At 53.9% G+C, this 85,865-nt stretch carries 84 protein-coding genes and 1 pseudogene; 23 read left to right on the forward strand and 62 right to left on the reverse strand.

The window, feature by feature from the left end:
• Positions 1-281: 281 nt before the first annotated feature.
• The 3 genes from DI14_RS07865 to DI14_RS07875 are packed head-to-tail and all read right to left on the reverse strand — an operon-like array spanning position 282 to position 3,622.
• Positions 282-704 (reverse strand): hypothetical protein, encoded by a 423-nt coding sequence (locus DI14_RS07865; RefSeq protein ID WP_152545887.1) that lies wholly within the window; start codon positions 702-704, stop codon positions 282-284.
• A 39-nt stretch (positions 705-743) separates the two neighbouring features.
• Positions 744-1,706: a F510_1955 family glycosylhydrolase gene (locus tag DI14_RS15035; protein ID WP_051622644.1), complete on the reverse strand. Its 963-nt coding sequence runs from the start codon at positions 1,704-1,706 to the stop codon at positions 744-746.
• Between the two features lie 59 nt (positions 1,707-1,765).
• Complete coding sequence (locus DI14_RS07875) at positions 1,766-3,622, reverse strand: heavy metal translocating P-type ATPase (protein WP_369792706.1); 1,857 nt, start codon at positions 3,620-3,622, stop codon at positions 1,766-1,768.
• A 282-nt stretch (positions 3,623-3,904) separates the two neighbouring features.
• On the opposite strand from DI14_RS07875, the gene DI14_RS07880 reads away from it, so the two are divergent.
• From DI14_RS07880 to DI14_RS15515, 5 genes are all read left to right on the forward strand, one after another.
• Positions 3,905-5,404: a multicopper oxidase family protein gene (locus DI14_RS07880; protein ID WP_081825851.1), complete on the forward strand. Its 1,500-nt coding sequence runs from the start codon at positions 3,905-3,907 to the stop codon at positions 5,402-5,404.
• A gap of 26 nt (positions 5,405-5,430) precedes the next feature.
• Positions 5,431-6,003, forward strand: a complete 573-nt coding sequence (locus DI14_RS07885; protein ID WP_034807265.1) for a YdhK family protein — start codon at positions 5,431-5,433, stop codon at positions 6,001-6,003.
• Between the two features lie 208 nt (positions 6,004-6,211).
• Complete coding sequence (locus DI14_RS07890) at positions 6,212-6,913, forward strand: peptidoglycan DD-metalloendopeptidase family protein (protein WP_235193425.1); 702 nt, start codon at positions 6,212-6,214, stop codon at positions 6,911-6,913.
• Positions 6,914-7,111: 198 nt separating this feature from the next.
• A complete protein-coding gene (locus tag DI14_RS07895) occupies positions 7,112-8,290 on the forward strand; it encodes a cell wall metabolism sensor histidine kinase WalK (RefSeq protein ID WP_081825852.1) in 1,179 nt (392 codons plus the stop codon).
• A gap of 108 nt (positions 8,291-8,398) precedes the next feature.
• A complete protein-coding gene (locus DI14_RS15515) occupies positions 8,399-8,545 on the forward strand; it encodes a hypothetical protein (RefSeq protein WP_200871108.1) in 147 nt (48 codons plus the stop codon).
• 54 nt (positions 8,546-8,599) lie between these two features.
• On the opposite strand, the gene DI14_RS07905 is transcribed toward DI14_RS15515, so the two are convergent.
• The 5 genes from DI14_RS07905 to DI14_RS07925 are packed head-to-tail and all read right to left on the reverse strand — an operon-like array spanning position 8,600 to position 14,065.
• Positions 8,600-10,213: an alpha-glucosidase gene (locus DI14_RS07905; RefSeq protein WP_034807273.1), complete on the reverse strand. Its 1,614-nt coding sequence runs from the start codon at positions 10,211-10,213 to the stop codon at positions 8,600-8,602.
• 55 nt (positions 10,214-10,268) lie between these two features.
• Entirely contained in the window at positions 10,269-10,919 is a 651-nt protein-coding gene (gene pgmB / locus DI14_RS07910) for a beta-phosphoglucomutase (RefSeq protein WP_034807275.1), read from the reverse strand.
• A gap of 11 nt (positions 10,920-10,930) precedes the next feature.
• Positions 10,931-11,755, reverse strand: coding sequence for a carbohydrate ABC transporter permease (locus tag DI14_RS07915; protein ID WP_034807278.1), 825 nt, complete (start codon positions 11,753-11,755; stop codon positions 10,931-10,933).
• Positions 11,756-11,768: 13 nt separating this feature from the next.
• Entirely contained in the window at positions 11,769-12,734 is a 966-nt protein-coding gene (locus DI14_RS07920) for a carbohydrate ABC transporter permease (RefSeq protein WP_034807281.1), read from the reverse strand.
• A 56-nt stretch (positions 12,735-12,790) separates the two neighbouring features.
• Positions 12,791-14,065: an ABC transporter substrate-binding protein gene (locus DI14_RS07925; RefSeq protein WP_034807282.1), complete on the reverse strand. Its 1,275-nt coding sequence runs from the start codon at positions 14,063-14,065 to the stop codon at positions 12,791-12,793.
• A gap of 220 nt (positions 14,066-14,285) precedes the next feature.
• Between DI14_RS07925 and DI14_RS07930 the strand changes: the two genes are divergently transcribed.
• Positions 14,286-15,302, forward strand: coding sequence for a LacI family DNA-binding transcriptional regulator (locus tag DI14_RS07930; protein WP_034807284.1), 1,017 nt, complete (start codon positions 14,286-14,288; stop codon positions 15,300-15,302).
• On the opposite strand, the gene DI14_RS07935 is transcribed toward DI14_RS07930, so the two are convergent.
• Positions 15,303-16,013 carry a DUF1189 domain-containing protein gene (locus DI14_RS07935; protein WP_034807287.1) on the reverse strand — a complete coding sequence of 237 codons (711 nt, stop codon included), beginning with the start codon at positions 16,011-16,013 and terminating at the stop codon, positions 15,303-15,305. It abuts the gene before it with no gap.
• 172 nt (positions 16,014-16,185) lie between these two features.
• Here DI14_RS07935 and DI14_RS07940 point away from each other — a divergent pair, with 172 nt between their 5' ends.
• From DI14_RS07940 to DI14_RS07950, 3 genes are all read left to right on the forward strand, one after another.
• Entirely contained in the window at positions 16,186-18,516 is a 2,331-nt protein-coding gene (locus DI14_RS07940; protein WP_051622652.1) for a glycoside hydrolase family 65 protein, read from the forward strand.
• Positions 18,513-19,805 carry a glycoside hydrolase family 32 protein gene (locus DI14_RS07945; protein ID WP_034807290.1) on the forward strand — a complete coding sequence of 431 codons (1,293 nt, stop codon included), beginning with the start codon at positions 18,513-18,515 and terminating at the stop codon, positions 19,803-19,805. The genes DI14_RS07940 and DI14_RS07945 overlap by 4 nt, the downstream gene beginning before the upstream one ends.
• Positions 19,806-19,928: 123 nt before the next feature.
• On the forward strand, positions 19,929-21,011 hold the full coding sequence (locus tag DI14_RS07950) for a diguanylate cyclase (protein WP_051622646.1): 1,083 nt from the start codon (positions 19,929-19,931) through the stop codon (positions 21,009-21,011).
• 52 nt (positions 21,012-21,063) lie between these two features.
• Here DI14_RS07950 and DI14_RS07955 read toward each other — a convergent pair whose 3' ends face one another.
• The 7 genes from DI14_RS07955 to DI14_RS07985 form a co-directional block, all read right to left on the reverse strand.
• Positions 21,064-21,744 (reverse strand): glycerophosphodiester phosphodiesterase, encoded by a 681-nt coding sequence (locus DI14_RS07955; protein WP_034807292.1) that lies wholly within the window; start codon positions 21,742-21,744, stop codon positions 21,064-21,066.
• 1 nt (position 21,745) lies between these two features.
• On the reverse strand, positions 21,746-23,053 hold the full coding sequence (locus DI14_RS07960; RefSeq protein ID WP_034807294.1) for an ABC transporter substrate-binding protein: 1,308 nt from the start codon (positions 23,051-23,053) through the stop codon (positions 21,746-21,748).
• A gap of 15 nt (positions 23,054-23,068) precedes the next feature.
• On the reverse strand, positions 23,069-23,878 hold the full coding sequence (locus DI14_RS07965) for a carbohydrate ABC transporter permease (RefSeq protein ID WP_034807295.1): 810 nt from the start codon (positions 23,876-23,878) through the stop codon (positions 23,069-23,071).
• Positions 23,875-24,780, reverse strand: coding sequence for a carbohydrate ABC transporter permease (locus DI14_RS07970; RefSeq protein WP_034807297.1), 906 nt, complete (start codon positions 24,778-24,780; stop codon positions 23,875-23,877). The genes DI14_RS07965 and DI14_RS07970 overlap by 4 nt, the downstream gene beginning before the upstream one ends.
• Entirely contained in the window at positions 24,777-25,868 is a 1,092-nt protein-coding gene (locus tag DI14_RS07975) for an ABC transporter ATP-binding protein (protein ID WP_034807298.1), read from the reverse strand. The genes DI14_RS07970 and DI14_RS07975 overlap by 4 nt, the downstream gene beginning before the upstream one ends.
• Positions 25,865-26,452: a glycerol-3-phosphate responsive antiterminator gene (locus DI14_RS07980; protein WP_231557619.1), complete on the reverse strand. Its 588-nt coding sequence runs from the start codon at positions 26,450-26,452 to the stop codon at positions 25,865-25,867. The genes DI14_RS07975 and DI14_RS07980 overlap by 4 nt, the downstream gene beginning before the upstream one ends.
• Positions 26,453-26,652: 200 nt before the next feature.
• On the reverse strand, positions 26,653-28,140 hold the full coding sequence (locus DI14_RS07985; protein WP_034807300.1) for a cryptochrome/photolyase family protein: 1,488 nt from the start codon (positions 28,138-28,140) through the stop codon (positions 26,653-26,655).
• A gap of 74 nt (positions 28,141-28,214) precedes the next feature.
• Between DI14_RS07985 and DI14_RS07990 the strand changes: the two genes are divergently transcribed.
• Entirely contained in the window at positions 28,215-28,838 is a 624-nt protein-coding gene (locus tag DI14_RS07990) for a class I SAM-dependent methyltransferase (protein WP_034807302.1), read from the forward strand.
• Positions 28,839-28,952: 114 nt separating this feature from the next.
• On the opposite strand, the gene DI14_RS07995 is transcribed toward DI14_RS07990, so the two are convergent.
• The 6 genes from DI14_RS07995 to DI14_RS08020 form a co-directional block, all read right to left on the reverse strand.
• Positions 28,953-32,228: an Ig-like domain-containing protein gene (locus DI14_RS07995; protein WP_160165646.1), complete on the reverse strand. Its 3,276-nt coding sequence runs from the start codon at positions 32,226-32,228 to the stop codon at positions 28,953-28,955.
• Positions 32,229-32,383: 155 nt separating this feature from the next.
• Entirely contained in the window at positions 32,384-32,662 is a 279-nt protein-coding gene (locus tag DI14_RS08000) for a hypothetical protein (protein WP_034807306.1), read from the reverse strand.
• A 57-nt stretch (positions 32,663-32,719) separates the two neighbouring features.
• Positions 32,720-33,769, reverse strand: a complete 1,050-nt coding sequence (locus DI14_RS08005) for a C45 family autoproteolytic acyltransferase/hydolase (protein WP_034807307.1) — start codon at positions 33,767-33,769, stop codon at positions 32,720-32,722.
• Between the two features lie 151 nt (positions 33,770-33,920).
• The gene (locus tag DI14_RS08010; RefSeq protein ID WP_034807309.1) at positions 33,921-34,373 is read right to left on the reverse strand and encodes a hypothetical protein; all 453 of its coding nucleotides are present in this window, start codon (positions 34,371-34,373) and stop codon (positions 33,921-33,923) included.
• Between the two features lie 11 nt (positions 34,374-34,384).
• A complete protein-coding gene (fabZ, locus tag DI14_RS08015; RefSeq protein WP_034807311.1) occupies positions 34,385-34,807 on the reverse strand; it encodes a 3-hydroxyacyl-ACP dehydratase FabZ in 423 nt (140 codons plus the stop codon).
• Between the two features lie 13 nt (positions 34,808-34,820).
• Positions 34,821-35,072, reverse strand: a complete 252-nt coding sequence (locus DI14_RS08020; protein ID WP_034807313.1) for a DNA-directed RNA polymerase subunit beta — start codon at positions 35,070-35,072, stop codon at positions 34,821-34,823.
• A 199-nt stretch (positions 35,073-35,271) separates the two neighbouring features.
• On the opposite strand from DI14_RS08020, the gene mscL reads away from it, so the two are divergent.
• Positions 35,272-35,649: a large conductance mechanosensitive channel protein MscL gene (gene mscL, locus DI14_RS08025; protein WP_034807315.1), complete on the forward strand. Its 378-nt coding sequence runs from the start codon at positions 35,272-35,274 to the stop codon at positions 35,647-35,649.
• Positions 35,650-35,673: 24 nt separating this feature from the next.
• Here the strand turns inward: mscL and DI14_RS08030 are convergent, their stop codons facing one another.
• The 3 genes from DI14_RS08030 to DI14_RS08040 form a co-directional block, all read right to left on the reverse strand.
• Complete coding sequence (locus tag DI14_RS08030) at positions 35,674-36,771, reverse strand: glycerate kinase (RefSeq protein ID WP_034807317.1); 1,098 nt, start codon at positions 36,769-36,771, stop codon at positions 35,674-35,676.
• A 63-nt stretch (positions 36,772-36,834) separates the two neighbouring features.
• Complete coding sequence (locus DI14_RS08035) at positions 36,835-37,617, reverse strand: flagellar hook-basal body protein (protein WP_034807319.1); 783 nt, start codon at positions 37,615-37,617, stop codon at positions 36,835-36,837.
• Between the two features lie 11 nt (positions 37,618-37,628).
• On the reverse strand, positions 37,629-38,402 hold the full coding sequence (locus DI14_RS08040; protein ID WP_034807322.1) for a flagellar hook-basal body protein: 774 nt from the start codon (positions 38,400-38,402) through the stop codon (positions 37,629-37,631).
• A gap of 181 nt (positions 38,403-38,583) precedes the next feature.
• Here DI14_RS08040 and DI14_RS08045 point away from each other — a divergent pair, with 181 nt between their 5' ends.
• Both DI14_RS08045 and DI14_RS15225 read left to right on the forward strand, forming a co-directional pair.
• Positions 38,584-38,844, forward strand: coding sequence for a hypothetical protein (locus DI14_RS08045; RefSeq protein WP_029334276.1), 261 nt, complete (start codon positions 38,584-38,586; stop codon positions 38,842-38,844).
• Between the two features lie 35 nt (positions 38,845-38,879).
• A complete protein-coding gene (locus tag DI14_RS15225; RefSeq protein WP_081825854.1) occupies positions 38,880-39,245 on the forward strand; it encodes a type II toxin-antitoxin system PemK/MazF family toxin in 366 nt (121 codons plus the stop codon).
• A gap of 55 nt (positions 39,246-39,300) precedes the next feature.
• Here DI14_RS15225 and DI14_RS08050 read toward each other — a convergent pair whose 3' ends face one another.
• Entirely contained in the window at positions 39,301-41,235 is a 1,935-nt protein-coding gene (locus tag DI14_RS08050) for a cell wall metabolism sensor histidine kinase WalK (RefSeq protein ID WP_034807324.1), read from the reverse strand.
• Positions 41,236-41,426: 191 nt separating this feature from the next.
• Here DI14_RS08050 and DI14_RS08055 point away from each other — a divergent pair, with 191 nt between their 5' ends.
• On the forward strand, positions 41,427-43,235 hold the full coding sequence (locus DI14_RS08055; protein ID WP_034807327.1) for a sensor histidine kinase: 1,809 nt from the start codon (positions 41,427-41,429) through the stop codon (positions 43,233-43,235).
• Positions 43,216-43,995, forward strand: a complete 780-nt coding sequence (locus tag DI14_RS08060) for a response regulator (RefSeq protein ID WP_034807329.1) — start codon at positions 43,216-43,218, stop codon at positions 43,993-43,995. The genes DI14_RS08055 and DI14_RS08060 overlap by 20 nt, the downstream gene beginning before the upstream one ends.
• A gap of 38 nt (positions 43,996-44,033) precedes the next feature.
• On the opposite strand, the gene DI14_RS08065 is transcribed toward DI14_RS08060, so the two are convergent.
• The 16 genes from DI14_RS08065 to DI14_RS08140 form a co-directional block, all read right to left on the reverse strand.
• Positions 44,034-44,234: an SDR family oxidoreductase gene (locus DI14_RS08065; protein WP_034807330.1), complete on the reverse strand. Its 201-nt coding sequence runs from the start codon at positions 44,232-44,234 to the stop codon at positions 44,034-44,036.
• Positions 44,231-44,716, reverse strand: a complete 486-nt coding sequence (locus tag DI14_RS08070; protein ID WP_034807332.1) for an SDR family NAD(P)-dependent oxidoreductase — start codon at positions 44,714-44,716, stop codon at positions 44,231-44,233. Before DI14_RS08070 ends, DI14_RS08065 begins: the two co-directional genes overlap by 4 nt.
• 160 nt (positions 44,717-44,876) lie before the next feature.
• Entirely contained in the window at positions 44,877-45,863 is a 987-nt protein-coding gene (locus DI14_RS08075) for a rod shape-determining protein (protein WP_034807334.1), read from the reverse strand.
• Between the two features lie 75 nt (positions 45,864-45,938).
• Positions 45,939-47,240, reverse strand: a complete 1,302-nt coding sequence (murA, locus tag DI14_RS08080; RefSeq protein ID WP_034807337.1) for a UDP-N-acetylglucosamine 1-carboxyvinyltransferase — start codon at positions 47,238-47,240, stop codon at positions 45,939-45,941.
• 245 nt (positions 47,241-47,485) lie between these two features.
• The gene (locus DI14_RS08085; RefSeq protein WP_034807340.1) at positions 47,486-47,704 is read right to left on the reverse strand and encodes a DUF1146 family protein; all 219 of its coding nucleotides are present in this window, start codon (positions 47,702-47,704) and stop codon (positions 47,486-47,488) included.
• 208 nt (positions 47,705-47,912) lie between these two features.
• Complete coding sequence (locus tag DI14_RS08090) at positions 47,913-49,103, reverse strand: EAL and HDOD domain-containing protein (protein WP_034807342.1); 1,191 nt, start codon at positions 49,101-49,103, stop codon at positions 47,913-47,915.
• Between the two features lie 155 nt (positions 49,104-49,258).
• The gene (locus DI14_RS08095; protein ID WP_034807345.1) at positions 49,259-49,669 is read right to left on the reverse strand and encodes a F0F1 ATP synthase subunit epsilon; all 411 of its coding nucleotides are present in this window, start codon (positions 49,667-49,669) and stop codon (positions 49,259-49,261) included.
• A 28-nt stretch (positions 49,670-49,697) separates the two neighbouring features.
• Positions 49,698-51,116 (reverse strand): F0F1 ATP synthase subunit beta, encoded by a 1,419-nt coding sequence (gene atpD / locus DI14_RS08100; RefSeq protein ID WP_034807348.1) that lies wholly within the window; start codon positions 51,114-51,116, stop codon positions 49,698-49,700.
• A gap of 34 nt (positions 51,117-51,150) precedes the next feature.
• Positions 51,151-52,008 (reverse strand): ATP synthase F1 subunit gamma, encoded by an 858-nt coding sequence (gene atpG, locus DI14_RS08105; RefSeq protein WP_034807350.1) that lies wholly within the window; start codon positions 52,006-52,008, stop codon positions 51,151-51,153.
• Between the two features lie 36 nt (positions 52,009-52,044).
• Positions 52,045-53,553, reverse strand: coding sequence for a F0F1 ATP synthase subunit alpha (gene atpA, locus DI14_RS08110; protein ID WP_034807352.1), 1,509 nt, complete (start codon positions 53,551-53,553; stop codon positions 52,045-52,047).
• A gap of 18 nt (positions 53,554-53,571) precedes the next feature.
• A complete protein-coding gene (locus DI14_RS08115) occupies positions 53,572-54,105 on the reverse strand; it encodes a F0F1 ATP synthase subunit delta (protein WP_034807354.1) in 534 nt (177 codons plus the stop codon).
• On the reverse strand, positions 54,105-54,632 hold the full coding sequence (gene atpF, locus DI14_RS08120) for a F0F1 ATP synthase subunit B (RefSeq protein WP_034807356.1): 528 nt from the start codon (positions 54,630-54,632) through the stop codon (positions 54,105-54,107). The genes DI14_RS08115 and atpF overlap by 1 nt, the downstream gene beginning before the upstream one ends.
• Before the next feature lie 71 nt (positions 54,633-54,703).
• Positions 54,704-54,916, reverse strand: a complete 213-nt coding sequence (gene atpE, locus DI14_RS08125) for a F0F1 ATP synthase subunit C (protein WP_034807410.1) — start codon at positions 54,914-54,916, stop codon at positions 54,704-54,706.
• A gap of 74 nt (positions 54,917-54,990) precedes the next feature.
• Positions 54,991-55,728, reverse strand: coding sequence for a F0F1 ATP synthase subunit A (gene atpB, locus DI14_RS08130; RefSeq protein WP_034807358.1), 738 nt, complete (start codon positions 55,726-55,728; stop codon positions 54,991-54,993).
• Positions 55,728-56,141, reverse strand: a complete 414-nt coding sequence (locus DI14_RS08135; RefSeq protein ID WP_051622647.1) for an ATP synthase subunit I — start codon at positions 56,139-56,141, stop codon at positions 55,728-55,730. The genes atpB and DI14_RS08135 overlap by 1 nt, the downstream gene beginning before the upstream one ends.
• Positions 56,138-56,365: a membrane protein gene (locus DI14_RS08140; protein WP_034807360.1), complete on the reverse strand. Its 228-nt coding sequence runs from the start codon at positions 56,363-56,365 to the stop codon at positions 56,138-56,140. Before DI14_RS08140 ends, DI14_RS08135 begins: the two co-directional genes overlap by 4 nt.
• 636 nt (positions 56,366-57,001) lie before the next feature.
• On the opposite strand from DI14_RS08140, the gene DI14_RS08145 reads away from it, so the two are divergent.
• The 5 genes from DI14_RS08145 to DI14_RS08165 all read left to right on the forward strand — a co-directional run bounded on the left by DI14_RS08145 (position 57,002) and on the right by DI14_RS08165 (position 65,493).
• Complete coding sequence (locus DI14_RS08145) at positions 57,002-58,411, forward strand: FAD-binding oxidoreductase (RefSeq protein WP_034807362.1); 1,410 nt, start codon at positions 57,002-57,004, stop codon at positions 58,409-58,411.
• On the forward strand, positions 58,408-59,733 hold the full coding sequence (locus DI14_RS08150; RefSeq protein WP_051622648.1) for a (Fe-S)-binding protein: 1,326 nt from the start codon (positions 58,408-58,410) through the stop codon (positions 59,731-59,733). The genes DI14_RS08145 and DI14_RS08150 overlap by 4 nt, the downstream gene beginning before the upstream one ends.
• A gap of 190 nt (positions 59,734-59,923) precedes the next feature.
• Positions 59,924-62,593: a cation-transporting P-type ATPase gene (locus DI14_RS08155; protein ID WP_034807364.1), complete on the forward strand. Its 2,670-nt coding sequence runs from the start codon at positions 59,924-59,926 to the stop codon at positions 62,591-62,593.
• 192 nt (positions 62,594-62,785) lie between these two features.
• Positions 62,786-63,910, forward strand: a complete 1,125-nt coding sequence (locus tag DI14_RS08160; RefSeq protein WP_034807367.1) for an ABC transporter ATP-binding protein — start codon at positions 62,786-62,788, stop codon at positions 63,908-63,910.
• On the forward strand, positions 63,907-65,493 hold the full coding sequence (locus tag DI14_RS08165; RefSeq protein WP_034807369.1) for a glycine betaine ABC transporter substrate-binding protein: 1,587 nt from the start codon (positions 63,907-63,909) through the stop codon (positions 65,491-65,493). The genes DI14_RS08160 and DI14_RS08165 overlap by 4 nt, the downstream gene beginning before the upstream one ends.
• A gap of 46 nt (positions 65,494-65,539) precedes the next feature.
• Here the strand turns inward: DI14_RS08165 and upp are convergent, their stop codons facing one another.
• The 9 genes from upp to glyA form a co-directional block, all read right to left on the reverse strand.
• Complete coding sequence (gene upp / locus DI14_RS08170) at positions 65,540-66,169, reverse strand: uracil phosphoribosyltransferase (RefSeq protein WP_034807371.1); 630 nt, start codon at positions 66,167-66,169, stop codon at positions 65,540-65,542.
• Positions 66,170-66,306: 137 nt separating this feature from the next.
• Positions 66,307-67,539 carry an endo alpha-1,4 polygalactosaminidase gene (locus tag DI14_RS15040; protein ID WP_051622649.1) on the reverse strand — a complete coding sequence of 411 codons (1,233 nt, stop codon included), beginning with the start codon at positions 67,537-67,539 and terminating at the stop codon, positions 66,307-66,309.
• 340 nt (positions 67,540-67,879) lie between these two features.
• Positions 67,880-69,055 carry a hypothetical protein gene (locus DI14_RS08180; protein ID WP_152545888.1) on the reverse strand — a complete coding sequence of 392 codons (1,176 nt, stop codon included), beginning with the start codon at positions 69,053-69,055 and terminating at the stop codon, positions 67,880-67,882.
• Positions 69,056-69,278: 223 nt separating this feature from the next.
• Entirely contained in the window at positions 69,279-69,956 is a 678-nt protein-coding gene (locus DI14_RS08185; protein WP_034807377.1) for a hypothetical protein, read from the reverse strand.
• 117 nt (positions 69,957-70,073) lie between these two features.
• Complete coding sequence (locus tag DI14_RS08190; protein WP_034807378.1) at positions 70,074-71,312, reverse strand: cell wall metabolism sensor histidine kinase WalK; 1,239 nt, start codon at positions 71,310-71,312, stop codon at positions 70,074-70,076.
• 1 nt (position 71,313) lies between these two features.
• The gene (locus DI14_RS08195) at positions 71,314-71,991 is read right to left on the reverse strand and encodes a response regulator transcription factor (protein WP_034807379.1); all 678 of its coding nucleotides are present in this window, start codon (positions 71,989-71,991) and stop codon (positions 71,314-71,316) included.
• Between the two features lie 70 nt (positions 71,992-72,061).
• Entirely contained in the window at positions 72,062-72,331 is a 270-nt protein-coding gene (locus tag DI14_RS08200; RefSeq protein ID WP_152545889.1) for a hypothetical protein, read from the reverse strand.
• 108 nt (positions 72,332-72,439) lie between these two features.
• Complete coding sequence (locus DI14_RS08205) at positions 72,440-73,363, reverse strand: bZIP transcription factor (protein ID WP_034807382.1); 924 nt, start codon at positions 73,361-73,363, stop codon at positions 72,440-72,442.
• Positions 73,364-73,366: 3 nt separating this feature from the next.
• On the reverse strand, positions 73,367-74,620 hold the full coding sequence (gene glyA / locus DI14_RS08210; protein ID WP_034807384.1) for a serine hydroxymethyltransferase: 1,254 nt from the start codon (positions 74,618-74,620) through the stop codon (positions 73,367-73,369).
• Positions 74,621-74,749: 129 nt separating this feature from the next.
• On the opposite strand from glyA, the gene DI14_RS08215 reads away from it, so the two are divergent.
• The gene (locus DI14_RS08215; RefSeq protein ID WP_034807386.1) at positions 74,750-75,535 is read left to right on the forward strand and encodes an alpha/beta hydrolase; all 786 of its coding nucleotides are present in this window, start codon (positions 74,750-74,752) and stop codon (positions 75,533-75,535) included.
• A gap of 36 nt (positions 75,536-75,571) precedes the next feature.
• Here the strand turns inward: DI14_RS08215 and DI14_RS08220 are convergent, their stop codons facing one another.
• The 9 genes and pseudogenes from DI14_RS08220 to rho form a co-directional block, all read right to left on the reverse strand.
• A complete protein-coding gene (locus DI14_RS08220) occupies positions 75,572-76,105 on the reverse strand; it encodes a TIGR01440 family protein (RefSeq protein WP_081825863.1) in 534 nt (177 codons plus the stop codon).
• Positions 76,106-76,110: 5 nt separating this feature from the next.
• On the reverse strand, positions 76,111-76,551 hold the full coding sequence (rpiB, locus tag DI14_RS15520; protein WP_034807422.1) for a ribose 5-phosphate isomerase B: 441 nt from the start codon (positions 76,549-76,551) through the stop codon (positions 76,111-76,113).
• Positions 76,552-76,641: 90 nt separating this feature from the next.
• Positions 76,642-77,055 (reverse strand): annotated as a pseudogene (locus tag DI14_RS15625) (low molecular weight protein arginine phosphatase); the annotation flags it as partial.
• A 22-nt stretch (positions 77,056-77,077) separates the two neighbouring features.
• Entirely contained in the window at positions 77,078-78,088 is a 1,011-nt protein-coding gene (locus DI14_RS08235) for an L-threonylcarbamoyladenylate synthase (protein ID WP_034807389.1), read from the reverse strand.
• Positions 78,060-78,926 (reverse strand): peptide chain release factor N(5)-glutamine methyltransferase, encoded by an 867-nt coding sequence (gene prmC, locus DI14_RS08240; RefSeq protein ID WP_034807427.1) that lies wholly within the window; start codon positions 78,924-78,926, stop codon positions 78,060-78,062. The genes DI14_RS08235 and prmC overlap by 29 nt, the downstream gene beginning before the upstream one ends.
• Positions 78,926-79,996: a peptide chain release factor 1 gene (gene prfA, locus DI14_RS08245; protein WP_034807429.1), complete on the reverse strand. Its 1,071-nt coding sequence runs from the start codon at positions 79,994-79,996 to the stop codon at positions 78,926-78,928. Before prfA ends, prmC begins: the two co-directional genes overlap by 1 nt.
• An 81-nt stretch (positions 79,997-80,077) precedes the next feature.
• Positions 80,078-80,689 (reverse strand): thymidine kinase, encoded by a 612-nt coding sequence (locus tag DI14_RS08250; protein WP_034807391.1) that lies wholly within the window; start codon positions 80,687-80,689, stop codon positions 80,078-80,080.
• A 137-nt stretch (positions 80,690-80,826) separates the two neighbouring features.
• Entirely contained in the window at positions 80,827-81,069 is a 243-nt protein-coding gene (locus DI14_RS08255) for a type B 50S ribosomal protein L31 (RefSeq protein WP_021066109.1), read from the reverse strand.
• Positions 81,070-81,151: 82 nt separating this feature from the next.
• Complete coding sequence (rho, locus tag DI14_RS08260; protein WP_034807392.1) at positions 81,152-82,492, reverse strand: transcription termination factor Rho; 1,341 nt, start codon at positions 82,490-82,492, stop codon at positions 81,152-81,154.
• Positions 82,493-82,868: 376 nt separating this feature from the next.
• Between rho and DI14_RS08265 the strand changes: the two genes are divergently transcribed.
• Together DI14_RS08265 and DI14_RS08270 are read left to right on the forward strand one after the other, a co-directional pair.
• Positions 82,869-83,567 carry a C40 family peptidase gene (locus tag DI14_RS08265; protein ID WP_034807393.1) on the forward strand — a complete coding sequence of 233 codons (699 nt, stop codon included), beginning with the start codon at positions 82,869-82,871 and terminating at the stop codon, positions 83,565-83,567.
• A 121-nt stretch (positions 83,568-83,688) separates the two neighbouring features.
• Positions 83,689-84,087 (forward strand): hypothetical protein, encoded by a 399-nt coding sequence (locus DI14_RS08270; protein ID WP_034807394.1) that lies wholly within the window; start codon positions 83,689-83,691, stop codon positions 84,085-84,087.
• A gap of 9 nt (positions 84,088-84,096) precedes the next feature.
• Here the strand turns inward: DI14_RS08270 and DI14_RS08275 are convergent, their stop codons facing one another.
• Together DI14_RS08275 and DI14_RS08280 are read right to left on the reverse strand one after the other, a co-directional pair.
• Positions 84,097-84,867: an ABC transporter permease gene (locus tag DI14_RS08275; RefSeq protein ID WP_034807395.1), complete on the reverse strand. Its 771-nt coding sequence runs from the start codon at positions 84,865-84,867 to the stop codon at positions 84,097-84,099.
• Positions 84,857-85,783: a daunorubicin resistance protein DrrA family ABC transporter ATP-binding protein gene (locus tag DI14_RS08280; RefSeq protein WP_034807397.1), complete on the reverse strand. Its 927-nt coding sequence runs from the start codon at positions 85,781-85,783 to the stop codon at positions 84,857-84,859. Before DI14_RS08280 ends, DI14_RS08275 begins: the two co-directional genes overlap by 11 nt.
• Positions 85,784-85,865 lie beyond the last annotated feature (82 nt).

The following is an 85,865-nucleotide window of genomic DNA, read 5'->3' on the forward strand; positions in this document are numbered from 1 at the left end:
TTCCGTTGCCACCTCGTCGAGGCGGGTGAGATCGATCAGGAGGCGATCTTCATCGATGGCACGAAGCTCGAGGCGAACGCGAACCGATACACCTTCGTCTGGAGGAAGGCCATCGAGAAATACAGCGGCGCGACTCGGGGAAAAGGTCGACGCGATCGATGAGGAAATCGGTTCGACGACCGACGTCAAAGAAGGGGTCCGGTCACCGAAAATCGATGACCGGACCCCTCTTTTTGATTGAAATACTTTAGAACTGGCTAGTTATGTCCCAGCCTCATTTCTTATGGATTCGGCCAGATGGCCACTTCATACGTTCCCCACGTCGGTTCAAGACGCTCTAACGCGGCATACATGATTCTCGGGCCATACAAGGGAACGAGCACCAGCTTTTCTGATGAATAGTTGACGACAACCGCCTCATCTAACGTAGACGAGATGAGGATGAACTGCCGAACGTGATGAATCCGTCTCGCGACATGGCGTTCGAGCTGATTCACGACTTCGAAGAATTCGACGTCAGAATAATGGGACCCGATGCGTTCTTTGAATCCCTCGAAAATCAAATCATCATCTCGAACGAGGCATGTCGCCATCCGGACGACTACATGGGCGAACGACTGTACGTTCATCCCGCCGAGCTCGAGGTCATAGATTTCAATCCGCCGTTCTTCCACCTCGTCACCTCTCTTTCCAACTGGTTTCACATCCATTTCCCCTCAACATGTGAAAGAGTTGTGAAAGCGTCACTTCGCCACGCCCGCTTGAAGAAGCACCGACCAGTTACCGTCTTCAAACAAGTAGACGCTATTGTCAGAAGTAGCGAGTAAGAGGCGCTCCTCTTCAATGGCGAGCTCAATCGGCACCGCGTCCGCTTCTAGATTCGGCAACGGCAGCACCGTCTCACCTTCGTCCTGACGTAAGACGAGTTCATAGTCGGACGCATCTCGCACATAGGCGATTGTCGGACCATCCGTTGCGGCGAGGAGGATGTGCTCGCCTGAGATCAACGTGTCGAACGTATCGCCTCCATCGTCTGAGACGAGCATCCCGTTCGGGCCGTACACATACATACGTAGCGGTTCAGTGGCGTCAGCGAGGAGACCGGCAATCCCGTGACGAGCGGTCCCTTCCATCTTCATCGGTTCAAACGTCTCACCTTTGTCGAGCGAACGGTAAAAGCCTGGTCGCAACTCACTTGTCGGCTCTTCGAGATAAACGTATAGACTTTCGGACGTATAGCCTGCGCTCATATGGTGAAAATCCGCCTCCCCTTCTAGCGAGCGAACTTCGAGCGTCTCGCCTCGGTCGGTGCCACGGACGACACCGAGCGGATTTTTAAATGCGGATTGACGTTCGGGGTGACCGCTCGCATAAAAACCATCCTCGACAAGCTCAAAACCCATATAATCGTGACGGTTCGACATCAATTCGTACCAGCCATCATCCCGATACTCCATCAGTCCGTGGTGCGTCGCAACGACCGGACGGGCATCGTCCTGCCAAAACCCGGCCCCATGGATGTGCGAGATGGCCGCGTCGGTCTCGACTCGTGTCCAATTGTCGGCTTCGTCTTGCTGTGCCTTTTGTTCCGTCTCGACCACAGGCGTTTCCTGTTCAGTCGCCGTGTCATTCGGTGGCGTATCCGGTCCACAAGCGGTCAAAAATACGGTCGCCAACAGAGTTGGCAAAATCAACTTTTTCTTCATTTGTTCTTCCTCCATCTTCAGCATCGTTTTCAGTTTAACGTCTAAAAATGAAAGAATTGTTAAATCCGAAGCGTTCTTGCATTGAGCGCAACGATGACGGTACTGAGGCTCATTAAGACCGCACCGACGGCAGGCGACAAGATGACACCGAGTGGGGCCAACACGCCTGCCGCAAGCGGGATGGCGACGATGTTGTAACCGGCGGCCCACCACAAGTTTTGAATCATCTTGTTGTACGTGTTGCGAGACAAGTCGAGAATCGACAGCACGTCTTTCGGGTTGCTTCGGACGAGGACGATATCGGCCGTTTCGACGGCGACGTCGGTGCCGCTCCCGATAGCGATCCCGACGTCCGCTTGGGCCAAGGCCGGTGCATCATTGATGCCGTCCCCGACCATCGCCACTTTGCTTCCGTCGGCTTGGACGGTTTGAACTTGCCGCGATTTATCGTCCGGCAACACTTCGGCGTACACTTCCTCGATGTGAAGTTGCGACGCTACCCAATCGGCGACTTTCCGATTGTCCCCCGTCAGCATGATCGGGCGGACGCCCCGGTCTTTCAACGCTCGGACCGTCTCTTTCGCTTCATCGCGGACCATGTCCGCCAAAGCAATCATCCCGACCAAATCCCCGTCTCGAAGCGTGAAGACGACGGTTTTGCCGGCGGCAGATAACCGGTCGAACGCCGTTTCGTCAATGGAGAGCTCATGCTCCCGAATATAACGGGGGCTGACGATTTGAACGTGACCTCCCTCTACCTGTCCTTCTAATCCGACACCCGTGATCGAAGCGAAATCGACGACTTCAGGCAACGTCAACTCGCGTGCTTCCGCTTCCCGAAGAATGCCTCGTGCGAGCGGATGCTGCGAGGCCGTCTCGACCGTGGCGGCCAGGCGTAACACTTCCTCTTCTGTATGAGCAGATGCGGCCACAATATCCGTCACCCCGAAGTCGCCTTGCGTCAACGTGCCCGTCTTATCGAAAATGACTGCATCGAGGTGACGCGCCTCCTCGAACTGAGTCCGGTTTCGAATCAATAGCCCGCGTTTTGCCGACAAGGACGTCGAGACCGCCACGACGAGCGGAGACGCGAGACCGAGCGCGTGCGGACATGAGATGACCATGACGGTGACCATTCGTTCGACGGCCATACTGACCGGATATCCGAGAGCGACCCAAATGGCGAACGTCAGCACTCCCGCTCCGACGGCGACATAAAACAAGAGTTTGGCGGCCCGATTGGCTAGGTTTTGCGTTTTCGATTTGGATTCCTGCGCTTCTTTGACCAAGTCGATGACTTTCGCCAAGTATGTGCTCTCTCCCGTGCTTGTCGTCGAAATCGTCATGCTACCTTCTTGGTTGATTGATCCTGCGATGACTACATCCCCGGTCTCTTTTTCGACAGGCATCGATTCACCGGTCAACATCGACTCATCGACCGTCGTTCGCCCTTTCAGCAGTTCCCCATCGACAGGAATCTGCTCGCCCGGTTTGACGAGAATCAAATCCCCAGTAGCGAGCGCCGAGACGGGAACGTCCTCGATGTCACTCCCGTTGATGCGGTGGGCCACGCTCGGTAATAGACGAACGAGCTGTTGCAACGCGTTCGACGCACCCATGATCGAGCGCATCTCAATCCAGTGCCCGAGCAACATGATGACGATTAACGTCGCCAACTCCCAAAAGAAGTCATGTCCATGCCCATATCCGAACACGATGGCAACACTATAGAAGTACGCAACGCTGATGGCGAGTCCAATCAGCATCATCATCCCCGGATTTCGTTGACGCAATTCGTCGATGCTCCCTTTCAAAAACGGCCACCCTCCGTAGACGTACACAATCGTCGCCAACACGAATAGCGACTCCTTTTCATAAGGAAACGTGAGTTCGAAACCAGCCCACTCTTGAATCATATCTGACAAGATGAGAATCGGGATCGTCAGCCCTAACGAGACGAAAAATCGACGCTTATACTCTTCAATCATCCCTTCATGTCCGCCGGTATGCGAGTCATGCGCTTCCCCGTGTTCATGATGAGATGACGCGTGGTGTGAATGTTCCACGTTGACCACCTCCTATGCATACCACATACCCCTATACAGTATATAAAAACTTATTTTCCGTTTAACAAATATTTCATAACTTGTTGGTATAACTAAATAGGCTCTCGCTTTTAAACGAAAGGATGATGCCTTATGAACCGTTTAATAAAATGGATTGTCGGGACGGGTATCATAAGTATCGTGATTGGGCTGACTTTCCTTTTGTTCACGTTTGCCCCGGATCGCGGGATGATGGGTGACGGCTCATTCATGGGTGGGTGGAACGACCGCGGCATGATGCACGACAACGGCGGCATGGGACGCGGGAACACCGTCGATCTCGTCGCGTCGAACGAGCCGAATCAACCGCTGCCGATCCCGAAACGACTGCAACCCGATCGCGTCACGGACGAAGCGCTCTATTACACGGTTCGTGCCGAACGCGGCGAGCACCGATTCTTTAATCAGGGCGTCAGTAGCGAGACACTTGGTTACAACGGGAGTTTGCTCGGACCGATGATTGAATTGCCTACAGGAAAGACAGTTTATATCGATACAATCAATCAACTCGATGAACCGACCTCTTTCCATTGGCACGGTCTTGTCATTCCTGGTGAAGTAGACGGCGGTCCTCATCAGTTGATTGCCCCGGGCGAGCAAAAACGAGCTCGTCTCGATATTGACCAACAACCAGGCACGCTTTGGTTCCACCCACATCCGATGGGCATATCGGCCGAACAAGTATACCTCGGTCTGGCCGGACTCCTTTATGTAACAGATGACATGTCTTCCAGTCTGCCGAACGAATATGGCGTCGACGACATCCCGCTCATCGTCCAAGATCGTCTTTTCACAGACGACGGTCAACTCGATTACGATCGCCAGATGAACATCGATGGCACGATTGGCGATACGCTGATCGCGAACGGTGCGATCAATACGACGTTCGATGTGACGACGAAGACGTTGCGCGTCCGCCTCGTCAACGGGTCCAACGCACGGAACCTCGACTTCTCATTATCGAATGGAGCATCGTTCACTCAAATCGCGACCGATGGCGGCTTAATCGACCAACCCGTTTCACTTGAGACGTTGAAGCTCACACCGAGCGAACGCGCCGAGATTTTAATCGATTTTTCAGACCTTTCGCTCGGAGACGAGCTCGCCCTTGAGGCGGACGGGATTTCGTTCACGACATTCACGGTGCGCAGCAAAATCGTGCAGAATAGGGACTGGACCGATGCTTTCAGGGAAGCCCCTGTCACTAACGAATCGAGCGAAGCTGACCGCCGGCTTACTTTATTCGGGGTGAGCCACATGGTGACGATTGACGGCAAGCAGTTCGACCCGGACCGAATCGACATCAATGTGCAACAAGGTACGACCGAGGTGTGGGAGATTTATAATCGAGATGACATGATGGGCGGAATGACCCATCCGTTCCACATCCACGGTGTCCAGTTCCGGATTCTCGAACGGGAAGGCAAGCCGCCGCCCGATAACGAACACGGCTGGAAAGACACGGTCGCCGTCGCACCAGGAGAGCGCGTCAAAATCAAAATGACGTTCAGAGAGTCAGGGACGTTCATGTATCATTGCCACATCCTCGAACATGAAGAAAATGGGATGATGGGACAATTGAACGTGAAATAATCATATTTTACTTGGAGGGAACAGCGATGAAATGGAATAAGAAACTTGGCGTAATGACGATGGCACTTTCACTCAGCGGTTTGCTCGTCGCTTGCGGTGAAGACGACACGACGGATAACAACACGCACATGAATGATCAGATGGAAGAGACGATGGACCACGGGGATATGGACATGTCCGGTTCTGGTGACGTGCCGGCAGGACTTCAAGATGCCGAGAACCCGACGTTCAATGTCGGAGATCAAGCCGTCATCAGCGAAGCCCACATGCCTGGAATGGAAGGAGCCGAGGCAACCATCGTCGGCGCCTACGACACAATCGTCTATAGCATCTCATATGACCCGATGCATGGGGGCGAGCGCGTGCGTGACCACAAGTGGATTATTCACGAAGAAATTGTCGATGCAAAAGCTGACGCTTATGAGCCGGGTGATGAAGTAACAGTCGATGCCGAGCATATGAACGGTATGGGCGGCGCGACCGCAACGATCGACTCTGCTGAGGAGACGACAGTTTACATGGTCGATTTCGAACTGGACAACGGAAAACGTGTCACAAACCACAAATGGGTGACCGAAGACGAACTGTCCGCGGAGTGAAGAAACAGCCACCTTCATATGGAACGATCACAGCGAGCTTGCCCGATTTGGGTAAGCTCGCTTTTATAATGTCAATATATTTTTTTGAAATATAAATGAAATATTAAAATATATTTTTGGTGATAAAATTTAAATTATCAGGTTCGTTATGTCGCATATACCACTTTCTTACACCGAAGGGATTTACATAAAAATGAAAAAGAAATTAATGACAATTGTATTAAGCGCACTACTCACCGTCGGCCTTCTCACCCCTGTCTCGACACCGGTCGAAGCGTCAACGTATTACAAAGCCGAAGTGACGACGAACATCTTGAACGTCCGATCGGGTCCGAGTACGGCGTATCCGATCGTCGGCACGGCCAAGCTCGGTCAGACGTTTTCGGCGCAACACACGACGGCCTCATGGACGAAAATCAACTTCAACGGCACGTCCCGCTACGTCTCAAGTGCATTCATCAAGCCGTACGCGAGCACGACGCTTCAAACGTCGTCGACGACGAAGCTCCTCATGCCGACGAAAGGCACGTTGACGCAAAAGTATGGTCCGGCGAGCGGCATTTACGGCTACACGTTCCATAATGGGATTGACCTCGCAGCAGCGAAAGGTACTCCGGTCATCGCCGCGTCTGGCGGACAAGTCATCGTCGCCCGCAACGCTGGCGCCTACGGGAACCATATCATGATCACGCATCAATTGAACGGCCAGTCGTACACGACCGTTTACGCCCACCTCGATCGCTTGAACGTCGTCCAAGGCCAGACGGTCTTACGCGGCGCGACCATCGGCACGGTCGGCAACACCGGGAACTCGTTTGGTAACCATCTTCACTTCGAAGTACATAAATCGCCATACGTCTACAGCAGTAGCGCACCGGCGAGTAGCCTCAATCCGTATAACTTCTTTTGACACCTCCCCTCCATCCCGCATCGGATGGAGGGTTTTTCAATTCGTCCCGGATTGAAGCCGAAATTGATTGGTACTTTATTGTGACTATTGGTTTTGACTTCATTGACGTATAATGGAAATCAAAAGATAACTATTTCGAACGGACGTTTCGTCTTCATATATGTGACAGAGTTAACAAGAGTGAAAGGAGGTTCGCTTATGGAACGTAAGCAGTTCTATCCGTCGCGTCGGCACCATCATCGAAATGGAGGAAAACGACCACTCTCCGCCAAACGCACCCGGTCGCCCCACAGTTTCCCGATCGCTTCGATCGTCGAAGAGGCGCAAGACGCGATCTGTTATATCGACTTCACCCGCAACCACCTCTATTCGAACGAAGAGTTGCGCGCGATGTGCCCAGCGATGGTCACCCGCCGTTTCGAGGACGTTACGGCGCTCACCGCCTTCTTTTTCGCGCGCTTCGAAGAGAACGGGGCTGACCTTGACGCAATCGCCCCGGTCTGGCAAGAGATGCTCGACAACCGCTTCCTCGGTTGCCCGAACATGGACGCCCACCGCCTTCATCTCGGGGAACGGGTGATTCAACTCATCTTCAACTTCACGAACACGCCGCGCGGTGTCTTCATCATGTGGCGTGACGAGACGGAGACGATTCTGTTCGAGGAACAAAAGGACGCCTTCCTCGCCGAGCTGTCACACGACTTCCGGACGCCGCTCACGGCCATCAACGGCTACGCCGAGCTGCTCATGTATCGGCACACCGACGACGAGAAGACGCACGCCATGCTCACGCTCGTAAAACAAGAGGCCGAGCGGCTCGAACGGCTCGTCGACAACTTCCTCGACTATCAGCGCGTCTCGTATTCCGAAGAACTGTTGACGCGGCAACCGATTGATTTGTTGCGGCTGCTCGAATCCGTCGTCTCGAGCTATGACGCGACGTCGGCCAACCATCGTGTGACGCTGTCGACGCTTGAGTCGGCCACGATTGAGGCCGACCAAGACAAGCTGCTTCAGCTCGTCCACAATTTGGTCGGCAACGCCATCAAATATTCCCCGGACGGTGGGACGATTGACGTCTCGGTCACCGACGAGGACGGGACGCTCGTCTTACCCGTTAAAGATTCTGGTATCGGCATCCCGGAAGAAGCGCTGCCGTACATCTTTGACGAGTATTATCGCGTCGACTCCGACGCCCACCGTCCGATTAAAGGGACCGGGCTCGGCCTGCGCATCTGTAAGCGGATCGCCGAGGCCCACGGTTGGGGCATCCATGCCGATTCCGTTTACGGGGAAGGGACGACGTTTTGTATCTACCTCTACTCCCCGACCGCGACGAGCACGACGCGACTCGGTGAGCGAGAAGAAAAGGTTTGACCACGACGGTCAAACCTTTTTGACGTCTAGACAGATGAACCCTCCCTGAATGCCAAGAGCGACTTTCGGGAAAAGAATAAATGAAGCGCCAGGAAAGGATGGATGCATATGAATCGACAACGTGGCTATTTGGCCCTCCCCGTCGCCGTCGCCTTTATCGTCATTTTCGGTTTGATTTTCGACAACTGGTGGATCGGGCTCGGCATCGGCATCGCGATGTTCTTCGCCTTCCAAGGTACGAAAAAGAAAGCCTGACGAAAAAAACGGACCAAATCCTCAAACGATTTGGTCCGTCAGTTCACTGACCGCTTATATCGCGGTCTTTTTCATGTAAATGCGCGCCTCATGCGGAAGTAATCGCGCCTCGTCGTTCTTTACGTTTTGAAGGACGATCTTGTCCCCTTCCACATCGATGGAAAGGTCACGCGGTTCATCCGAATGGTTCAAGACGATCGTAAAGCGTGTGCCGTCAAGTTCGCGGACGTAGGCGTGCAAGAATTCATCTTCTGGTAACAAGTCTTCAAACGTGCCGTAAATGAGCGTTTCATGCGACTTCCGTAATTGAATCAATTGTTGGTAATATCGAAAGACGGAATCTTCTCGTTCGAGGTCGGTGGCCACGTTCAATTCATAGTAATTCGGGTTGACCCTCATCCACGGTACTCCCGTCGTAAAGCCTGCTTGCGGCTCGTCCGTCCACTGCATCGGTGTGCGGGAATTATCGCGGCTGAGTAGTTGTAGGCTCGCGAACACTTCTTCCGGGTCACGTCCGTTCGCGACTTCCTCGGCGTACCGGTTTCGCATGGCGATGTCTTGATAATCGTCAATCGAGTCGAACGTCACACCGGTCATCCCAATCTCTTCCCCTTGATAGATGTACGGCATCCCTGGGAGCGTATGCGTCAGCGTGGCGAGCAGTTTCGCCGAGGCGACGCGATGTTCGCCGTCATTGCCGTACCGGGTCACTTGGCGCGTGTGGTCGTGGTTGTTCAAGAATTGCGAGTTCCAGCCTCGTCCGTTCAACCCTTCATACCAGTCGCGCTGAATCGCTTTAAACCGGAGCATGTCCCACGTCGGCATCTCGTCGGCGATTTGGAAGTGGAACAACGTGTCGAGCTCGCGGCGTGACTCGTCGACGTAAAGAAGCCCTTCCGCCGGCGTCACGAACGGGATCTCTCCGACCGTCATGCAGTCATAGTGCTGGAGCACCTCCTCGTGCATCTCTTGAAGGTATTCGTGGATGCCCGGATTGTTCGCCAAATAGCTGAGATCGTACGGATTGGCGACGTCGGATAAGTCTTTCCGCTTAGCGAGCAGGTTGATGACGTCCATCCGGAATCCGTCGATGCCTTTGTCGAGCCAAAACCGCATCATGCGATAAATCTCTTGGCGCAACTCCTCGTTCTCCCAGTTCAGATCGGGCTGCTCGACGGCGAACGAGTGATAATAGTATTGCCCACTCTGCGAATCAAGCTCCCAACACGACGGGGCGAAATAGGAGCGCCAATTGTTCGGCACTCCGCCGTCGACGGGATCATGCCAAATATAATAGTCGCGCTTCGGTGCGTCTTTCGATGCCTTCGCCTCAAGAAACCAAGGATGCTCGTCCGACGTATGGTTGACGACGAGGTCGAGGATGACTTTCAGGCCAATCGCGTGGGCTTCATCAAGCAACCGTTCGAAGTCTTTCATCGTCCCCGCCTCGTCCATGACCTGGTAATAGTCGGCGATGTCATAGCCGTTATCCCGGTCCGGCGAGACGTAGAACGGGTTCAACCAGACGACGTCCGCTCCGAGTTCCTTGATGTACGGAAGTTTTTGCCGCACCCCTTCCAAATCCCCATATCCGTCCCCGTTCGTATCGAGAAAGCTCCGCCAATACACTTGATAGACGACCGCTTCTTTCCACCATGTCCGTTTCATTGAATATCCTCCTTCATAAGAAAGGCCTCGAGCGTCCACTCGAGGCTTCGTTTTGTTAAATCCGCGTCAAGACGTTGTCGAGCGTGAGCCCCGTCGTGTCCGTGAACACAACGTCCGCTTCCGTCAACACTGCGGGATCACCGATACCGACGGCGAACATCCCCGCCGCATGGATCGCTTCGACACCAGCCACCGCATCTTCGACACCGATACAATCTTTCGGCTCGACACGAAGTGCCTCGGCCGCCTTCAAGAAGACTTCAGGGTGTGGTTTCGACTCGGCGACGGTCGCCGCATCGACGATATGGTCGAACGCAGCGAGCAATCCGAGTTGTTTTGTGACCATGTAGGCGTTCTTTGAAGCGGACGCCATGCCCACTTTATAGCCGGCTTGTCTGATTTCACTTAGGAACGCTTCAACCCCAGGTAAAATGTCCGCATGGGTGATGTTCGAAATGAGCGACACATAGTGTTCATTCTTCTTCGTGGCGAGTTGTTCCTTCTCTTCCACTGAAAAATCGTGCTCACGGCCGCCGAGACGAAGAATGCGTTCGAGCGACTCGGTACGGCTTACCCCTTTGAGCGTTTCGTTAAATTCGCGGTCGAACGGGATATTGAGTTCTTCTCCGAGCGCCTTCCATGCCAAGTAATGATATTCCGCGCTGTCCGTGATGACACCGTCTAAGTCAAAGATAAAAGCTTTCATATGATCTCTCCTTATTTGTCCCCACCAATACGCAAGCCTTGCATGAAGTACTTATTCAGCAAGATGTACAAGATGATGATTGGGATGATACTGACGACCGAGGCCGCCATGATATAGTTCCACTGTGTGGCGTTTTGGCTTTGGAACGACTGAAGTCCGAGCGTGAGCGTGTACTTCTCTGGCGACGTGATATAGAGAAGCGGTTTTAAAAATTCATTCCAAAAACCGAGGAAGACGAAGACGGCTTGCGTCGCGACAGAGGCTTTCGCCATCGGAAAGACGATGCGCCAAAACGTCTGGAATCGGTTGAGCCCGTCGACTTGCGCGGCTTCCTCGACTTCACGCGGGAAGTTGATGAAGAACTGACGCATCAAGAAGATGTAGGCGAAGTTGATCGCTCCGGGTACGATGAGCGCCGCGTACGTATCCAAAATCCCGAGCGAGCGCATAATCAAGTAGTTTGGGATGAGCAAGATTTGTCCCGGCACCATCATGACGGCGAGAATCAACAGGAACAAGTAGTTCCGCCCCGGGAAACGGAGGCGCGCAAGCGAATATCCCGCCATCGTGTTGAAGATGACGTTCACAATCGTCCCGACCGTCGCGATGAAGAACGAGTTCATAATCCAGCGCGGGAATAACGGATCATTCGTGAAGATGTGTTGGTAGTTGGCAAGCGTTGGATTTTCCGGCCAAAGCGTCAGCCCCCCAGCGACAATCTCGCTATACGGCTTGAACGAGGCGAGCACTGCCCAAAGGAATGGGTACAGCGTGATGAGCGCGTATGACACGAGAATGACATAGAGCAAGACGCGCGGCCATTTTCTTTTTTTCATGATCCATTCCTCCTTAGTAGTTCGACTCTTCCTTGTTCAAGCGGCGGGCAATCATCGACACGGTGAAGATGATGAGCGTCAAGATGATGGCGAGCGCCGAGGCGTATCCCATCGTCCCAATCGTCTGGAAGGCGTATTGGTAGATGATGAGCGAGAACGTGAGCGTCGCATTGTTCGGGCCGCCCGTCCCCCCAGAAATAATGTACGCTTGGTCGAACAATTGGAAACAACCGATGATGCCCATGAGAAGCACGTAGTTTGTGACTGGCGTCAAATTCGGCACGGTAATTTTCATCAGTTTCTGCCAAGCGTTCGCCCCGTCAAGTGATGCCGCTTCATATAACGAATGTGGGATGTCCTGTAGACCGGCCAAATAAATCGTCATGAAGAACGGTACGGTCGACCAAATGTTCATGACCATGATCGTCGCCAGCGCGAAGTCGGTCTCATTGATGAAGTTGACCGGCGCTTCGAGCAATCCGAAGTTGACGAGCAAATTGTTAATCGGACCGTTCAAGCTGAACAGGAACATGAAAATCATCGTCAGTGCCGAACTCGACGTGAGCGTCGGCAAGAAGTAAATCGTCCGGAACGTATTTTGGAACCGAATGCCCGAATTAAGGACAGCCGCCATGAGGAGTGCGACCGCTGTTTGAATCGGGACGACGAAGAGCGCATAGCGGAACGTATTATTAAGCGCCGCCCACACCCGGTCGTCATTCCAGGCGTTCACATAGTTCGTAAAGCCGACCCACTGAAAGTCGATGCCTCCGAACAAGTTGACGCGCGTGAATGACAAAAAGAGTGAATAGAAGATTGGAAGCAATGTGAACGTGAATAAGAGAATCAGTGTCGGCAACATGAACGTGACGCCTTGCAGGGCCTCCCGACGATTTCGTTCGCTCCCTTTTCCGTTTTTCGGGCTCGGCGCTTGTGCGACCGCGTCCGTGCGACGGTTAATCTCGAGTTGTGTGCCCATAGGACCCTTCCTTTCCGAACAAAAGTAGGCTCGCGGTGTCACGCGAGCCCTTCATCTTACTGCAACTGCGTCTCGATATCTTTGTTCGCTGCGTCTTCGGCGCGTTTCATCGCCTCTTCAAGCGTCATGTCACCGGTTAGTGCTGCCGGCAACAAGTTGTTGTATTCACGGGCGACAATTGAGAGCGAATCACCTTTTTGCCACGGTGTCGCATAGGCGCCGGCTGCGACGAACGGTGCTTTCAATTCGTCGTCTTGTAGGTTCAACTCTTCAGCGATTGACTTGAGCGATGGCAGGACACCCGCGCCCTCTGACCAAATCTTCATACCATCTTGTGATGTCGCGTAGTTGATGAACTCCCAGCCTGCTGCTTTCTCATTCGAATCACTGTTGAGCGAGTAAGAGACGGTGAACATCATCGAGCCGCTGTCCCCACCGATTGTCGGGACTTCTTTCGTTCCCATCTCAACATCCGGGAAGTTTTGCTCGATGTGTGAAATCGCCCAGTTCCCTTCAATCATGATGGCCGCACGCTCAGCACCAAACGAGTCCCCGGCCCAGCCTTGACCAAGGTCAGCCGGACGTTGGATGAGTTTGTCCTGATAGGCATCGATGAGCGGTTGAAGTGCCGCGATTTGATCCGGCTGCGAGAGGACGGCTTTTCCGTCTCCGTCAACGACGTCCGTGCCACCCGACTGCAGGACGAACATGTGACGGGCAAGCTCAGATGTCGTGATGGCCGGTACAACACCAGACGGGAGCTCTCCTTGAAGTTCAGCGAGAAACGCCGGAAGTTCTTCCATTTCAGTCGGAATGTCGTCCGCCGTGAATCCTGCCTCTTCAATCATCTGCTTGTTATAATAGAGTCCGAGCGTCGAATAGTCTTTCGGCAATCCGAATAACTGATCGTCAGACTTGAACGCGTTGATGGCCGGCTCGTAGAAGTCGCCGAGATCTTTGTCCGCTTGCTCAATGTATTGATCGAGCGGCTCCAAGACCCCTTGTTTCGATAGTTCCGGCGCGAGGAACGCGTCGACATAAAAGACGTCAGGCGCCGTTCCGCCGACGAGGTCGGTCTGAAGTTGTGTTTGGTAGTCGTTATATACTTTCTTTTTCACCGTGATGCCGGTCTCTTCCGTGAAGGCAGCGAGCAATTCATCAAACGCACGGACTTCGGCGTCCGTCCCTTTCCACGTCCCGACCGTGATTTCTTTTCCTTCGAGCTCTGTCGGGTCAGAAGCGACCTGTGCTTCTTCGTCTCCGCCACAAGCTGCTGCGAATACGAGGCTCGATACGAGTAAAACAGATAAAGAGATACGTTTTTTATTCATTGCGTGATTTCCTCCTTAAGAATGATGACAAAAAAGTAACCGCTTTCAACTCACAGTTTGATTTTATACCCGAAACGTTTCGGAAAGCAAGTGTTTTTTGTTTTTGATTTTTTTCGTTGATATATCACTATTTACAGTCTATTCACTCTCAGTCTAAAATGAGTTTAATGACATCAAATCCCATAAAGATTCATAACGTTTTCATAAAGGAGTCCACATTATGGCCACATTAAAAGACGTCTCCCGCGCCTCCGGCTTTTCCGTCACGACCGTCTCGCGCGCGTTGAACGGGTACGATGACGTCAACAAAGAGACACGAGACAAGATTGTGAGCGTCGCGAAAGAGCTCGGTTACAGCCCGAACATATTAGCGCGCAGCCTCGTCAAGAAACAATCGAAGACGATCGGCTTCCTCGTCACCGATTTAAAACGCGAGAGCGTCAAAGATAACTTCATGTTTGAAACACTGTGCGGTGTGTCGGACGAACTGTCCGACCTCGATTACGAGTTCGTCCTTCTGTCGACGACGACGTCAAAACAAAAAAATAAGACGTACGGGCAAATGTGCGCCGAACGCCAACTCGATGGCGTCGTCATCCAAGGACTGAAGCGAGACGACCCCTACCTACTTGAGGCGATCGAAAGCAAGGTGCCTTGCGTACTCGTCGACATCCCCGTCGAAGGGCTCAATACCGGATACGTCACCTCGAACCAGTTAGAGAGCGCTAAACAAGCGGTCCGGTACTTGATTCGCCTCGGTCATAAGCAAATCGCGTTCATGAACGGGGCGCCCCACGCGTATGTGTCGACCGTCCGCTATGACGCCTATCGCCAAGTGCTTCAAGAGAACGGAATCGAGCTGAACGAAGCATACGTCTTGAACGGCGACTTCGAGGAAGGGGCGTCAAAGGCCGTCGCCTTGCCGTTCTTATTGAACCACCCCGAAGTCACCGCCATCTTCTGCGCATCTGACGTCATGGCGCTCGGCGTCCTTCAGGCGACACGCGAGCTTGGCTTGAACGTTCCTGAGGACTTGTCACTCGTCGGGTTCGACAACATCTTATTGTCGCAATACGTATCGCCCCCGCTCACAACAGTCGGTCAGCAACCATATGAGATGGGAAAAAAGGCTGCAGAGATGGTCGTTTCCATCGTCGAAGGCAAAGACGTGCCGCACGAAGCGTTCGTCAATAACCAGCTGATCCTCCGGGAATCGGTCACGAAAAATCGGCGATGACTAGTCATCGCCGATTTTTCGTATTGTCATGAAGGCAAAGATGCCGACCGTCGCCCAGTATAAAACAGGCAGCATTTGCACGGTGATCGGCAAAAGCGAGATTACCGTCCGCACGATTAGCGGTGCCGTAATCCCATAAGCCGTAATTGTCCATGCTTCTTTGAAGCGAATCGGAACAAAGCGCCGGAAGCTTAAACCCGCCACTGCCAGTAACGTGATTAGCACGATATGAACGAGCAAGTCTAGTAGGACCGCGCCGTAAATGTAGAGCGGATAAAACCAATTTAAGTCTGACCCAACATCGCGAACGTCCGCTTCAGTCAGTTGTTCTTTATTCACAAAATTTAGCAACGTCTCGTAACTGCTCAATTCCGTAGTGATGCCACTTCGTTTGAACACCCACCCCTCTTTTTCGAGCAATAGCGTCTGTTTCGCGTTCGTCGACCGCTCTTCCCCGACCATGACGACGAGGTCGAGCACGGGCATGTCGAACGCAAACGGCTCTTCGTACGTCAAGCCTTGTTCCGTCACTTGAAACGACGGCAACACCTCGTCAAACGTCGGCTGATTCAACCATTTCACGCTATACACAATGGCGTTAGCCAACAAGATGGCTACCACGACATAAAAGATCGACTTCCAAATTGACTGCCCTCGAAACTGTTGTACTTTCTTGAACTGAAACCCCAAACTCGCAATCATCTGCTCCATGCCAAACCTCTTTTCTAAAACGTTTCTATCCCCATTTAATCACGATTTTGAATCAAACAAAAGAGAAGTTCACAAAAATACGGCTTGATTGTCCGAAACGTTTCGGATAGAATGAGGTCGAATCAAGAAAGCGCTTTATTATACAGGAGGTTACAACGTGGCGAATACACTGATGAACTATACGACAGGTACTGGGGACTTAAAAGATTGGCTTGTGGCCGAGGACGGTTTCCGTCCCGAGTGGCTTGGGAAAGGTGAGGCGGTCTTCTCACTCGGAAACGGCTATATGGGACTACGCTCCGTGACAGAAGAACATTATGCGAACGAGACGCGCAATTTGTTCGTCGCAGGATCGTTCAACAAGTTTGCAGACAACGAAGTGACCGAGCTTCCGAACGCGGCAGACGTCTTATGGATGGAGTTCAAACTGAACGGGGTCCGTTTCGACTTGACGCAAGGAACAATCCATTCATATCGTCGAACGCTCAACGTCAAGCACGCCGAGTTGACTCGTGAAGTGACGTGGGAAAGCCCTAGCGGTGACATGTACGACCTCGTCTTCTCACGGTTCGTCTCGATGGCGAACGTGCACGTCATCGCCCAACGCGTGACCATCACGCCGAAACAAGCGACGACGCTCGCCGTCACGTCCGGCATCAACGGTCAGATGACAAACAGTGGTGTCCAACATTTCCTCGAGGGCGACAAACGGCTCTATGATGGTCGCTTCATGCAACAGCTACAAAAAACGACCGAGTCGGGCATCGACTTCGTCTTCCATAGCGTCCACCGCTTCAAGGCAGCCGAGACGATTGAACCGAAGTCAATCATCAAGATGGACCGCCGGAAGATTTTCTTTGACTATTCGGACATCGTTGTGCCGGCCGGCGAGACGCTGACGATCGAGAAGTATTCGACGGTGTTCACGTCACGCGACCGTGATGTCGAGGCAACGGACCTTGCGCCGTATGCCCTCGACGTGACGAAAGACGTCGAGGCGTTCGGCTACGACCGTCTTCTCGAAGAACACGTCAATGCGTGGGACGGACTCGTCTGGTCACACGTGCCGATTCAAATCGAATCGAACGACATGTTCGACCAGCTCGCGATTCGTTTCGCACAGTATCACTTGGCCGTCATGACACCCAAACATGACAACCGGATGAACATCGGAGCGAAAGGACTGTCTGGCGAAGGCTATAAAGGCCACACGTTTTGGGACACAGAAATCTTCATCTTGCCATACTATACGTATACGAACCCGAAAATCGCCCGCAGTCTTCTCGAGTATCGTTATCAGTCCCTCTCTGGCGCGCATCGGAAAGCGAAAGAGAACGGTTACGAGGGTGCGATGTTCCCGTGGGAGTCGGCTTGGCTCGATGATGGTGAGGTCACACCGGTTTGGGGGGCGGCCGATATCGTCACCGGCGAAGCGACGAAGATTTGGTCCGGCTTCATCGAGCAACACATCACGTCCGACATCGCGTTCGCCACGTGGCAATACTACCAAGTGACGGGTGATCAAGACTTCATGGACCAGTACGGCTATGAGTTGTTGATTGACACGGCCAAATTCTGGGCGAGCCGGTTGGAATGGAACGAAGCAGCCGGTCGTTACGACATCAATGAGGTCGTCGGACCGGACGAGTATAAAGAGCACGTCGACAACAACGCCTTCACGAACTATACGGCCCATTGGAACATCCAAAAAGCAATCGAGTATGTGGAACTCCTTCGTAGCGAGAAACCGGAACTGTTCGAACGCTTGAACGAAAAACTCGACCTCGAGACGGCCGAGGAACGCTTCCGTCACGTCCTCGACTTGATTTACTTGCCGCAAGTGCGCGAGGATGGCGTTTTGCCGCAAGACGATACGTACCTCAACAAACAGATTATCGATTTGACGAAGTATAAGAACCAAGAGAATGTCGGCTCGATGTTCCTTGATTATAACCTCGAGCAAGTGAACGAGATTCAAGTGTCGAAACAAGCGGACGTCATGATTTTGATGTACCTCCTCGAAGATTTGTTTACGGCTGACGTGAAGCGCGCGAACTGGGAATATTACGAGCCGAAGACGCTCCATGACTCGTCACTGTCGCTGTCGACCCACAGCGTGCTCGCGTCTGACCTTGGCGACCAAGAACTCGCGTACGACTTGTTCCGCCGCGCGTCTGAAATCGATCTCGGTCCGAACATGAAGACGTCTGACGCGGGCATTCACGCCGCCTCGCTCGGTGGGATTTGGCAAGCGGTCGTCAACGGGTTCGGCGGTGTGCGGATGACCGGCGGGAAGCTCCGAATCTCCCCGATGCTCCCGAAAGCGTGGACGTCCCTCACTTTCTCAATCGAATGGCAAGGCGAGACGCTCGACGTTCACGCCACGCAGCAGCATGTGACGATTACCCGACGCGTCGCGTCAGAGAAACCACTCCAGGTGGAAGTGTACGGAGAAAAACGCGTCATCACGGATACGTTCACAAGTGATGTGTTGACGGTATGACGTATCGTCCCCGCTTCCATTTCGCTCCACCGTTCGGTTGGATGAACGACCCGAACGGGCTATGCCAGTTCGACGGGACGTATCATCTGTTCTACCAGTACCATCCGTTCGGGGTCGAATGGGACGATATGCATTGGGGTCACGCCACGTCACGTGACCTCATCCACTGGGAACATAAACCGATTGCCCTCCGCCCCGGAAAGACGTACGACCGGGACGGGGTGTTCTCGGGCAGTGCGCTCATCGTGGATGACGTCCTTCACTTGTATTACACCGGAAGCGTCTGGCTCGACGAGAAACGGGAAGCGTTAAAGCAAGTCCAATGCCTCGCGACGTCCACAGATGGCGTGACGTTCACGAAGCATTCCGCCAACCCGCTCATTTCCAATGAGCCAAAGGGTGGGAACGCGCACGTCCGCGACCCAAAAGTATGGACGGCGAACGGACGGCACTACATGGTTCTCGGCACGCGTGACGCGACGGACGGGAAAGTCGTCTTGTATGACTCAGACGACGCCATCCACTGGACTGAGCGCGGCGTCGTTGCCGGAGAGACAGGTGAGCACGGTTGGATGTGGGAATGCCCGGACTTGTTCCACTTAGATGGCCAAGACGTCTTGCTCCTGTCTCCTCAAGGTATGGAGCCAAACGGTGATCGATATCATAACCTGCATCAATGCGGGTATTTCGTCGGCCAACTCGATGTCGAAACGCCCGTCTACACGCACGGTGCCTTCACCGAGCTCGATTATGGGCATGATTTTTACGCGGCCCAGACGTTTTTAGACGACCTCGGACGTCGTATTTTAATCGCGTGGAATGCGATGTGGGAACGAGATTGGCCTGAACAAGCCGAAGGGTGGACGAATCAGATGACACTTCCGCGCGAGTTGTCGCTTCGCGACGGCCGTTTGTATATGACACCCATTGAAGAAGTAAAGACGTTACGGCAAACGCGTGAGGTACTTCAAGATCCAACGTTCGAAGGGGATGCGCTCGAATTGACGTTCGAAGCCGACGGCGACTTCACACTTCAATGTTACGGGGACACCGCTACGTTCTCGAGACGAGGAAACGTCCTTGAACTCAATCGCGCCGGCGACATCCGCCGAATCCAGGCGGATGGACGCACATTCCGTATCTTCATCGACGCCTCGTCCATCGAAGTGTTCGTCAACGACGGAGAGTATGTATTTTCGAGCCGCGTCTACCCGGCTCAACAGGCTCGTCACTCGATTTCAGGTGACGTTAAAAATCTCACACTCTATCGGCTCGCGACCGCTACGTGAACCGAAAAACAAGTGCGTCATCCATGGGATGAGGCACTTGTTTTCGTAAACGTGCATTACCAATTGACATTTTTTAGCACTCTGTTACGGTTGAAGTATCGCTATTTTGAAGGAAGTGACATCGTGCCGTTTACCGCCCTTTTGTTGAATGCCTCCGTGGCGTTCACAGGCTTTTACTTAATCTCTAAGTTGTATCACTCTGAACACTTCGGACCTTTTCGATTCCGCGGTTTCTTAATCGGATTATTGACCGGGGCAATCGGTCTGTTCCTTATGATGAACGCGGTCCAAGTGAACGGTGAAGTGCGTGTCGACTTACGGTATTTGCCGCTCGTCCTGCTCGCCTTTTACGGGGCCCGCTTCCCGCTCTTAATCGCGACCGTCATCATCGCAAGTACCCGCTTTCTGTTCGGACTGACCGACCAGGCCGTCGTCGCGTTCATCGCCACGTTCGTCATCAGCCTCGGCATGTGGTGGATTCATCGGCACGTCCATCGCCTGTTGTTACAGAGCATGCTGTTACATGTCTGGGCGCTCGTCATCACCTCGATCTCGATTCTTGTCAACCTCGGATGGAACAGCGCTTATGTAGAAATCGTCCTGACTTTCTGGGTCGTCGGGCTACTCGTCGGGACACTCGCGAGCCTGCTCGCCATCGACTTAGAACAGATGACGCGACGTTCCAAGGAGTATAAACATTCGGCCGAACGCGACCATTTGACCGGTTTGTTCAATCGCCGGATGTGGGAAGAGCGGACGACATCTCTCGTGTCCGAGAGACGAGCGTATAACGTGCTCGCCCTTGATATCGACCACTTTAAACACGTGAACGATACATATGGTCATCCAAACGGCGACCTCGTCTTGAAACGGTTCGCCGAACTGTTGAAGGTTGAGACACGGTCCCATGACGTGGTCGCACGAATCGGTGGCGAAGAGTTCGTCATCCTCATCTATGACTTACCTCCCGAGAAAGTGGTCAAAGTCGCCGAGCGGATTCGGGAACGGATTGCGGCCGAGGCGTTCATTCTGTCGGACGGGACGTCGATTCGAATCAGCACCTCGATCGGCATCGCCCACGGGAGCGCCTTGCCGGTCGAGTCGATGAGCAGCCTCGCCGACACGGCGCTCTATGAAGCAAAAGACAAAGGACGAAATCGGACGGTGGTGCGACATGCCAGCGCACACATGCTCGTTCCAAACTAACGAAAAGGAGGTCTGTTCATCGCAACCCGATGAGCGGACCTCCTTTTCACCATTATCGGATGACCGCGAGCCGTTCGACTTCATCCGTCATGATGGCGTCAACTTCGGTCGTGTCCGGGAGCTCGTTCGGATCATTGATCGTATACAGCCGCGTCACAATCCCGTTTTCGCTTAATTTCACCGCGTCCGCTGTCCCGGCGAACGCGGGCTGGGCGTGGACGGCCTCGGCTTTGATGCGTTCGACGAATCCGACGAGATCGGGATGCCCTTCCCCCGTCAAGACGGCGATCCTCGCCTCGGGCGCGACGTCGCGCAGTCGGACGAGCGTGTCCGAATTGAACGACGAGAAGACGACGCGGTCGGCGAGTCCGAACTCTTCGGTCGCGAGCCAGGCGAGTTGCTCAATCCCTGAATAGTCGAATCGGTCCGTCTTCAGTTCGACGTTCACCGTGACGTCATGGGCCGCGACGAGGGCGAACACTTCCTCGAGCGTCGGGATGCGTTCCCCTTCGCTTCGAAGCGCACGCAGTTGACGGAGCGTCATGTCTTTCACATAACCGCTCCCGTCCGTCGTCCGGTCGACCGTCTCGTCATGGATGACGACGAGGCGGCCGTCTTTCGTCCGTTGCACGTCGAGCTCGATGCCGTCGACGTAAGGAAGCGCCGCCTCGAACGCACGGAGCGTATTTTCCGGATGCTTGGCGCTATAACCACGATGAGCGTAAAGCTGCATCTTATTGCCCCAAGGTGGAAGTCGTCTCATCAGCCGCGCGCTTCAACGCGTCCTCGACCGACACACCTTGATACAAGCTCTCCATCGCGTTGACGACGCTTTGGCGTGACTGCGGGAACGACGAGATGAGGGCGCCTTGCGTCGCCGGCGACGTCTTCGTCTCGCTCAACTGATCGACCGTCACTTTCAACTGCGGGTATTCGGCCCACACGTCTTCGACGATCGGCTCGCTGTAGGCGTCCGGGTTGATGGCGAAGTAGCCGGTCTCGACGTGCCATTTCGCCTGCGCTTCTTTCGAGGCGGCAAATTTCATGAACTCCCATGCGCCTTGTTTCGTTTCGTCGGCGATGCCGTCACCCATCCAGAGCGAGGCGCCCCCGATGACGACACCTTCGCGGTCCGCCTCGTTCGGTACCGGCAAGTATGACACGCCGACGTCAAACGGTGCGTTGTCGACGACCGTCCTTACACCGGCCGACGAGTCGAGGTACATCGCGACGTTACCCGACTGGAAGGCGGCACGCATGTCGTCCCAGTTTTGACCGACGTTCAAGAACGTCTTCTCGTCGTACATGTCTTTAATCAAGTTGAAGGCGTTCTGTCCCTCTTCCCCGTCAAACACCGCTTTCGTCGGAGTACCGCTGCGACCGTTGTCGTTGTCGACGTAAAGCCCGCCCTGCGCGGCGACGAGCTGTTCGAAGAACCAGCCGTAGTTGAGGATCGTAAAGCCAGTCTGGCCGTCACCCGTCAGAGCTTTCGCCGCCTGTTTCAATTCGTCATACGTGCGCGGCGCTTTCTCTGGGTCGAGCCCGGCTTCTTTGAACGCGTCCTTGTTGTAGATGAGTACCGGCGTCGACGAGTTGAACGGCATCGAGTACTGTTTGCCGTCGACTTGATAATAGCTCAAGATGTTTTCTTCCCAAACGCTCGTGTCGAAGTTCTCTTTATCGATGAACTCTTGGACCGGTGTGATTTTGTTCGTGTCGATCATATACTTCGTTCCGACCTCGAACGTCTGCATGATCGCCGGGGCGTCCGCTGAACCGGCGACGGCGTTGAACTTCGTGAGCGCCTCTTCATACGTCCCTTGGAAGATCGGTTTCACTTCATAGTCGTCTTGTGAGGCGTTGAAGTCATCGACTTGGTTGTTGAGCGCGGTCTCTAAGTCCCCGCTCATCGCGTGCCAGAACACGACTTCCGTCTTCCCGTCCGCTGTCGCCGATGCTTCCGGCGCCGCCTCCTCGCTGCCACACGCCCCGAGCAATAACACCGAACTGGCCAACCCTGCGAATAATGCTTTTTTCTTCATGTAAACTTCCTCCTTTTATTTGATTGCGCCTTGCGTCAAACCTTCTTGCAGTTGCTTTTGTCCTGCGAAGAGTAAGAGTAGTGTCGGGATGATGATCATGACGACGGCCGCCATGACGACGCCCCAGTCCGAGGCGATCTCGTTCGACTGCATCTGTTTAATCCCGATTTGCACCGTTCGCGCCTGCTCCGTGTTCGTCACGAGGAGCGGCCATAAGTACATGTTCCATGTCGTCAAGAAGCTATACACCGACAACGTGACGAGCGGTGTCTTCGAGACCGGTAAGACGACGTTCCAAAAGAAACGGAAGCGGCTGATGCCAGCGATTTGGGACGCCTCGTACATCTCGTACGGAATCGTCTTGAACTGTTGTCGAAGTAGGAACGTCCCGAACGCGAGCGCGAAGAACGGAACCGACAACCCCCACACCGAGTTGAGCCAGCCGAGCGACTGCACGGTCAAGAAGTTCGGTACCATCGTCGCTTCCCACGGCACCATCATCGTCGCGAGGAACAGCATGAAGATGAGCGCTTTCCCTTTGAAGTCGATGAAGACGAACGCGAACGCGGCGAGGCTCGACAAGACGACTTGCCCGACCATGACGAGGAGCGCGACGACGAGACTGTTCACGAGATACGTCAATAGCGGGATCCGATCGAACGCGGCGACGTAGTTCGCGAGCGATGGTTCTTGTGGGATGAGATTGCCTTTTAACACCTCGCTCCCATCCATGAGGCTGATGGAGAACGCATACCCGATCGGGAACAGCATGACCGCCGCGCTCAAGACGAGCAGCGTGTATACGAGTGCATTTCGCATCGTCATTGGTAATGCACCTTCCTTTCGACGAGCTTGAACTGGAGCCACGTCAACAGGAGCACCGTCACGAATAAGAGCACGGCCTGCGCACTCGCCCCGCCGACGTTGTAGTTGATGAACGCGTCCTTATAGATGGCGTAGACGATGACGTTCGTTGAATTCGTCGGACCGCCTTTCGTCAGCAAATCGATTTGCCCGAACGTCTGGAAGGCGTTGATGAGCGAGATAATGCCGACGAAGAAGAGTGTCGGCGACAGCATCGGAATCGTGATGGCCCGAAGTTGGGTCCAGTAGTTCGTCCCGGCGATGTCCGCACTCTCATAGAGCGTCCGGTCGATATTTTGCAGGCCGCCGAGGAGAATGAGGAACGTGAACCCGACGTTCATCCAGACGGTCGCGAGCGACACGGACAGGAGCGCATATTGCGGGTCGAGGAGCCACTGGACCCCGCTCGCCCCGACCGCTTCTAAAAAGCGGTTGAAGATACCGATCGACGGGTTATACATGAACATCCAGATGACCGACGACGCGGCGACACTCATCCCCATCGTCGCCGAGAACGCCGTCCGAAAGAATCCGATGCCGCGCAGTTTCTCGTTGGCAAGTAAGGCGAGGCCGAGCGCGATGAGGATCGTGAGCGGCACGGTCAACGCGACGAACCCGACCGTCGCCTGGACGCTCTGCCAAAACGTCGCGCTCGTGAAGAGCCGGGCGTAGTGCCCGATTCCGACGAATTCGAGCGGCGTCCCTTGCGTGTCCGTCCGGAAGAAGCTCAAGTAAATCGTCCGGAGAAGCGGATAGACGAGGAAAATCCCGAACAGCGCAATCGACGGCGACAAGTACAACAGCCCGCTCACCGCGTCCGAAATCCGTGTCTTGACGCGTTGTCTCGGCAATGCGACCGTCATTGGAACACCTCCAGCGCCTCGAATAGTTTCGGCTGACGCGGTTCGATGCGGTCACCGCTCGCGTCAAAGAGCGACATCTGTTTCGGGTCGACGTAACAGGCGACCTTCTCCCCAATCGAGAGCGGCCACTGCCCCGACCATTTGGCGAGCCATTCCGTCCCACCGACGTCAAAGGCGAGAATCGTCTCCGTGCCGAGCACCTCGATGTTTTTCAACTCGGCGTAGAACGTGACCTCGTCATGGGCCGGTAAAATCTGCTCCGGACGGACGCCGAGCGTCGCCGTCTCTTCTGTCGTCATCACGTTCGGGTGGAACTGACGCCCATCCGCGGCGACGAAGCCTTTGTCGCTTCGTTTCACCGGCACCAAGTTCATCGGCGGCGAGCCGATGAACGACGCGACGAAGGTGTTCGCCGGCTTGTTGTACAGATCGAGCGGCTTCCCGACTTGTTGAACTTCCCCTTCGTTCAACAGCATCATCCGATCGGCCATCGTCATCGCCTCGACTTGGTCGTGCGTGACGTAAATCATCGTCAAGTTCAGCTTGCGTTGCAGCTGCCGAATCTCCGAGCGCATCTTCGCCCGGAGCTTGGCGTCAAGGTTCGAGAGCGGCTCGTCCATGAGGCAAATCGGCGCCTCGGTGACGATAGCTCGGGCCAGGGCGACCCGTTGCCGTTGTCCGCCCGACAGCTCGCGCGGCTTTCGCTTCAAATAGTCGGTCAACCCGAGCGTCTCGGCGGCCGCATGGCACCGTTCGCGCTGCTCGAGTTTCGTCAGCCCTTTCGTATGTAGGCCGAACGTGATGTTCTTCTCGACCGTCATATGCGGATAGAGCGCATAGTTTTGGAACACCATCGACAGTTGGCGCTCGCTCGGTTTGAGCTCGTTCGCGGCGACACCGTCAATCCGGAGCGTCCCCGCCGTGATCGACTCAAGCCCTGCGATCATCCGGAGCATCGTGCTCTTGCCGCAGCCGGACGGTCCGACGAGCGCGAAGAACTCGCCCGCCTCGATCGTGACGTCGATGCCGCGGATGACCTCGGTGTCGCCGTACGACTTTTTGATTTGTTGCAATTGAATCGACTTCATATGATGTCCTCCTTCATTCCTTGTGACGCCCAGAGCCGCTCGTCTCCCGTCGATACGGCAAACGCACCGTGCGATAGCGCTTGATGCACCTCGATCGGCTTACGAATCATGCCGCCCGTCACGATTGGGAACGGCACGCTCCCGGCGACGTGCTCGATGACGTTCGGGATGAGACCTGGCATGAGTTCGAGCGCGTCCGGCTCGTGGTCATTCGCCATCTTGATGCCCGACGTGACGGCGTCCGAGTCGACTAAAAATAAGCGCTGTACCGTCATGAGCCCGGCGCGTTTCGCGTGCTGGATGACCGACGCCTTCGTCGTGACGATGCCGTCGGCGCCGACGCGTTTCGCCAAATAGTCGATGCCATCCCGGTCGAGGCTGATGCCATTGATGCGCTCGGCATGCAAGAAAACGGTCTTGTTCTCCCGTTTCAGATGTGACACGTAGCGGTCGAGCGTGCTGAGTGTGCCCATCATGAGGAACGTCGTCGTGACGTCCGATTGAAGGAACTTTTCGAATTGTTTCGGCGACTTGATGGAGGCGATCATCTTCTCCTCGCCGATCGTGCGAAGTGTTTCATTCACTTGACTCACCCTTTCCTAGAAAAAAGGACCAACAGAAACTAGACGTCAATGACGTAGTGGCTTCTGTTGGTCTCTCGAATGTTCTACCGATTGCTATTCACTTGGCATGAGGGGTCTCACAAGTCCTATCGTAACGGACGAATGTAAAGCATCTGTGAAGCGTGTGCAAAAGTTTGTGAAGCGTACGTAAAAAAATCGACTCACAAGGAGTCGATTCCGTCGAGCGTCTGTCTCGCCTTCGCCAAAATGTCGGCTTTGACGTCGTCATCACGGCCTTGCCAGTTCCGGAGCATCATCTTCATCCGTTGGTTGTCCTTGAAGCGATCCTGATGTTTGTCGATGAAGTGCCAATAGAGGGCATTGAACGGGCACGCGTCTTCCTCGGTCGTATGTTTCGGATTGTACTTGCACCCTTTACAGTAGTCGCTCATCCGATCGATATACTTGCCCGAGGCGATATACGGTTTCGTCGCAAGCTTGCCGCCGTCCGCGTGGAGCGCCATTCCGAGCACGTTCGGCAAGACGACCCAGTCGTAAGCGTCGATATACATCTCATTGAACCAGTCACTCGTCTGTTGTGGTGAAATCTCGAACAGCGTCGCGAAGTTGCCGAGCACCATGAGCCGTTGGATGTGGTGGTTATGGGCCCACTTGATGACCGGCTTCACGCTTTGATGGATACAGTGCATGTCCGTCTTCGCGTCCCAGAACGAGTCGGGCAAGTCGCGTTCGTGCTTGAACGTGTTGACCGACTCGTAACCGGGCATCGACGCCACATAGACGGCCCGCATGTACTCCCGCCAGCCAAGGATTTGTCGGACGAACCCTTCGATTGAGGCGAGCGGCGCGTCCGACGCGCACGCGGCCTCGACGACTTCGTGCGGTGTTAGGAGTCCGATATTGATGGCTGCTGACAACAGGCTGTGCGACATCTCTTGATTGTCCGCCAGCATCGCGTCCTGATACGGACCGAACGTCTCGAGACGTTCCTCGATGAAACGCTTCAACGCACGTCGGGCCTCACTGCGCGTCACCGGCCAGACGAACGGCGTGATGTCCCCCGGGTTGTCCTTAAAATCGCGCTCGACTTTTTTGATCACGTCTTTCGTGACGGCGTCCGGGCAGAAATGAATCGGTGCTGGGAACGTCAGCCCGGCTTTCGGGGGTTTGCGGTTATCCGCATCGAACGACCATTTCCCGCCCCGGGGTTTCCCATCCTCGAGCAGTACGTCAAAGCGTTTGCGCATCTGGCGGTAAAAGCGGTCCATCCGCCACGGCTCACTGCCAATCGTGTCGATGGCCTCTTCCTTCGTCAAATAGAAGAGCGGCACGTCTGTGTGTTCGACGAGCGTATGCTTCTTCCCGAACTGCTTCAACTTCTTCTCCATCGCGGCGTCGGTGACGGCCGTGTAATGGATCTCTGCCGGGTCGTATCGTTTGAAGTGGTCGTCCCATGCGTCTTGGAACGAGTCGGCCTCGTGATAGTCGACGGTGAAGCCTTTATCGCGCAATTCGTCCGCAAAGTGACGCATCGCCGAGAAGACGAGGACGAGCTTTTGTTTATGGTACGTCCGCCACATCGCCCGTGATGTCGCCTCAATCATGACGATGACATCGTCATCTGCCACATGGTCGAGCATCTCGAGCTCGTGGGATAGCTGGTTGCCGAATATCCAAAATGACCGCATCGATTCAACTCCCTTATTCAAATGATTATGCTACACTCAATCTACATCTACTCGATTCGGAAAGGAATGGTTCGATGCGCTTCAAGCGTCTTCAAACATGGATTGATAGCCAGTACGAGAACCCACGCGGCATCGTCGGCACGTACATCGGCGAGAAAATGGTCCGCCAACACCGGGTCGAAGTCGATTGGACGATTGACCAACTTTTGATTCAACCCAATGTCCGCGTCCTCGACCTCGGTTGTGGTGCTGGCGATGCGCTAGCGCAAATCCTTCATCGTTTTGATTCTGTGCATGTGACCGGACTCGATCGCTCTAAAACCGTCGTCCGCTCGGCGTTGAAACGGAATCAGACAGCGGTGAAAGCCGGTCGCGCTGAAGTCACCGAAGCCGATTTTAGGAGACTCCCGTTCTCGGACGCACAGTTCGACCGTGTCTTCAGCATCCACACGCTCTACTTTTGGGAAGACGTGAACGCCGTGCTTGCCGAAATCGAGCGTGTCCTTGTACCAGGCGGCTCGTTCGTCATCACGTATTGTGACGGGAAAGGTGACATCACGTGGGACGGTATCGTGTCTATCGTTCGAGAACAGTTCATCCCGGCCGCTTCGGCGCTCGGCCTGATTGACGTCGTCGAGACGCGTGGGCCCGATTCGCGCGATTATCATACGGTCGCCATCATAGGAAATAAATCATAAGTCCACTAGTTCATTGCTGTTTAGTATGTTCCCGCCAGGTAAAAATTCATGCGTTACATATAGGGATGAGCATACAAAAAGTTTCCCGGGACATAATAGTCCCGAGAAACTTTTTTAACGTTGTACCGTCGTGTTGATGCGCTCTGTGGCATAACCTGAACGCGTCATTTCGACCGTCAACATATTGCCTTGCCGTTGTTTATTCACATACGCTTTGAAGTTCCCTTTCGCGTCGACTTTTACAGCCTTCCCGACCTTCGATGCACCGTTGTACACTTGTACGGTCGCACCCGGATGCCCTTTGCCCGTTACATAGATGTGACTAGAGCGAAGCGTATTCACACTGAACTGTTTGAAGACATACTTGATCGTCTCTTTTTTCACCGGCGACTGGTTGCCGGCAGCATCTTTCACATGAACCGATACGACTTTCCCCGGCAACCATTTATTGATTTTAAATGCATATGAACCCGTACTCGTCGCCTTCGTCGTATACGTTTTCCCGTTATACGAGATGAAGACGGTCGCCCCTTTTTCCGTCTTACCCGACACGTGCGTCGAAGTAGCCTTGATTTCATTGACAGATGGAGCAGTCGGCGCCGTGTTGTCTTTCGCGTTAATCGTCGTCGTCTGCGACTTCCCGATTTTCGGAATCATGACGAAGCGTAGCTTTTCACCTTCGTTATACGCACGGACGAGGTTCACGTCAAATTTCCCTAAGCCGTCGACCCCCGCATAACCGAGTCGAGTCGTCCCACTCCACACTTCGAGCGTCGCATACGGGTCGCCGTTTCCGGTGATTTTACGGACACCTTGTTGGAATTTGACGTTCGAGACCGCTTTTGTGACGTATGGTTTTGTGATTACTTTTGTCATCTCATACTTAACCGTTTTATCTGGGTTGATAAGTTTAATGGTCACGGTCGCTGGTAAGGCGATGTCGTTTGGCCACGTGATCACAGAACCAAACTGCGTATACTTTTGTGTCTTGCCGTTCACGGTAAATTCGTAATGGTTTTGGTTCATATACTCATTTTGCATATAGAACCAAACCTTTTGACCGCCATCTAGACGGATGTCTTGAATCTTCTCTCCATTCGGCGAGATATAGCCGTATCCTTTGTTACCCGCTTTATCCGTCGCCGTGATTTTTACTTGCCCATATTTTTGAGCCACGACTGGATCGGTCGTCTTGATTGTGAACATCCCCGTGCTCGAGACGACGACAGGCTTGTCTTTGTCGCTTCGATACGTGAACGTCACGGTCGACCCCGGTTCGGTCTTCCCGTAAATCAAATGTTCTCCAGCTAGGACATATTTCTGTAGAATGACGCGTGGCGCCGTCGTATCTTTCACCATGATTTTATTTCCACCAGAAGGGTTACCAGCCAAATCTTCCGCATGAATGATCAAGTGTGTGATACCGTCTGTCTTCAGCCCAGCAACAGGCAACATCCCGCCAAGCGAGAAACCAGAACTGAGAGGCTTATACGGTCGAATTGGGTTTACCTTATTTTTTCGGACGATTGTATTATTTTTGTAGTAGACAATCTCGAAGTTACCGACGTACTCATTCGCATCAAACATGATCTCTTTTGCGTCCTCAGAAAGAATATTATAGATCTCTAACATCGGTCGTACCGTATCTTTTACTTCATATTTGAACGTTTGATCTGCCTTACCTGAAACACTGACGAGAACATTAATCGTTTTCACTTTTTTCAGGTCGACGGCAAACTCAAATTTCCCTTGTGCATCTGCCTTCACTTCTCTCACCACACCGCTTGTGAATTTGAGTGAGGCGTTCGGTTCCGTCGTCCCTTTGAGTAACGTCGTATCGTTCGTTAAGTCAGGGATGAGCGGCTTTTGAATCGCGTCGAACTTCCCTTCCACCCACTCCGATACACGTCCGTCTTGAAGGACGGTCCGAATCATGAACGTGTCGTTTACTTCCAGTAAGATAGAGGGATTGTTCAAGTCGGCTTTCTCCAATAACGATCGTCCGTCCGCTTTCTCGATTTTCGCTTCAAACGTGAGCGATTGGTTCGGATAATAAAACGATGGGACGCTGATGGCAACCCGGTCACTCTGCATCTTCAAAATCGGTGTCGGTGCCGGACGATTGTCCTCGGCGCGAACCGCCCACAGCGGATTTCGGTAGTCGTACTCATCTAAGTAAGAGACGGTAAAGTTCACACCATACAATTTTGGCAACGGAAAGACGATGTCACCATTTGTGTCACTGTTTGCGCGGAAACGGATTTGTCGATAACCGGCTCGACGATCCTCATATGTTACGATGAACGTTTGATTCGGGGTCGCCTTCCCAATCAATTGCGCGTCGTCAAGGTCGAACATTTTTGTTTCGAACTTAATCGTACGAACATCGCGTTTCACGGTCACTTCTTTCGTGAAAATCGTCGCGTTTTCTTGTTGAATCGTGAACGTGCGCTTCGATTGGTCGTTCTGTGGATAGTAACAGCCGAAATAACCGACCTCGTCACTGACCGTACACGTCTCACCGTCGAGAGAAATCACCGAACCTGGGAGGGTCACTCCTCGGAACTGGGTGAGCGACTCCTCAATCACGAGCAACGGCTTCTCCATCGTCGCTACGAATGCGGGCATTGTGAACGCCTGTACCCCTTCAGTCGTCTGATTCAAATGAGCGGCCTGCACCGTGTACGTCTGATTCTGATAAGCGCGCGGCTCCCATCCCGTGAACGGGAAATCAAATTGACCGGTCGCATCGGCTTGGCCAGTTTTTACTTCGTGTCCGACTTTCACGTTCACATAGACGTAAGGCAACGTCTTCCCGGAGACGCGCAACGTCTCGTGCGGTGGTGCATCCAACTGAATGATATCGGCTGTCGCAGCCGTCGCCGTGTACGTTTGGATTGGCGTCGACGCCTTCTCCGGGCTACTGACATACACACTCACCGTCTCCGCCTTGTTTTTCGGGATCCGCAACTCACCAATCGCATCTCTCACTCTTCCCTCGTAGGTCGCGTGAATCGTATGGTTCGGATGGGTAAGGAATACGAACTCGTCGTTGATCATCCCGATGAATGTCGCACTTTGTGGTTTGACCGGAGTCGCCGGAGCTTCAGGTTGACTCCGTTCTGTCACGTCAATCAATTGGTCAAATCCGTATGCATCACGTTGATACACTGCGATTTGTCCAGTCAGTGCTTTGTCGAACGTATATGTATAATTTTTTGAGGCATCACTCTTCGTACGAACAATTTTTTCATTCGCTACGATGGTGACGTCCTGATTGGGTTGATCCGTGGTTCCTGTCACGACGTTCGGGTTCGTCTCGGTTTTTATCAACGTCGCTGCTGACGTCTGATGGGGCGGAATCATCGTTCCGACCAGCATCATTAACATGAAAATTGTAAAACTCTTCTTTATACGTGCAACCATCTTTCTTATCCCCTTTTGGTAATATCTGATTAAACAATAAAAAATATAGCACGATTTTCTATAAACTAGTCACCACTTTCAAAAAGAAGGTCAATAAAAAAAGAGCCAGACAAGAATGTCTAGCCCCGGCTCTTCCGCGTCACCGCCACTCCGCCGAACCCACTGATGATGGCGATATAAAAGCCTAAGTCATAAAACCAGCCGGTGTTGTTCACTTCATAGACGCGATACGTGTCGTTGAACAGCCCGAGAATCAAGGAAATCGGTGCAATCCAGCCGTGCCAGATGCCCCAAAAGAAACCGGCCGGATCGGTCGTGTACGTCCCGTCGGCCGGCACGCATCCACCTAGCACGATGCTCATACTCAAGATGATGGCCAATACTCCGATTCGTTTCATATGAATCCCTCCTATTATCGTTATTACCCGTTTTCACTAAAAAGGCACTGACCGAAGTCAGCGCCACAATTGGACCGTGTTGGCGAACTCGATATCGGTCGCAATCTCGCCGTCGAGAGCGTGAAAGTCAAAGTCCTCGCCGTCGAGCCACTTTTGGAAATCGAAGATGACCGGATCGCGGTCGCCGCCAAGGGCGAACCACGTCTCGAGCGTCTCCGGGAAATAGGCCGCCGTATGGATTGTGCCGGCCCAACTCTTGTAGAGCTCCGAGAAGACACCCTTGTCCGAGTCGTTCATGAGCCGGAACGCGCTCTCGGCGTCTTGGACGATATGTTGATACATCTTGATTTCCATCATCTGGCGCGTCGAATCGTCGAGATGGTAGCGGTTCTCATGTTGCAACAACTCGAAGTGGTTCGTGCAGATGTTCGACTCGCGGACTTGGATGTCGCGCGGTGTCGCCTCGACGACACGCGTCTTTGATGACTTGTCATGCACGACATATGTGAACGAGCCACGGTGCGGAATCTCTTTCAATAAGTCGACCGCCTCCTCGACCGTCGCGCACGTCTCGAGAATCATCCGGCCAATCATTTGACAGACGAACCCGTCACCAGGACGCCGACGGTTGATGAAGTTATAACCCATGGCGAGCCCTTTCTCGTTCATGCCATCCATCCGTCCGGTGACGCGCGAGACGGGGCCGATGACGGCGTAACCATCGTCCGGCTGGAACACGTTGTAGCGACCATCGTACGTCATCGGATGATAGTCGTAATTGCGGACGAGGAAATTGTCGCCCGTTAAAATCGAACAGCCGCTGACCGGGTTGTTCACCCGGAAGTGACCGAAATGTAAGAGCGTATCGGCGAGAGTCAATTCGAGTTCATCTTGGAGCCCGAGCAGTTCTTCCCAAATTTTCGGCGCGAACCGGTCGAACGCCTCTTTTGCCTCGCGCTCGTCAATCTCAAAACGTGGGACCCGGAGTTTCCATTGGTCGGTCCGGTTTTCGAGCAGTTTGCTTCGTTTAATATAGTTTCCTTGAAAGCGGCCAAAGTCATAGTGACTGCCGCGAAATTGTGTCAGTTCACTTGAGACGCGTTGCATGCAAAAACCTCCCTTGCGCCCATTATAGCGGACGCGTGGGAGGTCTGTCTGAGATGAACCTGTTCACAACTTGAGCTGTCGGCTCGGGGTCGAAAAATTAATGGGGACGTATACAAAAACGGATGATTTGTCGAAAATCATCCGTTTCACTTCATTCATTTGTCGCGTTCACGACTTCAAGCGGGATTGACACTTCCGTTTCCCCTTCTTCAGCGATATGGAAGAGCGGGAGTGTCTCTGGCACGAACAAGTCCGGGTTCAAATCGACTTGATACACGTACGTTCGGACGTCCCCTTCACGCTCGGCCGTCAGTTCGCCGAACGGGATGGGGACTCGGTTTCCTTCCACTTCGTAACTGATGACCGTCGTCGGTTCGAGACGACGGTCTTCGAGCATGCGAATCGTGAACAACATCGTCGAGCTGTTCGCTCGCTCTAGAGAGACGGCGAGTGCCTCGGACTGTCCGGCCCGTTTGTCGATCAATGACTCATCGACGTTTTGTTCGTAGACGATGTTCTCTTCGGTCGCTTGCTCGGTCTGCATCTGTTGACAGCCGACGACCGTCATCAACCCGAGCACGAGCGCAATGACCAACACACGCATTTGACTCCCCCTCACTGCAGGGCGAAAGTCAGTTCAGCAACACAGGCGACCTCACCATCGACCGTCGCCACGGCCCGGCCTTTTCCAATCGGGCCGCGCACTTTCAAAATCTCGACTTCGAGACGCAATTGATCGCCCGGGACGACTTGGCGCTTGAAGCGACACCCGTCAATCCCTGCGAAGAACGCGAGCTTGCCCCGGTTCGCTTCTTGCTTGAGCATCGCGAACGCGCCGACTTGTGCGAGTGCCTCGACGATTAAAACGCCTGGCATGACGTTATAGTCCGGAAAGTGTCCGTTGAAGAACTCTTCATTCGCCGTCACATTTTTTAGTCCGACGGCCCGTTTGCCTTCTTCGACTTCGAGAATGCGGTCGATGAGCAAGAACGGGTACCGATGCGGGATTACTTCTTTAATCTGTTCAATCGTGTACATGGTTCCACCACCCTTATGAGGTTAGCCAAAAATCGGTGATATGGCGCCACGTGTCGATGTTGAACACGTCCCTCCACTCGCCGCCGCCAATGACGCTGTACCCGATAATGGCACCAATCGCGAGCATCGCGACAGCCAATATGAGGACAACGATGACACGCAGCAAGATTGGGAAACGGCGGTTGTTCGACAGACGCTTCCGCTCTGTCCGCTGTTTCGACTCTTTTTCTTCCGAGCCCTTTTGTTCTTCGTTCGCCACGTCCATTCATCCTTTCAGCTCATCTGATTATAACATATTAGTACCAGGTAATAAAACTGTTCCATGAGTTCTCTTTTAGTGTAACGTATCTAGAAATGCCGAACAAGCGCCCGGGCCTAGAGACACCGAACCGAAAAAAAGAATGTTGCTTTAACGAAGGATATGCTACCGTGAGAGTATTCATTTATATAGGAGGCATCATGCTATGTGGAAAGAATTTAAAGAATTCGCCATGCGCGGCAACATCATCGACCTTGCCGTCGCCTTCATTCTCGGAGCCGCCTTCACGGCCATCGTCAACTCGCTCGTCAACGACATCTTCATGCCGCTTCTCGGCATCTTGATTGGCGGCATCAACTTCTCAGACTTATCGATGAGCGTGCTCGACGTCGAGGTCGCTTACGGCAACTTCATTCAAGAGATCGTCACGTTCTTACTGATCGCCTTCGCCTTGTTCATGATGGTGAAAGTAATCAACCGTTTGAAGCGAGAAAAAGCCGTCGAAGAGACGCCGGAACCGGAACTGTCGCGCGAAGAGCAACTCCTCGCCGAAATCCGTGACTTGTTGAAAGAACGTCCATGACCAAAAGCCTGAACCCGTCGCGGTTCAGGCTTTTTTATCGAGCAAGCGCACGACCCGACCGACGGCGTTCGTCAACAGCGTTGGCGCCTCACACATCGCCTCCTCGAGCGTCATCACCCGGGAAACGATAGGGAACACCGCTTCGATGCCGACGTCCGGGACGGCGACCACTTCCGTCTGTCCGGTGAATACGAGCGTCGGAACGCCGTGTGCGTGGGCGATTTGAGCGAGTCCATACGGGGCTTTCCCATACAGCGACTGCTGATCAAACGTCCCTTCTCCCGTGATAAGCCAGTCGGCGTCGTGTACGTGCATCTCAAAGTTCGACCAACTTACGACTTTCTCGATTCCGCTCCTATACGTCGCCCCAAGCTGATAGAGGGCAAACCCGACTCCACCTGCCGCACCCGCACCCGGTCGTGTCGTCATATCGTGCGTGAAACAGCGGGCATACTCGGCAAGATGTGCCTCATAGCGTCCGATGTCTCGTCTAGTCAACCCTTTTTGCGGGCCAAACACGACGGCTGCCCCATCGTCACCAAGTAGCGGATTCGTCACGTCCGAGGCGATGCGCCATTCCACTTCTCGCGCTTCCGGCATAAGGTTCGACCAATCGATGGATGCGACACGCTCGAGTTGATGAGGGAAAGTACCGAGTTCGTTTCCAACGTGATCGTAAAATCGGACTCCGAGCGCCTCGAGCAGACCTTTGCCCCCGTCGATGGTCGCACTCCCGCCAAGCCCGACCGTGATGTGCTTCGCCCCAAGTTCGAGCGCCGCCCGTATTTGCAGTCCGGTTCCGTACGTACTGTAACGCCATGGATCGCGCATCTCGACGAGCGTGAGCCCGGACGCCTCGGCGAGTTCGATGACTGCGTCTCGTGATGACTCGGACCAGCCAAAGCGTGCCCGTCGCATCCTACCGTCGAGCGCCGTGACGTCATGCGTCATCACGTCTCCATCTGGATGCGTCGCGAGCCAAGCGTCGAGAAAACCTTCGCCCCCATCGGAAACGGGTACGGTCACGACGTCATGCCCTTCGAGTGCTCGCGCCACGGCCGCATTCGCCTCCACGCTTGAGAGCGACCCTTTGAACGAGTCCATCGCCACGACAATCAACATGTCATCCCCTCCTCACCTTTAGTGTAACGCAAAAACCGCTCCTCCGAGGAGAAGCGGCGTGACTTATGGACGAAGTGATGTGACGAGTCCCATCATCTGATCGCTCATCGAGAGTGCCCGGGAGTTCATCTGATAAGCACGCTGGGTGATCGTCATATCGGTCATCTCTTTCGTCAAATCGACGTTCGATGACTCGAGCGTCCCTTCGATCAACAAGTTGCCGAGTGGACGGTCGACTTCGGTCTGAAAATCGGCCGAGTAGACGTTGTTCCCCATCGGGCGAAGTTCCGACGTATTGCGGACCTCGACGATATCGAGACGTCCAAACTGTTGTTCGACCCCGTTCACGCTGGCGACGACGACGCCGTCTTGACGGACGCGATGGTTCGTCGCTTCGTTCGGTATCGTGATGCGGTTGCCGTCATCACCGAGCATCGCGTTCCCGTTCACATCGACGAGCGTCGTCTCGGCACCGACCGACAGTTGCAGATTTCCGTCCCGTGTCACGCCCGGACCGTTCGGCGTCTCGACGACGAAGAACTGTCGGCTCGCCTTCAAGAAGACGTCGAGCCCGCGCTCGGTCGCTCGAATCTGTCCGATATTGAACTGTTGCGAGATATCGGCGACATGCCCCCCGACGCCGATGCGAATCCCGTTCGGCGTGTCGCGCCCGACTTCGAACTCGGGACGCGGCTGGTTGTTGTACGCCTGTGACAAGAGCGACGCGAAGTGTCCTTGCTGGCGCTTGAACCCAATCGTGTCGACGTTCGCGATGTTATGGCCGGTCACGTCGAGCTGACGTTGCAACTGCGTGAGCGAGTTGACCGAATTATAAATGGACTGCATACGTTTCCTCCTTATCGAACCCGAGCGATCTCGATGGCTCGCTCGGCACTCTTGTCATACGCTTGGACGACCTTTTGGTTCGCCTCGAACTGACGATACGTCATCATGAGGTCGGCCATCGTCTGGTCGAGATTGACGTTCGCCTCCTCGATGAACCCTTGTTGGAACGTGACCGGCGCGAGTGCCGGCGCATCCCCGTTCACGCGGTAATCGTTCCCGACTTGCTCGAGCGTCGCCAAGTCATCGACTTGATAAGCACCGAGCGTCGCCACGTTCTCTCCGAGTGACGTGATTTGTCCGTCCGCAGACAGTGTGAACTCGCTCGACGGCAGCTGGATTCGCGCGCCGGCGTCCGACAAGACGTATCCACCGTCAGCTGAACGAAGGAATCGCTCCTCGTCGACTGCGAAACGGCCGTTCGTCGTGTAAAGCGTCTCGCCGTTTTGTTCGACCGCGAACATCGGGGCACCGGTGAATCCGGCCGGCGCCTTTAAATAGACGTCCGTCGGGCTGCCTGTTTCCGAGATGCTACCGGCTGAGAAACGCGGCATCGTCTCTTGAAGATACACACCGGTCGAGAGTGTCCCAACCTGACCTTGTACCCGTGAGCGTCCGTTGCCGGGGTTGCTCACTTGGGCGAGCAACATCTCAGGAAATGACCGAACGACCCCGTTCGATGCCTTGAATCCAGGCGTCCGCACGTTGCCGAGGTTGTTGCTTAAAATCTCTTGCTGGCGTTGCAGCGCGTTCATCGCACCGGCCGCCGTATATAGTCCGCGTAACATGATCGTCTTCCTTTCGTCCTCAAACGTGTTCTACTTTCTTTATCGTACCAAACGAAGGAATCATTCACCGTTTTTTGAAAAAAGATGAAGAATAATTATGATTTATTTATGTTCGGTAGTAGATAATAAATAATATGATATAATTATTTTATAATCGTATTTCATGAAGGAGGAACGTGCCATGGCTCGTCGAGTTACAAATGACCGCTCTAAAGTCGTCGTGAGAAAAGTAGGCGGTTCAAAAGGCGTAACGTTACCAAAGGCGCTTTCTGCGGACATTGGAGATCAGTTTTACATTCAACAACATCATGACGGAACGATCATCCTTACGCCTTTAGAAAAACCAAAAATCCTGAAAAACGTATTTGCTGATGTGAATGAAGAGACGTATGCAGATTTATACGAGGTCATCCTTGAAGAAGTAGGCAAGGAAGCAGAGTAAACACATCACGTTTCTTTTGGAAGGAAGCCAAAAATATGTCATCTTCATTGAATAAATTACAGCGACCCCTCGTCGGAGAGATTGGCTATATCGATTTTGACCCAAGCGCGGGATCTGAAATTCAAAAACGGCGCCCCGCGATTGTGATTAGCCAAAATGATTTCAATCGAACTGGATTTTGCATCGTTTGCCCAATCACCCATACTGAAAGACCTTTGTTTGTTCGTATACCCGATGGATTACCAGTAGAAGGTTACATTAACGTCATTCAAGCCAAGTCAATCGACTGGAGGGCCCGACGGTGGAAACGAACGACGACGTGTCCAGTCGAAGCGTTAGAACAAGTTCAAGAAATTGTAGCCGTAGCCATTCTAGGTGAATGTTCGATCATTCGAACTTAGGTTTGCCTGAGATATACAAAAACGAGTTCGTCTCCGTTTGAGAGACGAACTCGTTTCACGATTCGACGATCGGCAATTCGACGACCATCGTCGTCCCTTTGCCCGATTCAGATTTTGCATAAATCGTTCCACCGTGAGATTCGACGATCTCTTTACAAATGGCGAGCCCAAGGCCGGTGCCTCCAATATTGCGGCTTGCTTCACTTTGTACGCGGTAAAACTTCTCAAACAAGCGTTTGGCATCCTCTTCTGATACGCCGATTCCTTCATCTTCGATGGCGACCCGGATGACGTCGTCATCGCATTCAACGTTGACGGTGATATTCCCACCGTCGGGTGAATATTTAATCGCATTGTTCAGGATATTCGAGAACACTTGACGAAGGCGAGCCGGATTCCCGGAAATTTGAAGCGACTCGTCACAGTCAAAGTGGAACATGTGCACCTCCGTCGAGCCGGCATGTATCTCGAGCACATCTGACAACATCTCATATAGACTTTCGATTTTGAAATCTTGTTGGTCGGCGCCTGCTTCCATCTTCTGCACGTCAAGTAAATCCGTGACGAGCCGCTCGAGGCGCTTCGTCTCACTATTGATCATACTCAAGTAGCGTTTCCGCTTCTCCTCGTCGACGTGGCGCGTGGCCAACAGTTCGGTGAATCCGAGGATGGAGGTGAGCGGTGTCCGTAGTTCGTGCGAGACGGTGGCGACAAGCTCCGTCTTCAAGCGATCGATTTCAATCTCTTTTGTGACGTCACGTGAGACAAACATCAAACCGAACCGTTCGTCCTTCAGTTCAATCGGTTCGGCGTACATCCGTACGATACGTCTACCCTGTTGCATCGAGTACGTAAACGTCTCATCGAATATTCCCTCGCGTCGAGCTCGATTTGTAAAGCGGAGCAACGCCTCCCGATCGTCGATATGGCTCATGAACGGCTCATAGAACGTCTCGATTGGGTAAAGACTTTGACGATGTTCATACGGGACCGGCTGGTCATACAAATCGAACAGCGCCTGGTTACCGTACATCTTGCCGTTGCTTAACTCTTCAAACACGATAGAATCGCGCATCGTGTGTAAGATGCGGGCCGTCTTCTCCCGCTCTCGTTCAAGCGCATCGTGTTGCCCGATGAGCGAACTCGACATCTCGTTGAACGCTTTCGACAGCTGACCGACTTCGTTTTTGAGCGGTTCGATTGGAATGAGTGCCGCATGCGGGTCGAGCGCGAGCCGTTCACTGTTCGTGATGAGCGCCTGCAGTTGTTTCGTCAAACGGACGACATATGGTTGCAAACTCACGAACAGAATGAATACCGCACCGAGTAAGACCATGAGCCACATCCACTGTGCGCGCGCGAGCTGTTCGGACAGCGATTCACGAAGCGACGTCTCTTGGAAATCGAGGTCGGCCCGATAATCGGTGAAGACCGACTCCATGTCGACGATGCTCGCGCTCATGTCGGCCGCACTCTTCGAGTTCAATTTGAAGCGCGTCTGATTCGACGTCGCATTTTTCGGCATGAGTTGGCCGACGGTCGCCATCTGAAGGAACGGTTCATCAATCTCGCCATTCGCTTTGGCGATGACGTACCGTTCCAGCCCTGGCATGACACGGGTCGTATAAATCGTGAATAACAGCCGAGCGTCTTTTGCGAACGTCTTCTCTTCTTCATTGACGGCCCGCTCCTCGAACCACGTCGTCTGTTCATCGATTCGCGTCTGGGCGCTCCGCACCTCGTTCAAGAGTGCGTCTTCTCCGAGCAGGACGTGACCGCGCATCTCGTATTGCATCGATTGCCACGTCTCGAACAAGTCCGTCGCGCGCGAACGCTGTTCACTGATGCGCTCGAGTTCGACGGTCGTCTCTTTAATCGCTTGTTGTGTATAAAAATATGTGCCTAGCGACGTGAACGTAATCAAGGCCACGAGCACATAAAAGATTGTCAGCACTTGACGGCTGATTCTTGCTTCAATCCAACGTTTCATGGTTCGCCTTCTTCCCTTTAAGTGTTTGCTCCTCTATTCAAGCCTCCCGCTATTCAAACGGGACGTTTTCGTGTACGATTAGGTGACATTCGTCACATCCGTTCAAGACAGGCCTCGGCCTTTTGACGGAATGTGATAAGTATACCGTTGTCTTCTCACAAGAAACTCACAAGTCTGAAGGGAATGTGCCCATGACCCGTAAACATATCGGGCTGATGCTCGTCATCATTCTCGTCGCCATCACGAGCGGATTAGTGCTCACGCGCGGCCAGACGATTGACAGCACGGCCACCGTCACCCGGGGTTCGGCCGATTTGACCGAATCGCAAGTGACAGACCACATCACCCGGCTCGACGGAACGTGGCGTTTCCAATCGAGTCTGCTTGACGCCGTCGACCGACAATCTTATCGTAACGTCCCCCATGTCACGCCCCACGCCACCGCGACGTATGAGGTCGATGTTGCGTTACCTCCCGGACAATATGCACTCCGTGTCCCACAGAACCATCCACATGTCCGTATCCTCATCGATGGCGAACCGGCAGATCCTGTCTATTCTTCCGTCAAACAAGGAGACAGACAGGCGTATTTAGTCCTGCTCGACCCAAATTCATCCGACTTCCGCCTGACGATGCAAGTAAGCGGATCAACCGACCGGCCGACCGGGCTCGAGGACAGCCTGTTAATCGGTCCAATCAACAACATGCTGACGCTGCAAAATGAACTGTTCAGCTACGACTTCGTGAACGTGTTGATCGCCTGCTTGATCTTCCTGTTTTACGCCATCGTCTCTGTCTTCCACCGGAAAGAATCGATTTATTTATACGGGGCGGGGTTCTTTTTCTTGATCGCTTTGTCACTGTTGACCCGCGACCAAATCGTGTTTGAATTCATCCCGGTGATGGCTTATGTCGTCGCCCATAAAGTCAGCCTCATCGCCGTCTTGCTCAGCGTCTGTATGCTCATCGAGTTCGCCATCCGGCTCGAACGTGTCCCGTACGAACGGTTCTTGCGGCTCGCCACATACCCGCTCTACGTCTTAAGTGCTGTCGCCATCATCATCCCATACGCGGTGCATGGATGGTTCGACTACGCCGCCTGGATTTACGTCTTGTTCATCGCCTTCTTTTGGACCGGCCTCAACATCAATTGGCTGTTCGAGCGCAAATCGACGGGCTACCCGCTCGAGTTCCTCATCTTCACGTTGGCGATGATTATCGGGTACATCGGACAGACGATCAATATTCTGATCCCACATCCGAACCAAGACACGTACACGAGCATCTTATCGCTCATTTATTTCGTGCTCATGTTCACGTTGTTGCCGTTACACCTGTCGACCGACAAGCGGCAAAAGCAAGAAGTCCAGACGTTCGCCGCTCAGAGCGAAATCTCGTTCTTTAACGCGCAAATCAAACCGCATTTTCTCTATAACACGTTCGGGAACGTCATCGCGCTCTGTTATACGGCCCCGAACGAGGCGGCACGACTGCTCAGCCACTTGAGCACATACGTCCGCTTCATCTTCGAGAACGGTCGGACCGATTCGAACATCACACTCGGGCAAGAACTCGAGATGATCGACTCGTATCTGTCCATCGAGCAGACCCGATTCAACGATGCCTTCACCATCATCAAAGACATCGATGACAGTCTATTCAACGTGGAAGTACCACCGCTCCTCATCCAGCCGCTCGTCGAGAATGCGCTACGACACGGTCTGATGAGAAAAGGTGGCAACAAACGGCTCATGTTAGCGGTACAAGACCTCGGATCGGCGATTGAGGTCCGCATCGCCGACAACGGTGTCGGCTTCGACCCGAAACGAACGGCCATGCCGACGAGCGGGATTGGCATCCCGAACGTCCGCAATCGCATCGCCTATGTACCGAATGCCACATTCACACTACAATCGGAAGTCGGAGTCGGCACGAACGTCCTTATCCGCCTTCCGAAACGAGAAAGGATGAACGTCCCGAATGCGCACGATCTTGATTGAAGATGAACAGCACTTATTGCGGATGATGGAACGCATCGTCCAAACGGAGCCGAACTTGAAATGGATGGGCTCGTTCCACGACCCGAAAAAAGCCCTCACTTTTTTAAACAACCAAGACGTCGATCTTGTGTTTCTCGATATCGAGATGCCGCATATGTCTGGTGTCGAACTTGCGAAACAGTTGCCGAAGACGACACAAGTCGTCTTCACGACGGCGCATAGCCAGTATGCGGTCGAGGCGTTCGAATTACAGGCGACCCACTATTTGTTGAAGCCGATCACGGAAGATCAGATTCATGCGTTGATGCCGCGCGTCATGAAGCGGTACGAGTCGATTTTACAGTCAGAGCGGCACCGGACGTGCACGATTCAGTGCCTCGACCATTTCTCCGTCAACACGCAGGACGGCGACCTCGTCAAGTGGCCGACGCAAAAGACCGAAGAGTTGTTCGCTTACTTGATTTATCATCGTGATAAGGTCGTCAACAAATGGCTCATCGCTGAGACACTCTACCCAGAGATTGACGAGCCGCAGCGCGCGCTCCATAACGTCTACAATCTCGTCTATCGCTTGAAGAAGACGCTCGCCGATTACAACTTGAGCATCTCGGTCCAAACGATTAACAACGGGTACTCGCTCCGTCTCGATGAGGCGTGCACATGCGATTACTACGCATGGCTCGATGCCGACCCGAAACCGATGCCAAAAGAAGAGGTGGCCGGTCGCCTCTTCGTCGACAAAGACTATACGTGGCACTGAAAAAAGCGCTTCTCCAATGCATCTGGAGAAGCGCTTTTTCATCGTCCGGCAAAGCCCCCGTCGACGTGCAAATGTTGACCGTTGACCCACGCCCCGTCCGGTCCCATCAAGAACGCGACGAAGCGGGCCGTATCTTCCGGCGTACCGACGCGTCCGTGCGGGAAGAACGGGACGAGATGATCGTGTAACGTGTCATCAATCCAGCCCGAGTCGGTCGGTCCCGGGTCGAGGGCGTTCACCGAGATCCCGTAGCGTCCGGTCCACCCGACACCATGAACAAGATTCGTCCGTCGTGTAGCCCGGCTCGTTTATATCGCTCGATGAAGGCGAACGTGAGCCCGAACGTCCCCTCGTTGTTGACGAGGTAGTGCGCGCGCAGCGTCTCGGTCGTAAATGAGTCGACGTTTACGTGGCGCTCGAACGTCGCATTGTTGATGAGACGACTCGGCACACCGAGTGTAGCCTCGATCCGGTCGAGCAACCCTTCTGCGTCACCTGACGCCAAATCGTACGGCTCATGGGCGACACGTGCGCCTAAGGTCTGTAACTCATCCACAAACTGATGAATGAAATCTGGCTCTGCCCCGACCCCGTCCGTCCCGTCAAACGGGGTCCAGTGCGTGAGATAGAGGTCGTGTCCTTCTTTCGCAAGCTTTCTGGCGATTGCCGCGCCGATGCCTTTATCGCGGCTGACACCGGTAATCAATGTGAGTGGTCGCATGATGTTCCTCCGATTCGTTCTGATTTTACATCCCTCATTCATTCACAAATCGGTGCCATGACGATTCCCCTCTCACCTTTTGATAAATCTAGTGTATCAGACATTTTCCCAGGAAATGAAAAACCTGATTCGCGCGCAGAGGCGTGAATCAGGTTACGGCTTACTTCAAACGATCTAAATGCTCGAGCATGATGCCCGTGCCGTGTGCGACGCTGAGCGTCGGCTCTTCGGCGATCATGACCGGCAATCCGACGCGCTCGGCGACGAGCTGGTCGATGCCGTGCAGGAGCGAGCCGCCCCCTGTCATGATGATGCCGCGGTCGATGATGTCGGCCGCGAGTTCCGGCGGCGTCTGTTCGAGGACGCGCTTCGTCGCCTCGACGATCTCGTTTGCCGATTCGGCCATCGCCTCACGGAGTTCTTCTGACGTGATCGTCACCGTACGTGGCAATCCACGTACCATGTCGCGTCCACGGATGTCCATCGTCTCGTTGCGTCCACCTGGGAAGACGGTCGCGATTTCTTTCTTGATCTGCTCGGCCGTCCGTTCCCCGATGATGAGTTTGTGCTTGTCTTTGATGGCACGGAGGATATCCGTATCAAAACGATCACCGGCGATTTTGATTGTCTCACCGCAAACGATGTCACCCATCGACAGAATCGCGACGTCCGTCGTCCCGCCACCGATGTCGACGATCATGTGGCCGACCGGCTTCCAAATGTCCATGCCCGAACCGACGGCTGCCGCTTTCGGTTCTACGGCGAGGAACACTTCTTTGGCGCCCGCTTTTTCAGCGGCTTCCCGAATCGCTTTCGCTTCGACCGGCGTCACGTTCGCCGGCGTACAGATGAGCATGCGAATCCCACCGAAGAAACCGCGTACTTGAATCTTTTCGACGAAGTGACGGAGCATTTCTTCCGTTGTCGCGAAATCGGCGATGACGCCGTCACGGAGTGGACGGATGGCGACGATGTCACCTGGTGTACGACCGACCATCTCGTACGCTTCTGTGCCGACGGCGAGGACTTTCCCCGTCGAGCGTTTGATGGCGACGACTGATGGCTCGTCAAGGACGATGCCGCGGCCTTTGACGTGGATGACGACGTTTGCTGTTCCTAAATCAATCCCGATATCTTTTGAAAACATGATGTATAGGTTCCTCCGTTCATTACTTCATTGAAAAGAGCGAGAAGAATCTCCTCGCTCCTATGAGTCTATTAATTAGTTGTTGACCATTTCTTTAGCGACTTCGACTGTTCCTTCGATGCGCTCGATGTCGGCACCGAGTGCTTGAAGTTTCTTGTGGAAGTCGACGTAGCCACGGTCGATATGATATAAGTCGCCGACACGAGTCTCCTCGTCGGCAATGAGGCCTGCAAGCACGAGTGCTGCACCGGCGCGAAGGTCTGTTGAGACGACTTCGGCACCTTGGAGGCGAACGCCACCTTTGATGATTGCGGAACGTCCTTCGATTTTGATGTCTGCGTTCATGCGGCGGAACTCTTCCACGTGCATGAAGCGGTTTTCAAACACCGTTTCCGTGATGACTGATGTGCCGCCAGCTTTTAAGACGAGCGCCATCATTTGTGCTTGGATGTCAGTCGGGAAACCAGGGTGTGGCATCGTCTTCACATCGACCGGCTTCAACTCGTCCGGCGCGATGACGCGCATGCCTTCCGCTGTGTCTTCGAACTGAACACCCATCTCTTCCATCTTCGAGATGAGCGGGCGAAGATGCTCACGCTCTGCCCCGATGACTTCGATGTCGCCACCTGTGATGGCGCCTGCGACGAGGAACGTGCCCGCTTCGATGCGGTCAGGGATGATTGAGTGCTCGGCACCGTGGAGCTTCTCCACGCCTTCGATACGAATCGTCTCTGTACCGGCACCGCGGACGTGTGCGCCCATACCGTTCAAGAAGTTCGCGAGGTCGACGATTTCCGGCTCTTTCGCGACGTTCTCGATGACCGTCGTGCCTTCAGCGAGGACCGCCGCCATCATGATGTTCTCTGTCGCGCCGACAGATGGGAAGTCGAGGTAAATCTTCGCGCCTTTCAAGCGACCGTCGACTGACGCTTCGACGAAACCGTTGCCGATGACCGTCTTCGCACCCATCGCTTCGAACCCTTTCAAGTGGAGGTCGATCGGACGTGACCCAATCGAGCAACCGCCCGGCATCGCGACGCGCGCGTGACCGAGACGAGCGAGAAGAGGACCCATGACGAGAATCGAGGCACGCATCTTGCGAACGTACTCGAGTGGTGCCTCGTCTTTGATTGTGCCCGAGGCGTCGACTGTGACTTCGTTGTTCGCTTCATCGAATGCGACCTCTGCACCGAGGTGGCGTAGTACTTTGTTAATCGTGTATACGTCGGCGAGACGTGGTACGTTTTGAAGTACCGATTTTCCTTCGCTCGCCAATAGAGTGGCAACCATTGTTTTGAGTACGGCGTTTTTTGCTCCTTCTACACGCACAGTACCTGACAATTTACGTCCTCCACGGACTACAATCAAATCCTTCATATCTCTCTTTGTCCTCCAACTTCGTTAATTTTGTGTTCTATACGTCGATATCCGCAACTTCCGGATGTGGTTATGTCGATTGCTATGATGGTTTGTGAAACGTGACGTCCTTCATCAGGTTTGAATCAAGAATAATAGCAATAAAATAATCTGATGAAAAACGGCATGTCAGACGAGTTTATCCTACACGATAAACATATAGGAATCGTTACAGCAGGATTACAGTTTGTTAATGGTTTTAAACATCACTGTAATGGTGCGAGTGCCTGGGCCAATCGGATATACTCCAAAAAGAACTGGGCGATGAGTGAACCGAAGACGACGGCCACGAGAACGCGCAAGACGGCTGCCTGCGGGCTCCTCACTTGATTGAGCACTTTGTCCCATTTGACCGGCATGAGTGCCCACCAAGCGACGTAAATCGCTACGATATAAATGACGAGCGATAATACGGTGTTTAGCATCGACGATTCCCCTCTTTTCAAAAATTCGTACCATTTTTAATCATAGCATGTCGCGACAGAGAAAAAAAGACTTAGCCTCAACGGGACGATTCGATTCGGTTCGCTTCATTGAATCAGCTCGCTTTCTCATTTAAACCGCATACAAAAAGGGACGTCATCGGCGTGTAGCCTTACTACAGTAATTGACGTCCCTTCGATATTTCAAACATTATTCACTTTTTTCGTCGAACGTTTGGGCCCAGCGGATCGCCTGAATATAGTAAGGTGACCAGTCCGGCGCCGACTCATCGACCGGTACCGTCAAATGTTCATACGCCGTCACCGACTCGAGCAACCCACGGAGCGCGTTCCGATTCCCGAGGAGCGCCTCTTTGACGACCGGTTCGACCGGGAGTTCCGATACGAGAGACGTCATCGTCTCGTCCAAGATGACGTCGAGCGATGAGAAGATGCCCGTGATGAACGCATCGAACGGTTTCACCTCAGGCGTCGAATCAGCTGCAATCAACTCCATCATCTTCCCGCGGATGACGCTTTGTTTAATCAATTCTTTCGACTCAGACGTCTGCATCTCCCGTAAGAGCATCAAATACGACCAGCGCCGCAACTCATCGAGACCGATGCGGGCGACGGCCTGTTCAATCGACTGAATCGTGTGGCGTCCTTTCTGGTATACCGTGTTGACCGAACGCAGCATCTTGTATGACAAATCGACGCTACGCTCAATCAAACCGGCGATGCGACGGAAATTTGGCTCGGGGCGGTCGAGTTCCTTCAACACTTCGACGAGCGTGTGCCGGAGTGGGTGCACCTCGGCGCCATGGACGACGGTCGGCTTGCTGAAGAAGTAGCCTTGAAACATCTTATAGCCGAGCTGCTTCGCCGTCTCGTACTCGAGCGGCGTCTCGATTTTCTCGGCTAAAAATTCGACGCGATGGCCGAGGGCGTCGATGAGCCGCTTCTGTTGCTCGACGGGCGTCGCCTGATAATCGATTTTGATGATGTCAGCGAGACCGATCAAGGGCCGGTACTTCTCCTCGAACACGAAGTCGTCGAGCGCGATCGTGTAGCCCTTTCGGCGGAGGGAGCGCAGTGCGGCGAGCACTTTCTCGGTCGGTTCGACGTGTTCGAGCACTTCGACGACGAGCGACTGGCGCGGCAATAAGGCCGGCACTTCGCCTTCAATCAAGTTTTGCGGGAAGTTGATGAACGCCCGTGTCCCCTCGGTCAACTCCCGAAAGTTGAAGACGAGGTAGGCGTTATGAATCACGTCGGCGGTCGCTAACGCGTCGTCGACGTGTTCGAATATATTCTTCTCGCTGCGGCGGTACAACAGTTCATAACCGCAGACGCGTAATTTCTGATCAAAGATCGGTTGTCGCGCAACGTAAACTTTCATCCCTTTGCTCTCCTTTTGTTTAGTCCCGTCTTTATTATCGGCATGAGCCGTCCGCTTGTTTACTGCTTTTCCCAAATCCCGTCGAGACTTTAGACCTATTATAATGAAGGAACACGACAAAAAAACCTCCCCACCGAAGTGAGAAGGTTAAGCAATCAGTCTTTCATATCGCGAATGCTCAAGCGGTTGATCGCCTTTTTGAGCGCGAGCTCCGCACGGCGGAATTCGATTTCCGAGATTTTCGTGTCTTGAAGACGACGCTCGGCCCGAACTTTTGCCGCAGAAGCACGGTCATAGTCGATTTTGTCCGCCATTTCGGCTGTTTCAGCTAAGATCGTCACCGTATCGGGACGAACTTCCATGAAACCGCCGCTGAGTGCGATCAGCGTGCGTCCACCATCTTCGTGGCGCAGTTTGAGGATCGAGATGTCGAGCGGAGTCACCATCGGGATGTGTTTCGGTAAGATACCGATTTCACCGGTCACCGATTTGGCGATCACCATCCGCGCCTCGCCCTCGTAAGCTGCGCCATCCGGGGTGACGACGTTGACGTGAAGAGTATTCATCGTCTAGTTTCCCCCTTCCGCGTAGGTCTTAGACCAACGTCTTCGCTTTTTCGATGACGTCTTCGATTGGACCGACGAGACGGAATGCATCTTCCGGGAGATCATCGTGTTTTCCATCGAGGATCTCTTTGAAGCCGCGCACAGTCTCTTTGACCGGTACGTACGAACCTTTTTGGCCTGTGAACTGCTCAGCCACGTGGAAGTTTTGTGACAAGAAGAACTGAATCCGACGGGCACGGTGAACCGTGAGCTTATCGTCTTCTGACAACTCGTCCATCCCGAGGATGGCGATGATGTCTTGGAGTTCTTTGTAACGTTGGAGCGTCTGCTGCACGTCACGCGCGATTTCGTAGTGCTCTTGCCCGACGATGTTAGGTGAAAGGGCACGTGAAGTCGAAGCGAGCGGGTCAACGGCCGGGTAAATCCCCATCTCCGAGAGACGGCGCTCAAGGTTTGTCGTCGCATCAAGGTGAGCGAACGTTGTCGCTGGAGCCGGGTCTGTATAGTCATCGGCTGGTACGTAGACCGCTTGAATCGACGTGACCGATCCTTTCGCTGTCGACGTGATTCGCTCTTGAAGCATACCCATTTCCGTCGCGAGTGTCGGCTGGTAACCTACGGCAGATGGCATCCGGCCGAGAAGGGCCGATACTTCCGAACCTGCCTGTGTGAAGCGGAAGATGTTATCGACGAAGAGAAGAACGTCTTGTCCTTGCTCGTCACGGAAGTATTCTGCCATCGTAAGACCCGTCAAGGCAACACGGAGACGTGCGCCAGGTGGTTCGTTCATCTGACCGAATACCATCGCTGTTTGTTTGATAACGCCTGAGTCCGTCATCTCGTGGAACAAGTCATTTCCTTCACGCGTACGCTCACCGACTCCTGCGAATACAGAAATCCCGCTGTGCTCTTGCGCGATGTTGTTGATGAGTTCCTGGATGAGGACGGTTTTCCCTACACCGGCACCACCGAAGAGACCGATCTTACCACCTTTGATGTAAGGGGCGAGCAAATCGACGACTTTGATACCTGTCTCGAGAATTTCAACCTTCGTCGACAACTCGTCGAACGTCGGTGCTTGACGGTGAATCGGTGAACGACGCACTGTCGGGGATACTTCTTTATCGTCAATCGGGTTACCGAGAACGTTGAAGACACGACCGAGCGTCTCTTCCCCTACCGGTACCGAAATCGGTGAACCTAAGTCAAGTACTTCCATGCCGCGGCGAACGCCGTCCGTCGAGTCCATCGCAATCGTACGGACCGTGTCATCACCGAGGTGAATCGCCACCTCGAGCGTCAAGTCGACACTTACATCTTCCGCCGATGTCGCCACGTGCGTGACTTTAAGGGCGTTGTAGATGTTTGGTAAGTGGTTGTCGAACTTAACGTCGATAACTGGGCCCATGACTGCGACTACGCGGCCTTTCATGCCGTATTCGTTCATCGTGTTAGCCTCCTACAATCTAGAGGGCGAGCGCTTATTCAAGCGCTGCCGCACCTCCGACAATCTCTGTGATTTCTTGTGTGATCGCCGCTTGACGCGCGCGGTTGAACTTGAGCTTGAGTCCACGGATGAGTTCATCCGCGTTGTCCGTCGCGTTCGACATCGCCGTCATCCGCGCCGCGTGCTCCGATACTTTCGCATCGAGGAGCGCGCCGTAGATGAGTCCTTCCGCATAACGCGGGAGGAGCGCTGCTAAGATCGTTTCTTCTTCTGGTTCATATTCATACATCACATTTGATGCGGTCTGTTCGATATTCCCAAGCGGGAGCAGTCGATCGATTTTCACTTCTTGGCTGATAACAGAGATGAATGAGTTGTAGCAAAGCTTCAATTCATCAATCTCGCCGTCACTGAACGCGCCGACCGTCTGCTTGACGATCTCTGCGACTTCAATGAATGATGGCTGGTCGTTTAGTCCTGTCATCGCACTGTACACCGGAATGTTCCGTGCCTTGAAGAACTGAACGCCGACCTTCCCAATCACATACAGACGATACTCGTCCGTTGAATCGTGTTTTGCCTTCAATTCGCGATACACGTCACGAAGGACGCTGGCGTTGTATCCACCAGCTAGTCCGCGGTCAGACGTGATGACGATATAGCCGGTCCGTTTGACGGGACGGACTTGAAGCATCGGGTGTGTTGCACCTGAAGTACCGCCGGCAATCGACGAGATGACTTCCTGCAACTTGGTCATGTACGGCTTGAAGTTGGCGTTGCTCCCTTGAGCACGGTTCAATTTCGAGGCCGACACCATGTTCATCGCTTTCGTGATTTGCTTTGTGCTTTGGGTCGAGGTGATCCGCATCTGGATCTCACGTAATGATGCCATTTCGATTCACCACCTTAATAGACGCTCGTCACCGGATTAAACCGATGGCGAGAACGTCTTTTTGAATTCCGCAATTGCATCGACCATCGCCTCGTCAGCAGGAAGGTTTCCTGTTTGACGGATTTCGCGGCAGAGGTCTGCACGGTTTTGGTCGAGCCATGCGTTCATTTCTTTTTCGAAACGACGGATGTCTTCGACTGGGATGTCATCGAGATGACCTTTCGTGAGCGCGTAGATGATGATGACTTGTTTGTCGACCGAGAGCGGTGCGTTCAAGTCTTGCTTCAACACTTCAACGGTACGTTGACCACGGTTGAGCTTCGCTTGTGTCGCTTTATCAAGGTCAGAACCGAACTGGGCGAACGCCTCGAGCTCACGGTATGACGCGAGGTCAAGACGGAGCGTACCCGCAACCTTCTTCATCGCTTTCACTTGAGCCGAACCACCAACACGCGATACCGAGAGACCGGCGTTAATCGCAGGACGTACCCCAGAGAAGAAGAGGTCCGACTGAAGGAAGATTTGACCGTCTGTGATCGAGATAACGTTCGTCGGGATGTACGCCGAGATATCCGACGCTTGCGTCTCGATGAACGGAAGGGCTGTAAGCGAACCGCCACCGAGTTCGTCGTTCAACTTCGCCGCACGCTCAAGAAGGCGTGAGTGGAGGTAGAAGACGTCACCTGGGTAGGCTTCGCGGCCTGGAGGACGACGGAGAAGAAGCGAGAGCTCACGGTAAGCTGCCGCTTGTTTCGAGAGGTCATCATACACGACGAGGACGTGTCGTCCGCGGTCCATGAAGTACTCACCCATCGATACCCCAGCAAACGGTGCGAGGTAAAGAAGCGGGGCCGGCTGTGAAGCCGATGCCGAAACGACGATCGTGTAATCGAGGGCGCCGTTTTGACGGAGCGTCTCAACTACGCCACGGACAGTCGATTCTTTCTGACCGATCGCGACGTAAATACAAATCATGTTCTCTTCTTTTTGGTTGATGATCGCATCGATCGCGACCGAAGTCTTACCAGTCTGACGGTCACCGATGATGAGCTCACGCTGTCCGCGACCGATTGGTACGAGGGCGTCAATCGCCTTAATCCCAGTTTGGAGCGGTTCGTGAACCGACTTACGGGCCATAACGCCGTAAGCTTTGCGCTCGATCGGGTTGTAGTTGTCCGTCACGATCGGTCCGAGACCGTCGATCGGTTGTCCGAGCGGGTTGACGACGCGTCCGAGGAGCGCCTCACCGACCGGTACTTCCATGATGCGGCCCGTACGTTTAACCGAGTCGCCTTCTTTGATGCCTTTATAGTCGCCAAGGATGATAATCCCGACGTTACCTTCTTCTAAGTTTTGCGCCAAGCCCATTACGCCGTTTGAGAACTCAACGAGTTCCCCGGCCATAACGTTATCGAGTCCGTATGCACGTGCGATCCCGTCACCTACTTGAATGACTGTACCTGTCTCACTGACTTCGATTTCAGAGCCGTACGAAGCGATTCGCTCTTTTAGCAGGGCGCTAATTTCTTCAGCTTTGATCGTCATTGAATTCACCCCTATTTCTTACGCATTCAACAGTTCACGCTCGAGGCGTGTCAGTTTGGTTTCGATTGTGTCATCGTACGTCGTGTAACCGATTTGGACGCGGAGTCCACCGATGACCTCTTCGTCGACGACATTCTGTAATTGAAGCGTCTTGCCCACCTTCTGACCGAAGACGAGTTCGACTTCTTTTAAGTCCGTTGCCGACAATGGATAGGCGCTCGTGACGAACCCCTCTGCAATACCGCGGAACTCGTTCGCATATTCGCGGACGTAACGCGGCAACGCGCGAACTTCGCTCGCACGGTCGTTCTCGACCATGACGAGAAGTGTGTTCACGACGATTGTCGTCATATCACCAAAGCTATCTTTTAAAAGCTGTGCAAGCTCGCTGTCGCTGATTGCCGGATTCGTTAAGAGATCCATCAATTCAGGTGTCGCGTGGAGCACTTCATCGAGCAGACGCACTTCCGCTTCGACTTGGTCGAGCGTGCCTTGTTCCCGCGCTAAGTCGAAGAGCGCTTTAGCATAGCGTTTTGCTAGAGATGCGTTCATTAGTTAGCACCTTTCGCTTTTGACAGGAAGTCTGTGACGAGGGCACGTTGTTTCGCTTCGTCCCCTTTAAGGTCCGTACGAAGGACGTGGCGTGCTGCCGAAAGCGCCTGTGTGACGACTTCCGTCTGAAGCGATTGTTTCGCAAGCTCACGCTCGCGCTCGATCGCTTTCTCAGCCTCGACTTTAATTTGTTCGGCTTCCAAACGCGCCTGCTCCACCAAGCGTGCTTGTTCTGCTTCAGCCTGACGACGACTTGAATCGAGCATTTCTTTCGATTCCGTACGTGCCGCGCTGAGCGCTTCACGTTGTTCGACGACATAAGTTTCCGCATCTTTGCGGCTCTTTTCAGCGAGCTCAATTTCGTTCGCTACATACTCTTCACGCTGTCTCATCATTCCAAGGAGTGGTCCCCAAGCAAATTTCTTCAACAGGGCCAAGAGTACGAGGAATGTGAAAAGTGTAAAGATCATATCCAGGATGCGGAGGCCTTCACCGCCAGCACCAGCTGCAATCATCATCGTATCCATGCATACCCTCCTCTTGACTAAATAAGTGAGGGAGACGTGCTCCCTCTTCCAATTTTCTCGTTAACTCGGAATCAAGAGTTGAGGAGAAGGAAACCGACAGCCACACCGATGATCGGGAGGGCCTCAACCAAACCGATACCGATGAACATTGTTTGACGAAGTTCGTTTTTGAGTTCTGGCTGACGTGCTTGTCCTTGTAATGTACCGTATACGATGAGACCGTTACCGATACCTGCTGCGAGTGCTCCAAGACCGATAACGAGTGCTGTTGCAAGAAGATTCATTTGTTCCATTGTGTATATTCCTCCTAAAAGTTAAGTAAATAGTTTTTTGTGTTCAACGCTTTGGCGAAGGCGAATCAATGCTCGGCTGAAGCCTTGTGCCCGATGTACACCATTGCAAGCGTCAGGAAAATGTAGGATTGGATAACCCCGATAAAGATTGAGAAACCTTGCCATAAAATCATTGGGAAGATTGCGAACACAGCACCGAGCGGATTTAGTGCCCCTTGTGCCGTAATTGCGAGTCCCAAGATGATGGTAATCATGATTTCACCGGCATAGATGTTACCGTAAAGACGCAGACCGAGCGTCAAGGTGTTCGCGAACTCCTCGATAAGCTTGATCGGCAATAAGAACCAGACCGGTTTGACGAACTCTGCCGAATAGTGCTTCAACCCGTGCAGCTTCACGCCGTAGTAGTGCGACATTGCAACGACGAGTGTCGACAACGCCAATGTGACATACGGGTCGGCTGTCGGCGAGTTAAACCATAAGTAGTGGCCAGAGATGACGTTAAACGGTAGACCCATCAAGTTTGAGAATAGAATGAACAAAATCAATGTCATCCCGAACGAGATAAAGCGTCCCCCTGTCTTCCAGTCCATCGCACTCGAGATGACCCCGCGTACGAATTCTGCAAAGAACTCCATGAAGTTCTGTTTGCCAGTCGGCTTCATTGCCAAGCGTCGTGTTCCCCAGACGGCGAACGTGAAGACGAGCAGTGAAGCGATCAGCACCGTAATGACGTTCGTCCAGCTCCCATAAAGCGTGTAATCTCCAAGTTGTAGAGAATAGGTGGGAAACTCATGACCCATTAGTATTCACCTCTTTTCCTGCTGAGCTGGGCAAGTGTGAACTCGCCAAATTGTATGATGTGGCCGGCGATTAGACCAGTTACCACCGCAATCAGCGATACTCGATCCTCGTAGAAGAGGCCGACTATCACGGCTAACGCACCGACTGCCATCCTTGAAACAGTCCCGTGCGATTTCGGGCGTCGTCCATGTTCGATGACGTCAAACATCCGTATGACGCTTCGATTCTGCATATGTAGAATGATGAGACTGGCGACCCCGCCTAGAAACAACCCGAGAAAGGCCGGTTTGTACATAGGGATGATGAATGCACCGAGGAGGAGAATGGCGAACCATCCGATAAACCACTTCGTGTAACGCTTCATCAGCTCTTTCTGTGCTTTTCTGTCTGCTTGTACTTGTTGTAGATTCATTCGTCCTCTCCTGTCAATAAACTTCGAAGGGTGAGAACAAGCGCCGTGATCCCGAACGCCATGCCGAGAAGCACCGACACATTCCAACCAAACGTACCCCAGAATTCACGTCTCGCTCCGTATTGGCCGACGAGATAACCGATGACGATCGGTCCTGCAAGCGCGGTCGAGATTTGCGAGGCGAGCGAGGCGTAGGATAGGTAACGATTGTCTTTTTTCGCCATCCTATTCTCCCCTTTCTCTCTAGGAAGCTCGTCCTTCATCTTGTCGATTCACACTCGCGTGACCATCAAAAGTCACACAAGTTCAGAGTAATGGAAATGACATAAGAAGTCAATGAATTTCACAATTATAAAAGCGCTTTAAATCAAGTCGTATCAAGGCTTTTACGCACTTCACAAACTAAATTAAAATCGATAAATTTTAAAAAAGTACGAAGAAATGGTGAAATAAAAATGTTGAATTGATAACATTTCACAAAACGAACAAGATGAAGAATAGTTCAGTTATACCTCCACGTTTTGGAAAATACAACGGCAAACGACCCACGTTCACAAAAGGTTTTGAAACGGAAGTTGACCCGATTTTGAAATCGTTTACAACGTCCTGTTTTAGTATACCGATACCCTTTTTCCGCTGTCGAGGGGTTCGCCCGAATTTGTCGTGAGGAATGTCACAGTTGAATTTCCGACGACAAAAAGGCTGGAAATCCCCTCCCATCAACGTAGAATAGGTGGACAATCCCAATTCAAATCGCTACGATTACCTTGTAAGCGCTCTCTAAAATTGTGTCGATTTTGTGACTTTCGGAACCGGCGCCCGCATCCTCACTCTTAGAGGCATGTCAGGAGGTATACATAATGGAATGGATTAACCACTTACAGACCGAGCTCGGCGACGAGATCGTCTTCACGGACGCGACGACCCGGCTCGCCTATTCGTTCGATGCGACCCCGAACTATCAAGCCATGCCCGACGCCGTCGTCGCCCCGCGTTCGACGGAAGACGTCCGGACCGTCCTGCGACTGTGCCATACGCATCGCGTCCCGGTCATCCCCCGGGGTTCGGCGACGAACTTGGCCGGCGGGACGACACCGCTCGCCGGCGGACTCGTCATGGACTTCCGCCATATGGACCAAATCCTCGAGATTGACGAGAAAAATTTGACCGTCACGGTCGAACCGGGTTGTATCACCGGTCATCTCATCGAAGCGGTCGAGGCGAGAGGACTGTTCTATCCGCCCGATCCGAGCTCGATGAAAATCTCGACGATTGGCGGCAACATTAGCGAGAACTCCGGGGGCTTGCGCGGTCTAAAGTACGGAGTGACCGCCGACTACGTACTCGCCCTCGAAGCGGTGCTCCCGAACGGCGAGCTTCTCAAAACGGGTGGGAAACTCGCCAAAGACGTCGCCGGCTACGACTTGACGCGCCTCCTCGTCGGCTCCGAAGGGACGCTCGCCGTCATCACAAAGGCGACACTCAAACTCATCCCGCTCCCCGAGACGAAGCGGACGATGCTCGCCCATTTCAGCAACTTGGACGGGGCGGCGCGGACGGTGAGCCGCATCATCGAGAGCCGCATCATCCCGGCGACGCTCGAGTTCATGGACAAGAAGACGATTGAGGTCGTCGAGGCGTACGCGAACATCGGATTACCGACCGATGTCGGTGCCTTGCTTCTATTGGAACAGGACGGCCCGAAGGAGATCGTGCGCCGCGATATCGAGGCGATGCACGCCATCTGTCTCGCCGAAGGGGCCTCACTCGTCGAAGTCGCCCGAGACGAGCTCCACGCGGAGACGCTCCGTTATGCGAGACGGACGGCGTTGTCCGCACTCGCCCGCCTTCGCCCGACGACGATTTTAGAGGATGCGACCGTGCCCCGGAGCGAGATCGCGGCGATGGTCCGGCGCATCGAGGCGATCGGCCGAAAGTATGAAATCGAGATTGCCACGTTTGGCCACGCCGGTGACGGCAACCTCCATCCGACGGTCGCGACCGATGCCCGGGACCATGAAGAGATGGAACGCGTCGAGGCGGCGTTCGCTGATATCTTTGCTGCCGCGCTCGACCTCGGCGGGACAATCACGGGCGAGCATGGCGTCGGGGCGATGAAGGCGCCATATCTCGAATGGAAGCTAGGCGCGCCTGGCATCGATGTCATGAAAGGGATAAAGCTCGCCTTTGACCCGCACGGCATCATGAACCCGCAAAAGATGTTCGCGAAGGCAGCGAAAAAACGGCTCGTGCAAGGAGGCGGCGTATGAGACAGTCTAAACAACTCACGACGCGCATGACCGACAAGCTCGATTACGAGGAACTGCTCGGCTGCATGCGCTGCGGCTTTTGTCTGCCGACGTGCCCGACGTATATCCGCTCGAAAGACGAGACGGCCTCCCCGCGCGGCCGCATCGCCATCATGAAAGGCGTCGTCGACGGCTTGATCGAACCCGACGCCGGCGTCGAGAAGACGCTCAACGAATGTCTCGGCTGTCTCGCCTGCGAACCGGCTTGTCCGGCCGGGGTCCGTTATAGCGTCTTGTTAGAAGATGCGCGGGCCGCCATCACCGAGCACAAACGGGCGACGGGCCAAATGGACGTCCGAGAGCGCGTCATCCGCAAGGTCGTGTTCGACGGCTTGTTCATGAACAAGGCGAACATGGAGACGGCGACAGGCTTCCTTCGTTTTTATCAACAGTCCGGTGTGCAGACGCTCACGCGGAAACTGCACATCCTCGACTGGTTCCCGGACCAGCTCCAAAAGATGGAGGCGATTTTGCCACCGGTCCCACCGAAGACGGAACGACGTCGTCGTCCGGAACGGCTGAAGGCGGCGGGTCAACCGACGGCCCGGATCGCCTTCTTCAGCGGATGTCTGATGGACACGATGTTCTACGAGACGAACGCAAATACGATGAAGTTGCTCCAGGCAGCGGGCTGTGACATCGTCATCCCGGACACCCAACAATGTTGCGGTGCCCTGCACGGACACGCCGGCGAACAAGCCGGGGCCGTCCGACTCGCGAAACAAAACATCGAGGCGTTCGAAGCACTCGACGTCGATCACGTCATCACGAACGCGGGCGGGTGCGGGGCGTTCCTGCTCGGTTACGACCATCTGTTGAAACAAGATTCCGCCTGGCTCGCGCGCGCCGAGCGTTTCAAGGCGAAAGTGAAAGACTTCGCCTCGATTTTGATTGAGGTCGGCTTCCTCGACCGGGTCACACTCACGTTGCCGAATCAAGTCATCACGTATCAAGACTCGTGCCATCTCCGAAACGTGCAACAAGGCGCGCTCGCCCCGCGACTTTTACTCCAAGCGATTCAAGGGACGACGTACGTCGAACAGCGCCACGCCGATCACTGTTGCGGCTCGGCTGGCGTGTACAACTTACTCCAACCTATCATCGCGAACGACATCCTCGAGATGAAGATGGGCCACGTCCGGGACACGGCCGCCCAGACGATTGTGACCTCGAACCCGGGCTGTCATCTGCAAATGCAACTCGGCATCCAAGAACACGGGACCGACTCGATGCGGGCCGTCCATTTAGCCGATTTATTGGCGGAGGCGTTACCGAATACGTAAAGGAGAAGAGCCCACGCTCTCCTCTTTTTTTGTCGTCCCATACATTCCCCTTCTCTGATTCACACATACTTCACAATTCCGATGATTTCACATGAAATTAAAGTTTACACACTTTTCACATGGGGTATAATAAATTATAGACCGTTCTACCAGTCTGTCGAAATTTGTAAACAGAGAAAGGGGTTTTTAAATGGAAGAGAGGCAGTGGCATACGCTATCGATTCACGAGACCGAGGACCTTCTCGATACCGATATCGATCAAGGGTTACGTGAGGAGACAGCGACAGAACGAATCGAACAACACGGGAAGAACGTCCTTCCCGAGCCAAAGAAAGACCCGAAGTGGCTGAAATTCGTACGACAGTTCAATGACGTTCTCATTTACATCCTGTTGGCCGGCGCCGTGATTAAGGCCGTACTCGGCTATCGGCTCGACACGATCGTCATCGCGCTCGTCGTCCTCATCATCGGGATTATTGGTTACCTGCAAGAGAACAAGGCTGAGCAGGCACTCGAAGGGATTAAGAAAATGTTGTCCCCGTCCGCCCTTGTCCGTCGTGACGGCAAGCGCAAGGAGATCGAGGCCGAGTACCTCGTCCCAGGTGACATCGTTTATTTAAAACCGGGTGATAAGATTCCCGTCGACCTTCGCCTCATCACGGCGGAGAACATGAAAGTCGAGGAGTCGGCCTTGACAGGTGAAGCAATCACCGTCGACAAGACGCTCGACCCACTCGAAGAGAAAATTGGTCTCGGTGACCGGACGAACTTGGCGTTCTCCGGGACGTCGGTCGCTGCCGGTACAGGTAGCGGAATCGTCATCGCGACCGGTTCGAAGACCGAACTCGGTAAAATCAACGCGTCCATCGCCGAAGTCGAGAAAGTGCAAACACCGCTCATCCAGCAGACGCAACGCTTCGGGAAGACCGTTGCGAGTGTCATCGCCGGTGTCGCCGTGTTCACCTTCATCTTCGGCTACTTCTTGCGTGACTATGAGACGGTCGAGCTGTTGCTCGCGGTCATCGGTCTCACCGTCGCCGTCATTCCGGAAGGACTACCGGCGATCATTTCCATCATTCTCGCCCTCGGAGTCCGCCAGATGGCAGACAACAAGGCGATCGTCAAAAACTTGCCGTCCGTCGAGACGCTCGGTGCCGTATCAGTCATCTGTTCCGATAAGACCGGGACGTTGACGAAAAATGAGATGACGGTGCAGAACATCCAACTCGCTGACCGCACGCTCCGTGTGACCGGTTCGGGTTACGCGCCGGAAGGTCGCATTGAATTTGAAAACGACGTCTACTCGAACAAGCAAGACGAGATTCTCAATGAGATTCTCCTTGCCGGTGTGACGTGTAACGATTCAGACTTGTTCTTCGACGAAGAGTCGAAGCAATGGATGATCACGGGCGACCCGACGGAAGGCTGCTTGCTCACGCTCGGAGAGAAAGCAGAAGAGTCGATTCGACCGCTCCGCGTCATCTCGAAGATCCCGTTCGACTCGGCGCATAAATATATGGCGACACTCTCGCCACGTGACGAAGCGCACGTCATGTACTTGAAAGGTGCACCGGACCGCTTGTTCTCGATGGCCGAGGCGAGTGACTCAAACTTCCCGACAGAGATGTGGGAAGAGAAGATGACCGACCTCGCTAAAAAAGGGCAACGTGTCATCGGTGTCGCCAAACGCACGTTCAACACATCAAAAGAGAAGATTGACCATGACGACTTATATGAAGGAATCGAATTCCTCGGGCTCATCGGCATCATGGACCCACCGCGTCCCGAGGCGATCGAGGCGGTCAATGAGTGTCAATCGGCCGGTATCCAAGTGAAGATGATTACCGGTGACCACAAAGAGACGGCCATCGCCATCGGAAACGAGCTCGGCATCTCGACAGAAGCCGGCGCGCTTCAAGGGACCGAGATTGACGATTTGACGGACGAGGAACTCGCGGACGTCGTCGGGCAGTACAACATTTTCGCCCGGACGAGCCCCGAGAACAAGACGCGTCTCGTCAAGGCGCTCCAGATGCAAGACCATATCGTCGCCATGACCGGTGACGGTGTCAACGACGCCCCTGCCCTCCGCCGCGCCGACATCGGTGTTGCCATGGGAATCAAAGGGACAGAAGTATCGAAAGAAGCGGCCGAGATGGTGCTTGTCGACGATAACTTCAACACGATCTTCAAAGCCGTCAAAGAAGGTCGACGTGTATACGACAACTTGAAGAAGACGATTCTCTTCATCTTGCCGACGAACGGAGCGCAAGGATTATTACTCCTCATGAGTATCTTCCTCGGGACGCAGCTCCCGCTCACGGCGCTTCAAATCTTATGGGTGAACATGGTCGTCGCCATCACCTTGTCCTTTGCGATCGCCTTCGAGCCGCTCGAGCCGTCGACGATGCAGCGGGCTCCACGACCGAAGAAGACACCGCTATTGAACGGTTACTATATCTTCCGCATCTTGCTCGTCTCACTCCTGATCAGTGGCGGGACACTCATGTACAACCTATATATGAACACGGGTGATTATAGTGTGGAATATATCCACACGATGACGCTCAACACGATCGTCTTCGCCCAGCTCTTCCACTTGTTCAACGTCCGTGTCGAGCTCGAACCAGCGCTCAACCGTTCGTTCTTCGAGAACCCGATTGCGTTCTACGTCTCCGGGGTGCTCATCGCGTTGCAGCTATTCATCACGTACGTGCCGTTCATGAACACGGCATTCGGAACGATGCCAATCGCTGCGACCGATTGGTTGATTCCGATCGCGTCCGGGATTATCGTCTTCTTCATCATCGAACTCGAGAAGCTGATTTCACGCAACCTCATCAGACGCAACCAATCCTAAATGACTCCAATAAAAGGAGCGATGCCTACGGGCGTCGCTCCTTTTATTCGTGTGGCTCATATATGAGACTACAACTTTACCTAATCCCGTTTTAGAACGTCTTCAAACCTCATTTTGAGAAAAAGATGTTTACATCTTCATAACAAGGGAACATTAAGGTTATGTGAAAATAATTTGAAAAGAGTTGAGTCGATGATTGAATTCAAGCAAGTGAAAAAAATGTTTAAGAACACGACCGTCTTGAAAGAGATGAACCTTATCATCAACAAAGGTGAGCTCGTCGTCTTTATCGGCCCGTCCGGCTGCGGGAAGACGACCTCGCTGAAAATGATTAACCGATTGATTGAACCGACGGAAGGCACAATCATCGTCAACGGCCAAGACACGCGCAAAATGGATCCGATTGAATTGCGGCGCCAGATGGGGTACGTCATTCAACAGACCGGCCTCTTCCCGCATATGACGATCCGTGAAAACATCCAATTGATTGCCGGGCTCGAAGGCCATGCCGAACAAGACATGGACGCCCGGACCGAACACCTCCTCCGCATGGTCGGCCTTGACCCGGATCAGTTCATCGATCGCTATCCGAGCGAATTGAGCGGTGGCCAACAGCAACGCATCGGGTTCGCCCGTGCTCTCATGAACGACCCGGAAGTCATCTTGATGGATGAGCCGTTCAGCGCCCTCGATCCGGTGACCCGGAACGACCTGCAAGAAGAGCTGTTCAACCTGCAAGAAGAAGTGAAAAAGACGATTGTGTTCGTCACCCATGATATGGATGAGGCGATCAAGCTGGCCGATCGCATTTGTATCATGCGCGACGGGGAAATCGTCCAATTCGATACCCCGGAACAAATCCTCCGGAACCCGAAAGACGAGTACGTCGAGTCGTTCATCGGGAAAAATCGAATTTGGAACAGCCCTGAATTCATCAAGGCAAAAGATATCATGATCACCGACCCGGTATCGATCAGCGGGAAACGGACGGTGCTTCAAGCGATTGAAATTATGCGTTCGCGCAAAGTCGACAGCCTATTGATTACCGACCGTGACCGTACTTTGCAAGGACTCATCAAATTGAAGGACGTCCACGGCATCCCAGATAAGACGAAGCGACTCGAGGAAGTCATGAACACGAATTACGCCTTCGTCTCAATCGAGGATTCGCTCCTCGATATTTTAGACGTCATGAACACAAGCGACCAAGGGTACCTCCCTGTCGTCGACGGTTCGATGCTTCACGGCTTGATTACACGCAGCAGTTTGCTTTCCGTCCTCAGTGAGCAATTCATGCAAGAGGAGGGAACGCTATGAACGCCATCCAATCATTTTTTGATTACTTCACAAACAACACGAACCAAATCGGGACACTCTTACTCGAACACTTACAACTGACGGTGTTCGCCGTCTCGCTTGCGGTCCTGTTAGGGGTACCGCTCGGGATTCTCATCTTACGGATCCCACGGCTCGCGAAGCCGATTCTCGGTCTGACGAGCGTCGTCCAAGCCGTGCCAAGTTTGGCACTCCTCGGTTTTCTAATCCCGTTCATCGGCATCGGGTCGACACCGGCGATTATCATGGTCGTCCTCTACTCGCTCCTCCCGATCGTGAAGAACACGTATACGGGACTGTCGAGCATTCCTGGTGACACGCTCGAATCGGCCAAAGGGATCGGCCTGACCGATCGCCAGATTTTAAGTAAGATTCAGTTACCCCTCGCCTTACCGATCATCATGGCCGGTATTCGCATTTCTGCGGTCACGGCCGTCGGACTGATGACAATCTCGGCGTTCGTCGGGGCTGGCGGACTCGGCTATCTCGTCTTCGCCGGGATTCAGACTGTCGACAACAACCAGATTCTCGCCGGGGCCATCCCAGCTGGTCTTCTCGCCTTGTTGATCGACTTCGTCGTCAGCCGTATCGAGTATAAAGTCGCACCGAACGGCATCGTCCTCGCCGACGGCCGCATGAAGAAGAAGACGCGTCGCTCGGCGAAGAAAGTCACAAAACCGCTCATCGTCATCGCATCGGCGTTCGCCCTACTCCTTGCTGGTTCGATTTACGCCTTCACCCGTGAAGACGACACGATTGTCGTCGGATCGAAGAACTTTACCGAACAACTCATTCTTGGAAATATCGTCGCCGACTTGATTGAAGAAGAGACCGACTTGAACGTTCGCCGACAGCTGAACCTCGGCGGGACGCAAGTCGCATTCAGCGCCATCCGTACCGGGGAGATTGACACATACGTCGAATACACCGGCACCCTGTCGGTCGACGTGTTGAACCAAGCGGTCGACAACGATCCCGACGCCGTCTACGCGAGCGTCAAACCACAGATTGAGGAACGTTTCGACGTCCAGACGCTCGACCCGATCGGATTCAACAACACATACGCGATCGCCGTCAAACAAGAAGACGCGGACCGTTATGCGCTAGAGAGCATCTCGGACCTCGCCGCCGTCAGCGACGAGCTCGTCTTCGGCCCGACAATCGAGTTCTCGAACCGCGAGGACGGGTATCTCGGCTTGAAAGAGACGTATCCGCTCCGCTTCAAAGATGTGAAGCCAGTTGATGGCGGCCTGCGCTATACGGCGCTCATGAACGGTGAGAGCCAAGCGATTGACGGCTTCTCAACGGATGGGTTGTTGAAACGGTTCGAACTCGTCGTCCTCGAAGACGACCAACAGTTCTTCCCGCCATATTACGCCGTACCGCTCATCAACGGCAATACGTTGCGTGAGCATCCCGAGCTCGAAGACGTGCTCAACTTGCTGTCCGGCAGAATCACGGACGAAGTGATGCAAGAGCTGAACTACCTCGCGGACGTGGAGAAACAACGTCCCGAGAAAGTCGCCCGTGACTTTTTGGTCCGTGAAGGACTCATCAACGAATAATAAAAGACGAACCGAATCGCTTTCACGATTTGGTTCGTCTTTTTGATTACTTCGTTCCGAACAATCGGTCACCCGCATCGCCCATCCCTGGGACGATGTAGCCGTGGTCGTTCAATTTCTCGTCGAGGGCGGCGAGATAAATCTCAACGTCCGGGTGTTCGTTTTGAACACGCTCGACGCCTTCTGGTGCTGCACAAAGGCAAGCGAGCTTGATCGACTTCGCGCCATGCTTTTTAAGTGCCGCGATCGCGTCAGCAGCCGAGCCGCCTGTCGCAAGCATCGGATCGACGACGATGAAGTCACGCTCCGTGATGTCCGTCGGCAACTTGAGATAGTATTCGTGTGGCTCGAGCGTCTCCGGGTCACGGTATAGACCGATGTGACCGACTTTGACGTTCGGCATCATTTTGAGGAAGCCATCCACCATTCCGAGGCCTGCCCGTAAAATTGGGACGATACCCAATTTCTTGCCGGCAATCATCTTCTGCGTCGATACCGAGACCGGTGTCTCGATTTCCACGTCTGTCAATGGAAGGTCGCGTGTAATTTCATATGCCATGAGCGACGAAACTTCGTCGACGAGCTCGCGGAACTGCTTCGTCCCCGTCTCTGCTTTGCGCATAATCGTCATCTTGTGCTGAATCAATGGGTGGTCATAAACGTGTACTTTTCCCATCATGCTTCACTCCTCTCTCAATCTCTCTTGAGCATTGTACCCTAACCCCCTGCAAAAAGGTAGGGTCAACTTCTGTTTTCCAAGAGGTCAGACGAAACCCCGAGGACAGCATCTCTACCTCGGGGTCTCCCTCTATTTTACAATTTGAAGAATTTCAAGAAAGCGGCCGTCTGTTGTTTCGCTTTGCCGCACATCTTGCCTTTCGGGGCATCTTGTTTCGTAACGTGGGCATGTTTTTTCGCCTTCACAGCTTTTTTCTTGACGTGCTTTTTCTTCTTTTCATCTTTTTTCGATGTGACTTTCTTCTCGTCCGCGACTTTTGGCGCAGATGAAGATGTCGTCTGGGCCGGAGTTGTCGCTTTCACCGGGGTCGTCGTCGGTTTTGCGACCGCCTCGGTCTTCGTAACTGTTTCAGCTGGTTTCACTGTCTCCGTCTTCGTGACCGTTTCAGCCGGTTTCACTGTCTCCGTCTTCGTGACTGTTTCAGCCGGTTTCACTGTCTCCGTCTTCGGTGCCGTCTCGGCTGGTTTTACTGTCGATTCAGTCGAAGTCACTGTCGACGTCGGTGTCGACGGTGCCGGAGCGGTCGTCGCCGTACGTGTGACGAGGCCCGCGTTCCAGTTCACATACTCATCCGCCTCATGGAAATGGATGAACCCTGCGTCTTTCGCGAGCTTATGGCTCTCGGCACTTTGCCGCGTCGAAATCGTGAGCGTCTTCACCGAGTGTTTCGTATCGACCGCTTGTAATTTCTTAATCATGTTTTGTGACCATGCGTCGCTCTTGATCGTGTCGGCGTTGAAACTCTCCCACATGATGCCATCGACATAAGGTGCCGTCGACGTCTCAAGCGTGTCGAAGCCCCAGTTTTGGACCATGGCGATGTCGCCGTATTTCGCCCGCGCTTGCTTCAAGAAGTTGACGAGCCCGTCACGTTGCTGTTTGAGCACGGTCGGATTGTTCAAATGCTCATTGTCGATATCGCCGACCGTGTCCATGAACACGCCGTCGATTCCTTTGGCGATGACTTGGTTTTGAATTTCCGTGAGCAACAAGCCTTGAAAATGCGTCGAAGCGATATTCGTCAAATACGAATCCCATTCCGGATAATGGACGCGCTGACCGTTACGTGTGAAGAAGTCCCCTGCTTGGAGCTTCGACATGAGACCCGTGTTCCATGTCGCGACTTCCATGACACTGATATATCCGAGCACTTTCGTGCCGCGTGATTGAATTAAATCGATTTGCGCCTTCGTGTAGTGCAACGGCTCGATGATGACGAGATCGTAGTTTTGCATATCCTTCAGAATCGCATCTGTCGGATGACCATAAAACACTTGATAGTTTTTCACACCGTCGAGTGGGTTCATCGTTTGTGCCCCCGATTTTGACATGTTTACACTAAGCATTAACAACACAACTGTTAGAGACAACATTAACTTTTTCAATTTCACTACCTATTCCTCTCCTGATGACGAACAAAACGTGGTGACGGACGATGGGGTAAATTGAGGGTTTCTCTAACTCCTCCTTTATCCATATAGTGACGAAAGGTATAGTGCTGTGTGTTTTATGAGTATATCGGTTATATGTAGAGTTTATTAAACCTTCGCAAAAAAAATTATAGGATAGTTTTTTAGCAAAACATAGTTTCAATTTGACAACAAAAACCCGCTTTTCTGACATACTTTCGTCATAAAGCGGGTATACTTACATTTTTATTTTTTGAGTTTGATTCGATGATGCCAGCAACTCTTTCAGCTGTACAGCATCCAGACCGTATTCGGCCCCGGTATGAAGGTCGACCACGAACACGTCCCCGCCGGCGACATAGACGTCGAGGTTTTGTTCGGACAATCGCTCGTGAAGCGAAATCGTCCCGCGATAAGTAGCGGTCGTCGGTACGCGCGAAGGGACGACTTCTGCCAACAACTCGAATAGCGCACGGGTATTTGGCCCATCGAGATGGACGATTGTCCCGTCTTGTTCATACGTGGCCAACCGCACCTTCTCGCTTGCCGGCGACAGACTCATCAACGTCGTCGTGAGCGGCAAGCGGACGCTGCCCCACACCTCGATGACCGTCCCGTAACGTTCGGACAAGGTAAGGGACGACTCGTCCCCGACTTGACCAATCGGTTCGTCCGAGACGATGACGCGCTTCAACAGTTGGCGGCGCGACCCGTCGAGCACGACCGTCGCTTCGGTCGTATCGAGATACACATGTTCCCCGACAAAGATGTCCGGTAACACTTTCCGCTCAAACGCGTTCTCCGTCCCAATTTGAAGTGTGACGCGCCCGTCCGTCAGCTGGGTCAAGAACGTATACCCGCTCGTCCGCTCGGCTTTAAAGACGAACAACCCCGACTCGATCGTCCGGTCGAGCGTCCGACCGTTCCGTTTCACGTCGTACGTGACGTAAAGCGACCCGCTGTCTGGGGTTTCATAACGAAACATCGACCCCGCCAGCACGCGCTCGTGTTCCGCATCGATATGAAATCGCTCGTTGATGAATGACGTGTCAAACGCCGGCTCAAACGTCATCATCCGCTTGGCTTCTGTCTCTTTTACGTCAGCTGCTAGCGGTTCGAGCGCCTCGATCGGTTCGACTGCAAACGTCCGTTCGAACTGCTCATAACTGTTTGCACACGAAACGTAGCGCGTCTCGCCGCTCGCCCAGTAGCTGACGGTCTTGCTCCCTAGCTCTTCATAGACTGGGTGAACGTAGGTCGCCTCCGACACTTTCGCCCGCTGCGCCGGCAAGATATCCGTCGGTTGCTTCTCGCAATATGTAAGAATATGTTTCTTTATTTCCAATGGTAATTCCATCCCACTCGTCTGCTTGAGCGCCGTCGCGGCGAGCGGACGCATCTCGATCGCACTCATAGAGTTCGCACCGCAACCGCTCAACATTACACACAGAAGGGGAATGACCCAAAACGCCCGCATCACCTGGCACCTCCGTCCCCATTTGGCCGTCCCTAGGATACGACCCCCTAAAAATTCCTTATTCATCATATCATATATGTTGTTTCGATTATGTTTTCAGAAGTGTTACGATTTGAAAAAAGGTGCCACCGCGCGTGGCACCTTCCCTTGTATGCGTGTATTAGTCGTCGTCACGATCGTCGTCGTCGTCGTCATCGTCGTCATCTTCCAACTCAATCTCTTTCACTTGCTCTTGCAGATTCAATTCAAGCTTGACGCGGTCGCCAGCTTTCGGCATCCCGTCATCGAGTTCATAGCGCGCTGCCAATGGGAACGTCAACTGTTGTCCTTCTCGTTCAATCGTCACATCACGGTCGGACATCTTGACGAACGTGCCGTAAATGTCGAAGTCGTCGTTCTCACGGTCGACTTCCTTCACTTCGTTGTTGCGGTTGAACTCGAGTGTGACGCGATCGCCCGCTTTCGGTGTGTCATCATCGATTTCATGACGGGCCGCGAGCGGATACGTCGACTCTTTGCCGCTAAAGCTGATTGTGACGTCACGGTCCGTCAAGGCGACGAGCGTGCCGTACAATTCATAGTCATCGTCGTCATCGACAGAACGGATTGGGATATCACCTGACTGCGCCGGCTCAGCCGCATCATCATTCGTCTGGACTTGTCCGTCGTCTCGTGCGTCATCTCTTGCATCGTCAGACCCGTTCGATCCGCTGCTCGCACTGTCAATCGCCCGTGGGACGATGACCGTGTCCGTCTTATCGTTGGCGACATACAACCCAATCCCGGCAACGGCGAGTACCGCCAAGCCGACGCCTAAAATCCATCCAATTAATTTCATGTTCAATTCCTCCTCATTTCGTGTGGTGTTCCTGATCTACACCTTTATCATAGAAGGTCGACCTTAGAGCACCACGAAGATTCCATTAGAGAACGATGAGAAGTTGCGAAACTTCTTTCATTTCGTGACGTAAAAGACGCTCCCGCTCGGTGCGTTGGCGTAACTCCCGACGGTCCAGCCGTTCAAATCCGCCACCTCTTTCGCGATGGCGAGCCCAAGCCCGCTACCACTCCGGTCTCGCGCCTCATCGAGCCGATAAAACCGGTCGAACAGCCGCCCCCGTTCCTCTTCATCGAGCGTCGGCCCGTGGTCACGGACCTCGATCCGTGTCGGCGTCATCGTGACGCGCGTGTCCTCGGCATACTTCAAACTGTTGTCGATGAAAATGACGAGCAAGCGCTGAAGCGAATCGCGATGACCTTGCCACTGCCCCGTCACCTCGATTGGCACCCGTTTGCCGTGCGAACGTTCGAACCGTTCCTCGAGCTGACTTGCTAGCTGCGTCAACTCAATCGCCTCGGACTCGACTTCTTCGATTGTAGGGAAACGGCTCAACTCGAGCATCGGTTCAATCAAGTCTTCACGCATTTGGCGCGACTCCGTCAAAATATGGTCGATCGCCTCGTCACGGACGGCCGGGTCGCTCTGCCCCCAACGCCGGAGCAGTTTGGCATAGCCTTCGATGACCGTGAGCGGCGTCTTCAGTTCATGTGAAACATCGGCGACGAAGCGTCGTTGTTCGTCCATCGACCCTTCGACCCGACCGATCATCTGATTGAAGCCGTCCGCGAGCGTCGCCACTTCGTCCTCGTCAGAGCCGACCTCAATCGTTTCGAGCGTCCCGGACGTGGTGATACGTTGCATCGTCGCCTCTAGCTTTCGAAGCGGTGCGAGCCCTTGGCGGACAATCCATAAACTGCCGATGAACATCACAGCGACGGCGATCAAGAAGATGATGACAAAAATCGTCGCGAGCGTGCGAAGCGTCTCACTGACCGCCGCATCCTCGAACCCGTAAGCGAGCCCGTTCGATGTCGCGATGACGAACCAGTCACCAATCAGTGCCGGCTCCCCGTAATTGACCGGGAAGCTCAGCCCGTCCGCGGTCGAACCACCGACGATGGCCCATTCCCCGTTCACTTGCCGCTCGAGGACGACACTGTCTTCATGGAGCGAGACGACGGCGTCACGATTGCGCGTATCTTCTTCTAGTAGGCTGAGCGCTTGTCGCAACACGTCATAGCGGGAATCGATGATTTGATGACGGGAGACGAGCCACGCGACCCCGAACGACGTGATGAGCAGAAATAACATGAATCCCGTCATCGCGAGGGCGATTTTCGTGCGCAGCTTCATCTTATTCACCACGCTTCAACATGTATCCGACACCGCGAACGGTCTGAATCCAACTGCCCCCGAGCTTCTTCCGGACATAGCGCACGTACACGTCAACGACGTTCGTGTCCCCGTAATAATCGAAACCCCAGACGTGTTCGAGCAATTGGTCGCGCGTCAACACCCGCTCCGGATATTCAATCAAATAGGCGAGCAAGTCGAACTCACGCCGCGTCAATTCCACATGCGCCCCGTCACACGTCACTTCATGACGGTTGACGTCGACGGTGAGGCCTTCATAAGAAAAAGTTCGTTCGCTCGTATCGGTTTGAATGTGTTGGCGCATCCGTAAGAAGGCACGAATCCGGGCGAGTAACTCCTCCATCTCGAACGGCTTCGTGATATAGTCGTCTGCCCCGAGGTCGAGCCCGCTCACCTTGTCATACCGGTCGCCTCGCGCCGTCACCATGAGTACCGGCAGTGTCGGTTGCTCGGCTTTGATGCGGCGCACGACTTCGAGGCCACTCATGTGGGGCAACATGACGTCAAGGAGCATCAAGTCAATCCCACCTTGAAGCGCCCGCTCGAGCCCGGTCCGTCCATCGTGCTCGACTTCGACCGCATACCCTGCGTGCATCAGTTCGAGTTGTAACAGCCGTGCAATTTTAACGTCGTCTTCGACGACAAGAATCGTTGCCATCGTCTTCATCCTCTCTGCAAAAAACGCCGAGCAGTCCGCCCGACGCATCGTTATTCTGTTCCCGGATTGTTCAGTCGAAAAACGGCCGGATCGTCTCCGGAATCAGTTGACCTACCCGCGCCTCAAGTGAGTCGGTCCACCGTTCCACACGAGACTCGAATCCATCCGCTTGAAGCGACAGCTCGCTTCCGTAAGACATCCATTGACCGAGCCAGTCGTTGCCCGTCACCGTAAAAAATAAAAATCCAAATACACCGACCGCCATGAGCGAGAGTGCCAACACACTCACGACCACGCCTCGCACCATCCGGCCAAACCAACCTGTTCTGCTACGTCTCATCCTATCGCTCCTTCATCTTTTTCTTCATGATACGAGAGTCACTTGAGAACGCTTGGTGAATCCGATTAGAATTTGATGAGAAAAGAGGCTGTAGCCTAAGCTACAACCTCAGTCTCCGGCAAGGACCGACTCAGCGATCGGTGCCCAATACGTCCCTTCCATCGCCGCGACTTCGGCGAGCGTCTCCCGGTAAGCCGCATCCCCGGCCTTACGCTCGGCAATCCCTTTCATCCATAAGACGTCCGCCTTGTACCCGGAATCGGGATACGTTTCGACATAGGCGGCATAGTCGGCAATCTCCGCTTGATTCAGCTTATTGTCGACGAGTAGGCGATAAAATCCGACCGCCTGCTCTTGTCCGGCTTTCGGCTCCCCGACGAGCAACGCGTCCGCTTCCTCGTAGCGCTTATCCGAGACGAGCGACTCGATCTCTGTGAGCGGGATGACGGCCGGTGGTTCCGTAACAGGTTCCGGTGTTGCCTCTTCCGCCTGCAGCGCCTCGTTCTCTTGTTCGAGACGGGCCACTTCCTGTTCAAGTTCTTCGAGCCGCTCCGCGAGCGCCTCGTCTTCCGTGATCGTATCAACCGTCGGCTCGTTCACGGTCGGGACGGGTGCCGGTTCGTCGGGCCAGAACGCCAAGGCGACAAGGGCGAGCACGATCGCAGCCGGTAACCCGAGCCATCTTTTCTCCCATTTAAAGGCATGCCGCCAGTCCGACAAGTCAGCATGGTTCATGACGGCCGGCGTGAACGAACGAAAGCGGCGCTTGGCCGCCTTCTTTCCGTTCGCTTTCACTTCGAGCGCGAGTCCGAGTCGATGGAACGCAGCCGGCACTTTCATCCCGAGAAGCGGCACAATCCGTTCGCTCGCCTCACTGAAATAACCGTGGTCGAGCAGCGTCGTGATGACACCGAATTCATTCGCCACAAGCCGAAACGTCAGGTCGTGCTCGCCTTTCCTGGCGAGCCATTCCGTCATGTCGAGGAGCGGCAGTGTCGCGAGTTCTCGGTCTGCGAGTGTCCGTGCGTCCATGCGTCAGCCTCGTTCCGGGTAGAGCGGGAACTTCGCCGTCAAACGACGTACTTCTTCATGTGCTGTCGCGAGCACCGCTTCATCTTCATGATTCGTCAATACTTGCCCAATCAACCGGGCGACTTCACGCATATCGTCTTCTTTGAAGCCACGCGTCGTCATCGCCGCCGTGCCGAGACGGATCCCGCTCGTGACGAACGGTGATGCCGGATCGAATGGGATCGTGTTTTTATTCACCGTGATGCCGGCCGCGTCGAGCGCATGCTCGGCCGCTTTCCCGGTGATGTCGATGCCGCGGAGGTCGACGAGGAGAAGGTGGTTGTCCGTGCCGCCTGATACGATGCGGAGCCCCTCTTCTTCTAACCCTTTCGCGAGCGCTTGTGCATTTTTGATGACTTGTGCTTGATAGTCTTTGAATTCAGGTTGTAGCGCTTCACCGAACGCTACCGCTTTCGCTGCGATCACATGCATGAGCGGACCGCCTTGAATGCCTGGGAAAATCGACTTGTCGATTGCCTTGGCGAACTCTTCTTTACAAAGAATCATCCCCCCACGTGGACCACGGAGTGTCTTGTGCGTCGTCGTCGTGACGAAGTGCGCGTGCTCGACCGGGTTCGGATGAAGGCCGGCCGCGACGAGTCCAGCGATGTGGGCCATGTCGACCATGAGATACGCACCGACGCTGTCGGCGATCTCACGGAACTTGGCGAAATCAATCGTCCGCGGGTATGCCGAGGCACCAGCGACGATGAGTTTCGGTTGATGTTCTTTCGCGAGGGCTGCGACGACGTCATAGTCGATGTGTTCTGTCTCTTTGTCCACACCGTACTCGACGAAGTTGTATTGAACGCCTGAGAAGTTGACCGGACTTCCGTGCGTCAAATGACCGCCGTGCGACAAGTTCATCCCGAGCACTGTGTCGCCTGCTTCAAGGATTGTGAAGTAGACGGCCATGTTCGCCTGCGCGCCCGAGTGCGGCTGGACGTTCGCATGTTCGGCACCGAATAGCTGTTTTGCGCGGTCGCGGGCCATGTTTTCGGCCACATCGACGAACTCACAACCACCGTAGTAACGACGGCCCGGATAGCCTTCCGCGTACTTGTTCGTCAATACGCCACCTTGCGCTTCCATGACTGCTTCTGAGACAAAGTTCTCCGAGGCAATGAGTTCGATGTTCTCCCGTTGGCGATCGAGCTCGTGTTGCATCGCTTCAAACAATTCCGCATCCTGCACTTTCAACTTCGTCGTGTTTACCATGTTGAAACCCCCTCTGAATGTCTAAAAATCAACACCCCCATCGTAACATAAGCTTCTTTTTTTGGGTATCGTCTAATCATGGCATAAGTCGGGTATTATACTGAAGAAGACGATCAGAGGAGGATGTTTATGATTGAGACGAAACAAATCACGATTACCCCGTTCGATCGCGAACGGACCGTTCGGATTTACACGCCGGCCGACTACGAGATGTCGGACAAGCGCTATCCGGTGCTTTATATGCATGACGGACAGAACGTGTTCGCTGACGAGGATGCGAGCTATAAGATGAGTTGGCGTGCCGGTGAATATTTAGACGCCTCGAAACGAGACATTATCATCGTCGGCATCGACTCGGCTCCCGGCGAGACGCGGCTCGATGAGTACGGACCGTGGGAGAACCCGTACATCGGCGAGAGCTTGCTCGGTCAAGACGTGACGCTCGGCGGTCAAGGCTCAGCTTATATCGAATATATCGCCCAAGAGTTGAAGCCGATGATCGATGCGAACTATCGGACGAAGCCGGACGAAACGGCGATGATGGGCAGCTCGATGGGGGGCTTAATCTCGATTTACGCCGCTTGCGTCTATCCTGACACCTTCAAGCGTGTCGCTTCGTTGTCCTCAGCGTTCTGGTTCAATCAGACGGAACTCGAGCAGTTGATTGAAGCGAGCGATTTGAAAGGCGTTGAACGGCTTTACATGGACGTCGGCCGTAAAGAAGTCGAACAGCCGACGGCGGACGGGCCGACGAACGAGATGTATCTCGAGTCGAGCGAACGTGTCTACGCCCTGCTCCGCGATAAGGTGGAGCATATTCGCTTCGAGGTCATCGAAGAAGGCGTGCACAACGAAATCGCCTGGCGCGAGCGGTTCCCGATGGTCGTGTCGTACTTGTTCAGCGAGGACGTATAACGCAAACGAAGCCGGTCCATGACGGACCGGCTTCGTTTATTTGGCTGGATAGTGCGCCCGCGGGCCACCAATCAGTTTCGGCCGGGTGATGGCGAACGTGACGTATGCCTCACCGAGCTGTTTTGCCGACAAGCGGACGGGAATCGCGACCGGCTTCAAGTGCATACCAATCAACGTCGAGCCGATGTCGATGCCGGCGTCCGCTTGAATCGTTTCGACGACGCACGGCGCGTCCAAACGTTCATACGCCTTCTCGGCCATCGCGCCCCCGGCCGCCCGAATCGGGACGACGGTCACTTCCGTCAACCCGAACTGTTTTAACGTCCGACGTTCGACGGTGAGGGCACGGTTAATGTGTTCACACCCTTGGAAGGCGAGGTGGACGCCGGTTTTGTCCCGAAACGTTTGGAACGCCTCGATGAATTCCGAGGCGACATCCATCGACCCGGCCTTCCCGATCGTCTTGCCGAGCACTTCACTCGTCGAACAACCGATGACGAGAATCTTTTCCTCATCTAACGGAAACCGTTCATGCAACTCCGTCAATAAGTGCAAAAGCTCCGTCTTCATCGTCGTCACTTCGATTCGTACGCACTCATCTTGTCGACACGGTTCGAGTGGCGACCGCCCTCGAAACTCGTGTCGAGCCACGTCTCAACCAAATCCAAAGCAAGGCCTGGTCCGACGACCCGTTCACCGAGCGTCATGATGTTCGAGTCGTTATGTTGACGTGTCGCCTTCGCGCTGAACGAGTCATGGACGAGCGCGGCACGAATCCCTTTCACTTTATTGGCCGCAATGCCAATTCCAATCCCTGTGCCACAAATCAAAATCCCACGGTCGAACTCACCTGCCGCGACCGCTTCCGCGACCGGGATAGCGACGTCTGGATAGTCGATCGACTCGGCTGAGTGCGTCCCGAAGTCTTTATACTCATGTCCCAATTCCTCGAGTAATCCGACGATGTCCTTTTTTAAATTGAATCCGCCGTGATCGGCGCCGATTGCGATTTTCATTCGTTCATTCCCCCGTTTTTTTGGTAAGCGTCTCGGTGGTTTCGTCACCTTTGACCCATCATTCGTCAATTTTAGCACAAGTCGATTGACGAGTGGTTCGAGTTCGTTTCGGACTTGGCGATAGACGTTCATCGACCCTCCGAATGGGTCGTTGATGTCTCGTTCGAGTCCGGTCACGAATTCGTAGAGCGTGTACGTGCGGTCGGCGAGCTCCGGGTGCATGTCTCGAATCTGTTCACGGTGCGCGCGTGTCATCGTCAAGATGACATCGGCCCAACGGCCGAGCACATCGTCAAACGTCTGTGTCACATGGTCGAGTTCAATCCCACGTTCCCGCAACACTTGCAGGGCGTTCTCCGAGGCATCGAACCCTTGCATCGTCCGAAGTCCGGCCGAGCGGATATCAAATTCGTCACCTGTTACTTTCGAGCGAAGCAATGCCATCGCCATCGGGCTGCGGCATGTATTTCCGCTACATATGAATAATACGCGTTTCATTGACATCGCGTGATCCTCCTCTATGTCCTTAGGCCTCTTCGTGTGACCGAACGACTTTCCCGCCCGCCGCTTTATAGAGGCGGTTGTAGACGGCAAGCGCGACTCCCGTCGGCTCAATCCGGTTCACGTAAATCTCTTCCACATCGGTCTCATCAAATTTTCGTAACGCCTCATACAGCCGTTGTGCCGCCGTCTCCATCGAACGACCAAGCGAGAGTGTGACGTCGGCTGGGGTCGGCTCTTCATCGAACACGAGCGCGCCGACGCGTTTGCCGGCTTCCTTACGTGCCGTGACGATTTGGACGAGGTCGTCGCGTCCCCCGTCGACGAGATAAAGTGGTGCGCTCGGGGCGTAATGCGTGTACTTCATCCCCGGCGAGCGCGGTGTCGCGGTCTCGTCGTTCAAGTTGGCATCGAGGTTGACCGGACCGATTACGGCCTCAATTGCTTCTTTCGTCACGCCGCCGGGACGTAAAATCGTCGCCGGTTCTGTCGTGCAGTCGATTACAGTCGACTCGACACCGATGCCTGTCGGTCCCCCATCCATAATACCCGCGATACGACCGGATAAATCATCGGCCACGTGCTTCGCAGACGTCGGAGACGGCCGGCCAGACCGGTTCGCGCTCGGTGCCGCCAGACCGAGGCCAGACGAGCGAATCAAATCGAGCGCGGCGTCATGGTCCGGCATCCGAAGCCCGATTGAATCGAGTCCCGCTGTCACGAGCGAAGACGCCCGACCGTTTGACGGTAAGATAATCGTTAAGGCACCGGGCCAAAACGCTTCCATCAAGCGCTTCGCGACCGGCGGGATGGTTTGCGCGAAATGTCCGGCCTGTTCGACTGATGCGACGTGAACGATGAGCGGGTTGTCTGCCGGTCTGCCTTTCGCCTCAAAAATCTTGCGAATCGCGACATCGTTCGTCGCATCTCCGGCGAGACCATACACTGTCTCCGTCGGCATGGCAATCACCTCACCCGCCTTCAAGAGCTCCACCCCAATCTTCACTTCAGTCGGTTTGATCCATTTCGTTTCCATACGCAATCCCTTCCCTCACGGCGTAGACGATTCGGTCTTTACCGTTTATATCTTTTAAAATACCCGTTTCTGCTTCAGGATAACGTTCGGATAGGTACGTTTTCACAACTTGTCCTTGGTTACACCCGATTTCAAACGCGATTAACTGCCAATCGGCACGCATGACCCGTTTCGAGTCCTCGATAATCGTTCGATAAAAGTCGAGCCCGTCCACCCCGCCGAACAAAGCGAGGTGTGGCTCGAAGCCCGCGACGGTCTCGTCGAGCAGTTCGTCCGCCTCGATATAGGGCGGATTCGAGACGGGCACCCGAATCGACGCATCGGCGATCGGAGTGAGACAGTCCCCTTCATGGAAGACGACGTCAGCTCCGAGCGCTTCGGCGTTTCGCTTCGCCACAGCGATGGCTTCCCGGGAAATATCGACCGTTTGGACGCGTTTTCCGAGCTCGAGGCTAAGCGTGATGGCAATTGCACCCGAGCCCGTCCCGACATCGACCGTCTCGTCATCTGCGACGGCGCCGACATGGGACACGACCCACTCAATCAGCTCTTCTGTCTCCGGCCGCGGAATCAAGACGTCACGATTCACTTCAAACACCCGTCCGTAAAACGGTGCCTGCCCAATCAGATGCTGGACGGGTTCACCGTCGAGAAGGCGTGCCATACCGTCCGTAAAAGCTTTCGCCTCGACAGTTGAAAGTTCATCCGACAGTCGAATCAACAACCCCGTCCGGTCGACGTCAAGGACGTGCATCAGCCACCATTCCGCCATCGAGGCGTCACGGCCGGCTTCAGCCAGTGTGCGCTCTGCTGTTTTCAACGCGGCGGCGATTCGCATCATTCCGCATCCTCCATCAAGCGAGCCTGTTCGTCCATGACGAGCGCGTCGATGATGTCGTCGAGTTCACCGGCGAGCACGCGATCGAGCTTTTGAAGCGTGAGTCCGATACGATGGTCGGTCACGCGGCTCTGCGGGAAATTGTATGTCCGGATTCGCTCTGAACGATCACCCGTCCCGACGGCCGACTTCCGCTGGGCCGACAATTCTTCCATGTGTTCACTCTGCATCTTGTCGTAGAGGCGGGCCCGGAGTACTTTGAGCGCTTTGTCTTTATTTTTATGTTGCGACTTCTCGTCTTGGCACGAGACGACGAGCCCCGACGGGATGTGCGTCAAGCGTACGGCCGACTGGGTCGTGTTGACCGACTGCCCGCCCGGTCCGGATGATGTGAACGTGTCGACACGGACATCTTTCATGTCGATGTGGACTTCGACGTCCTCGGCTTCCGGCAATACGGCGACGGTCGCCGTCGACGTATGAATCCGCCCGCCCGATTCGGTCGACGGGACACGCTGGACACGATGGGCCCCGTTCTCGAATTTCAGCTTCGAGTAGGCCCCGTTCCCGTTGATGAGGAACGTCACTTCTTTGAAACCGCCGAGCTCCGTATAGTTGGCGTCGATTAACTCGACTTTCCAATTTTGCCGTTCGGCGAAACGCGTATACATCTTATAAAGATCACCCGCGAACAGCGCCGCCTCGTCCCCTCCGGCAGCCCCGCGAATCTCGACGATGACGTTCTTGTCGTCGTTCGGGTCTTTCGGTAGGAGCAAGACGCGGAGCTTCGCCTCGAGCGCTTTCACTTCCGGCTCGAGGAGCGACATCTCTTCTTTCGCGAGCTCGCGCATGTCGCTATCGAGCGTACGGTCTTCGAGCATCTGTTTCGCTTCTTTATACGCCGCGCTCGTCTCTTTATAGTGACGGTACGCCTGCACCGTCTCTTCGAGCTGGGACTGCTCTTTCGAATATTGGCGTAACTTATTTGAGTCGCTGAGCACTTCTGGGTCAGCGAGCATCTCATTCAATTGCATGTAGCGTTCTTCTAATACACTTAAACGGTCAAACATGATGATCCGTCCTTTCTCCGTCAAATCGAACTGTCTTCATTATAGCAAAAAACGAACCGCCGAGGCGGTCCGCTTTGGTCATCAATCGGCCACCGTATGGCGGACCGGACGTGGTTTGTTCGGGACGTCGTGACAATGACGGCACCGGGGTTCGTAAGACTCGGCCGCACCGACCAAGATGACCGGGTCCTCATAGCGGGCCGGCTCTCCGTCAATCAAGCGTTGCGTCCGCGACGCCGGGGCGCCGCAAGACAGACAGATGGCCTGGAGCTTCGTCACGAACTCGGCACGTGCGAGCAGTTCCGGCATCATCGTGAACGGTTCACCACGGAAGTCCATGTCGAGACCGGCGCAGATGACACGTTTGTCTTCTGACGCCAACTGCTCGATCACGTCGACGATGCCCTCGTCAAAGAACTGGACCTCATCGATGGCGATGACTTGCGTCTCTTCACGCACCGCATCGTATAAGTCCTGGCTCGAGTGGACCGGGACGGCCACGACCGAGTTGCCGCTATGCGAGACGACGTTCTCTTCATGATACCGGTCGTCGATACCCGGTTTGAACACTTGTACCGGGATTTTGCCGTAATGGGCCCGGCGGACACGACGAATCAACTCCTCCGATTTCCCAGAAAACATACTCCCACAAATCACTTCGATCCAACCGTATCGGTTCGTCACATGCATCATTTTTCTTCGCCCTCTCCATCGATAATCGCTTCCCGATTATACCCATCTTTTCCGTCAAGAAAAAGGGTTGACTTCTCTCTATAAAAAATAAAAACCGCCAAGGGCAATCCCTAGGCGGTGTGCATACAAGTTGACGATTAACGTTGGTACTTCTTGTTGAAGCGCTCGATACGACCGTCCGCAGATGCGAATTTCTGGCGACCTGTGTAGAACGGGTGCGAGTCAGAAGATACATCGACACGGATGAGTGGGTATTCGTTACCATCTTCCATCGTGATTGTCTCGTTAGAGTAACGAGTCGAACCAGAGATGAATTTGAACTCAGTCGTCGAGTCCATGAATACGACTTTACGGTATTCTGGGTGGATTCCTTGTTTCATTGCTTTTCAACTCCTTCGGCCCTAAGTATTCTTTCAACCTAGAGAAAGTTCACTAGAATATAATAGCACCCGGCCCACAGATTTACAAGTCAGTTTTTGTTTTTTTCACCGTTCGGCGACTCTTTTTCTTGTCGGCCTCGAGTGCCGCGAAAAAGTCGACGTTCGTCTTCGTCTCGCGGACGCGGCGCAAGAACTGTTCGAGGAAGTCCGGCGACTCGTTCATCGTGCGGCGAATCGTCCAGAGCATGTCGAGCTCGTCCTTGCCGAGTAAGAGCTCTTCTTTCCGCGTTCCCGAGCGACGGATATCAATCGCCGGGAAGATGCGGCGTTCCGAGAGTTTCCGGTCGAGGTGGAGCTCCATGTTGCCAGTTCCTTTGAATTCTTCATAGATGACGTCATCCATGCGCGATCCCGTATCGACGAGCGCCGTCCCGAGAATCGTCAAGCTGCCCCCGTCCTCGATGTTACGCGCCGCGCCGAAGAACTTCTTCGGTTTATGGAACGCCGCCGGGTCAATCCCCCCAGAGAGCGTGCGACCGCTCGGCGGTACCGACAAATTGTACGCACGCGTCAGACGCGTAATCGAGTCGAGCAAGATGACGACGTCTTTCTTGTGCTCGACGAGGCGCATCGCACGTTCGAGAACGAGTTCCGAGATGCGGGCGTGGTTCTCCGGTGTCTCGTCGAACGTCGAGTAAGCGACGTCCGCCCCAGGCACCGATCGTTGGATATCCGTCACTTCTTCCGGCCGTTCGTCAATCAACAGGATAATCAGTTCGACGTCCAGATGGTTCGTCGTGATCGAGTTCGCAATCTCTTTCAATAACGATGTCTTCCCTGCTTTGGGCGGGGCAACGATTAAGCCACGTTGTCCGAAACCGACCGGCGCGATCATATCCATGACGCGGACCGACAGATGGTTCGGCTCCGTCTCAAGCACCATCTGCTTCTCAGGATAAATCGGAGTCAAGGCCGGGAAGTAGTCGCGATTCCGTGTCGACTCCGTCGTCTCCCCGTTGACGGCCTCGACGCTGAGGAGCCCCTGGAAACGCTCGTTCTCTTTCGGCTTGCGGACTTTCCCCGTGACGAGGTCGCCGTTTCGGAGGTTGAAGCGACGAATTTGTGAAGCGGCGATGTAGATGTCTTCAGAAGATTGAGAATAGTTGATTGGGCGGAGAAACCCGAAGCCTCCGTCATTTTGTGACTGTGGGTTCGGCGGGATAATCTCAAGGATGCCTTCGAGGAAGTAGAGGTCCTTCGATTCGGCCTGCGACTTTAAGATGCGGAACATGAGCTCACGCTTGCGTGCCTCGCGATATTGGGGCACGTTCACTTCTTTCGCGATTTCATATAATTCTTTTAACGTCTTCGTCTCAAGTTCACGAAGCGTATAATTTTTAGCTGGTTCGGTCTGTTGACTCATGCAAGTCACCTGTCTTTCATATTTCTATATTTGAAAAATATTTGTAAAGTTCTCATTCATCTAATCACAATTTTTCATTGACGTCACTTGTTAAAAACGGCTTTATGACAGTCTATTCCCCTGATGTTCAAAAGAAAACGGACATTTTTGTTTCTATGTAACAAATAAGTCTTTATCGTCGCATATTGTTTCAAATATGTTACAAGAAAACTGTTTTTTGACTTGTGATTGAAAAATGCCATCGGTCTTGCGCATGATATAGTTTATTTGCACAGGAAACTGGGTAATGCTCGCAACTTGTGCTCTACTATCGTCATCACACATCGACCATATACAATCACAGGGTTTTATTTTAGAAAACGGAGGGAATCAGATTATGTTAAAGCGTTTCGCATCTATCATCGTCGCTGCCACTCTCGCGTTCTCGGGTCTCGCCTTCACAACGAGCGAACAAGCTGAAGCTTCCACTGGAACATTCGCTTACTCGAAAGTGAACGGTTTGAACATCCGTACATCGGCGTCACTCAACTCATCAGTCGTAGCTAAGATGGATAAAGGCCAACGTTATACATACCTTGGTAAAGTCGGTTCTTTCTACAAGATCAACTACAAAGGGACGCACCGTTACATCTCAGCTTCATCAACGTACACGTATTTGCAAGCTCGTACAGCTACAACGGTAACGACGGCGTCAACGTCAACAGCTTCAAGCGCACGTTCGAAACTCGTTGCTGAATCGAAAAAGTACCTTGGCGTACCGTACCGCTTCGGTGGCACGACGACAGCTGGATTTGACTGCTCAGGTTACACGCGCCATGTCTACAAGAAAGCAATCAACAAGACGATTCCACGTGACTCACGCTCGCAATACGCAAACTCGAAAAAAGTTTCGAAGTCAGCGATTCAAGCTGGGGACCTCGTGTTCTTCTCACACAACGGAAGCACGATTCAACACGTCGGAATGGCACTCAGCAAAACACGAATGATCAACTCTGAAACAGGCGGCGTTAAATACGCGAGCTTCACATCAGGCTACTGGGCACCACGTTATGTCGGTGCAGGATCGTACCTCTAATTTAAAACCTGTAACGACTCGGTTCATCGGAACCGAGTCGTTTTTTCATGTCGTTCTGTTCATTTTCCGTTCATCTTTCTGTTGTATACTGGACAACATCTTGAAACAAGGAGTGATTCATATGTTAGAAAGAACGTGGAGTCTGCGTCTCATCCGCCTCGCCGCTGTGTTCGGCGTTATCGGGACGGCAATCGGGTCGCACATGTCAGGGGCCGGCAGTTACGCCTTCCGTCCCATCCATGCCCATATTTTGCTCGCCGGTTGGCTATCCGTCTTCGCCTGGGGCGTGTTCTATCGCCTGTATCGCGTCAAGCGCCCTGTGCTCGTCAGCATTCACGGCTGGACGGCCGTCATCGGCTCAATCGGATTGACGAGCGGGATGTGGCTGTACGCGATGAATCCGTTCGAGTGGAACGAGACGTTCACGATGGTCTATTTCATCATCGGTGGAACGTTCTCGCTCATCAGCTTCATCTTATTTTTAGTCGTGACCTTTATGATTGATGACGAGCCGGCATGAGCCGGCTTGTCATTTTTGTTTGAGTGCGCCCCGCGCGTTCGTCGCCGCGAACACGATCATGATGACGCTCATTGTCCCCGCGACGGCGAGTCCGGCCGACAGCGCCCCCCAGTCGATCGTCGGCTGGGTCAAGACGGCGCGCATCCCTTCAAAAATGTATGTCGTCGGATTAAATGTCGCGGCCACTTTGAGCCACTCCGCTTCAATCAGTTCTTTCGGTACAAACGTCGTCGACAAGAAGATGAGCGGGAAAAAGAGGAGTGTCCCCGCCTGCGCGGCTTGCGCATTTCTTGTTTTCAAGGCGACACCGACCGAATAGCCGGCGAACCCGAGACCGAACCCGATGGCGAGCAACACCGTGAACAAGAAGCCAGGCAGACCGACCGGAATGTTCAAGCCGAGCAAGAACGCCACCGCAAAGATAAGAAGCGTCTGAACGAGCAGTTGTAACATTCCGGCGATCATCGGGCCAAGCACGATGGCCGTCCGTGTCGCCGGCGTCAAGAGGAGCCTTGCGAAATACCCGCTCTCGATATCGCGGACGAGCGCCTGACCGGTCCCACCAGCACCGCCGACCGCACCTGAGACGATGGAGACAGGTAGAATGAAGTTCAAATAGGCGCTCCCTTCGAACTGAGGCAACGAGGCGACACTCGACAATCCGCTCGTATACACTAGTAGGAAGAAGACCGAGATAATCAAGTTCGGGATAAATGAAAATGGATTGCGAATCGTCGTCAATAAACTCCGCTTCGTGAACAGCCACGTCTCAGTCCACATTCGGCACCCCTCCTTCATACGATTCCCCTGTCACCTTCAAGAATACGTCGTCGAGCGACGGTTGTTTGACGGTCAACCGTTCGGGCTGGATCATACGTTCATCGAGCCGCCGCACGACATCCGTCAACGTGAGCGCCTCGAGCTCGAACGAGACATGTAGACCAGACGCCGTCTTCTCGAAGGCAGACGCCGCTTCTGATGCTTCTCGCTCGGTATGGAACGTCATCGCGATCGTCTCTCCGCCGACGAGCCGTTTCAACTCTTCCGCCGTCCCGGCACTGACGATTTTCCCGTGGTTGATGATGGCGATGCGGTCAGCGAGCTCATCGGCCTCTTCTAGATACTGGGTCGTCAAAAAGATGGTCGTCCCGAACTGTTCGTTCAACCGTCTCACCTCGTTCCAAATCTCGATTCGGCTCGCCGGGTCGAGCCCGGTCGTCGGTTCGTCCAAAAATAAGACTGTCGGGCGATGAACGAGCGTGAGCGCCAAATCGAGGCGGCGGCGCATCCCGCCTGAATACGTCCCGCTGCGCCGGTCGGCCGCATCCGTCAACGAGACGACCCGGAGCAACTCCTCGGCCCGCGCCTCCGCTTCTTGTTTCGTCATCTTGAAGAGACGACCTTGCAGAACGAGCAGTTCGCGACCGGTCAAGTCTTTGTCGATGCCCGTCTCTTGGAGCGCCACCCCGATGGACAGCCGCACGTCCTTCTCTTGTTTGACGATGTCAAAACCGTTCACGCGTGCCGTACCCGATGTCGGCCGGACGAGCGTCGTCAACATTTGCACCGTCGTCGATTTGCCGGCCCCGTTCGGACCGAGAAAGGCGAACACTTCCCCTTCCGCCACCGAGAACGAGACGCCGTCGACGGCCGGGACGTCATCGTACGACTTGACGAGCGATTCCACTTCAATCATGCTTCCCACCTCCTGCTTGTTTATTCCCGTTCTTTTCATATTTAACTATGTGACGACACATCAAAAAAAGCTGCAGACATTG

This window comes from Exiguobacterium sp. AB2 (genome assembly GCF_000696055.1).
GTDB lineage: Bacteria > Bacillota > Bacilli > Exiguobacteriales > Exiguobacteriaceae > Exiguobacterium > Exiguobacterium alkaliphilum.

Coding starts and splice junctions, on each gene's coding strand:
- DI14_RS15035 (WP_051622644.1), bottom strand. CDS start 1,706: ATGAAGAAAAAGTTGATTTTGCCAACTCTGTTGGCGACCGTATTTTTG.
- DI14_RS07875 (WP_369792706.1), bottom strand. CDS start 3,622: ATGATTCAAGAGTGGGCTGGTTTCGAACTCACGTTTCCTTATGAAAAG.
- DI14_RS07880 (WP_081825851.1), top strand. CDS start 3,905: ATGAACCGTTTAATAAAATGGATTGTCGGGACGGGTATCATAAGTATC.
- DI14_RS07885 (WP_034807265.1), top strand. CDS start 5,431: ATGAAATGGAATAAGAAACTTGGCGTAATGACGATGGCACTTTCACTC.
- DI14_RS07890 (WP_235193425.1), top strand. CDS start 6,212: ATGACAATTGTATTAAGCGCACTACTCACCGTCGGCCTTCTCACCCCT.
- DI14_RS07895 (WP_081825852.1), top strand. CDS start 7,112: ATGGAACGTAAGCAGTTCTATCCGTCGCGTCGGCACCATCATCGAAAT.
- DI14_RS15515 (WP_200871108.1), top strand. CDS start 8,399: ATGAATCGACAACGTGGCTATTTGGCCCTCCCCGTCGCCGTCGCCTTT.
- DI14_RS07905 (WP_034807273.1), bottom strand. CDS start 10,213: ATGAAACGGACATGGTGGAAAGAAGCGGTCGTCTATCAAGTGTATTGG.
- pgmB (WP_034807275.1), bottom strand. CDS start 10,919: ATGAAAGCTTTTATCTTTGACTTAGACGGTGTCATCACGGACAGCGCG.
- DI14_RS07915 (WP_034807278.1), bottom strand. CDS start 11,755: ATGAAAAAAAGAAAATGGCCGCGCGTCTTGCTCTATGTCATTCTCGTG.
- DI14_RS07920 (WP_034807281.1), bottom strand. CDS start 12,734: ATGGGCACACAACTCGAGATTAACCGTCGCACGGACGCGGTCGCACAA.
- DI14_RS07925 (WP_034807282.1), bottom strand. CDS start 14,065: ATGAATAAAAAACGTATCTCTTTATCTGTTTTACTCGTATCGAGCCTC.
- DI14_RS07930 (WP_034807284.1), top strand. CDS start 14,286: ATGGCCACATTAAAAGACGTCTCCCGCGCCTCCGGCTTTTCCGTCACG.
- DI14_RS07935 (WP_034807287.1), bottom strand. CDS start 16,013: ATGGAGCAGATGATTGCGAGTTTGGGGTTTCAGTTCAAGAAAGTACAA.
- DI14_RS07940 (WP_051622652.1), top strand. CDS start 16,186: ATGAACTATACGACAGGTACTGGGGACTTAAAAGATTGGCTTGTGGCC.
- DI14_RS07945 (WP_034807290.1), top strand. CDS start 18,513: ATGACGTATCGTCCCCGCTTCCATTTCGCTCCACCGTTCGGTTGGATG.
- DI14_RS07955 (WP_034807292.1), bottom strand. CDS start 21,744: ATGCAGCTTTACGCTCATCGTGGTTATAGCGCCAAGCATCCGGAAAAT.
- DI14_RS07960 (WP_034807294.1), bottom strand. CDS start 23,053: ATGAAGAAAAAAGCATTATTCGCAGGGTTGGCCAGTTCGGTGTTATTG.
- DI14_RS07965 (WP_034807295.1), bottom strand. CDS start 23,878: ATGACGATGCGAAATGCACTCGTATACACGCTGCTCGTCTTGAGCGCG.
- DI14_RS07970 (WP_034807297.1), bottom strand. CDS start 24,780: ATGACGGTCGCATTGCCGAGACAACGCGTCAAGACACGGATTTCGGAC.
- DI14_RS07975 (WP_034807298.1), bottom strand. CDS start 25,868: ATGAAGTCGATTCAATTGCAACAAATCAAAAAGTCGTACGGCGACACC.
- DI14_RS07985 (WP_034807300.1), bottom strand. CDS start 28,140: ATGCGGTCATTTTGGATATTCGGCAACCAGCTATCCCACGAGCTCGAG.
- DI14_RS07990 (WP_034807302.1), top strand. CDS start 28,215: ATGCGCTTCAAGCGTCTTCAAACATGGATTGATAGCCAGTACGAGAAC.
- DI14_RS07995 (WP_160165646.1), bottom strand. CDS start 32,228: ATGTTAATGATGCTGGTCGGAACGATGATTCCGCCCCATCAGACGTCA.
- DI14_RS08000 (WP_034807306.1), bottom strand. CDS start 32,662: ATGAAACGAATCGGAGTATTGGCCATCATCTTGAGTATGAGCATCGTG.
- DI14_RS08005 (WP_034807307.1), bottom strand. CDS start 33,769: ATGCAACGCGTCTCAAGTGAACTGACACAATTTCGCGGCAGTCACTAT.
- DI14_RS08010 (WP_034807309.1), bottom strand. CDS start 34,373: ATGCGTGTGTTGGTCATTGCGCTCGTGCTCGGGTTGATGACGGTCGTC.
- fabZ (WP_034807311.1), bottom strand. CDS start 34,807: ATGTACACGATTGAACAGATTAAAGAAGTAATCCCGCATCGGTACCCG.
- DI14_RS08020 (WP_034807313.1), bottom strand. CDS start 35,072: ATGGACGTGGCGAACGAAGAACAAAAGGGCTCGGAAGAAAAAGAGTCG.
- mscL (WP_034807315.1), top strand. CDS start 35,272: ATGTGGAAAGAATTTAAAGAATTCGCCATGCGCGGCAACATCATCGAC.
- DI14_RS08030 (WP_034807317.1), bottom strand. CDS start 36,771: ATGTTGATTGTCGTGGCGATGGACTCGTTCAAAGGGTCGCTCTCAAGC.
- DI14_RS08035 (WP_034807319.1), bottom strand. CDS start 37,617: ATGCAGTCCATTTATAATTCGGTCAACTCGCTCACGCAGTTGCAACGT.
- DI14_RS08040 (WP_034807322.1), bottom strand. CDS start 38,402: ATGTTACGCGGACTATATACGGCGGCCGGTGCGATGAACGCGCTGCAA.
- DI14_RS08045 (WP_029334276.1), top strand. CDS start 38,584: ATGGCTCGTCGAGTTACAAATGACCGCTCTAAAGTCGTCGTGAGAAAA.
- DI14_RS15225 (WP_081825854.1), top strand. CDS start 38,880: ATGTCATCTTCATTGAATAAATTACAGCGACCCCTCGTCGGAGAGATT.
- DI14_RS08050 (WP_034807324.1), bottom strand. CDS start 41,235: ATGAAACGTTGGATTGAAGCAAGAATCAGCCGTCAAGTGCTGACAATC.
- DI14_RS08055 (WP_034807327.1), top strand. CDS start 41,427: ATGACCCGTAAACATATCGGGCTGATGCTCGTCATCATTCTCGTCGCC.
- DI14_RS08060 (WP_034807329.1), top strand. CDS start 43,216: ATGCGCACGATCTTGATTGAAGATGAACAGCACTTATTGCGGATGATG.
- DI14_RS08070 (WP_034807332.1), bottom strand. CDS start 44,716: ATGCGACCACTCACATTGATTACCGGTGTCAGCCGCGATAAAGGCATC.
- DI14_RS08075 (WP_034807334.1), bottom strand. CDS start 45,863: ATGTTTTCAAAAGATATCGGGATTGATTTAGGAACAGCAAACGTCGTC.
- murA (WP_034807337.1), bottom strand. CDS start 47,240: ATGAAGGATTTGATTGTAGTCCGTGGAGGACGTAAATTGTCAGGTACT.
- DI14_RS08085 (WP_034807340.1), bottom strand. CDS start 47,704: ATGCTAAACACCGTATTATCGCTCGTCATTTATATCGTAGCGATTTAC.
- DI14_RS08090 (WP_034807342.1), bottom strand. CDS start 49,103: ATGAAAGTTTACGTTGCGCGACAACCGATCTTTGATCAGAAATTACGC.
- DI14_RS08095 (WP_034807345.1), bottom strand. CDS start 49,669: ATGAATACTCTTCACGTCAACGTCGTCACCCCGGATGGCGCAGCTTAC.
- atpD (WP_034807348.1), bottom strand. CDS start 51,116: ATGAACGAATACGGCATGAAAGGCCGCGTAGTCGCAGTCATGGGCCCA.
- atpG (WP_034807350.1), bottom strand. CDS start 52,008: ATGGCATCATTACGTGAGATCCAGATGCGGATCACCTCGACCCAAAGC.
- atpA (WP_034807352.1), bottom strand. CDS start 53,553: ATGACGATCAAAGCTGAAGAAATTAGCGCCCTGCTAAAAGAGCGAATC.
- DI14_RS08115 (WP_034807354.1), bottom strand. CDS start 54,105: ATGAACGCATCTCTAGCAAAACGCTATGCTAAAGCGCTCTTCGACTTA.
- atpF (WP_034807356.1), bottom strand. CDS start 54,632: ATGGATACGATGATGATTGCAGCTGGTGCTGGCGGTGAAGGCCTCCGC.
- atpE (WP_034807410.1), bottom strand. CDS start 54,916: ATGAATCTTCTTGCAACAGCACTCGTTATCGGTCTTGGAGCACTCGCA.
- atpB (WP_034807358.1), bottom strand. CDS start 55,728: ATGGGTCATGAGTTTCCCACCTATTCTCTACAACTTGGAGATTACACG.
- DI14_RS08135 (WP_051622647.1), bottom strand. CDS start 56,141: ATGAATCTACAACAAGTACAAGCAGACAGAAAAGCACAGAAAGAGCTG.
- DI14_RS08140 (WP_034807360.1), bottom strand. CDS start 56,365: ATGGCGAAAAAAGACAATCGTTACCTATCCTACGCCTCGCTCGCCTCG.
- DI14_RS08145 (WP_034807362.1), top strand. CDS start 57,002: ATGGAATGGATTAACCACTTACAGACCGAGCTCGGCGACGAGATCGTC.
- DI14_RS08150 (WP_051622648.1), top strand. CDS start 58,408: ATGAGACAGTCTAAACAACTCACGACGCGCATGACCGACAAGCTCGAT.
- DI14_RS08155 (WP_034807364.1), top strand. CDS start 59,924: ATGGAAGAGAGGCAGTGGCATACGCTATCGATTCACGAGACCGAGGAC.
- DI14_RS08160 (WP_034807367.1), top strand. CDS start 62,786: ATGATTGAATTCAAGCAAGTGAAAAAAATGTTTAAGAACACGACCGTC.
- DI14_RS08165 (WP_034807369.1), top strand. CDS start 63,907: ATGAACGCCATCCAATCATTTTTTGATTACTTCACAAACAACACGAAC.
- upp (WP_034807371.1), bottom strand. CDS start 66,169: ATGGGAAAAGTACACGTTTATGACCACCCATTGATTCAGCACAAGATG.
- DI14_RS15040 (WP_051622649.1), bottom strand. CDS start 67,539: ATGAACCCACTCGACGGTGTGAAAAACTATCAAGTGTTTTATGGTCAT.
- DI14_RS08180 (WP_152545888.1), bottom strand. CDS start 69,055: ATGAGTGCGATCGAGATGCGTCCGCTCGCCGCGACGGCGCTCAAGCAG.
- DI14_RS08185 (WP_034807377.1), bottom strand. CDS start 69,956: ATGAAATTAATTGGATGGATTTTAGGCGTCGGCTTGGCGGTACTCGCC.
- DI14_RS08190 (WP_034807378.1), bottom strand. CDS start 71,312: ATGAAGCTGCGCACGAAAATCGCCCTCGCGATGACGGGATTCATGTTA.
- DI14_RS08195 (WP_034807379.1), bottom strand. CDS start 71,991: ATGGCAACGATTCTTGTCGTCGAAGACGACGTTAAAATTGCACGGCTG.
- DI14_RS08200 (WP_152545889.1), bottom strand. CDS start 72,331: ATGAGACGTAGCAGAACAGGTTGGTTTGGCCGGATGGTGCGAGGCGTG.
- DI14_RS08205 (WP_034807382.1), bottom strand. CDS start 73,363: ATGGACGCACGGACACTCGCAGACCGAGAACTCGCGACACTGCCGCTC.
- glyA (WP_034807384.1), bottom strand. CDS start 74,620: ATGGTAAACACGACGAAGTTGAAAGTGCAGGATGCGGAATTGTTTGAA.
- DI14_RS08215 (WP_034807386.1), top strand. CDS start 74,750: ATGATTGAGACGAAACAAATCACGATTACCCCGTTCGATCGCGAACGG.
- DI14_RS08220 (WP_081825863.1), bottom strand. CDS start 76,105: ATGAAGACGGAGCTTTTGCACTTATTGACGGAGTTGCATGAACGGTTT.
- rpiB (WP_034807422.1), bottom strand. CDS start 76,551: ATGAAAATCGCAATCGGCGCCGATCACGGCGGATTCAATTTAAAAAAG.
- DI14_RS08235 (WP_034807389.1), bottom strand. CDS start 78,088: ATGGAAACGAAATGGATCAAACCGACTGAAGTGAAGATTGGGGTGGAG.
- prmC (WP_034807427.1), bottom strand. CDS start 78,926: ATGCGAATCGCCGCCGCGTTGAAAACAGCAGAGCGCACACTGGCTGAA.
- prfA (WP_034807429.1), bottom strand. CDS start 79,996: ATGTTTGACCGTTTAAGTGTATTAGAAGAACGCTACATGCAATTGAAT.
- DI14_RS08250 (WP_034807391.1), bottom strand. CDS start 80,689: ATGATGCATGTGACGAACCGATACGGTTGGATCGAAGTGATTTGTGGG.
- DI14_RS08255 (WP_021066109.1), bottom strand. CDS start 81,069: ATGAAACAAGGAATCCACCCAGAATACCGTAAAGTCGTATTCATGGAC.
- rho (WP_034807392.1), bottom strand. CDS start 82,492: ATGAGTCAACAGACCGAACCAGCTAAAAATTATACGCTTCGTGAACTT.
- DI14_RS08265 (WP_034807393.1), top strand. CDS start 82,869: ATGTTAAAGCGTTTCGCATCTATCATCGTCGCTGCCACTCTCGCGTTC.
- DI14_RS08270 (WP_034807394.1), top strand. CDS start 83,689: ATGTTAGAAAGAACGTGGAGTCTGCGTCTCATCCGCCTCGCCGCTGTG.
- DI14_RS08275 (WP_034807395.1), bottom strand. CDS start 84,867: ATGTGGACTGAGACGTGGCTGTTCACGAAGCGGAGTTTATTGACGACG.
- DI14_RS08280 (WP_034807397.1), bottom strand. CDS start 85,783: ATGATTGAAGTGGAATCGCTCGTCAAGTCGTACGATGACGTCCCGGCC.